Below are 112,718 nucleotides of genomic sequence, written 5' to 3'. Positions count from 1 at the left end.
GGTGTGCTGCGCATCTTTACCGGCGATGATTTCAAATCTGCAGGCTCGATTCCCTGCGGCTGGCAGGTGACCGACCGCTTCGGCAACCCCATGCAGGAGCCGCGCCACCCGGTGCTGGCCGAAACCCATGTCCGCCATGTGGGCGATCCCATCGCCGCCATCGTGGCCGAGACGCGCGATCAGGCACGGGATGCTGCCGAGGCCATCATTCCCGATATCGAGGAACTGCCCGCCGTCATTGACATGGCGAAGGCATTGGAGGATGGCAGCACGAAAGTGCATGAAGAGCTGACCAGTAACCTTTGTTTTGACTGGGGTTTTGTAGAAGAGAACAAGCAGGCGGTCGATGACGCGATCAAGAATGCCGCACATGTTACGACCGTTGAGTTGATCAACAACCGCCTCGTTCCCAACGCCATGGAGCCGCGCGTTGCCATCGGCGACTTCAACCGCGGCACGGGCGAGTCGACGCTCTACACAACGTCTCAGAACCCGCATGTCATCCGCCTGCTGATGGGCGCGTTTGTCCTGAACATCCCGGAGCATAAACTGCGCGTTGTGGCCCCGGATGTGGGCGGCGGTTTCGGCTCGAAAATCTATCACTATGCCGAGGAGGCGTTCTGCACTTTTGCCGCCAAGGCTTTGAACAGGCCAGTAAAATGGACCTGCACCCGGTCCGAGGCGTTCCTGAGCGATGCGCAGGCGCGCGACCATGTGACCAAGATCGAACTGGCGCTTGACAAGGATAACAACTTTACTGCTGTGCGTACCGATACGCTGGCCAATATGGGCGCGTATCTGAGCACCTTCGCGCCCTCGATCCCGACATGGTTGCACGGCACGCTGATGGCAGGCAATTACAAGACGCCGCTGGTCTATGTGAATGTGCGCGCGGTCTTTACCAATACCGTTCCGGTAGACGCCTATCGCGGCGCGGGCCGCCCCGAGGCAACCTATCAGCTGGAGCGTGTCATAGACAAAGCGGCGCGGGAGCTGGGCGTCGATCCCATCGCGCTGCGCCGCCAGAATTTCATCACGGAATTTCCGTATCAAACGCCCGTTGCGGTCGAGTATGATTCGGGCGATTTCAATCGCTTGGCCGACAAACTTGAAGCGCAGGCGGACCTTCCGGGCTTTGACGCGCGCCGCAAGGAGAGCGAGAAGAACGGCAAGCTGCGCGGCCTTGGCATCAACTGCTTCATCGAGGCCTGCGGCATCGCGCCCTCGAACTTGGTCGGGCAACTCGGTGCGCGCGCGGGCCTTTATGAAAGTGCGACAGTGCGCGTGAATGCCACCGGCGGCATTACCGTGATGACTGGCAGCCACAGCCATGGGCAAGGGCATGAGACGGTCTTCCCGCAGGTCGTGGCCGACATGATCGGCATTCCGGCCGACATGATCGAGATCGAGCATGGCGACACCGCCAATACGCCAATGGGCATGGGCACTTATGGCTCACGCTCGATCGCCGTGGGCGGCAGTGCGATGGTGCGCGCCACCGAGAAGATCATTGCCAAGGCCAAGAAAATCGCGGCGCACATCATGGAAGCCTCGGACGAGGATATCGAGCTGAAAGACGGCAAGTTCACCGTCGCGGGCACCGATAAGTCGCTGGCCTGGGGCGACGTGACGCTGGCGGCTTACGTTCCGCATAACTACCCGCTCGACGAGGTGGAGCCGGGGCTTGAGGAGACGGCCTTTTACGACCCCAACAACTTTACCTACCCGGCGGGCGCCTATGCCTGCGAGGTCGAGGTTGATCCGGAGACCGGCAAGGCCACGATCGAGCGATTCACCACCGCCGATGATTTCGGCAATATCGTGAACCCGATGATCGTAGACGGGCAGGTGCATGGGGGGCTGACCCAAGGCATTGGCCAGGCGTTACTGGAGAATTGCACCTATGACGCGGACGGGCAGCTCCTCTCAGCCAGCTACATGGATTACTGCATGCCGCGCGCAGATGACGTGCCGTTCTTCAAGATCGACCACTCGAACGGGACAGCCTGTACGCATAATCCGCTGGGCGTGAAGGGCTGCGGCGAGGCGGGGGCCATCGGCTCGACGCCCACGGTGATCAACGCGGTCGTCGATGCGCTGCAATCGGGCGGCTACAAAGTGGACCATGTGGACATGCCCGTGACGCCGGGCCGCGTCTGGCAGGCGATGCAGCAGGGCTGAGAGGTGGGCGTTTCGGGGCTCCGCCCCGGACCCCGGGATATTTCCGGCAAGAAGAATGGCTTGCCGCAGTTTGGGAGATGACGGGATGTATGCATTCGAAATCGAGCGGCCCACGACCATCGCAGATGCGGTCAAGGCGTTGGCCACAGACGAGGCGCAACCGCTTGGCGGGGGGCAGACACTGATTCCGACGCTCAAGCAGCGACTGGCGATGCCGTCGGTCCTGGTCAGCCTGTCGGGGATTGCCGAGATGAAGGGCATCTGCACCGATGATGCGGGGCGGATGTGCATCGGCGGAGGCACGACCCATGGCGAGATCGCCGCAGGAGCGGGCGATTTTGCCGGGCTCGCGGCGATGGCGGCGCGGATCGGCGATCCGGCGGTGCGCAATCGCGGCACGATCGGCGGAAGCCTGGCCAATAACGATCCATCGGCCTGTTATCCGGCGGCGGCGCTGGCGGCGGGCGCGACAATCCGCACCAATAATCGCGAGATCGCGGCCGATGACTATTTCCAGGGCATGTTCGATACGGCGCTGGAAGAGGGCGAGATCATCGTCGAGGTGAAGTTCCCGGTGCCCAAGGCATCAGGCTATGCCAAGTTCGAACAGCCGGCCTCTCGCTTTGCGCTAGTGGGCGTGTTCGTGGCCAAGTTTGCGGAGGGCGTGCGCGTGGCGGTCACGGGTGCGTCCGAGGGCGGTGTCTTTCGCTGGGAGGAGGCGGAGGATGCACTGTCGAAATCGTTCGACGCGGAGGCCTTGAAGGGGCTGAGCGTGCCGGCAGATGGCATGATGGGCGATCTGCATGGGACGCCGGAATACCGCGCGCATCTGGTGGGTGTCATGACCCGCCGGGCGCTGGCGGCGGCCCGCTAGAACGGAAAGGCAGCGCAAAGTAAAACGGCCCGGAGTGATCCGGGCCGTTTTCGTATTCTAATGAGAGGGTCGTGGTTCAGCGCGGGAGGGGGCCGATGATCATGATCATCTGGCGGCCTTCCATCTTGGGCATGTTCTCGACCTTGCCGGTACCTTCGACATCGGCTGCCACGCGTTGCAGCAGCTCGCGGCCCAGATCCTGGTGCGCCATCTCGCGACCGCGGAATCGCAGCGTGATCTTGACCTTGTCGCCGTTTTCCAGAAACTTGAAGACGTTACGCATCTTGACCTCGTAGTCATGCGTATCGGTGTTGGGGCGGAACTTGACCTCCTTCACCTCGATGATCTTCTGCTTCTTTCGGGCCTCGGCCTCACGCTTTTGCGTCTCGTACTTGTACTTGCCAAAATCCATGATCTTGCAAACCGGAGGCTTGGCGTTCGGCGAAATCTCGACCAGATCCAGCCCTGCCTCTTCGGCCATCTCAAGGGCGCGCGGGCCCGAGACGACGCCGACATTCTCACCATCGGCCCCGATCAGTCTGATTTCGGCGTCACGGATACGTTCGTTGACGCGGGGGCCTGTGTCGCGCGTCGGCGGCGCGTTGTGCGGTCTGCGGGCTATGGCTTTGATCCTTCGATGGTTGATGAAATCTATGAGGTGGCAAGGTAGTCATCGCTCGGTCGGGATTCAAGCGGCAAAATAGGCCGATACGCGCCGAAACCGGGGGAATGGCCCTTGCGCCTTGCCGGGGCGGCAGGCAGATATCACAGTGTGAAATATTGCCTCGTCGCCGGCCACGGGGCGCGGCAAGGATATTATGGGGATGACGATATGAAAAACCTTCTTTGGATCGCGCTGGCCGCGATCGTGCTGATCGGCGGCTATGTGCTGGTCACCGGCAAGTCGCCGACCGAAATTATCGAGACCGAGACCGAGGGCGAGACGATCGAGGCGCCCGCGGAGATCGAGCAGACCGCAGACGAAGCCGCAGATGAGGCGGACGCCGCTGCGGACGAGGCTGCGGCCGAGGTCGATGCCGCCGCAGAGGAAACCGGCGACGCGGTCGAGGCGGCCAGCGATGAGGTTCAGGAGAATGCCGATGACGCGATGAACGCGGTCGAGAGCGCTGGCGAGGACGCCGCCGACGTGGCAGAAGGCGCGGCGGATGCCGCAGCCGAAGGCGCGCAAGAGGCTGTGGATGCGATGTCCGAAGAGGGCAGCGATGCGATGCAGGCGGTTGACGACGCTGTCAGTCAAGGCGCGGACGCAGCGGCTGATGCTGCAGACGCAGCGGCCGATACGGCGACCGAGGCCGGCGATGCTGCGGCAGACACGGCAACGGAAGCTGCAGATGAGGCCACTGGCGCCGCAACCGAAGCGGGCGAGTCCGCTGAAGAGGCCGCGTCCGAGGCAGCAACCGACGTCGCGACCGAGGGCACGGATGCCGCGACTGATGCCGCTTCTGATGCTGAAACTCCGCTGACAGTCGAGAATTTCGACATGGATGCCGCAGCTCAGATGATCGAGGACTCGGACATCAACGAGACGCAAAAGACGCTGCTCAAGACAACGCTGCAGCAGGCACGGGATAACCCTGAATTGCTGCGCGCCGCGCTGGAGCAGGCACGCGCCGCGCTGGGGATGTAATCCCACGCCACGCCGCTGAAAATAGAAGCCCGCAGCAATCACTTGGCGCGGGCTTTTTCATGTCCGGCAGGGCGGGCACGGGTTAGTCAAGAAACGCCTTTTCCACCACGTATTCACGCGGAGCAGAATTTGCCCCCTCGTGCAGCCCGTATTCCTCAAGCAGGTCCTTCAGTTCGAGGTTGAAGGCCAGGTTGCCGCAGATCATCGCGCGATCCGTCTCGGGGGCGAGGGGCGGCACGCCCAGATCCTCGAATACCTCGCCAGAGCGCATGAGGTCGGTGATGCGGCCCATCTTGGGGCCCTCCTCGCGGGTGGTTGTGGGATAATAGCGCAGCTTGGCCGCAAACTTGTCGCCGATCAGCTCTTCGAGCATTTCGTTGCCGCGCACATCCTCGATCAGCTGCGCGCCATAGGTGAGCTCGCCCGCCGTGCGACAGGTGTGTGTGATGATGACCTCGTCATAATCCTCATACGTCTGCGGATCGCGCAGAAGCGAGGCGAAGGGGGCAAAACCCGTGCCGGTCGCGAAGAGCCAAAGGCGCTTGCCGGGCAGGAGGGCGTCATGCACCAGCGTGCCCACCGGCTTGGGGCGCAGGATCACTTCATCGCCGGGCTGGATATGCTGCAGCTTTGACGTCAGCGGCCCGTCCTGCACCTTGATCGAGTAGAACTCAAGCTCGTCATCCCAGGAGGGCGAGGCGATGGAATAGGCCCGCAAGAGCGGCTTTTGCTTGCCTGTCACCGGGTCCGGATCGCCCATCAGGCCGATCATCACGAACTCGCCCGAGCGGAAGCGCAGCGAGGCCGGGCGCGTCACCCGGAAGGAAAAGAGCCGGTCCGTCCAATGCGTGACTTGGGTGACGGTCTGTGCGTCGGGCAGGGCGGGCGCGGCGCGCGGCGGCGTCTTCTGGGCGGCGGTATCGGGCACGTGGGTCATCTCGTTCATATGGTCATGTCACCGGCGTTTTAAACCGGTGCCTTCCGTATAGTCCTTGGGCTGGATCAAATAAAGGCGGCGTTCAGCCGCGCAGGCGGGCCTGATAGTCATGCGCGCGCCAGTCGGCCCGAAAGAGCCACTGATCCTCGGGCTGACGCTCGGCCAGGCCTGCGTCTATTTCCACCTCGTCAAAGCCGCAGCGCCGCGCCATGCTGTATTGATCGGCCAGGACATGCCCGCGCGCCCGCAGGCGCCCCTTGTAGCCCATCAGGCGCAGCTGACGCGCGATGGAAAAGCCGCGCCCATCTGCCGAGCTGGGAAAATCCACGCGGATCAGCGCGATCTCGGGCAGGCGGCCGGCCAGTTCGGTGGGATCCACCGAAGAGGCAAGATCGATGCCGTGGCCCGCGCGTGCATCCTCGAGCGCCGTGATCGGCGCGGTCCAGTCATCGGGGCCAAAGCCCGCATCCGTCACGATAACGCTCATGCGCTTTCTCCTTGTTTGATGAATTTGCCGTCTACGAGGTGGATTCCGCATTCCGTCTTGGCGCGGCCCTTCCAGCGGCCCGCGCGCTCATCCTCGCCCGCCGCGACCGGCGAGGTGCAGGGCATGCAGCCGATCGAAGGATAGCCTTGGGCCACCAGGGGATGGCGCGGCAAGCGGTTTTCCTCGATATACGTGCGCGCGTCGCCGCGCTGCCAATGGGCCAGCGGATTGACCTTGAGCCGGCCTTCGTGCTCGTTATCCGCCGCTTCGACCTCGAAGAATTCGAGGGTCGCGCGCGCCGCGCCCTGATAGCGTTTGCGCCCAGTGATCCATCCGTCGAAGCCTTTGAGGGCCCGCGCCAGCGGCACCGTCTTGCGCAGGGCGCAGCAGGCGTCGGTATCTGTCTGGTTCAGCATCGCGGCTGGGTCGCGCGCCTTCAGCTCGGCCGGATCGGGGCGGATGACGCGCATGTCCCGCAGGCCCAGCCGCTCGGCCAGTTCCTGCTGATAGACCAGCGTCTCGGCAAAGAGCATGCCCGTCTCAAGGAAGATGACCGGCGTCTCGCGCCGCGCCAGCGCAACCATATGCAAGAGCACGACCGATTCCGCACCGAAGGACGAGACCAGCGCCAGCGGCCCCACGTCTGGGTCATGCAGCGCACGCGCCAGGACGGCAATCGCCGAGTGGTGGCGATAGGCTGCGTTGAGCGCATCGGCGCGCGCCTGCAGGGCGCTTATGGGCGCCTCATGCCGGGACATGGGCCTCCGCCTTTCTGCGAGGACGGGCAGCCTCCCCGCCGTAGAGCGCGGATGTGAATGGCTCCATCCCAAGACGGCGATAGGTCTGCAGGAAAGTCTCGGACGCATCCGCGCGATGCGCGAGATAGGCCAGCATGATCGCCTCAATGGCAGGTACGATATCCTCGGCCGAAAAACCCGGCCCTGTCCGGTCGCCCAGCCGGGCATCCGCGCCGCCATCGCCGCCGATGGTGATCTGGTAATTCTCGACCCCCGCCCGGTCGAGGCCAAGGATGCCGATATGGCCCACATGGTGATGCCCACAGGCATTGATGCAGCCCGAGATCTTGATCTTCATTTCGCCGATCTCATGCTCGAGCTTGAGCGCGTCAAAGCGAGTCGCGATCTCCTGCGCGATGGGGATCGAGCGGGCGGTCGCCAGCGCGCAGTAATCCATGCCGGGGCAGGCGATAATATCGCTGATGAGCCCGATATTGGCGGTGGCAAGGCCCACTTCGCGCAGCGCGGTATGAAGGCTGGGCAGGTCCGATTTGTGGACATGCGGCAGGATCACGTTCTGCTCATGGCTGATGCGCAGCTCATTATGGCCATAGCGCTCGGCCAGATCGGCCATGACGCGCATTTGTTCGGCCGTGGCGTCACCGGGCGTCTCGCCATGCGCCTTGAGGCTGATCGAGACGATGGCATAGCCCGGCGCGCGGTGTGCGGCGAGGTTGGTGTCGGCCCAGGCGCGAAACACCGGATCAGCGGCGCGCGCGGCATAATAGCCGTCCGTGCCCGCCTCACGGAACACGGGCGGCGCGAATTGCGCGCGGATGGCGCCCAGAAGCTGTTGATCGACGCCGGTGAAGGCGGGGCGGATCAGCGCATAGCGTTCCTCGACGCGGGCGCGGATATCGTCGATGCCATGCTCATGCACGGTGATCTTGATGCGTGCCTTGAACTTGTTGTCACGCCGCCCGATGCTGTTCCAGACGCTGACGACAGCCTCCAGGTAGGGCAGCAGATCCTCCTCGGGCAGGAAGTCGTGCAGGATTTTGCCGATCATTGGCGTGCGGCCCAGCCCCCCGCCCACGATCACGCGGTAGCCGATCACGCCGTTGCGGCTGACGATGCGCAGGCCAATGTCATGCGCCAGCGTCACGGCGCGGTCCATCGGGCTGCCGGTCACGGCGACCTTGAACTTTCTGGGAAGGAACTGGAACTCGGGATGATCCGTGGACCATTGGCGGATCAGCTCGGCAATGGGGCGCGGATCGGCCACCTCATCTGCGGCGGCCCCGGCAAAATGATCCGCCGTCACGTTGCGGATCGTGTTGCCGCTGGTCTGGATTGCGTGCATCTGCACCTCGGCCAGCGCATCGAGGATATCGGGCACATCGGCCAGCTTGGGCCAGTTGAACTGGACGTTCTGGCGCGTGGTGAAATGGCCATAGCCCTTGTCCCAGCGCTCGGCGATCATGGCCAGCTGGCGCATCTGGCGCGCGTTCAGCGTGCCGTAGGGGATAGCAACGCGCAGCATATAGGCGTGGAGCTGAAGGTAGAGGCCATTCATCAGGCGCAGCGGCTTGAACTCGTCTTCGGTCAGGCTGCCATCCACGCGCCGGGCGACCTGCGCGCGGAACTGGCGGTTGCGCTCGGCCACGAAGGCCGCGTCGAATTCGGAATAAGTATACATCTACTGCGCCTCCGCCTGCTTGCCGTGGAGATAATTGGACGGGCCGGTGCGGCGGAACTCCTCGCGAAAATGCGTGGGCTGGGGGCCTGTTGCCGTGGCAGACATCTCGGCCAGATAGGCGCCAACGACCTCGCGGGCGCGGGCCTGGGCCGTCAGCAGGCGCAGATCGGCATCGGCCTCGTCGGTCAGAATTTCGGCTTCTGACAGTTGGCGCGTCCATGTATCCGCCTCGGTCAGGTAGACGACATCGCCCTCCAGCAGGGCATTGGCGGTAATGACTTTCGGGGTGAATTCGCGGTGTGTTGATCGGGACATCATGCGGTCTCCTCAAGCGGGAAAAGGGCGGGTACGGGCGCGATGCCCGGTATGATCTGCGGCGGCACGCCTGCGCTGTGACAGTCCGAGATGAGGCGCGCATCGGGCGCGGTCGGGACTAGACAGATGACGTGAGTGCCGCGCGCGGCCGTATCGATCAGAGGCTGCGCGACCCTGGGGAGGGGGCCGAAGGCTGCCTCGCGGCGGGCCAAGTCCAGCACGGCAGGCGAGATGTCTGCGCCGTGCAGCACCTGATCGGCCTCATGCAGCACGCGGCGCGTTTTCTGCGGCAAAAGCTCGGGATCGGCGCTGGCGACGATGGCAAAGGTGACACGGCCCGGCTGGCTTGCCTCGCCGAGAGTGGCGGCAAGCTGTGCCTTGAGCAAACCCTGCAAGTCCTCCTCGCCGCGCTCCAGCGCCGCGGGACCGCTGGAAAAGAAGAACCCGCTCCAAAAGGCGCGGCGCGTGCGGCCCATGGGCAATGCCTCGGCCATGCCGCGAAATGCGCGCGCGGCGCGGGCCAGCGGGCCCAGCGTGGCCGGCAGCATCGCCTCGATATCTGCCTTGATGCTGCGCGCCAGCACGGGCGCGGTGCCCTCGGTGCCGATTGCGATGGTCACCGGATCGCGGTCGACGATGGCGGGCGTGATGAACTGGCTGCCCTCTAGGTTATCGACGATATTCGTCAGCGCGCCATCCGCACGGGCCAGCGCCACGGTGCGCGCGTCCTCGGCGGCATCCTCATCGGCCGCATAGAACAGCGCAGCGCAGAGCGCATCGCCCGGCGCCATCGCGCGGCGGATCAGCGCGAGGCGCCCCTGAGCGGCCCAAGCTTCGATCTCGGGCGCGGGGGCGGGGGTAAGGACCGTCAGCCGCGCTTCGGTCTTCATCAGCAGGCGCAGCTTGGCCAGCGCGGCGTCGCCGCCACCCGACAGGACGACGCGGCGCCCCTGCAATGCAATGAAGATTGGAAAATGTCTCAAGGCCTGTCCATTCCATTTGACTTGCCCTCATATATAGAAAATATTCCCACCAAAGCGCTATGGGGGGCGGATCAATAAGGACATACGTTCCATATTGCACCCGCAACCATCGCGAAATTCCATGAACGAGGGAAAACCGGAATGGCTGTTCGTCTGGACGATCTGGATCGGAAGATCCTTGGTGAGTTGCAGGCCGATGGAGGCCAATCGCTGGACGATATCGCCAAGTCGGTGGGTAGCTCCAAGACCCCCGTCTGGAACCGCATTCGCAAGATGCGCGAGGCGGGCGTGATCCGCCACCAGACCTATCTGCTGGATGCCGAGGCGCTGGGGTTTGAGGCGTGTTTCTTTGTCCTCATCCGCACGTCCGAACATGACGCAGCGTGGCAGCAGGCTTTTCTCAAGGCGCTCAAGGGCCGCCCCGAGGTGCAGGAGGCGCACCGGCTCGCCGGGGATATCGACTATATCCTCAAGGTCCGGGTCAAGAATGCCCGCGCCTATGATACCTTCTACCAGGCGCTGATTTCAGAGGTGAAGGTGCATAACGTGACGGCTTTACTCTCGATGGAAGAGATCAAATCGACCACCATGCTGCCGCTATGACGCTTTAGCTGCGTCCTCCAAGGCACGGATGATAGGAGAAAAATCATCTACCTTGAGGCTAGCGCCACCCACCAGCGCGCCGTCCACGTTGGAGACGGCAAAAATCTCGGCGGCGTTGGCGCCCTTGACCGATCCGCCATAGAGCAGGCGGACCGAGCGGCCCACACCGGCGCCAGAGCGCCGCTCCAGCCGGGCGCGGATGAAATCATGCACCTCGCCGATCTGGTCCGTCGTCGGGGTCAATCCAGTTCCGATGGCCCAGCACGGCTCGTAGGCGACGACGGTATTCTCGCCGGTCGCCGTATCGGGGATCGACGATGACAGCTGCCCGCCGATGATGTCGAGCGTGTTCTGCGCCTCGCGTTGTGCGAGGCTCTCGCCGACACAGATGATGGCCAACAGCCCGGCGGCATGGGCAGCCTTGGCCTTGACGCGCACGTCGTCCGACGTCTCGCCATGGTCGCTGCGCCGCTCGGAATGGCCCAGAATGACCGCTCTGGCGCCGACATCCGCCAGCATCGCGGCCGAAACATCGCCCGTATGGGCGCCGGACGCCTCCGCATGGCAATCCTGCCCGCCGATGGCCAGCGCGTGGCCCATGGCGCGGTCTGCGGCACCGGGGATGAGGGGGAAGGGCGGGCAGATCAGCAGATCGACTGCGGCCCCGTCATGCGCGGCGCAGAGTGCATCCAGCATGTCCAGATCGGCACGCAGTCCGTTCATCTTCCAATTGCCTGCTGCCAGTTTGCGCCGCATACCGCCCTCCATGATGTCAGGTGGCATCATCGCCGATGGCGCGGGATCATGCAAGCGGGCTCACGCCGGGCATGTTCCGGGATAATCACGGAATATCAGCGCTTTGGAGCGCGAAGCTACGTGTTGGCGAACTTGATCGACTCGCCGCAGCCGCAGGCCTCGGTCACGTTGGGATTGTTGAAGCGGAAACCGGATTCAAGCAGGCTGACCTCGTAATCGATCTCGGTGCCGAAAAGAAACATCTGGGCCATCGGAGCAATCATCACGCGCGCTCCGGATTCTTCGACCACCTCATCATGCGGATCGACCTCGGTGACGTATTCCATCGTGTATTCCATGCCCGCGCAGCCGCCCTTCTTGACGCCGATGCGCAGGCCCTGATGGCCATCCTTGGCCATGAGCCTGGCGATCTGCGTCGCCGCGCGGTCGGTGATGGTGACGGCTTGTTTGCCGGGAATTCCGAACATGAGTGCGATCCTTTGCCTTTGCGGTCAATCTAGGGGCTGAGGCCAGCAATCTCAAGCGGGGGCAGCAGATCGAGGGCGCGGCGCGTCGCCTCGGCGGTCAGGATGGCCCAGCCGAAGGAGGCGAGCGTTCCGATGATAACATATTCCGCCGTGCGCTGGTCGCGCGTTGCGGTGCCGAAGCGCAGGATGGATTTGGCCGCAATCAGAAACCCGACGCCCAGGGGCTGGCCCATCAGGATCAGTGCAAAGATCAGCCCCCGCTCCAGCAGGCCAATCTGGCGGCCGCCATCCTGCAAGCCATTGTTGCGGATACGGTTTCCATGTGGGCGCATCAGCAGAGCCACTGCATATTGCCCCGCGATCAGCGTGACGATCAGGCCGGTCAGAAGGGCCATCAGGGGCAAAAGCACTGGGAGAGCGTGCCATGCGCCGGTCGCCCATAGCTGAGGCACGAAGGCAGCCAGCAGGGCCAGCGTGGCGATATGCGCCGCCTGGTCTGTCAGAAAGCCGCGCAGGTGGTGAAACCCGCCCCGGATCTTGACCGCGTCGATGACGACATGCGCCGCCGCCAGCGCCAGAAGCCACGGGCTGGTCCATTGGCCCAGCGCCACCTGAGCGCATAGAAGCACCAGTGCCCCATGCAGCATCATGACGGATGGGCGGTGTTTGCGGGCATTGATCCACGCGGTCTGCAGGACGAAATCCGCGACCACATGAGCAAAGAGAAGGGCGGTGAAGGTGGCGATCATCGGACAAACACCTCAGGCAGGCAAGTGATTGAGCTTGCTTTAGTGAAAAGCAACGGGTTTGGCTTGCAACCGGTCACTCCATTGCCTCGATCGCTTCAATCGCCGCCATGATTGCAGGGTATCCAGCGCTGTTCAGCGCCTGATCCACCGCTTGGCGCGATATGCCGATCTGTTCGGCCGCGACACGCCGTGGACCGGCGCCGGGTGGTAGCATTAAGCAGAGCGAGCGGGCCTGCGCCTGCGTCCAACTGTGCGAGATATAATCGGCAAGCCTGAAGGCCGCGTCCATCGCACCGCCGTCCGCATGCGCCATGAGGGTATCCCCGGCCAGCTCTTCCAGAAGGCGCCCGGAGGCCATGAAGGCCGGACCATGCGCGCTGTTGAGATCCGCAAAGGCGAGGCCGTCAGCGGTTTTCGAGCTATCACTTATCATATCTGGCAACTCGCCTTCGCCGGAGGCGACCGCGATGCGGGTCGAATACTCGGAATTCATCAGCCGCAACCGCGCCTTGATATAGAGGCAGAAGCGGAGGGCGAAGGCAGGCCGATTGATTGCTATCTGCCATCCATCACCGCCGCGCCGCGCAAATCCGGTTATGGTGTTTTCATCATCTGAATGCCCCCAACCGGAGCATTCCAAGGACACTTCCCGGACGTCTCGCATGATGGCATCCAGCACATCCGCCGGCATGGCGGACGATTCGACGATATCGCCTGTAAGGACGGACCAGTTCATAAGCAAGCAATAGGGCTTGCATTTTTAAAAAGCAAGTTAAATAACTTGCCCTACATGAAGCCCAGTTCCAAGCGTGCCTCATCGGACATCATGTCCATGCCCCAAGGCGGCTCCCACACTAGCGAGACATCGACCTGCTTGATCCCGTCCAGCGGCTCGATCGCGTCAGCGACCCAGCCGGGCATCTCGCCCGCGACAGGACAGCCGGGGGCGGTGAGGGTCATGATCACCTTGACCGCGTTCTCATCGTCGATGTCGATCGTATAGATCAGGCCCAGATCATAGATGTTCACCGGAATTTCCGGATCGAACACGGATCGGCACGCCTCGACGATCTCCTCGTATTTCGGATGCCCGGTAGAGGAGGGCGCGATCAGCGGGATGCCCTCGAAGGGCTGGGGATTTTCGGTCATGTCATATCCTGCGGCTTTGCCTGAGCGAATATATAGGGATTAAGCGGCGGGACGTAAAGTGTGCGCCAACCTCTAGCTCGCCTTGCGCTTGCGGATCGGGGCAGGGCGCACGCGGGCCTCGATCGTCTCGTAGAGCTTGCCGACGATGTCTTTGCCGGTCGATCCCTCGATGCCCTCGAACCCGGGCGAGGAGTTGACCTCGAGCACCTTCGGACCTTTCTCGGCGCGCAAGAGATCGACACCCGCCATGTTCAGATCGAACGCCCGCGCGGCGCGCAGGGCCGTGTCACGCTCTTCCTTGGTGATGCGCACGGATTTGGCGCTGCCGCCCCGGTGCAGGTTCGAGCGGAAATCACCCTCAGCCCCGGTGCGCTTCATCGAAGCGACGACCTTGCCACCGATCACGAGGCAGCGGATATCCTCGCCCGCCGCCTCCTTGACGAAATCCTGCACGAGGAAATTGGCTTTCAGGCCCCGGAATGCGTCGATCACAGATTCCGCCGCCTTTTTCGTCTCGGCCAGCACGACGCCCTTGCCTTGGGTCGATTCCAGCAGCTTGACGATCAGCGGCGCGGTCCCGACGAGGCCGATGATATTGCCGGTATCGCGGGGGGACGCGGCGAAGGCGGTGTTGGGCATCCCGATCTTGGCGCGGGCCATGATCTGATGCGCGTGCAGCTTGTCGCGGCTGGCGACGATGCCAGCTGACCCGTTGACGCAATAGGTGCCGATCGTCTCGAACTGGCGCAGGATTGCGGCGCCGTAGGGCGTGATCGACGCGCCGATGCGCGGGATCACCGCATCGAAACGGGGCAGGCGCTTGCCATCGTAATGCACTTCGGGCGCCATGGCGTTGATCGCCATGTAGCAGCGCGTGGTGTTGACAACCTCCACGGTATGTCCGCGCTTTTCGCCTTCTTCCACCAGACGCCGGGTGCTGTAATTGTCCTCGCGGCTGAGCACGGCGATACGCAGGGCGCGGTCGGGCGCTTCACTGCGCATCTTGGAAGTCGAATAGACGTCGTAGCTGAGTTCAGGCTGCAAGAAGCGGTCGGTCGCCACGATCGAGATGTGATCCTTGAGCGCCTGGCGTCCCAGCAGCATTCGACTGGCCATGCCCCCGCGATTGGTCAGCGTGATCTCGATGGGCCAGCTATCGCCATTCACCGCCAGAGGCGACTCGATCACGAAACGCGATTCGCTCTCGCCATTGGAGGATGTGACCTCGCGCCGGTCGATGATCAGGGCCGAGCAGGGAATGACCAGATCGTCACGGCCCGGAATCGGGTGCAGGGTAAAGCGCACCTTGGGCCGCGCGGCGGGTCCGAACGTCTCGATATCGAAGGCATGGAGCGCGGAGGTGCGCGCTCCGGTATCCACCTTGGCGCGAATGGCGGGCACGCCCAGCTTGGGCAAACCCACCCATTCTTCCCATCCGAATTGCAGCGGTTCGGGCGGCTCGGAAGGGGACATGGGCAGGGATCCTTTCATGGGGCGCGCATATGCGAACTGCCTGTCTATCGCGATTCGAGCGAAGATACAGCCTTTGCGGCGCCATGGGCGGGTGGTGGCCTTACGTCAGTCCCTGTTGATATCCCCGCGCACCCGGCGCACCTGGCCGTTTTCCAACCGGAAAAACCGGCGCAGGACCAACCATGTCACCAGCGCCAGGATGGCGCAGAGCGCCAGCAGCACGGGCAGGCCCAGCGCGGTGGGTGCAAAGATCAGGAAAAATCCGACCGCCGCCGCACCCACGGCAAAGCCCAGCGCCAGAAAACCGGGCAGCACCACCTCGGCGATCGCCAGAAGCAGGGCCGCCGCCATCCAGACCCACCAAAGCGACCAGATCGGGAGGACTTGGGTTGCCTCGATCATGCCTTGCCCTTCAGCATCGAAAACGCGTTGCCGAACGCTTCGAGCGCGTTGGCCGGCACGAGAATGGTCGATGAGGACGGGCTGGCGCCCAGCGCATTGAGCGCCTCGACCTGTTTCAGCGCGACCTGATACTGAGCCGCCTCCAACCCGTTATCGGCAATCGCCTGCGCCACCACCGAGGTCGCATAGGCCTCGGCATCGGCGGCGATGCGGCGGGCCTTGGCGATCTGCTCGGCGGCATAAAGCTCGGCATCGGCGTTCAACTCGACCGCGCGCTTCTGGCCTTCCGCTTCGGTCACATGGGCGCGGCGGGCGCGCTCGGCATTCAGCTGCTGCAGCATCGCATCGCGGGTGGCCTGATCCAGGTTGACGTCCAGAATCTCGGCCCGCGTCACCTCAATCCCCCAGTTGTCCACAGCATCCTCGACCGAGTTCTTGATGGTCTGGATCAGCTGCGCGCGGTTCGATTGCACCTCGTCGAGGTCCATCTTGCCCATCTCGGCCCGCACGATTCCGGCGACGGTGGTGGCGATCGCGCCGTCGATGTCGCGGATGCGGTAGACCGTTTTTTCAGGCTGCACGATCCGGTAGAAGACCGAGCTGTCGACCTGCACCAGCACGTTATCCTTGGTGATCGCATCCTGGCTTGCCGTGGGCAATTGCCGCTCGAGAATCGAGATCTTGTGCGCGATCTTGTCGAGAAACGGCACGATCATGTTGATGCCCGGCCCCAGCACCGAATGCAGGCGGCCAAACCGCTCGACCACATGTTGCTCGGATTGCGGCACGATCTTGATGGCCTTGAAGATGACCAGCACGACAAGTAGCGCCAGCAGCAGCCACAGCAGATTGGACGACAGAAGGTCCAGCAGTTCGTCTTCGTTCATAAATTTCTTCCTGAAATAGCGCGGGACGGGCCGCCTTGGCTTTTGCAAACCTGTCTAATGCGCTTTATGCAGCGGCAAAAGTGAATAAGGGCTTGGCGTGATGACAAAGCGGATCGAATTTCAGTTGAACGCCACCGATGGCGCCGCGCGTACGGGCGTGATCACGACACCGCGAGGCGATATCCGCACGCCCGCCTTCATGCCGGTGGGCACCGCCGCCACGGTCAAGGCGATGATGCCCGAAAGCGTCGCGGCTACCGGCGCCGACATCCTTCTGGGCAATACGTATCACCTGATGCTGCGCCCCACGGCCGAGCGGATCGCGCGTCTTGGCGGCCTGCACGATTTCATGAATTGGCAGGGCCCGATCTTGACGGACTCGGGGGGCTTTCAGGTGATGAGCCTTGCAGACCTGCGCAAGCTGACCGAGGAAGGCGTCGCCTTTCGCAGCCATATCGATGGCTCGAAACACATGCTGACGCCCGAGCGGTCAATGGAGATACAGGCGCTGCTGGGCAGTGACATCGTGATGTGCTTTGACGAATGCCCCGCGCTGCCCGCGACGGACAAGGCAGTGGCGGAAAGCATGGAGCTGTCGATGCGGTGGGCAAAGCGGTCCAAGGACGCGTTCGGCGACCGGCCCGGTCACGCGCTTTTCGGCATCCAGCAGGGGGGCGTCACGCAAGAGCTTCGCGGCATAAGTGCTTCGAGACTAATCGAAATCGGCTTTGACGGCTACGCAATCGGGGGCCTCGCGGTGGGCGAGGGGCAGGAGGCGATGTTCGGCGTGCTGGACTACGCGCCGGATATGTTGCCGCAAGAAAAGCCGCGCTACCTGATGGGCGTGGGCAAGCCCGACGATATCGTGGGCGCCGTTGCGCGCGGCGTCGACATGATGGATTGCGTGCTACCCAGCCGCTCAGGAAGAACCGGGCAGGCCTGGACGCGGCGTGGTCAGGTCAACATCAAGAACGCGCGTCATGCCGATGATCCCCGCCCACTGGACGCGGATTGCACATGCCCCGCCTGCCGCAACTATAGTCGCGCCTATCTGCACCACGTCTTTCGCGCGCAGGAGATGATTTCGGGCATGCTGCTGACCTGGCACAACCTGCACTACTACCAGCAGATCATGTCAGGGATGCGAGCCGCCATCGCGGCGGGCACATTCGACGCATGGCAGTCGGATTTCCACGCCCAGCGCGCGATGGGCGATATCGAGCCGGTATAGCGACGTGTAAGCCCTGCTTTCGGATCATCACGAAAACTGAGGCGGTTGCGCCTTGCTGCACCGCAGCGGCCGCCTACCTGATGCTGTGCACTGTTTTATATCAGAAAGGCATCTAGGATGACCGAGAAACTCTTTACCCCTATCGACGCAGGCGCGAACCATGCTCAGAACCGCGTCGTGATGGCCCCGCTGACCCGCAACCGCGCTGATAAAGACACCGGCGAGGTGGGCGATATGCATGTGGATTACTATCGCCAGCGCGCAGGCGCCGGGATCATCATCACCGAAGCTACGCAGATCAGCCCCGAGGGCAAGGGATATTTCCAGACGCCTGGCATCCATACTGAAGGGCAGGTTGCCGCGTGGAAGCGTGTCACCAATGCGGTGCACGAGGCGGGCGGCAAGATCGTGATCCAGCTCTGGCATGTGGGGCGCATCAGCCATACCTCACTTCAGCTGGGTGGCGCGCAGCCTGTCGCACCTTCGGCCATCGCGGCGGATGTACAGACCTTCACGGCAAGTGGCTTTGAGGACACCTCTACCCCCCGCGCGCTGGATCTGGACGAGATGCCGCGCCTTGTGGCCGACTATGTCCATGCCGCCAAGATGGCCCGCAAGGCCGGGTTCGACGGGATCGAGGTGCATGGCGCCAATGGCTACCTTCTGGACCAGTTCCTGAAGACCGGCAGCAACACCCGAACCGATGCCTATGGCGGCAGCCCCGAGAACCGCGCCCGCCTGCTGCTGGAGGTGCTCGAGGCCGTAACTAAGGTCTGGGGCGGCGATCGCACCGGCCTGCGCCTGTCCCCGTTCTCGCCGGCAAACGGGATCGAGGATGCGAACCCGCAGGAGACGTTCGAATACCTGGTGCCGCAGCTCAACCGCTTCGGCCTTGCCTATCTGCACATGATTGAAGGCGCGACCGGCGGCCCGCGCGAGTTGAACGAAGGGCAGAGCCTCGACGCACTGCGGCGGCTCTGGGACGGGGTCTATATGGCCAATAACGGCTATGACCGCGAGATGGCCATCAAGGCCGTCGAGAGCGGGGCGGCTGACATGGTCGCTTTCGGGGTGCCCTTCATCGCCAATCCAGACCTGCCCGAACGACTAAGGCAAAACGCCCCCCTGAACGCGCCTGACAAGGACACGTTCTACGGCGGCGGGCGCGAAGGATATACCGATTACCCCGCGCTACCTGAAACGGTGGCCTGACACCTGCCACAGGAAGGGCGGCGAGCGTGCCGCCCTTTTTAAGAAATGCATTCACGCAAATTTAGCCATTTTCGCGCGGGGAAGTCCTTGCCCCCCGCGCGCCGCAGCGTCATTCTGCCCCCCGAGGTTGAAAGCGGCAGGGGACTGCCCCAAATTAATCGACAGATGGAGAGGGCATGGTCGCCGCCGAGCGGGGCCTGACCCTCTTGCCAATAAAGGGCCGGACAGAATTCCGGACCGATGCATAAGGATAGAGCATGAAAGAGCCCCTCAATTCCTCGTACCCGGTGCTGCCGCTGCGCGATATCGTGGTGTTCCCGCACATGATCGTCCCGCTGTTCGTGGGCCGTGAAAAATCCGTGCGCGCGCTGGAAGAGGTGATGGCCGATGACAAGCAGATCCTGCTGTCCAGCCAGATCGACCCCAGCGTCGACGACCCGGATGCCAAGGGTATCTACAAGGCTGGCGTGCTGGCAAATGTGTTGCAACTGCTGAAACTGCCCGATGGCACCGTCAAGGTGCTGGTCGAAGGCGTCGCACGTGTGCGCATCACCGAATACATCGACAACGACGACTTCTTCGAGGCGCGCGCCGAATATCTGACCGAGATGCCGGGCGACGCGACCACCATCGAGGCCCTGCTGCGCAGTGTGACCGCCGAATTCGAGCGCTATGCCAAGGTCAAGAAGAACGTGCCCGAAGAAGCGCTGACCGCCGTGTCTGACGCCGATGATCCAGCGCGCCTGGCCGATCTGGTGGCCGGGCATCTCGGCATTGAGGTTGAGCAGAAGCAGGAGCTTCTGGAGACGCTGAGCGTGAGCGAGCGGCTGGAGAAGGTCTACGGCCTGATGCAGGGCGAGATGAGCGTTCTGCAGGTCGAGAAGAAGATCAAGACCCGCGTCAAATCGCAGATGGAGCGCACTCAGCGCGAATATTACCTGAATGAGCAGATGAAGGCCATTCAGAAGGAGCTGGGCGATGGCGAGGACGGCGAAGGCGAGATCGCCGAGCTGGAAAAGCGCGTCAGCGAGACCAAGCTGAGCAAGGAAGCGCGCGAGAAGGCCGACGCCGAGCTGAAGAAGCTGAAAAACATGAGCCCGATGAGTGCCGAGGCGACCGTCGTGCGCAACTACCTCGACTGGATGCTGTCGATCCCGTGGGGCGTGAAGTCCCGCGTGAAAAAGGATCTCAGCCGCGCCGAAAAGGTGCTGGACGATGACCATTATGGCCTCGAAAAGGTCAAGGAGCGGATCGTCGAGTATCTCGCTGTCCAACAGCGCTCGAAAAAGCTGAAAGGCCCGATCATGTGCCTTGTCGGCCCTCCGGGCGTGGGCAAGACCAGCTTGGGCAAATCGGTCGCCAAGGCGACGGGGCGCGAGTTCATCCGCATCAGCCTCGGCGGGGTACGCGACGAGTCCGAGATCCGTGGCCACCGCCGGACCTATATCGGCTCGATGCCGGGCAAGATCATCCAGGCGCTGAAAAAGGCCAAGACGACCAATCCGCTGATCCTGCTCGACGAGATCGACAAGATGGGGCAGGACTTCCGCGGCGATCCGGCCTCGGCCATGCTCGAGGTGCTTGACCCCGAGCAGAACGGGACGTTTGTCGATCACTATCTGGAGGTGGAATATGACCTCTCGAACGTGATGTTCCTGACCACGTCGAACAGCTACAACATGCCGGGGCCGCTCATGGACCGCATGGAGATCATCCCGTTGGCTGGCTATACCGAGGACGAAAAGCGCGAGATCGCCAAGCAGCACCTGCTGTCGAAACAGGTCAAGAACCACGGCCTGAAGAAGGGCGAGTTCGAGCTGACGGACGAGGCGCTGACCGACATCATCCGCTACTACACCCGCGAGGCGGGCGTGCGAAACCTTGAGCGCGAGATCGCCAAGGTGGCGCGCAAGGCCGTGACCAAGATCATCAAGAAAGAGGTCACCTCGGTCAAGGTGACGCCGGAAAACCTCAGCGACTTCCTGGGCGTGCGCAAGCACAAGTTCGGGCTGGCCGAGGATGCCGATCAGGTCGGCGTTGTCACGGGCCTCGCCTATACCTCGGTTGGCGGCGAGCTTTTGAATATCGAAGCGCTGCGCCTGCCGGGCAAGGGCCGGATGAAGACCACGGGCAAGCTGGGCGACGTGATGAAAGAGTCGATCGACGCGGCCAACTCCTATGTCCGCTCGGTCGCGCCCGCCATCGGGATCAAGCCGCCACGGCTGGAGAAGTGGGACATCCACGTCCACGTCCCTGAGGGCGCAACGCCCAAGGACGGGCCGAGCGCGGGCCTTGCGATGGTGACCTCCATCGTGTCGGTTCTGACGGGCATTCCGGTGCGCAAGGATATCGCTATGACCGGCGAGGTGACGCTGCGCGGCAATGCGCTGCCCATCGGCGGGCTCAAGGAGAAACTGCTGGCGGCGTTGCGCGGCGGGATCAAGACCGTTCTCATCCCACAGGAGAACGAGAAGGACCTGACCGAGATCCCCGACAACGTGAAGCAGGGGCTGGAGATCATCCCGGTGACCCATGTGCGCGACGTGCTGCGCCTCGCTCTGACCCGCGCGCCCGAGCCCATCGAATGGGACGAGGCCGCGGAAGAGGCGGCCGCCGCCGAGGCGGCGCTGAAGGCAGGCCCCGAGGGGACGAGCGCGACCGCGCACTGACCTGCCCGGTGCCTGAGGCCAGATGACACAGCAAATGGGGCGCCCCGATCAGGGCGCCCCATTTTACTTTGGTAGGCCCATCATCGCGGGCGTATCAGTTGGCGCTGACCAATGCGGTGATGAAAATCAGCGCTGTCAGGGAAATCGCGACCATCTCGGCCTGATTGGCCGAAGAACTGGCTGTCTCGGCTTCGATCACCGCAGGCTCCATCACCGGCTCGGACAGGTTACCAGCCGCGACGGGTGCTGCTGCAATCGTGAAAGCGGCAATTGCCGCGATGTGGATCTTTTTCATATTGGGTCCCCAAGGTTAACCGCGCTGAATAGTGTTTTCGTTACATTCCGCGCGTTCCCCGTGACCGAGATGCGGCGCAGCATGCGTCATCGACAGTTGCAGCATCCTAACGTTGGGTCAAGCGGGGCACGGCAGGATCAAAGCGGTGTGTGCATTGAAGCCACACGCTCCAGATCGCGCGCAAGGGCGCGATAGGTCTTTTCGGCGCGCTGGATGCGCCCTGGGGGCAGGCTTTTGTTTTCGACCCGGATCAGCGCCTCGAAGCCCAGAAAGAAGGGCAGGGTCGCGCCGCGCTCGGTAGCACCCATCTCGAAGGCGTCCGCGAACGCCTCAAGGCAAGTTCGGTCCACGCCGAGCCAGCTCTGCCCGGACAGACGCAGCCCGCGGCGGCCCATATGCATCGCAAAGCGCGCGATGTCCTTGGCCACGGGCAGGCAACGCGATCCGCCCAGATCGATGGCGGTCAGGCGCGTGCCTTCGACGATCAGATTGTTGGGGTGGTAATCGCCATGACAGATCGCTGTGCGCCACGGCTCGGCCGCGACGAGAGGGGCAATCCGCTCCATCTGGCGCAGGATCTGCAGTTCGAGCGCGCGCAACGTCTCGAACGGTTGCTGCGCCGAGGCCCGGGCGGCGCGGGCGATCCACTTGTCCGGTTGCGGGGCGTGCCACTCCTCGCTGATCCGCGTGCTGGCGCGCAGCCACCCGGCCGCCGGCCCCAGCCATGCGGCGCGTTCCGGCGGATCGAGGCTGTAAAGCAGCTCCAGCAGAGGGGTGCCTGCGGCCTCCTCCTGAACGATCAGCCCCGCTTCGGGGGCAATCAAGATGGGCTCGGGGATGCGCAGATCTCCGGTGGACATATGCGGCCAGAGGCGCTGCATCTCGTCCCATTCGCGCAGCGCATCGTCCTGATCTGGCGTAAAGTGTAGGCGCAGGATGACGCGCCGGCCGTCGAGCGTGCCGCGCAGAATGGCGCGTTTGCCCGTCACATGGCGGATCAGGTCCGTCACCTCCAGCGCCTCCAGACACGGCGCTTCGCGGCGGGCAGCGTCAAGACGCGCCGTGATCCAACTCGTCGCGTCAGGATCCGGGGTCGGGGGCAGGGGCGCGCTCATCCGCGCAGTCAAGCGCAGGGGCGCGGCGCGGTCAACTCAAATGGCGCGCCTGCCGATTGAACCCCTGCGGCGGCCCGTCTATGGTGCCGACATCATCCGCCGAATGACCCGGAGTCCAGACCGAAAGGCCCCCATATGAGCGAGACACCCGTTGCAGAAATGACTTTCGAGCAGGCCATGGCCGAGCTGGAACAGGTGGTCGGGCGGCTTGAGCGCGGCGACGTGGCGTTGGACGAATCCATCACCCTCTACGAGCGCGGTGCGGCCTTGAAGAAACGCTGCGACTCCAAGCTGAAAGAGGCAGAAGAAAAGGTGGCGGCAATTACGCTCGACAGCGACGGAGAGCCTGCGGGCCTCAAGCCCGTGGACGGGCTCTGAGCGCCGTGCAGCACGAGATCAACGAGGATCTCGGCGCAGCGCGCGCGGCGATCGAGGCGCATCTGGCGCAGGTTCTGGCCCCTTTTGGCGAGGGCGATGTAGCGCAGGCGATGCGCCATGCGACGACGGGCGGCAAACGCCTGCGCGGCTGCCTTGTGCTGGCCTCCGCGCGGCTGCACGGCGTGCCTGAAACCCAGGCGATCTGGCCCGCGACCGCCATCGAGGCGATGCATGCCTACAGCCTTGTCCACGACGATCTGCCCTGCATGGACGACGACGACGCGCGCCGCGGCCAGCCGACCGTGCATGTGAAATGGGACGAGATGACTGCCGTTCTGACTGGCGACGCGCTGCAGGCTCTGGCGTTCGAGCTTGCAGCGCATCCGCAGGCCGGCAGCGCGGAGGTGCGCGCCGAGCTGGCGCTGAGCCTTGCGCGGGCTGCAGGCGCCCAGGGCATGGTGCTTGGCCAAGCCCTTGATATGGCGGCTGAACGTCCGGGTGCGGAATTGACACTTGACCAGATCAGCGCTCTGCAACAGGGCAAGACCGGCGCGCTTTTCGAATGGAGCGCCGCCGCGGGCGCGCGCATGGCAGGGGGTGATCCCGCGCCGCTGATCCGCTATGCGGCGGCGATGGGGCAGGCCTTCCAGATCCATGATGACGTGATCGACGTCACCGGCGATGCCGCCGCCGCTGGCAAGGCCGTGGGCAAGGATGCGGCGGCCGGCAAGGCAACCTTCGTGTCGCTGCTGGGCCTTGATGGGGCCCGCGCCCGCGCATCCGCGCTGGTTGACGAGGCGATCGGCGCGCTATCTGCTTATGGAGAGGGCGCGGGTCCCTTGCGGCGCATCGCGCGCTTCGCTATCTCGCGTGACAGTTGACCTGACGCCCCGCCACCTGACGCCCCGAGGAGGGGCAATGCCATGACGACCGATCCCAGCACGGCGCCCAAGACGCCGCTCCTTGACCGTATTTCGGGCCCCTCGGACATGAAACGGCTGAGCGATGGCGAACTGTCGCGCCTCGCAGATGAGTTGCGCGCCGAGACCATCCATACGGTGTCGCAGACCGGTGGGCATCTGGGCGCGGGCCTTGGGGTGGTCGAGTTGACCGTCGCGCTTCACGCCATCTTTGACGCGCCGCGCGACAAGATCATCTGGGATGTGAGCCACCAAAGTTATCCGCACAAGATCCTGACCGGCCGCCGCGACCGGATGAAGACCCTGCGCCAGAAGGACGGCCTCAGCGGCTTTACCAAGCGCAGCGAGAGCGCTTATGACCCGTTCGGCGCCGCCCATTCCAGCACCTCGATCAGCGCCGCGCTCGGCTTCGCCGTGGCGCGCGATCTGGGCGGGGCCTGCGAGACCGGGCATGGCGATGCGGTGGCAATCATAGGCGACGGGGCGATGAGCGCGGGCATGGCCTTTGAGGCGATGAACAACGCAGGCGCCCTTGGCAAGCGGATGTTCGTGATCCTTAACGATAACGAGATGTCCATTGCGCCGCCCGTGGGCGCACTCTCGTCTTATCTTTCGCGCCTCTACGCGGAGCAGCCCTTTCAGGAACTGAAGGCGGCGGCCAAGGGCGCCATTTCTCTGTTGCCCGGCCCGTTTCAGCAAGGGGCGCGGCGCGCCAAGGAAATGCTGAAGGGGCTGGCCGTTGGTGGCACGCTCTTCGAGGAGCTTGGTTTTTCCTATCTCGGGCCCATCGACGGCCATGACATGGAGCAGTTGCTGCCGATTCTGCGCACCGTGCATCAGCGCGCGACGGGACCTATGCTGATCCATGTGCTGACGAAAAAGGGCAAGGGATACGCCCCCGCCGAGGGTGCCGACGATGGCGGCCACGCGACCGCAAAGTTCGACATCGCCACCGGCAAGCAAAGCAAACCACCCAGCAATGCGCCCAGCTATACCTCGGTCTTTGGGCGCGAACTGGTGGCCCATGCCAGCCGCGATGATCGCATCGTGGCGGTGACGGCCGCGATGCCCGATGGCACCGGCCTTGGCCTCATGGCCGAGCGCTATCCGTCGCGCTGTTTCGATGTCGGCATTGCCGAGCAGCATGCGGTGACCTTTTCCGCCGGGATGGCGGCGGGCGGGCTGCGCCCGTTCTGCGCGCTCTACTCGACCTTCCTTCAGCGCGGCTACGATCAGGTGGTGCATGACGTGGCCATTCAGCGCCTGCCGGTGCGTTTCGCGATTGATCGCGCCGGGCTGGTCGGCGCCGATGGCGCGACCCATGCGGGCAGTTATGACGTGGCTTTCCTAGCCAATCTGCCCGGTTTCGTGGTGATGGCCGCCGCGGACGAGGCCGAGCTGGTGCATATGGTGGCCACCGCCGCCGCGCATGACGAGGGGCCTATCGCCTTCCGTTACCCGCGCGGCGAGGGCGAAGGCGTGACCATGCCCGAGCGCGGCGAGGTTCTGGAGATCGGCAAGGGCCGCATGATCGAGGAGGGCAGCCGCGCCGCGATCCTCAGCTTCGGCACGCGTCTGGGCGAAGTGCGCAAGGCGGCCGAGGCGCTGCGCGCGCGCGGCATCACGCCCACCATCGCCGATGCCCGCTTTGCCAAGCCGCTGGACCGCGAGATGATCCTGAAACTCGCCGCGGATCACGAAGTGCTGATCACGGTCGAGGAGGGCGCAGTTGGCGGTTTCGGCAGCCATGTGGCGCAGCTTTTGTCCGATGAGGGCGTCTTCGATCACGGGCTGAAGTTCCGCTCGATGGTTCTGCCCGACATCTTCATCGATCAGGCCAGCCCCGCCCACATGTATGCCGTCGCGGGGATGAGCGCGGCCCAGATCGAGACGAAGGTGCTGGAGTTGCTGAATATCTCGCAGATCGCGGACAAGCGCGCCTGATAATTTCAGGCCGCTTTACCTTTTCTTGACCGGACTCCGTCATATCTTGGGAAGTATGACCCTGATCCGCATTCTTCTTGCCTGCCTCATGCTGACCCCCGCCGCCCATGCCCAAACGCTGGAGGGACCTGATGGCCCGCTATCCGTGACGTCGATGGCCGAGGGGCTGGAAGGGCCGTGGTCCTTCGGTTTCCTGCCGGATGGCAGCGTTCTGATCACGGAAAAACAGGGACGGCTCTGGCAAGTCAAAGATGGGCAGAAGGTTGAGATCGGCGGGGTCGGACCGGTTGCGCAGGTCGGGCAGGGCGGTTTGTTGGACGTCTTGATCCCGCGCGATTTTGCACAGACGCGGCAGCTATATTTCAGTCATGCGCTTGATCAGGGGTCAGGCGCCGGCACGGCCTTAGCCGTTGCCATATTGCCGGATGGCGCCAATGCTCTGCAGGACTGGCGCGTGATCTACCAGATCGCCGAGGGCAGCGATGGCGGCATCCATTTTGGCTCGCGTCTGGTCGAGGCGCCCGATGGTCTGATCTACATGACAGTCGGCGAGCGGGGCGATCGCCCCGCGGCGCAGGATCTGAGCCGCGAGAACGGCAGCGTGCTGCGCCTGACGCGTGACGGCGATCCCGCACCGGGCAATCCTTTCGTCGGGCAGGAGGGCGCGCACCCGGCGATCTGGTCCTACGGGCACCGCAACCCACAAGGCGCGTCGCTGGACTTGAACGGCAATCTTTGGGTCAGCGAGCATGGCGCCAAGGGCGGAGACGAGATCAACCGCGTGCGCGAGGGGGCAAATTACGGCTGGCCCGTCATCTCATACGGCACGCATTATTCAGGCGCATCCTTTCCGGGTGGCACCGAGCAGCAAGGAATGGAGCAGCCCGAATTCTACTGGGATCCCAGCATCGCACCGTCCGGTCTGATGATCTATTCCGGCGCGTTCTGGCCGGAATGGGAGGGCGATTTCTTTACCGGCTCGCTCAAATTCGGCTTCATCTCGCGGCTCTCGGGCGATCCCCTGCGTGAGGAGCAGCGCCTTGAAAGCGATGAGACCGCGCGGTTGCGCGACATCCGCGAAGGTCCGGACGGGGCGATCTGGTTTCTCAGCGAAGGGCAGGGCGCGCTTTACCGCATGACGCCCTGACCGATCTCAGACTGGCAGCCGGGACGAGTGTGAGCCACGCTCCCGGTAAGGCGTCGTGTTGTAATGCGCGCGGTAGCATTTCGAGAAATGCGAGGGCGACGAAAACCCGCAGGCGAGCGCGACATTGATCACCGTCATGTCCGTCTGCATCAGCAGGTTGCGCGCCTTTTGCAGCCGCAGCTCCATGTAATACCGCTTGGGAGAGCGGCTGAGGTAGCGCCGGAAAAGCCGCTCGAGCTGGCGCGTCGACATGCCGGCATCCTGCGCAAGGGTCGAGGGACTGATCGGCTCCTCGATATTCGCCTCCATCATCTGGATAACCTGGCTCAGCTTGGGGTGGCGCACGCCGATCCGCGTCGGCACCGACAGGCGCTGCGTGTCCTGATCAGTGCGGATCGACGAATAGATCAGCTGATCGGCCACGGCATTGGCCAGCTTTTCGTCATGGTCCTTGGCGATGATGCTGAGCATCAGGTCGATGGAGGACGTGCCGCCCGCCGTCGTCATGCGCGTACCGTCCACCGTAAAGACGGATTTGGTCAACATCACCTCGGGGAATTCCTCGGCAAAGCTGTCGTGGTTTTCCCAATGGATCGTCGCGCGTTTGCCATCCAGCAACCCCGCGCGGGCCAGAAGGTAGGACGCGGTGCAAAGCCCGCCCATGGTCAACCCGCGCCGCGCCTCGCGGCGCAGCCAGTTCAGCACCTTCTTGCTGGCGGCCTGCTGAATTTCGATGCCGCCGCAGACCAGCACAGTATCGTCGCGGCTGAGCTCGCCCAGAGGGCCATCAAGCTGAAAGCGTGCGCCAGCCGAGCATGCGACGACGTCCTCGCTGTCTCCGATGACCGACCATTCATACAGGGTTTTTTCGGCCATCCGGTTGGCGATACGCAGGCATTCGACCGCGGCCGCAAAGCTGAGCAAGGTAAAATTGTCGATCAGGACAAAGACGAAACGGCGCGGCGGCGTCCGCGACATGCCCGTGCCGGATGGAATAGTGCGCTGATTGCTGGTCATGCTGGCGCCCTCCGGCTGCGCATTGGATATACGGGTGTTCCACGAAAATAACGTATTTGACAAGAGATGCGGGGCATAATTGACACCGCGCCCGCATTATTCGTGTGGCGCCGGGGCGATGGCTTTGCTATGCAGCCGTCTCAGAATTGCCTAAGGCGGAGAGGATGTCATGGCTGAGTGGACAAAATCCGACTGGCGCGCGAAACCGCGCGTACAGATGCCCGAATACACCGATTCAGACGCGCTGGAAGGCGTCGAGGCCCGGCTGGCACAGTATCCTCCTCTGGTCTTTGCGGGCGAGGCGCGCCGCCTCAAGGCGCAGTTGGGCGCGGCATCGCGCGGCGAGGCGTTCCTGCTGCAAGGCGGCGATTGCGCCGAGGCGTTCGACCAGTTCAGCGCTGACGCGATCCGCGATACGTTCAAGGTGATGCTCCAGATGGCGATGGTGCTGACCTTCGCGGCCAAGGTGCCCGTCGTCAAGGTGGGCCGCATGGCGGGCCAGTTCGCCAAGCCGCGCAGTGCCCCGACCGAGACGGTGGACGGTGTCGAGCTGCCCAGCTATCGCGGTGACATCATCAATGAGCTACCCTTCTCCGAGGCCGCGCGCATTCCCGATCCGGCCAAGATGCTGCAGGCCTACACGCAGTCGGCGGCCACGCTGAACCTGCTGCGCGCTTTCTCGAAGGGCGGTTATGCCGACATGAACAAGGTCCATAGCTGGACCCTGGGCTTTACCGAGGGCGAAAAAGCCGCGCGTTACCGCGAGATGGCGGGCCGGATCACGGATGCGCTGGACTTCATGCGGGCCGCCGGCATCAACAATGGCAGCACCGAGGCGCTGCAGACGGTCGATTTCTATACAAGCCACGAAGCGTTGCTGCTGGAATACGAAGAGGCGCTGACGCGGCTTGATTCGACGTCCGGCAATTGGCTGGCCGGGTCGGGCCACATGATCTGGATCGGTGACCGCACGCGGCATCCGGACGGCGCGCATGTCAATTTCGCCAGCGGCGTGCTGAACCCGGTCGGTCTGAAATGTGGCCCCTCGATGACCGAGGATGATCTCAAGGCGCTTCTGGCCAAGCTGAACCCCGAGAATGAAGCGGGGCGTCTGACGCTGATCGCGCGGTTCGGGGCGGGCAAGGTCTCCGAGCATCTGCCGCGCCTCATCCGCACGGTGCAGGCCGAGGGAGCCAATGTGGTCTGGGTTTGCGATCCGATGCATGGGAACACGATCAAATCCGCCTCCGGCTACAAGACGCGGCCCTTCGATGCGGTGCTGCGCGAGGTGCGTGAGTTCTTTGCCGTGCACAAGGCCGAGGGCACGACCCCCGGCGGCGTACATTTCGAAATGACCGGCCAGGACGTCACCGAATGCATCGGCGGCGTGCAGGCGGTGACCGATGAGAACCTCAGTGACCGGTATCACACCGCGTGCGATCCGCGCCTTAATGCGTCGCAGTCGCTTGAGCTGGCCTTCCTGGTCGCCGAGGAGCTGTCGGCCCTTCATGACGAGCGGCGCGCCGAGGCGGTCTGACCGCTCGCAACTGAGGACATTGCCAAGGGCGCGCGGGCTAACCCCCGCGTGCCCTTTTTCTGAGAGCAATCGACTCGGGGCGGCCGCCACATCTCCCCGCATATAATTGATAATGTGCCTAATTCTTGTGCAGGCAACGCAAAGGCGTCCCGAATATGCGGCAATGCAGCGAAAAATATGCAGTTGCAGCAAATCAACATTGCCGCATCGCAGCAGACCATGCTTATCTTGAGAGGCAAAGGGTTCAATACGATACCTCCTCCCATCGTGAACCTGACGCAAGATACGCGCGAGGCGGCTCCTCCCTCCTTGTGCGTAGAAAATGACAGGCTGAACCCGATATCCTCCTCCCATCGGTTGCAGTCGATAAGAAACGGTCCAACAGGGCACGGCCGGGCGGTTAGACCGCTCGGCCGCTTTGTGTTTCGGGCTGCGTTTTGTCGGGAGCGGTTGAAAGCCCGCGTTCAGGTCGTCAGCGCTCAGCTTTTGACGAGGCGCAGATAGGGGCGCTCGGACGCGCGGCGGGCCGGTGCGGTCTTGGGCAGGCGCGCGTTTTCCGCACGCTCAGGCTCGGCCGGAAGGAGGCGGGGACTGGCATCGGGGTTGGCGCTGCTCTCCAAGGGCGTGACGGTCGCCTGCGCAATCTCGAATCGGCGCGGCCCGCGCCCGATCGCGCCGGTGCTGATCAGGCATCCCAGCGCGCGCGAGATATCGCCCAGATCGCTGCGCAGCGGCATCATCAGCAACGCGCCTTTCAATTCAGGCGCGCCGGGGCGTGCGGCGCTGATCAGCGACAGGCGCAGCGTCGCGGGGTGATCGAACAGCCAGACAAGGTGACCCGCCAATTCATCGCGCGCGCCCGGCTCCAGAAAGGCGCTGATCGGCATGCCGCGCACCTCCATGCCCATGAGGTCCGTCAGATGGCCGCCCGCGATACGCAGACGCGCCAAACCTGGCGCGATCCGCTCGGCAATAAAGGCATTGCTTAATAAATCCTCGATCCCGCGCGGGTCAATATCCGAGCGGCGCGGCACAATGGCACCGCGGCGCATCTTGCGCCAATAGGCCTCGAAGGCCGCGAGGGAGGAGGCGTCGGAGTCAGGCTGGACGGTCGGGCCGGGCGGGCGTCCCTGGAAATCTTTGCTCATGTCCTGCACCTCTTACTACCTTACACGCCTTGCGTTCTGGCCACGGCCCGTACCTGTCGGGCTTGTGACGACGATGCCGATTAACCAATCGGCTCGCTCTCCGGTTCCCCCATCGCTGCCCCATTCCGCTCGACAACATGCCGACTCGGAGCCGCTCAAAGGGATCTCGCACATTTCGCATTATGACATGGACGCATCGGCATTTGTCTAAAATCCGATCTAACTGGTTAATCTTTGCCGATGTGGGCGACCGCAGTCTGAACCTCTGCGCCGCTTGCCTCGCGGGCGGCGGGGGCTTAGGACGGAGGCCCAAAGGCGGGGCAACCCGTTGCCGCAGTATGAGGGCGCCATGTCAGCCGAACCCAGGATCAACTCCATGACCGCCTTCGCCACGGGCCGCGGCACCGCGCCCGGCCATGCCTGGACGTGGGAGCTCCGCAGCGTCAACGGCAAGGGCCTTGATTTGCGACTGCGCGTGCCTGACTGGATCGCGGGGCTGGAGGCCGGGCTGCGCGCGCGCCTGTCGGAGGCGATGACGCGCGGCAATGTCACCCTTTCGCTGCGCGTCCAGGCGGCGGAGACGGGCGGGCGCATGTCCGTCAATGCAGCTCAGCTGGAGGCCGCTTTGGACGCCATGGCCGAGGTCGAGGCCCGCGCGATGGCACGGGGCCTGTCTCTCGCACCCGCGCGCCCCGGCGATGTTCTGGCCGTCCGCGGCGTTCTGGAAACCGCCGCAGTGGAGGAGACGGACACCGTCGCCCTCTGTGCCGCCATCATGGCTGATTTCGACGCGGTTCTGGCCGATTTCCTGCAGATGCGTGCGCAGGAAGGCGCCGTGCTCGCTACGCTGCTAAGCGCCCATCTGAATGAGATCGCGCGCCTGACCTCCGACGCTGCCAGCGCCGCCGAAGCACGGCGCCCCGAAGCCGCCGCCGCCCTGAGGGCGGCCCTCGCACGCGTCATGGAAGACGCGAACGGCGCCGATACCGATCGCGTGGCCCAGGAATTGGCCATGATTGCCGTCAAATCGGACATCACCGAGGAAATCGGCCGCCTCGAGGCCCATATCGCCGCGGCCCGCACGCTCTTGGCCGCGGGCGTCCCGGTGGGGCGCAAGCTGGATTTTCTCACGCAGGAGTTCAACCGCGAGGCCAACACGCTCTGCGCCAAGGCAGGGTCGACCCCGCTGACCGCGATTGGTCTGGCGCTGAAAGCGGCGGTGGACCAGCTGCGCGAACAAGTTCAGAATGTCGAATGAAGGAAGACCCATGGCAAACAGACGCGGCCTTTTGATCATCCTGTCTTCGCCCTCGGGCGCGGGCAAATCCACCCTTTCGCGGCGCTTGCGCGAATGGGATGAGAACGTCCTTTTTTCGGTGTCCGCAACCACCCGTTCGCCGCGCGCCGGTGAGGTCGATGGGCAGGACTATCACTTCCTGACCGATGAGGCGTTCCGCCATGATGTCAACCACGGCGACATGCTGGAACATGCCTATGTCTTTGGCCACTTCTACGGCTCGCCCAAGGGACCAGTCGAGGAGGCGATAAATCAGGGCCGCGACGTGCTGTTCGACATTGACTGGCAGGGCGCGCAGCAGATCCAGAATTCAGATCTTGGCAAACATACGCTCTCGATCTTCATCCTTCCGCCCTCCATTGCCGAGCTTCGCCGCAGGCTGGAATCTCGCGGACAGGACAGCCCGGAGGTGATTGCCAAGCGCATGCAGAAAAGCTGGGACGAGATCAGCCACTGGGCCGAGTACGATTACGTTCTGACCAATGACGATCTGGAGGCCACCGACGCCAAGCTCAAGCAGATCATCGCCGCCGCGCGCCTGCGCCGCATTCAGCAACCCGCGCTGACCGAACATGTGCGCGGCCTTCAAATGGAGTTCGAGGAACGCTCATGACACTCTATATTTTGGACGGGCACAGCCCCGAAACGCCTGCGGATAACGATTACTGGGTCGCGCCGGGCGCGCATGTGATCGGACGCGTCACGCTGCACCCGGGCAGCTCGATCTGGTTCGGCGCCACGCTGCGCGGCGACAATGAGATGATCACGCTCGGCACGGGATCGAACATCCAGGAAAACTGCGTGCTGCATACTGATATGGGCTATCCACTGAAAATCGGGCAGGGGTGCACGATCGGGCACAAGGCGATGCTGCATGGCTGTACCATTGGCGACAACTCCTTGATTGGCATGGGCGCTACAGTGCTGAACGGGGCGCGCATCGGGAAAAATTGCCTGATCGGGGCAGGGGCGCTGATCACCGAAGGCAAGGAGATCCCGGATGGCAGCCTTGTCGTGGGCGCGCCGGGCAAGGTGGTGCGCCAGCTGGACGAGGCAGCGATTGAGGGGCTGCACCAAAGCGCGCTGCATTACCAGCAGAACATGCGCCGCTTTCGCGCCGGGCTGACCGCGCTGGACGCACCGGAAAATTGAATTTTCCGGGGACGGAATTCGGACGAATTTCGTCTATCGCGGTAGCAGTTCATCCTCGCCGATTTGCGTCGCCAGCCAGTCACGGAACTTGGTCAATGCGCCATCCTCGGCCTTGCTCTCGGGCCAGATGAGGTAATAGGCGCCGGGGCTGGGCGTGGGCCCGCCCCAAGCCGGAACAAGCCGGCCGGCCTCCAGATCCCCCAGCGCCAGGTATTCCGGCAAAAGCGCCACGCCCAGCCCATGCAGCGCCGCCTGCGTAATGGTTGCGAACTGGTCATATACCGTGCCAGGCACCCGCGCCACAGGCACACCCTGTGCTGCAAACCAGGCACGCCACGCATCGGGGCGCGTTTCAATATGAAGCAGGGGAAGGTCCAGAAGATCACGCGCGGATTGGGGCGCGCGGGCTTTGATGACTTCGGGCGCGCAGACCGCGATGACAGCCTCGCCTCGCAGCCGCATGGACGCGGTGCCCGGCCAGTCGGCGGTTCCGAAATGTATCGCCGCATCAAAGGGTTCGACTGCGAAGTTGAACGGTTTGATCCGAGTCGAGAGGTTCAGCGTGACCTCTGGATGTGCGCGGGCGAAATCGGGCAGGCGCGGCACCAGCCAACGCATGCCGAAGGTCGGTAGGATCGCCAGGCTCAGCGCGCCACCTGTCGGGTTCACGGTAAGCTTCATGGAGGCCTGTGCGATCTGACCCAGCGCCGCGCGCACCTCGGCCGCGTATTGCACGGCATCGGGCGTCAGACCCATGCGCCGCCCAGACTTGACCACCAGCGTCACGCCCAACTGATCCTCGAGCGCTTGGATCTGGCGGCTGACGGCACTTTGGGTCAGGGCCAACGCCTCGGCGGCGGCCGTGGCGCTGCCCAGCCGGTCCAGCGCCTCGAGCGCGCGCAGGCTGGCAATGGAGGGCAAGAAGCGGCGGGGCAGGGCCATCTATTCCGTTTCCTCATGTTTGCGAACGAAAGACTTGGTGTTCTTCTGCGGCCCCAAGGTCTATATTGCAAGCAGAACCCATGAAAACTCATGAAAGGTAGCGCAATGAGCCTCGACGCCCCCGCAAACAAGCCCAGCCTCAAGGCCAAGGATGCTCCGGATCTCTCCAGCTTTGATTGGCAGGATCCGTTCCGCCTTGACGATCAGCTGGAAGAAGACGAGCGGATGATCGCGCAAAGCGCGCGCACCTTCGCGCAGGAAAACCTGCAGACGCGCGTCATCAGGGATTACGCCGACGAGGCTGTCGCGCCCGAGCTTTTCACGCAGATGGGCGAGATGGGCCTGCTGGGCACGACCATCCCCGAAGAGTATGGCGGCCTTGGCGCGGGTTATGTCAGCTACGGCCTCGTTGCGCGCGAGATCGAGCGTGTCGACAGCGGCTATCGCTCGATGATGAGCGTGCAGTCGTCGCTGGTGATGTATCCGATCTACGCCTATGGCAGCGAAGAGCAGCGCAAGAAATACCTGCCCAAACTGTCCACCGGCGAATTGATCGGCTGCTTTGGCCTGACGGAGCCAGACGCAGGCAGCGATCCTGCCGGGATGAAGACCCGCGCTGAAAAAACCGAGAATGGCTATCGCCTCACCGGCTCCAAGATGTGGATTTCGAACAGCCCAATCGCAGATGTGTTCGTCGTCTGGGCCAAATCCGACGCCCATGACGGCAAAATCCGCGGCTTTGTCTTGGAAAAAGGCATGGACGGACTGTCGGCGCCCAAGATCGAGGGCAAGCAGAGCTTGCGCGCCTCGGTCACCGGCGAGATCGTGATGAAGGGTGTCGAGGTTGGCGAGGATGCGCTTCTGCCGCATGTCGAAGGCCTGAAAGGCCCCTTTGGCTGCCTGAACCGCGCCCGGTATGGCATTGCTTGGGGCGTGATGGGCGCCGCCGAGTTCTGCTGGCATGGCGCGCGCCAATACGGCCTTGATCGCCACCAGTTTCGCAAACCGCTGGCCCAGACGCAGATTTTCCAGCTGAAATTGGCGAATATGCAGACCGAGATCACGCTGGGCTTGCAGGCCGCATTGCGTGTTGGCCGCCTTATGGATCAGGCGAATGCCGCGCCAGAGATGATCAGCATGATCAAGCGCAATAATTGCGGCAAAGCCCTTGATATCGCTCGCATGTCCCGGGACATGCATGGTGGCAACGGCATCTCGGAAGAGTATCAAGTGATCCGTCACATGATGAACCTTGAGACAGTCAACACCTATGAAGGCACGCATGACGTGCACGCGCTGATCCTGGGGCGCGCCCAGACGGGCCTGCAGGCGTTTTTCTGATAGGGTAGATTGGGGGCAAGCCTTGGGGTTTGCCTCCACTATGAACTTCGACGCATAAAGACCTGAGATAATGACTGAAAACTCGCCAGACGTGATCGTCATCGGCGGCGGCATCGCCGGTGTTTCCGCTGCGGCCGAATTGGCGCGGGACGCGCGCGTAACTGTTTTGGAGGCCGAACCGCAAACCGGCTACCACGCCACCGGGCGCTCTGCCGCGATATATATCCGCAACTATGGCAACGCTGTCTTGCGCGCGATCAATATCGTCTCCGAACCCACGCTGACCACGCCAGGCGATATTTGTGGTCACAGCCTTCTGTCGCCGCGCGGCGAGTTGCTGACAGCCTCGGACGATGAAATGCCTGCACTTGAGGCCTATGCCAATGGATCTGTTGGTCTCGAACGCCTCACTGGGGCAGAAGCCGCACAGCTCGTGCCGATCCTGCGGCCCGAGCGGATTACTGCCGCTATTTATGAGGGCGCCGCGCAATCCATTGACGTAGACCTGATGCTGCAAGGCTATCTGCGCCTGTTGAAAGCGCGCGGCGGATCTGTGATCACAAAAGCGCAAGTGACGGAGATACGCCGTGCGGATGGGCTATGGCACGTCACCGCTGGGGATCATCAGCTGAGCGCCCCGATTGTCATCAACGCCGCCGGTGCTTGGGCGGATCACGTGGCATCGCTTGCTGGCACGCACCTTATGGGACTGCAGCCAAGGCGCCGCTCGGCGGCGATCGTACCGCTCGGACCCGAGCATGATGTCTCTAACTGGCCGCTCTTCGGAAGCGTGTCTGAGACGTGGTACGCCAAGCCCGAGGGAGGCAAGCTGATGGTGTCGCCGGCAGATGAAGACCCGGTCGACCCGCATGACGCTTGGCCCGACGACATGGTCCTGGCCGAGGGTCTGGACCGCTATGAGCGCGCGGTGACCGTTCCCGTGACCCGGATCGAGCGGAGCTGGGCCGGCTTGCGCACCTTCGCGCCGGATCGCACGCCCGTGGTTGGCTACGCCGACGATTGCGACGGATTCTTCTGGCTGGCCGGGCAGGGCGGCTATGGTGTTCAGACCGCGCCCGCGCTATCGCAACTGACGGCGGCGCTGATCACCGGGCGCGCTCCGGCGCTGGCTCCGGAGATCATAGCCGCCATGGCACCGCAGCGTTTTTCATCGACGAACAAAGGAGTTGACCAAAGATGACCGATATCACCCGCAGCCATACCGGCCCGCGCATGAGCCAGATCGTCACGCATAACGGCACGATCTACCTGGCAGGCCAGGTTGGCAATGCTGGCGACAGCGTGACCGACCAGACCAAAACCTGCCTCGAGAATATCGACAAGCTGCTGGCCGAGGCCGGCTCGGACAAGACGCACATCTTGCAGACCATCATCTGGATGGCAGATATGAAAGACTTCGCCGAGATGAATGCCGTCTGGGACGCATGGGTGCCCGAGGGCCACACCCCCGCACGTGCGGCAGGCGAGGCAAAGCTGGCGACACCGGACTATCTGGTCGAGTTCATCGTGACCGCTGCGAAAGCGTGACGCGCAAATGCCCTCGGAAAGTGTAGCTTGTCGGGGGCATTTTAGCTTTGCGGTCACACCCAATGTTGCAACCAAGTAGAAATGTCCGGCTTTGTGCAAAGTAGAAATGTCCCATTCGGGCGCAGGCGGTAGCGCAGCCGGGCAGGGCGGAGACCTCAGTTATCGCAGCCCGGCCCGGCTGCGTGGCTGTCCCGCTCTGCGCGTTTGCGGGCGTAATAACCTTCCATTTTTGACGGCCGTCCGGGGGATTTGAGACCTGTCGGTTCATACCGGGTGCGTTGCTTGCCGGCGCGCCGCTTCTTGGGAGGGGCCTTGTCCTGGGCGGCCTTGATATGCTCCAGGACGGCGCTCAGGCGCTTGTTCTCGGTGATCGCGGCATGGGTCACGCGCTGGTCCTTGTCGAAGGCGGAGTAGGGCAGCTGCACGCCTTTCCAGCGGAACTCCAGCCCTCCGTCTGCAAACTCGTAGCTGTCCACGTATTTGCCCGGCAGGCTGGCGGAGACCTCGTTCTCTTCAAGGATGATCCGCCGCCGATCATAGGAGAAGGCAAGCTGTTGCCCGACATAGCGTTCATCACGCAGGCACAGGATATTCCGTAGCCTCTCAGGCTCGACATTCATGGTGCGGTGCAGGTTGTCCTGTCGTCGAGGGGTCTTTGCGAACCTGGAATTGTAGCGTTCCTTAAACCCCGGCAGGAAGGCATTCGCGGTCTCGATATCCGAGATTCCCACCAACCTGAGCTCCTTCACCAGCCGATCTTGCAAGGTTCGGTTCGCCCGTTCGACACGGCCCTTGGCCTGGGAAGAATTGGCGCAAAGGATCTCGACATTCAACTCGTTCAGGGCGCGGCCGAACTGGGTCATCCCATGTCCGGACTTCGCCCCTTGCTGCGCCACGCGGAACACGGTGTGCTTGTCGGAATAGAAGGCAACCGGCCGCCCATGGGCTTTGAGATACAGATCCAGCGCCTCGAAATAGCTGAAGGTGCTCTCCGACGTCACGAACCTCAGCTGCATCAAGGTACTGGTCGCGTCATCGATGAACACGAGCAGCGTGCAGGCGGGACCACGATCTTCGAACCAGCGATGGTCCGAGCCGTCGATCTGGATCAACTCGCCAAAGCATTCCCGGCGCAGGCGCGGCTGATGAAACGTCCGACGCTGCTTGCGCGACAGCCAGATCCCGGCGTCTTGCATCCACTTGCGCAGCGTCTCGCGCGACACCTTCAGGCCGTGATCTTCCGCCAGCTTCTCGGCGGCAAAGGTCGGACCGAAGTCGATATAGCTCTCTTTGACCAGCGCCACCGCGAAATCCCTGACCGCCGGATCGATCCGGTTGTTCGACCTGCGCCCGCGGGCCTTGTGCCGGATCGCCGCCGCGCCATGAGCCTGAAATGTCTTCAGCAGCCTGTGGACCTGCCTGCGGCTCAATCCCAGCACATTTGCCGCCATCGTCGCCGACATCCGGCCTTGCGCCACCTGGCTGAGAACCTCGATCCGGTTCAGCTCGCGCTCGCTCATCACAACCCATCCCACCGCCACACTCCAATCCTGCCGAAACAGGGAAGTGTGACACTTCTACTTTGCAGATGTGGGACATTCTAACTTTGCGGCTACACCCAAATTACGCATAATCAGTATTATGTAAATAAATTGCGCTGAGTGGATCGAAGATCCGGGCATTCACTCCGTCCCGTATCTCCCCGACATCACGATGGATTAAACCTTTAGCCCGCATGTTTCGAACGCTTCGCGCGTCGCGGCCTTCTCGGCATCTGTTAGTTGCAGCAGCGGTGCACGCACCGGGCCGCCGACCTGTCCCAGAAGCTCCTGCCAGTACTTGCCGTGCGCCTGCGGCTTGCCGCCCGGCTTGGTCCGCTTGAAGGCATCGCGCACCGGATCAAGGCTGTCACGCACACGCCGCGCCTCTTCAAAGCGGCCCTCAAACGCCAGCTGAGTATATTCATTCATGCGGCGGTCGATCTTGGACTGCAGCTGATATGGCGGCGACGAGCACAGGTAGAGCTTCCAGTTCAGCTCCTCGATATTGTCCAGCCACTCGACCTCCGACGCGGTCGAGACATGAATCCTGTCGCCGACCATATGCGTGAGGCGCACATACATCTCGCGCGGGACCGAATACTTGATCGCCACGATATTCGGCAGCTCAGCGATGCGCGCGCAGAGTTCCGGCGACATCAGATATCCGCTGTCAGGATGACTCCACATCGCGATGCCAATGTTAACAGTGTCGCATATCGTCTTGTAATAATTGAAAACAGTTTCATCCGGATCGGTCACAAAATGGAGCATCGGCGCGTGGACGACGATGTAGTCGGCGCCACACGCTTCGGCGTGCTGGGCAAGATCGAGCACAGTGTCGAAATTCTGGTCCGACGCCGACATGATCGTACCCGCGCGCCCGCCGCATTCATCGACGGCAATCTCGAAGTTGCGCTTGCGCTCTTCGATCGACATTGAAAAGAATTCGCCTTGCTTTCCGGCGATGAAAAGCCCTTGGATTTCAAGATCATCTATCCAATGCCTGATGTTCTGCCTGAGCCCCGCCTCGTTCAATGCGCCATCTGGAAGAAACGGGTTCAGCGCGGCCGCCCAGATGCCACGCATGTTCTCGCGGGCATAGTCCTTGGCATCGAGTTTGGAGTATTTCATGATCCGGTCTTTCCCCGTCTCGCCGAGCCCATCGCGCGCCATAGTGTCTGTGATGTCAGCGGCATTTGCAAATCTTCGATCCCAAGTGGTGAGAGCGCGTCAATCGCAGCGTTCAGGATGGCCGCGGGTGCCCCGATGGTGCCCGCCTCGCCGACCCCCTTGGCGCCAAGCGGGTTCATCGGGCTGGGCGTCGCCATCTCGGCCATCGTGATCGGCGGCATCATGTCAGCGCGCGGGACGGCGTAATCCATCAAGGACGCGGTCAGCAATTGGCCCGAGGTGTCGTATTGGACCGCCTCCATCAACGCGGCCCCAAGGCCTTGCGCAAAGCCCCCGATGATCTGTCCCGCCACAGCCTGAGCGTCCACGACATGGCCCGCATCGTCCACGCAATGCGCCGCTTCGACCAGCGGCGCGCCCGTCTCAGGGTCAACCGAGAGTTGGACCAGATAGGCGCCATAGCCCCAGGCCTGACCGCGCGTTTCAAAGCGAATCTCGTGGGTTATAGGAAGGTCTTCACCTGCCTCATGTGCCCGGCTTACGGCGCGGCATGCCTCCAGCACCGCGCTGCCGGCAATGGCGGTGCTGCGCGACGCGACCGCACCGATCCCCTCCGGGCATGTGCCGGTGTCACCGTAAAGCACATCCACCTCGTCCGGGCCCACGCCCAATGCCTCGGTCGCGATGGCGGCGTAACTGCGCGCCCGCGGCTGGCCTTGGGCCGAGCTGCCACTGGCAATCTGCACGCGCCCATCGGTGCCCCATGTCACACGCGCGCTCTCCCAGCCTTCGCCGGAGGGCTCGAGGAAGAACGCGAGGCCGAGGCCCACCAGGTCTCCGCCCGCGCGGCGACGCATCACCTCGGCGCGCCGCGCGTCATAACCCGAAAGGCCGCGCAGGCGCGTCAGCGCGGCAGCGTAGTCACCACTGTCCAGCGTCTGGCCCGTCCCGGTCTGGAATGGCAGATCGTCACGCGAGAGAAGATTTCGCAGGCGGATCTCGAACGGATCGAGCCCCAGGCGCCGCGCGGCCTTGTCGACGAGGCGCTCGATCAGGGCGGCGGCCTCGGGGCGCCCTGCCCCGCGGTAAATGCCCGTCGCCGCTCGGTTTTCGCAGGTCGCGGCAGAGGTGATATCGACCGCCCCGACACGGTAACCGCCGGGCAGGATTCGCGCGGCATTCCATCCGGGGATCAGCGCGCTGTTGGGCAGCCAATGACCCAGCGGCGCCGCCATCTCGGCGCTCAGCGCGGCGAAACAGCCATCACCATCAAACGCCAGCGCGCCCCGCGCCGTGATGCCGCGCCCGTGGGTGGCCGACAGAAAATCCTCGCTGCGCGATGCGCTCCAACGCACGGGGCGGCGCAGCGTATGCGCGGCCCAGACGCAATAGACTTCCTCGGGATAAAGCGAGGCCTTCATGCCGAAGGCGCCGCCCACATCCGGCGCGATGACGCGCAGCAAGTCTGCGTCGATGCCCAGCATTTCCGCCAAATGCAGCCGCGTGCGATGCGGCGTCTGGGTGGAATGCCAGATCGTCAGGCCGCCATCCGCCTCAGGGCGCACGGCGATGCCGCGCGTCTCCAGCGATAGCGGCGCCGTGCGGGCGTGAACCACTTCAGTCTCGACGCGGTGCGCAGCCCTGTCCATCGCCTCGGCCACATCGCCGGTCTGCCAGCGTTTCTCGGCGATGGGCGCCGTGCCACATTCCGGGACCGCGTCCAGGTCCAGCCAGATCGCCTCGGCGGCATCGAGGCCCGCTGCCCGCGTCTCGGCCAAGATGGCGGCGACGGGCTGACCCACCGCCTCGACCTTGCCCTGGGCCAGCACCGGAAAGCGCGGCGCATGCGCCAATGGCATCACCTCGTTCACCGGAAGCGCGCCCAGATGCGCCACATCCGCGCCGGTATGCACCGCCTGCACGCCGGGCATCATCGCGGCCTCGTCGGTGTCGAGGCTGGTGATCACGCCAGAAGGCTCATCACTGCGCAAAAAGACGGCCCGCAGCGCGCCGGGAAGTGGAATGTCGTCGCAATAGCGCCCGTTACCGCGCAAGAGCGCATCGGGCGTATGGGCGCGAAACTCGCCGGTCATCGAATGCCCTCAAGGCTGCGGCAAAACATGGCTGATGATGCCCCGCCACCGGCGCCCCTGCAAATACCGAGGTTGCGCACCGCTATCAAGAAAACGGATAGCCAAGCCCCCTGCCCTCACCTAATCTGCCGCCAACCTGCAAGAGGAGAGCGGCATGACGACGATCGGGATCATTGGCTACGGGGCCATCGCCCGCTATGTGGCGCAGGCGCTGGCCGCAGACGGGATGGCGCCCGCGCTGGTGCTGGCCCGCGCGGGCCGCGAGGCGGCGGCAGAAGATGCACTGGGCGCCGAGGCCGTGACGGAGGCCGGGGATCTGGCCGCGCGGGCCGAGCTGATCGTGGATTGCGCAGGCCATGCAGGCCTCTCAGCGCATGGGTCAAGCATCCTTGGCGCCGGGCGGAGGCTGATCACGCTGTCGCTGGGCGCGCTTGCGGATGATGCGCTCTTCGCTGCGCTGGAGGCAGCGGCGAGGCGGGGTGGCGGCACGCTGCACCTGGCCTCGGGCGCCATCGGCGCGCTGGATGCGCTGGCCGCGGGGCGCGTGGGCGGCCTCGACATGGTGCGCTATTCGGGCACAAAGCCACCCAAGGGCTGGGCCGGATCACCGGCCGAGGTGGCGCTTGACCTCGCATATCTCACCAGCCCCGCCCTTCATTTCACCGGCAGCGCCCGTGCCGCAGCTTTAGCCTATCCCAAGAACGCCAATGTCGCGGCTGCCGTGGCCTTGGCGGGCCTCGGCTTTGACGCCACAGAAGTGCAGCTCATCGCCGATCCGACTGCCACGCAGAACACCCACCGGATTGAGGCACACGGCGCGTTCGGCAGCTTTGACTTCACGATCAGCGGCAATGCCTTACCGGACAATCCCAAATCCTCGGCCCTTGCGGCGATGAGCGCGGTGCAGGCAGTGCGGCGGGAAACCGGCTGGATGCGGCTCTAGCGATGCAGAGCCATGCGCAGATCACCAACCGCGTCATCAACCGGCTGAAGCTGCGGCAGCTGCGCCTCTTGATCGCGGTCGACCGGCATCGCAGCATCCTGCACGCCGCGCGAGAGATGAACCTGTCGCAGCCCGCCGCGACCAAGATGATCAAGGATCTCGAGATCGACTTCGACGTGCTGCTCTTCGAGCGCACCAATCGCGGGGTGATCCCGACCGAAGCCGGGGCCGCGCTGATCCGCGGCGGGCAGTTGATCTTTTCGCAGATCGGCACCACCGCGCAGGAGCTTGAGGATATCGCGGGCGGCAACGCCGGACGCATCGTTGTCGGCACATTGCTCGCCGCCTCTGCGCGCCTCTTGCCCGAGGCGATTGCGCGGGTGCTGGATCAACGCCCGGGCCTCGTGATCAAGGTGGTCGAGGGCACCAACGAGGTGCTGATGCCCCGCCTGCGCGCGGGCGAGCTGGATCTGGTTGTCGGACGTCTGCCCATGCGGCGCCACCGCTCGGATCTCAGCCAAATGAGGTTGATGCAGGGGCGCATCGCGCTGGTGGTGCGGGCGGGGCATCCGGCGCTGGCGCTGCGCAATCTTGGGTTTCAGGATTTGCGCGGCTACGGGTGGATCCTGCCCCCGTCCGACACGACGCTGCGCCGCCAGCTGGATCAGTTCTTTGTTGACGAGGGTCAATTCGTGCCGCCGCGCGTGGTAGAATCGGTCAGCTATGTCACCAACCGCGCGCTTCTTGCGCACAGCGACATGATCTGTGCGATGCCCGCCGAACTGGTGGAGGGCGAGCCAGCAGGCACCTTGGCCGAATTGCCCCTGCCCCTGCCCTTCGGCGATGGCCCGGTTGGGGCCTCTTTCCGCACCGGCACATCCCTGCCCCCCGCTGCCGCCGCGCTGCTGGATGCACTGCGCGAGATGGCGGGCACGACCTAGCCGATCAGCGCCAGTGACAGGCTGGGGAAATAGCAGACCGCCAGCAGCACCAGCAGTACCGCCAGCAGGAAAGGCCAGAGCGATGCGAAGATCGCCGTCGCCTTCACATCGCTCATCGAGGCGGCGATATAGAGGCCGACGCCCACGGGCGGCGTCAGCAGGCCAAGCGCCAGGTTGATGCTGATGACCACGCCGAATTGAAACGGGCTGATGCCGTAATCGCCGGTGGCGATGGGCAGCAGAATGGGCGTGACGAGGATCAGCGCCGCGATGCCGTCGATCAGCATGCCCACCAGCAGAAGCGCGCCCATGACGATCAGCAGAAAAACGAACGGATCCGAGGTGAGCGAGGTGATCAGCGCGGCCAGCGTTTGTGGGATCGCCTCGTAGATGACAACCCAGCCAAAGACATTGGCGGCGGCGACCATGAAAATGACCATCGACGCATTCTGCGCCGTACGCAGAAACAGGGCCGACAGGTGCGACGGGCGCAGCTCGCCATAGACCAGCCAGCCCAGCAGGAACGCGATCAGCGAGGCGACAGCAGCGCTCTCGGTCGGGGTGGCGATGCCCATGACGATGCCGCCGATGATGGCGACGGGGATCAGCGCGGCGGGAAGCGCGGCGAGGACGGCGCGCAGCGCGTCTGCCGCGCTCATCCATTCACCCTTCGGAAATTGCGCAGCAAGGCCGATCAGCGTGACGACGAGAAAGAAACTGCCCGCCATCAAAAGACCCGGCAGGATGCCCGCAAGGAACATGTCGCCGATCGGGATTTGCGCCAGCACGCCGTAAATGACAAACAGCATCGAGGGCGGGATCACCGGAGCGAGCAGACCGCCCGCTGCGGTGGTGGCAGCGGCAAAGCCGCGATCATAGCCCTCGCGCTCCATCGCGGGGACCATTGCGCGGCTCATCACCGCGATCTGGCTGACGGCCGAGCCGATGATGGCGGCCATGAACATGTTCGCCAGCAAGTTGATCCAGACAAGACCGCCGCGAAACCCGCCCACCAGAACGCGCGCGGCATTGACCAGCCGCTTGGTCATGCCGCCTTCGTTCATCAGCTCGCCCGTCAGCATGAACAGCGGGATGGCAAGCAGGCCGTAATTCTCGGTGCCCGCAAACATCTGCTGCGCGAAGCTGTCGAAAAGCACGGTGTTGCCGCTCTGCCAGATATAGCTCATCGCGGTCATCGCCAGCACGATCGAGATCGGCACGGCACCAAAGAGAAGGAGCAAGAAGAGCGCCGCGGTCATGCCTTTGCCTCCACCGCGAGAGGCCGCAGCAGGTTGGCCACACCGTGCAGCGTCATGCCAAGCGCGAAGATCGGCATGATCAGCCACAGCCAGAACTTGCGGATTCCCAAGGTCAGCGTCGGCTCGGCATAGATGAAATTGAAAGTCTCGCCCTGAAACGCCATCGTGTCAAAGCCCGCGCGCGCAAGGTCGAGCGGCAGGAACCAGCGCCAGAAGAGCCAGAGCATCGCGACGGCAAATACCACCACGATCAGGTCCACCGCCCGCTGCGCCAGACGCGCGGTGGCGGGCGGCAGCATGTCCGTGAAAAGTGTCACGCTGATCGTATGGCCAAAATGCACTGCGGCGGAGGCGGCAAGGAAGGTCATCCACGTCATCGCGTAGATCGCCGCCTCATCGACCCAGAAGATCGAGGCGCTCATCGCGCGCGTCACGACATTGAGCAGGACCAGCCCCGTGATCGCCACGGCCAGAACGGCGGCGGCGCCCATCTCGGCGCGGGCCCATTCATGTGAAATCCTGTGCAGCACTCTGCCCCTCATCCTGCCCGTCAGACGTGAGTTTGGCCGCCCGTTTGCCGGGCGGCCATCAGGCTAACCCTGTCAGCCGATCATTCTGCCGAGGCAGCCGCCGCGTCGCGCATCTCGCCCAGAACGGAGGATTGCTCGGACCAGATTTTGTCCCACTCGGCGGGCACGTCGCCAAAGAACTCGGGGCCCACGTCGATGAAGGCGGTCTCGGTGCCGCGCACCTGGTCCAGCCATTCCTGATCCTTGACGATATAGGTCGCAACGACCTCGTCCAGACGCTTCTTCATCAGCTCCGTGACGGACGCACGGTCCTCCTCGGACATCTCTTTCCACACCTTGGCCGAGACGAGGCCGACCATCGGGAACATCATATGGTTCGAGACGACGACAGTGTCGGCCTGCTCGTAATATTTCAGCTTCCAGATCAGCTCGGCATCCATGTCGATGGCGTTGACCTGCCCGTTGGCCAGCGCATCGTAGACGGCGGGCAGCGGCATGGGAGTGGGCGCGGCGCCGAGAAGGTTGTAGAAATCGAGGATCGGCTTGAAGGGCGTGATGCGTAGCTTCTTGCCGTTGAGGTCGGCGGCGGATGTGACCTCTCCCTTCGACACGATCTGGCGCAGGCCAGCCATGCCATAGCCTATGCCGACGACACCGGCCTTGGCGGGCAGATCCTCAAGCATGCGCAGCGCGAGGTCCGATTGCAGGATTCGGCCCGCATGGGCGATGTCCTTTGCCATATAGGGCGCGTAGAAGGCACCAAAATCGGGCACCCGGTTGCTGACTTCGGCGACCGTCAGGAACGCCATGTCGAGCGCGCCGGTTTGCAGCTGCTGCATCATCTCGGCCTCGCTGCCCAGCTGCTGCGCGGGAAAAACGGTGATGCTGTGCGCGCCATCGGTGGCCTCGGCTAGATCGGTGCCGAAATCCTCGGCTGCCTGCGTCCAGATGTGATTGGGCGGCGTGATGAGGCCGAGGCGCATGTCCTTGGCCGTGGCCGCGCCCGCCAGCATCATCGTGGCGGCGGCGACCGAGGCCGCAAGCGCGGCGGGCAGTTTCATCATAATGGTCATAATGGGGTGTCTCCTCCCGGATGGGGTGTTGATGTAAACGCGCCTCTCTGACGGGGCGCTTGTGGTTTTATGCAGGGTTCAGCTGAACCCAGCCTGCGGGCGGTTCCTTGCCCGGGTGGACCGATCCACATTCGGGGCAAGTGCGCGCGTCGGTCGAGGCATAGAAACTTTCATAGACAGGCGGCAGATCGTCCACAATGGATTTCAGCTGCATCTCGGCGCGGTGGACCAGCGCGTTGCAGTCAAAGCAATACCACTCGATCGCATCGAGCTCACCTGTCTGGCGCTTGGGTTCGATCACGAGGCCGATGCTGCCCTCTTGCGGGCGCTGCGGCGAGTGTCGCACATGCGGCGGCAGAAGGAACACGTCGCCCTCGCGGATCGGCACATCATAGAAGTCGTCGCCGTCCTTCAGCTTGAGCAGCATGTCGCCCTTGAGCTGGTAGAAGAATTCCTCGACCGGGTCGTCATGGTAATCGGTGCGCTTGTTCGGGCCACCGACGACGGTGACCATCAGGTCGGCATCCTCGAACACCTTCTTGTTGCCGACGGGCGGCTTCAACAGGTGCTTATGCTCGTCGATCCACTTTTGAAAGTTGAACGCTGCCAGTCTGGACATGACCTCTCCTCCGGTTGGCGGTGGCTGCCAGTTTCCGCGCGGGCTATGCCGATGCGCAATCGGGCAAGGCGAAATCCGCTATAACGGTTTGTGATAGCCAGCACATTGGAGCGCAGTTTTCACCAAAGCACGCCGCAGCGCAAGCGCGCCCTAGCCGCCGGTAAAGAGATCGCCATACCGCTCGCGCAGGATGTTCTTTTGCACCTTGCCCATCGTGTTGCGGGGCAGCTCGTCCAGCACGATCAGCTTGCGGGGATGCTTGAACCGGGCCAGCGCCTCGCCCGCCGCAGCCATGATGGCGTCCTCGTCCGGCGTCTTGCCCGGCTCGGGCACCAGCACGCCCACGACCGTCTCGCCGAAATCGGGATGGGGCACGCCGATCACGGCGCTTTCCAGCACGCCGGGCTGCTCGTCCAGCACCAGCTCGATCTCCTTGGGGTAGATGTTGTAGCCGCCCGAGATGATCAGATCCTTGCCGCGCCCGACGATCTGCACATAGCCACGATCGTCGATCAGGCCCAGATCGCCGGTGATGAAGAACCCGTCCTCGCGCAGCTCTTCGGCGGTCTTGTCAGGCATCTGCCAATAGCCCTGGAACACGTTGTCGCCGCGCACCTCCAACTGGCCCACCTCGCCTTGCGGCAGTTCCTTGCCGGTGTCCGGATCGCAAACCTTCAACTCGACCCCCGGCAGCGGAAAGCCAACGGTGCCGGCGCGCCGGTCGCCGTCATAGGGGTTCGAGGTGTTCATGTTCGTTTCGGTCATGCCGTAGCGTTCGAGGATCGCGTGGCCGGTGCGGGCGCGGAACCTGTCATGGGTCTCCGACAGCAGCGGCGCCGAGCCGGAGGTGAACAGCCGCATATGCTGCGTCGCCGCCTTGTCGAACCGGGCATCGTCCAGAAGGCGCGTGTAGAAGGTAGGCACGCCCATCATCGACGTGGCGCGCGGCAGCTGATGCAGCACGGCATCCACATCAAATTTCGGCAGGAAGATCATCGCGCCGCCCGCCGCCAGCGTCACGTTGGTCGCAACGAAAAGACCGTGGGTGTGAAAGATCGGCAGGCAGTGCAGCAGCACGTCATCGCTGGTAAAGCGCCACTCGTCCTTCAGAACCTCGGCATTGCTCAGCAGGTTGCGCTGGCTCAGCATGGCGCCCTTGGAGCGGCCCGTGGTGCCGGATGTATATAGAAGCGCGGCCAGATCATCCTCGGACCGGTCGGCGGTCTGGAAGGTATCGGACTGGCCTTCGGCGCCCTCCATCAACGTGCCGCTGCCATCGGCACCCAGCGTGACCACCTGCGCGCCCAGCCCCTCGGCGATGGGGGTCAGCGCGCCCACTGCGCCGCTGTCGCAGACCACCATGGAGGCGCCGGAATTCTCCAGAAAATAGGTGATCTCATTGGCCGTATAGGCCGTGTTGAGCGGCAGGAACACGACACCCGCCTGCGCGCAGGCGGCATAGAGCGCCAGCGCCTCGGGCGATTTGGCGATCTGTGCGGCCAGCCTGTCGCCCGGTTTCAGCCCTGAGGCCGACAGATAGCCGGCGATGCGCGCGACCATGCCAAGGAAATCGGCATAGCTGGTGACGCTGCCATCCGGCAGGTAGAGAAAGGGCGCGTCGCTGCCTGCATGGCGTCCGAACAGGGTGTCGTATAGCGGGTTGGCCATGGCTCAGGCTCCTTTGGTCATCTTGGTCTCGGCCCCGGATGCCAGCGATTTTACCGCGCTGGTCGCGGCCACCGCGCCAGTACCGGCAAAGGCTTCGTGGCGCTCGGCTGTGCGGCGCAGATCGTAGAGGTAGTTCACCATCACGCCGCCCGATTGCGCGCGGCCCTTTTGCGACAGATCCGCATCGGCGTGCAAGGCATGAACAATTGCGCCGTTGCTCAGATGGAACCGCGCCACCGGATCGCGCGGCAGGCCGCCCCGCCCCTTTGCGTTCAAAAGGTAATAGGCGGCAAAGCCGGGCAGATCGGTATCGGGCGGCTCCAGACCTTCGGCCTCGAGCCAGGCCATGAGGCCGGGAATGGGAGACAGCGTGACAAAGCGCGTAAGGCCCGGCAATTCATCGGCCAGATCGCCTGCCACCTGCTTGATCAGCGAATTGCCAAAGGAAATGCCCGCAAGGCCCGACTGGCAGTTGGAGATCGAGTAGAACACGGCGGTATCCGCCGCATCCGCCGCCAGCGGCTTGCGCTCTTCGGCCAGAAGGGGCTGCACCGCGCCGGGAATCCCGCGCGTCAGGGCGACCTCTACGAAAATCAGCGGCTCATCCGGCATGGCGGGGTGGAAAAAGGCGAAACAGCGCCGGTCCTCGGGCTGCACGCGGCGGCGCAGATCGTCCCAGCTGTCGATGGCGTGGACTGCCTCGTAGGCGATGATCTTTTCCAGGATATCCGCCGAAGTCTGCCATGTGATGCGCCGCAGGACCAGAAAACCGCGATTGAACCAGGATGCAAAGAGGTGCCGGAAATCAAGGTCCAGCGCCTCAAGCTCGGGCACGCCCCGACCCAGCCGCAGGAGATCGGCGCGCATCGCGACCAGCGCGCCGGTCGCCCCCGGCACCTGGTTGAGGCGGCGGATCATCTCCTGCCTCGGCGGCTCGGAGGCGGTGATGAAGCCACGATAGCTGCTGCGCGACGGGGCCTCCTCATAGGCATCGAGCGCCGCGCGGGCAGCGGCGGGATCGACGTTCATCGCTCCCGCGAGATGGTGAAAAAATGCCAGCTTGGCCGCGTCGTCCATCGCCGCAAAGCGCGACAGGATCTGCTCGGCCAGGATCGTGCCCGACATCTCGCCATGGGTCGTGACCAGCGCGTCGGCCAGCTCTTCGACGGGCCTGCGGCTCCAATCCCCGCGCCGCGCGCCGCCTGCACCCCGCTCGAAGAGCGAGGTCAGAAGATCGCTGAGAACGGTCATACGGCGGTCCCCATGACATAATCGGGCAGCCATGTAGCGAGGCCCGGAAAGAGGCAGAGGATCACGATCGCCAGCACCATGCACGCCACGAAGGGAAGCGAGCCGGTCAGGATCGTCTTGAGCGAAATGTCAGGCGCGATGCCGTTGATGACATAGAGGTTGAGGCCCACCGGCGGGCTGATCAGGCCGATTTCCATGTTGATCGTCAGAACGACGGCGAACCAGATGGGATCGAAGCCCGCGATGGTGATGATCGGCAAAAGGATCGGCGCCGCCATCAGGATCACCGCAACGGGCGGCAAAAAGAAGCCCGCGATCAGCAGAAAGACGTTGATCGCGCCCATCAGCACCCAGCGATTTACATCGAGCGTGCCGATCCATTCCGCGATGGATTGCGTGATGAAAAGGCTGCTGAGCATGTAGCTGAACACGCCCGCCGCCGCGATGATGAAAAGGATCATCACGCTCTCGCGCGTCGAATCGCGCAGGATCAGCCACAGGCCCGCCGGGCTCCACAGCTTGTAGATGACCACGGCAATCACGATGCACAGAAGCGCGCCGACGGCCGCCGTCTCGGACGGGGTCGCGATGCCGCCATACATCGCGTAAAGCACGCCGAGAATGATGATCAGGAACGGGATGACGCGCGGCAGGATCTCAAATTTCTGGCGCCACGTATAGACACCTTTGGTTAGCACCTGCGCATTGCCCGATCTGATGGTTGCATAGATCGACCATGCCATGAAGAGCGCGACGAGCAGGATGCCCGGAATGACCCCCGCAAGGAAGAGGCGCCCGATCGACGTCTCGGTCGCAATGCCATAGACGATCATCGTCACCGACGGCGGGATCAGGATGCCCAGCGTGCCACCCGCCGCGATGCTGCCCGCGGCGACGCCATCGGGATAGCCGCGCTTGCGCATCTCGGGGATGCCCATCTTGCCGATGGCGGCGCAGGTCGCGGGGCTGGAGCCGGACATGGCCGAGAAAAGCGCGCAGGCCCCGAGGTTCGAGATGACAAGGCCGCCAGGGATGCGCGTCAGCCACCGCTCCAGCGCCTCGTAAAGGTCGGCGCCCGCGCGGGTCGAGGCAATGGAGGCACCCATGATGATAAACATCGGAATGCTTAGAAGCGCGAAACTGTCGAGCTTGCCGAAGAAGATCTCGGGCATCAGCTCGAGCGAGCGCATGCCGTCGAAGACCACCAGAAAGCCGCCCGAGACGATCAGCAGTCCCAGAGCCACGGACACGCCCGAAAAGAGCACCGCGATTGTGCAGACCGCGACCAGCGCGCCAAGAAGAAGCGGATCCATCAGGTATCCTCCAGACCGAAAGGCGCCTCGATACGCAGCACGAGCGCGACCAGATCGGCGATGAGTTGCAACAGCAGCAGGCCAAAGCCCACTGGGATAGACATGTAGGGAATCCAGAGCCTTACGCCCCAGATCGTGTCCGAACGCCAGCCGCGCTCCCACGCGAAATGCCAGTAGTCATAACCGTACCACAGCATCACGGCCACGATGGCCGCGCTGAGGCTGAGGGTAAAACAGGCCATGACGAAGCGCGCGCGCGGCGGCAGCGCGATGGGGATGAGATCAACATTCACGTGCCCGCGCAGGCGCTGCACATAAGGCAGGCCAATGAGGGTGGCGGCGATCATCAGGTAAACGACCATCTCGGTCTGCCAAATGGTGGACTGGTTGAGGACCGCGCGCACGAAGATCATCTGGCAGGTGATGCCCACCGCCACGACGATCATCGCGGCCGAGATCCAGCCCGCCAAGGTCGATAAGGCGGCTACCACCTTGAGAAACGTATTGTCGCCCGTTCTGGCGACGCGGTGCGTCAGCTGTCCGGCCATGCCGCGCTCCTTTTTTGGGTGCACTCTGCCGTGCTGCCTACCATGCTGGCGGGCGGCAGGTTTGTCGGTGTCTGTCAGGGGGCGAGGGACGCGTGCGCCTCCCGCCACAACAGGGTGGGCAAGGGCGACATCGGCCGCCCCTGCCCGCATTCCTCACTCGACGGCGAGCGCCATGTCGAGCAGTTCCTGCCCGTTCGGCACGTTCTCGACGAAGTTCTTATAGGAGGTCTCCTTGGCGATCTCGCGCCAAGCGTCGAAATCCTCCTGGCTCATGCTGGCAATCTCGACGCCCGCATCCTTGAAGACCTGGACCGAATCCGCGTCTTCCTTCTTGGCCTCTTCGAGGTAATAGGCCTCGGCCTTGGCCGCACCGTCCAGAAGCGCCTGCTGCTGCTCTTCGCTCAGGCTCTCGAACTTGGATTTGTTCATCAGGAGCGGTTGATACATGAACCACAGCGCGACATCGCCTGCGGGAGTGTAGCACGAGACCTGCTCGTAGATGCGGTAGCTGACGAAGGACGAGGACGAGGTATTGGCCGCATCCAGAACGCCCGTCTGCATCGCGTTGTAGATATCCGCGCTGGACATCGACGCAATCGAGGCACCGGCACCGGCCAGCATCTGCTCGAACGCCTTGCCGGCGGCGCGGGTCTGTAGGCCGTTCACATCCTCGGGCTTGGTGATGCACTTGTCCTTGCCGGCGAAACCGCCCGCCAGATAGCCATGGACGAGCACCATCACGTCATCCTCGGCCATCTTGGCCTCGATCGCCTCCATGAAGGGGCTCTCGTTCAGGCGCGCGGCGTGGTCGTGGTTCTTCACGAGGCCGGGCATCAGCGTCAGGTTGAAGGCAGGCTGCTGGCCGCCCGCGTAGCTCAGCGGAAAGACGGTCATGTCCAGCTGGCCCCGGCTGAGCGGCTTGTACTGCTCGCGCGGCTTGAAGAGCGACTTGGAGCCGAAGATCTTGATGTCGAGATCCACATCGGCGGCGGCCACCTCGTCAGCGACGATCTGGGCCACCTTGTGGCGCACGTCATTGTTGGACCACTGGTGCGACAGGCGCAGTTCGGTCGCGGATGCAGCGCCCCCGAGGGCCATCAGGGCTGTTGCCGCAACTGCGGCCTTGAGCATGGATTTCATGGTATGTCCTCCCAGACTGTTTTTCGTGGCCCGGCCTCCCCGCCGGATCGTGACCCACAGGTTAGGCGCGCGGTGTTTTGTGAGTCAATCATTTTGTATACAAGAAATTCATCTTTGCATGCGCCATGACCCGCGCTATCGTAAGTCATGGAAAAGCGCCGCGCAGATATGATCGCCGAGGAAATCGAAGAGCTGATCTTCGATGGCACCTATCCCGACAGTGCCCGCCTTGATGAGAGCGCGCTGGCCGAGCGGTTCGGCGTCTCGCGCACCCCGATCCGCGAGGCGCTGCAAAGGCTGGCGCAATCCGGGCTGGTTACGCAGATCCCCCGGCGCGGGGTCTTTGTCCGCCAGCCCGGCCCGGTCGAATTGATCGAGATGTTCGAGGTCATGGCCGAGCTTGAGGCCGCCGCCGCCCGCCTTGCCGCACTGCGCATCACCGATGACGCACTGGCCGATCTGCGCGCTGCCAACGCCCTTTGCGCCAAGGCCGTCGAGCAGAATGCGCCCGGCGCCTATTATCTTGAAAACGAACGGTTTCATCACATCATCTACGCGCAATCCGGCAACGGATTCCTGCGGGCCGAGGCCGACAAGCTGCACCGCCGCCTGCGCCCCTTCCGCCGCCAGCAGTTGCGCCTGCGCGGACGTCTGGCGCAATCCATGGCCGAGCATGAGGCCATCGTCGCGGCGCTGACAGGCGGCGACGCGCCGGGCGCGGCCGACGCGATGCGCGCCCATATCGCGGTGCAGGGCGAGAAGTTTCACTACCTCATGTCCAGCCTGCGTGCCGCCGCCGAGTAACGCGATCTCGACAGGACGCGCCCCTGCGGTCTAAAGAGGGATCAAAGGAGCCACCGACATGACCTCGATCCTCATTCTGAACGGGCCCAATCTGAACCTTTTGGGCACGCGCCAGCCCGAGGTCTATGGCCACTCGACCCTTGCCGATATCGAAGCGCTCTGCCGCGCCCATGCGGCCTCGCGCGGGGCCGAGATGGCCTTTGCGCAAAGCAACAGCGAAGGCGCGCTGATTGACCATGTCCACGCCGCCAAGGGCGTGCACGGGGGCATCGTCCTGAATGCCGGGGCCTATACCCACACCTCCATCGCGCTGATGGATGCCATCGCCTCGGTCGAGCTGCCCTGCGTCGAGCTTCACCTGTCGAACGTGCATGCCCGCGAGGAGTTTCGCCATGTCAGCTACATCGCCAAGGTTGCCCTGGGCGTGATCTGCGGCTTTGGCGCGACGGGCTACCCGATGGCCATGGACGCATTGTTGGCCCATCTGGCGCAAAAGGGATAAACGCACCGCGCTTGCCGCCTGCGACCTACCGGATCACATGCACCGAACAGGTCGCGTGGCGCACGATGTGCCCCGCCGTGCTTCCAAGGAAATAATCGCCGAAGCCCGGTCTGTGCGATTCGACCACGATCAGGTCCATCCCGTTCTTCTCAGCATAATCCGTAATTGAGCGCCCGGAATGGCCCGTGATGATCTGGCCCGTCGCGTTCGGAAGATCCCCGGTGAGTTTGTCCATCTCCCCCTGCAACTCCGCGCGAAGCTGCTTTGACGTTCCCTCGGGCACGTAGGAAATGACATAGGTGGGCAATTGCTCGATCACGTGCAGCAACGTGACTTTTGCATCCGGTCCGGCCAGGGCCGCGATCTGCATCGCCCGCGTGTGATCATGCTCGCTGTCGAAGACGACCGGGATAAGAATATTCTTGTACATGGAAAGACCTCTCTAGGATTTTGCGAATGCTACCAGCTCTGCTGCCCGGCGGCTTTGACTCAGATCATTTCGGGTGCACGCGGTGGCCCGGGCACCGCATATCAAAGCCGACCGCCGGATGTTTTTGGGCCGTCACAAATCAATGACAGCAAACCATGTTGGTTTCGACAAATTTCAGGCACATAATAGACGTTCGATCCGCCACGACCGATGCCCGGTCGGCATCATTGACGCAGGTTTCGGAGAGCGTATGAGCCAGGCAGACCAGATTCTCGGCACGTGGCGAATGAAATCATGGACGCGCGAAGCGCTGGAGACGGGCGAGATCTCCGACGCCATGGGCCCCGATCCCATCGGCTACATCGCCTATCACGCCGACGGCCGCATGATGGCGACGGTGTTTCGCCGTAATCGGATTCGGGCGAATGGCGAGGGTGGCTGGTCCGAGGGCGAAAAGGCCGCGCTTTTCGACAGCATGCTGGCCTATGTCGCAAGTTACAGCCTCGAGGGCCGCCGCGTCGTTCATCATGTCGAGCGTGCGTGGAATCCAAGTTGGGAGATGGACCTGTCGCGCCCCTTCACGCTGGAAAACGGCAGCTTGACGATCAGCGGCGCGCCCGGTGTCGATCCGGTGACAGGTGAAAGCGTTGTCTACCGAATGTAATTCGAGAGGGCATAATCGCAGTTGTCGCTACTGATAAGGGGCGAGCCTTTCGGCCCGCCCCCCCAGTTTTTCAACCAGACCGCTACGGCTCAGCTCTTGCCCATCTTGGCAACTTCGGCTGCGAAGTCTTCTTTTTCGACGGCGATGCCCTCGCCCACTTCCAGGCGGACATAGCCGGTCAGCGTGACGCCAGCTTCCTTGGCGGCGGCCTCGACGGTCAGGTCGGGGTTCATCACGAAGGCCTGGCCCATCAGCGTGGACTCGGCCATGAACTTCTTCATGCGGCCTTCGATCATCTTCTCGATGACCTGCTCGGGCTTGCCGCTCTCGCGGGCGATGTCCATCTGGATCTGCTTTTCCTTCTCGACGACCGCCGGGTCCAGCGATGCCTCGTCGAAGGCGACGGGGTTGGTTGCAGCGATATGCATGGCAACCTGGCGGCCGAATGTCTCGTCGCCCTTGAGCGCGACCAGAACGCCGATCTTGCCCATGCCGTCAGCGGCGGCGTTGTGCACATAGGACACGACGCTGTCGCCCTCGATGGCCGACATCCGGCGCAGGGTCATGTTCTCGCCGATGGTGGCGATCTTGTCGGTGATCGTGTCCTCGACGGTCTTGCCGCCCAGATCGGCGGCCTTCAGCGCCTCGACATCGTCCACCTTGACGGCGGCGTCTGCCACGGACGACACCATCTTCTGGAAGTCACTGTTCTTGGCAACAAAATCGGTCTCGGAGTTGATCTCGACGGCGACGCCGCGGCCACCCTCGACCTTGACGGCCACAAGGCCCTCAGCCGCGGTGCGGCCCGACTTCTTGGCGGCCTTGGCCAGACCCTTGGTGCGCAGCCAATCGACGGCGGCGTCCATGTCGCCATCCGCCTCGGTCAACGCCTTTTTCGCGTCCATCATGCCTGCGCCCGTCGTGTCGCGCAGCTCTTTCACCATTGCAGCAGTGATCGCCATTTGGCTCTCCTAATTTTTGTCGAAACGGCCCGGCAGCCATGCCGCCGAGCCTGAAAGTGGGGTAACTCAGACGCCGATCAGCTGTCGGCTTTCTCGGTCTTGCCCTTCTCGCCGGCTTTGGCCGCCATGTCCGAGATTTCCTCGCTCGACTTGATGTCCAGCGGCGCGTCCTTGGTCTGCTTGTCGTCATGCACGGCTTCGTGGCTGATGTCGCCAGTTTCGACGCCCGGCTTCACCTCTGCGGATGCGGCCTCCTCGGTGGGGGCCTCTTCCATCTCGCCGATGTCGATGCCTGCGGCACCCATCTGGGCGGTCATGCCGTCAAGAGCCGCACGGCTGACCAGATCGCAATAGAGCGCGATGGCGCGGGCCGCGTCGTCATTGCCGGGGATGATGTAGTCGATGCCATCCGGCGAGCAGTTGGTGTCGACGACGGCGACGACGGGAATGCCCAGCTTGTTGGCTTCGGCCACGGCCAGCTGCTCTTTCTTGACGTCGATGACGAAGAGTAGGTCGGGCACGCCGCCCATTTCGCGGATGCCGCCCAGCGACGCCTGCAGTTTGGTCTGGTCACGCTCCATGCCCAGACGCTCTTTCTTGGTCAGGCCTTCGGCGCCCGCCTCGAGCGATTCGTCGATCTCCTTCAGGCGGTGGATCGACTTGGACACGGTCTGCCAGTTGGTCAGCGTGCCGCCCAGCCAGCGGTGGTTCATGTAATACTGTGCGCATTTCTCGGCGGCTTCGGCGACGGGGCCGGCGGCCTGACGCTTGGTGCCGACGAAGAGAACGCGGCCGTTTTTCGCGACGGTTTCACGCACGACATTCAGCGCCGCGTCCAGCATCGGGACCGTCTGCGTCAGGTCCATGATGTGAATGCCGTTGCGCGCGCCATAGATGAACTCGCCCATGCGGGGGTTCCAACGCTGCGTCTGGTGACCAAAGTGAACGCCAGCTTCAAGCAACTGACGCATGGAGAACTCGGGAAGAGCCATGCCGTATTCCTTTTCCGGTTTTCGCCTCGGCACGGGGTGAGAGGGGTTTCCCTCAACCGGTGGACTGCCGGGGATGTCTCCCCCGGTCGGCCCGCCCGTGCCTGCGGATTTCAAGTAGGCGCGCTATAGACCGCGCGGCGCCGGGACGCAAGGCCCCTTGGCCGGGCCGGCTGCGTCCCGCTTGTGCAATGCGGCGCACCTGCCCCATTGCCCAGCCCCCGATTTGGCCCTAAACCGTTACAATCGCGATCAAAGGCCGAACATGAGATGACCGCACCCTTCGACGAAGACACAGGCCCGCCGCGCCGGACTGGCATTTTCGCGCGCTTGCGCGCAAGTTTTCTGACCGGACTTGTCGTTGTCCTGCCGGTGGCGCTGACCATATGGCTGATCTGGACGATGATCGGTTGGGTTGATGGGCTGGTTCTGCCGCTGATCCCCTATGATCTAACCCCGGCGAACTACATCGGCATCAACCTGCGCGGCGTCGGCGTGGTTGTCTTTCTGGTCTTCACGATCATCATTGGATGGGTCGCCAAGGGGCTGATCGGACGCACGCTGATCCGGTTTGGCGAAAGCCTCGTCAACCGCATGCCGGTCGTCCGCTCGATCTATTCGGGGGTCAAGCAGATCGCCGAGACGATCTTTGCCCAGACCGAGCGCAGCTTCGAGACCGCCTGCCTCATCCAGTATCCGCGCAAAGGGATCTGGGCCATCGGCTTCATCTCGACCACAGCCAAGGGCGAGATTTCGACGAGGGCAGAGACAGGCGGCGCGCTGCTGAGTGTGTTCCTTCCCACCACGCCCAACCCGACCTCGGGTTTCCTGCTGTTCCTGCCGCGCGAGGATGTGATCGAGCTGGACATGACGGTCGAGGATGCGGCCAAGCTGGTGATCTCGGCAGGCCTCGTCTATCCGAACCAGATCAAGCCCGAAGATCTGCCGGTCAAACCCGCGGCCAAGTAACCTTCAGCCGAACATCTCGCGCAGGTCGGTGCTGCCGCGATGGCCCAGATCATCCCAATGCGCCTCCAGAAACGCATCGGCGGCGACGCGCCCCGCCTCCTTGAGGCGGCTCAGGAGGTACGGATTGGGCGACATCTTGGTCCCGACCGACAGCTCGGCCATCAGCGTATCATCGGCAATCATGTGCACCCGCAGACGCTTCATGGTGCCCTCGTTCAACGCGCCGCTATCCAAAAGGCGCTGGACGAAGTCGACCGCGCGCAATTCGCGCAGGAGGGACGAGTTGAAACTGATCTCGTTGATGCGGTTCTGGATGTCTTGCGGGCTTTGCGGCAGGTCGACCCTATAGAGCGGATTGATGTTGATGATCACGATATCGGAGGGCAATTCCGGCACGAAGAGCGGGAAAAGCGCCGGATTGCCGCTATATCCGCCATCCCAATAGGCCTCGCCGTCAATCTCCACCGCCTGGAACAGGGTCGGCAGGCAAGCCGAGGCTAGCAGAGCGTCCGCGCCGATTTCATCCCCGTCGAAGATGCGGATCTTGCCATCGCGCACATTCGTGGCACAGATGCTCAGCAAGGGCTCTTGATGGGCGCAGACCTTGTCATACTCGAATTTCTCAACGACCCGACGCAGCGGGTTGCTGTAGAACGGCCCGTAGGAATAGGGCGACACAACGCGCGACACCGCATCCGACACAGAGGCATGCAGCGAATAGTCCATCGCCAAATTGACCGCATCCGCGCCGGGTAGCCATCCGTTCATCCAGGTCGGCATGCGCATGTCGTGGACCGCGCCCATCTGGCGCCAGAGCCAGTCCAGCGTCTCCCGTGCTCCCTCGCGGCCGCCTTCGACCCAGCCGGATTTGAATGCGGCCCCGTTCAGCGCGCCCGCCGAGGTGCCGGAAATCCCGCTGACTTCCAATACCTCCTCGTCCAGCAGCCGGTCCAGAACGCCCCAGGTGAAGGCGCCATGCGCGCCCCCGCCCTGCAGCGCCAGATTGATCCGCTTCTTCTCCATCCCTGCCCCTTCGGCTTTTTCTTGGGAAAATACCCATGTCGCGCCGCATCAGCACGGGCGCCGGCGCCTCACAGCGCGGTCCAACCTCCATCGACGCTGATCGTGGTCCCGGTCACCTGCGCCGCTGCATCCGAGCAAAGGTAAAGCGCGGTACCGCCCAGTTGCTCGGTCGTGGCGAATTCCTTGGAGGGTTGACGCTGCAGCATGACGTTCTTGATCACGTCCTCGCGGCTCATGTCATATTCTTTCATCGTGTCGGGGATCTGCGCCTCGACCAGCGGGGTCAGGACATAGCCGGGGCAGATGGCGTTAGCGGTGATCGGCTCCTGCGCGGTTTCCAGCGCGGTGACCTTGGTCAGGCCGACGATGCCGTGCTTGGCGGCGACATAGGCGGATTTGTAGGGGCTGGCGGTCAGGCCATGCGCGGAGGCGATGTTGATCACCCGGCCCCAGCCCGCCTTGCGCATCATCGGGAGCGCGGCGGCGGTGGTGTGAAAGGCCGAGCTGAGATTGATGGCGATAATCGCGTCCCATTTCTCGGCCGGAAACTCGGGGATCGGCGCGACATGCTGGATGCCTGCATTGTTGATCAGAATATCGCAGGCACCCGCCTTTTCGATCAGCGCGCGGCACTCGTCCCCCTTGGACATGTCGGCCTTGATGTAGCGCACCTCGGTGCCGAATTCGGCGGCCAGATCCTTGGCCAGCTGGTGATCCTCATTATTGTCGGTGAACGAGTTCAGCACCACATGCGCCTTGGCCTTCGCCATCTCGCGCGCGATCCCCAGGCCGATGCCCGAATTGCTGCCCGTGATGACCACTGTCTTGCCGCTGATTTCCATGATTTTCCTCCTGCGCTCTGTTGCATCGCAGAATATAATGCTGCATCTGCAAATGTCACCCGCGATCACGTGTCGGACGACTGCCCTTCGGACTGCTATTGCCTGCAAACCCGATCAGCCAAAAAAAAACGCCAGCGCGAAGCTGGCGTTAAGTTATTGAGGCAGGTTTCATACAGGCAAGAAACCTATCGAGCAGTGACTCCCTTATAAGCAATCCTGCGCCGCCATCCAAGCTAAAAGTTTGAAAATCCATAGAACCCCCTCTACCCTCGTGCCACGCTCTTCCCCAATCCAGCAACGCCATACAGGAATTGTCTCCGCGATGAGATCACTTTGTTTCCCGCCGCTTAGGGGCCTTTCTTCAGTCATTACCGTTGTTTTTCTGGGTCTGGGCAGCGCCGCGGCCGAGCCTGTTCACGGTATCGCGATGTATGGGGCCCCCGCCCTTGAGCCGAATTTCGCCGCCCTGCCCTATGCCAATCCCGAGGCGCCCAAGGGCGGCCGCGTGACCACCGCGAATGTCGGCGGCTTCGATTCGCTTAACCCTTTTGCGCCCAAGGGCACGCCGCCCTGGCAGCTGCGCCACCTCGCCTACGAATCGCTTCTGGGCCGCTCCTGGGACGAGCCATTCACGCTCTACGGTCTGCTGGCCGAAACGGTCGAGACGGATGACGCGCGCACCTGGGTCGAATTCACCCTCAATCCCGCGGCGCGATTCTCGGATGGCAGCCCGGTCACGACCGAGGATGTCATCTGGTCCTTCGAGACGCTGGGCACGCGCGGGCATCTGCGCTACCGCGATTTCTGGACCCGGATCGACAGCATCCGTGAGACTGCTCCCGGCAAGGTGCGCATCGATTTCGATACGTCGGACGGCCCGCCTGACCGCGACCTCGTGCTGCTGGCGGGTCTGCGCCCCGTCCTCAAGAAATCCCAGTGGGAGGATGCGGTTTTCGAGGATGGCGCAATCGACGACATCCCCATCGGCACCGCTCCTTACGTCGTGGATGGCTACGACGTGGGCCGGCAGGTGATCCTGCGGCGCAATCCCGACTACTGGGGCAAGGACCTGCCCTTTCGACGGGGCACCAACAATTTCGACGAGATCCGCATCGATTTCTACGGCGACGACGCCGTGATGAAAGAGGCGTTCAAGGCCGGCGAGATCAGCTATATCCGCGAATTCAATGCCGAACGCTGGGAGGAGCTGGCCACCCTGCCGGCCGTCCAAAGCGGCGAGATCGTGCGCAGCACCATTCCCAATGGCCAGCCATCGGGCATCTCGGGCTTTGTCATGAACACGCGCAATCCGCCTTTGGATGACTGGCGGGTGCGCCAGGCGCTGATCGATGCGTTCAATTTCGAGTATATCAACGACACGCTGACTGGCGGGCGCCAGCCGCGCATCACATCCTACTTCTCGAATTCCGAGCTTGGCATGCGCCCCGGCCCCGCGCCCGAGGCCGAGGCCGCCTTACTGGCGCCCTTCGCAGGCAGCTTGCTGCCCGGCGCGATCGAGGGCTATGCCCTGCCCGAAGGAGACGGCACCAAGCGCAACCGCGCCAATATCCGCGCCGCCGCCGACCGTCTGGCCGAGGCGGGGTGGACGGTCGAGGGTGGCGTGCTGCGCAAGGACGGCCAGCCGATGGAACTGACCGTTCTTCTGCAGCAGGACGCGCTGGTCCAGCAGGCGACCGCGATGATGGATATCTATGCCCGCGCGCTCGAACGGCTGGGCATCACGCTGAACGTGCAGAGCGTGGACAGCGCACAATACAACCTGCGCGAGGCGAATTACGATTTCGACATCACCTATATGCGGCGCTCCCTCTCGCTCAGCCCCGGCGCCGAACAATATTTCTACTGGGGCGCCAAGGGCGCAGACCAGCCCGGCAGCCGCAATCTGATGGGCATGGACAGCCCCGCTGCCGAGGCGATGATCCGCACCATGCTGGCCGCGACCGAGCGGGAGGACTTCGTCACTGCCGTACGCGCGCTGGACCGCGTGTTGATTTCGGGCCGCTATGTGATCCCGATTCACCAGTATTCGGAGGGGCGCATTGCCCATGATGCAAGGCTGAAGTATCCTGAGGACAGGCTTCCCCTCTATGGCGACGGCGTGGGCTTCCTGCCCGAAGTCTGGTGGATGGCCGAGGACGAGTGAGAGTATCCGCTGATCGCAAGACCGGGCAAACCGGCGCGACTGGCGCGAGCAGAAACAGGCAAACGGCAGGTAGTCACATGAAAAAGATGATCGCTCTCATGGCGCTGGTGCTGATGACCGGCTGCGCGACCGTCGATGGCGTGGGCCAGGATATCTCGGGCGCCGCACGCGGCGTTCAGAGCTGGTTCTGACGCGGGATCAGGCCGCGCCGCGCTGGATACCTTGACCGGGGCCGCGGCTCGCCGGATAATTTGCGTTGCCTTGCAATGGCCCGCCCCAACGCCTACCAAGGCGGCGCTCTGCCATCCTTGAAAGGTGCCTTACATGGTCAAGCTCGACATCGTCTCCGACCCGATCTGCCCGTGGTGCTATATCGGCAAGACGTTGCTGGACCGCGCGCTGGCGCAGCGCCCCGAGCATCCTTTCGTCATCGAATGGCACCCGTTTCAGTTGAACCCCGACATGCCGCGCGAGGGCATGGACCGGCGCGAATATCTCGAGACCAAGTTCGGCGGCAAGGAGGGCGCAATTGCCGCCTACGCGCCCGTGGTCCAGCGCGCCGAGGCCGCGGGCCTCAATATCGATTTCGAGGCGATGAAGCGCACACCCAACACGCTGGATGCGCACCGCCTGATCCATTGGGCCGGAATCGAGGGCAAGCAGGAAGCCGCCGCGATGGCCCTCTTTGCCGCCTATTTCACCGAAGGACGCGACATAGGCAATGCCGAGGTGCTGGCCGATATCGCTGACGGCATCGGCATGGATGCCGCCGTGGTGGGAAAACTCCTCGCCTCGGACGCCGATACGGACGATATCCGCGCCCGCGACGCGCAGTTCCGCGAGATGGGCATTTCCTCGGTCCCGACCTTCATCGTCGCCGCGCAGCATGCCGTGCCGGGCGCACAGGATACCGCGCTTTGGCTGAATGTCATGGACGAGATCATGGCGCAGCGCGCCGCAGATGACAGCGCGTAAATCCTTGCGCAGCTTTCTGCATACCGCCGTATACAGAACGCTTTCCTTCGCCGCGCCGATACGCTAGAAGCGGCGCATCATTCGACCCTCTCACATGAAAGGCCGCCCCATGTCCAAGATCAAGGTAGACAACCCGGTCGTCGAGCTCGACGGCGACGAGATGACCCGCATCATCTGGGATTTCATCAAGAAAAAGCTGATCCTGCCCTATCTCGATATCGACCTGAAATACTACGATCTCAGCATTCAGTCCCGCGACGAGACCGATGACCAGATCACCGTCGACGCGGCCCATGCGATCCAGAAATACGGCGTCGGCGTCAAATGTGCGACCATCACGCCCGATGAGGGCCGGGTCGAGGAATTCGGCCTGAAAAAGATGTGGCGCAGCCCCAACGGCACGATCCGCAACATCCTGGGCGGGGTGGTGTTCCGCGAGCCGATCATCTGCTCGAACGTTCCGCGCCTTGTCCCCGGCTGGACACAGCCCATCGTGATCGGCCGTCATGCATATGGCGACCAGTATCGTGCGACCGATATGAAATTCCCCGGGCCGGGCAAGCTGTCGATGAAATTCGTCGGCGAGGACGGCACCGTGATGGAGGAAGAGGTCTTCGATGCACCCTCCTCCGGCGTCTACATGGCCATGTATAACCTCGACGAGAGCATCCGCGACTTCGCCCGTGCGTCCTTCAACTACGGGCTCAAGCGCGGCTATCCGGTGTACCTCTCGACCAAGAACACAATCCTCAAGAATTACGATGGCCAGTTCATGATCATCTTCCAGAAGGTGTTCGACGAGGAGTTCAAGGATAAGTTCGAGAAAGCCGGCATCACCTATGAGCACCGCCTGATCGACGACATGGTCGCCTCGGCGATGAAATGGTCGGGCGGCTATGTCTGGGCGTGCAAGAACTACGATGGCGACGTGCAGTCCGACACCGTGGCGCAGGGCTTTGGCTCGCTGGGCCTGATGACAAGCCAACTGATGACGCCCGATGGCCAGATCGTCGAGGCCGAGGCGGCGCATGGCACCGTCACGCGCCACTACCGCCAGCACCAGAAGGGCGAGGAAACCTCGACCAACTCCATCGCGTCGATCTACGCTTGGACCGGCGGGCTCAAGCACCGTGGCAAGCTGGACGGCAATGAGGCGCTGACCAACTTCGCGACTACGCTGGAAAAGGTCGTCGTCGACACCGTCGAGGCTGGGCACATGACCAAGGACCTCGCCCTGCTGGTCGGCCCCGATCAGAAATGGCTGACCACGATGGGCTTCCTCGAGAAGGTGGACGAGAACCTGAACAAGGCGCTGAACGGCTGAGTGCCACCAGTCCTAAAATGCCAAGGGCGGGCCATCGGACGGCCCGCCCTATTCGATTGAATAAGATTGCGTCCCGAAATGGTGCCGGGCACGTCATGCGGCGGCCATGATTTAGGCTTAGCGTCACAGGATGGAAAACGCGCTTAATCAGTTTAACAGTCGTCCCCCGCGTCTTTGGCGCAGCTGGGGCGTCTGGGCGGTAGCGACGGCGGCACTGGCGCTTGGGCTTGTGTTTCTTCAAATGGCATTGCCCGCATTCGATACAGGTCCGTCCACCGCGTCGCAGATCGGTGAAATCGCAGGCGAGATCAAGCGCGCCGCTTGGCGCAGCTTCTTCGGAATGTCGCAGGCCGAGGTTGCGCCAGAGACGCCGAAGCTCATTTTCTATCTCGCCATCATCGCACCGGTAAGCGCAATATTGTCGCTGGTCCTGTCGCTGGTCTCACGCCTCACGCACGAAGACTGGCGCCTTGGCGCCTACGGCGCCAGCCTTGCGGTTGCGGCGCTCGTTCTGCAATTCATCTGGTGGTTGGCGCTGTTGATCATGGGATTTCTTCTACTGGTGTCGATCCTGCAAAATATCGGCGACATCTTCAGCTGGTAGAGCGTCAGTTCAGTCCAGCCGGACCCCATGCCGCCCGGCCAGATCGGTGATGAACTGCCACGCCACCCGGCCCGAGCGGCCGCCGCGGGTCGCCTGCCATTCGATCGCCTCGGCGCGCAGATTCTCGCCCGAAATCTCGATCCCGTAGGCATCGCAATAGCCCCGGATCATGGCCAGGAATCCGTCCTGATCGCAGGCGTGAAAGCCCAGCCAGAGGCCGAAGCGGTCGCTCAGTGATACCTTTTCCTCGACCGCCTCGGCCGGGTTGATGGCCGATCCGCGCTCATTCTCGATCATGTCGCGGGGCATCAGGTGGCGGCGGTTCGACGTGGCGTAGAAAATCACGTTCTCGGGCCGCCCCTCGATCCCGCCATCCAGAACCGCCTTGAGCGATTTGTAATGCTGATCATCATGGCTGAAGCTGAGATCGTCGCAATAGAGGATGAATCGCGCATCCGATTGCCGCAGCAGCCCCAAGAGGCGCGTCACGCTGGTCAGGTCTTCGCGCTGCAACTCGACGATCTTGAGATCCAAGCCCCGGCTGACAATTTCGCCGTGCACAGCCTTGACCAAGCTAGATTTTCCCATGCCCCGCGCGCCCCAGAGAAGCGCGTTATTGGCAGGCAATCCTTGCGCGAAATGAAGCGTGTTTTCCAGCAGCGTGTCGCGGGCGCGGTCGATGCCAACCAGCAGGTTCATGTCCACGCGCGCCACGTCCGGAACGGGCTGCAGATGATCGGGCGAGACGTGCCAGACATAGGCGTCGCAGGCGGACAGATCGGGCGCGGGCGCGGGCGGCGGGCTGATCCGCTCAAGCGCCTCGGCGATCCGCAACATGGGGTCCGCTGCCTGATCCTTCACATCCTTCACGGGCGCTTGTCCTTGTCTACCTCATCTTCTGACTCGTCGTCGAACTCATCCTCGGGATGGCCAGCCATGTCCTCTTCCATCTCGTCCTCGTCATCGAACCACAGGCCTTCGGCGCGCAGTTTCGCCTCGCGCTGACGCTCGACACGGGCGACAAGCTGGATCGAGACCTCGTAGAGGCCATAGACGACGACAAAGAGGATGCCCTGGGTGATGACATCGGGGGGTGTCACAAGTGCGGCGAGGATCAGAATGCCGACGACCGCGTATTTGCGCACGGCGCGCAGGCCCACGGCGCTGACGAGGCCCGCTTTGCCCATGAGGGTCAGAAGGACAGGCAACTGAAAGCAGAGGCCAAAGGCGACGATGAACTTGATCGTAAGGTTCAGGTATTCCTGCGCCGAGCCTTGAAAGACGACGCTAAGCGGTGCGGCGCCCTCGACGCCATCGACGACTTCGCCCGAGGTGCCGAATTGCTGGAAGCCGAGGAAGAAGTCATAGGCCAGCGGTGTGACCACGTAAAAGGCGAAGCTGGCGCCCAGGATGAACATGAAGGGCGATGCGATCAGGAAAGGCAGGAACGCGCCCTTTTCATTGCGGTAGAGTCCAGGCGCCACAAAGCGCCACATCTGGTTCGCGATGAAGGGAAAGGAAAGGATGAGGCCGCCCAGCAGCGACACCTTGATGGCGACGAAGAAGCCCTCTTGCGGGCTGATGAAGATCAGGTCGCAATCCTGCCCCCGATCCGCCAGCACCGTGCAGAGCGGCGCGGTCAGGTAGTTGAAGATCGGCGTCGCGACGGTAAAGCAGATCACCATCCCGGCCAGGAAATAGAGGACGGAATGGATGAGGCGCGTGCGCAGCTCGGCCAGATGCTCGATCAGCGGGGCGCTGCTATCCTCGATATCGCCTTCGGTGCTCATGATTTGGTCTTACCTGTGGCGGGTGTCGTGGCGGTCTTCTTGCGCGGCTTGGCGGCTGGCTTGGCCGTCGTCTTTTCTGCGGCGCCTGCGCTGGTTTTGGCTGCTGTTTTCGCCTTCGGCTTGGCTGCGGCCTTGGAGGTCGCCGTTTTGGCAGATGCAGATTTTGCGACCGGCTTCTTGGCCGCTGCTTTCTTGGCGGCGGGCTTCTTGGCGGGCGCCTTGACCTCGGGGCCATCCTGAACCGGGACCGCGGTCTTGGCCGCCTCGGCCTCGGCCGCCTCGCGATCCAGCCGCTCCTGCGTCTTCTTGGCGGAATGGGCCGTGATCTTGTCCTTGGCCTCCTGCCGCTCGGGACTCAGTTTCTCGGCCTCGCGCTTTTCCTTGGGCTTACCCGCGTCACGGGTCGCCTGTGTAAAGCTGGTCGCGCTTTTCTTGACCTCGTCCATGGCCGAGCCGATCGGATTGCTGGCTTTGCGCAGGCTGTCGGACATGCCCGAGACGCCCGCATCGTCAGCCGCATCGTTCATCGCCTTGGAAAATTCACGCGCCATGCCCTTGGCCTTGCCCACGAACTGCCCGACGGTGCGGAACATGCCGGGCAAATCCTTTGGGCCGACCACGATGAGCGCCACGATGCCGATGACCAGCAGCTCGGTCCAGCCTAGGTCGAACATTTTGGATTCAGACCTTGTCTTTTTTCTTGGAGGTCACGTCGTCCTTGGGGGTCACGTCGCGCGTGCCGGCCTCGTGATCGATATCGGCATCCTTGGCCGAGGTCTCGATTTCCTTGTTGCCTTCGTCGATGCCCTTCTTGAAGGAGGTGATCCCCTTGCCTACCTCGCCCATGAGCGACGAGATCTTGCCGCGTCCGAACAGCACCAGCACGACGACGGCGATCAGAAGAAGGCCGGGAAGGCCGATATTGTTGAGCATGAAGTCTCTCCCTGGCTTCGGGGCGCGCCAGCTAGCGGGCCCTGATTGTATGACTGCACCCGTATCTAAACCCTGCCGCAGCCGGTTGAAAGGGCTAAGGCGGGCCCTGCCGCGCGGAATCGCGAAAAAAGCAGGGATGCGCCTTTGGCCCCTGCCCGGCCATGAGTATTTTTCACGACGGTGAAAGGGTTAGTCGCGCGCGGGAAAGACGAAGCAGCGATCGCGGCGGAGCATCAGCCACAGCGCCTTGCCGGGACTGGGCAGAAAGACATTGGGCACGGTCGCCTTCAGGATCGATCCGTCGTGATCCATGCGGAATTCCACGATGCTTTCCGAGCCCATGAAGCGCGCCCGCTCGACCACGCCGCGCGCGGGCGTGCCGTCCTGCGCGGTGGGATCGGGTCCGCGCCCGGCGCGGTCGAAGTCGATCTTGATGTGCTGGGGGCGGATCACGATATCCACCTCGGCGCCGTCGGGCACACCGGGGGCGAGGAAGTGACCGAAGGGCGTTTCCGTCAGCGCACCGCGCACGGTGCCGCGGATCACGTTGATATCGCTGAAAAAGGCTACGGCGTCCTTGTCGACCGGAGCGTTGTAGACATTATAGGGCGCGCCCTGCTGCACGATGCGCCCGCCCCGCATGAGGGCGATATCGTCGGCCATGCGCATCGCCTCGTCCGGCTCATGCGTGACCAGAAGGACGGCGGCATCCTCCTCCCGCAGGATATCCAGCGTCTCGTCGCGGATACCGTCGCGCAGGCGGTTGTCGAGGCCGGAGAACGGCTCGTCCATAAGCATGATGCGCGGGCGCGGCGCAAGGGCGCGCGCGAGGGCGACGCGCTGCTGCTCGCCGCCCGACAGCTCGTGCGGGAAAGATTTGGTGAAATGGCGCAGGCCGACCCGGTCCAGAAGCTCGGCGACGCGGGCCTGCATCTCAGCCTTGCTGCCCGACAGGCCGAAGGCGACGTTGCCTTCGACCGTCAGATGCGGAAAGAGCGCGAAGTCCTGGAACATCAGGCCGATCTGGCGCTCTTCCGGGGGGACGCGCGCCGTGCCGTCGCAGATGATTTCGCCGTCGACGCGGATAACACCGCTATCTTGCGTCTCGACCCCAGCGATCATGCGCAGCGTGGTGGATTTGCCGCAGCCGGAGGGGCCGAGCAGACAGGTCACCTGCCCCGGCATCACCGAGAGCGAGATATCATCGACCACCAGGCGCCCGTCATAGCGGCGGCTGAGATGCTCGATCTGCAAACGGGGAATCAGGGCGGGCATTCAGGGCCTTTGCGGGTCGGTGCGGGCAGTTACCCGAGCGATGCGGTCGGGAATGGGTTGCAACGGCAGATAGCAACGCCCCCCCGCGCTTGCAAGCGCTATGGCTCAGACGGCCCGACGCGCCCTGGCATGCGTTTGCGCGAAGCCGATACCCAGGACGAGGCCGCAGATCCGCAAAAACTGCTCGTATTTATGGACGCCCGGCAGTTTTGCCGCGGCCCAGTCCGCGCGGCGCGCGAAGTAGAGGGCGGCGCCCGCCATGGCTGCTGAAAAGGGGACATTGTAGGACCAGCGCGCCATGGGCCGGTGAATCACCTTACATGGTCGAGGAAATCGCCCCGCCATCCAGCAGCAGGTTTTGCCCCACGATAAAGCCCGCCTGAGCCGAGCAGAGGAACGCGCAGGCGGCGCCGAACTCATCCGCAGTGCCATAGCGGCGCACCGGGATGGTGGCGTAACGATTCTCGCGGGCCTCCTGCATCGAGATGCCTTGCGCCTCGGCGACGCCGCCATCGAGTTGCACGGCTCGGTCGGTCGCGTGGATGCCGGGCAAGAGGTTGTTGATCGTCACGCCATGCGGCGCCACCTGCCGGGCGGTGCCCGCGACATAGCCGGTAAGGCCCGTGCGCGCCGCGTTCGACAGGCCAAGAGCCGGGATCGGCGCCTTGACCGATTGCGAGGTGATGTTGACCACCCTGCCCCATCCGCGCTCCATCATGCCGGGCAGCACGGCCTTCATCAGCGCGATGGGCGTCAGCATGTTTGCATCCAGCGCCTTGATGAAATCGTCGCGGTCCCAATCGCTCCAGACGCCGGGCGGCGGACCGCCCGCATTGGTGACGAGGATGTCCAGATCGCCCGCCGCCTCCAGCACGGCGGCCTGGCCCTCTTGGGTGGTGATGTCGCAAGCCACCGTGGTCACCTCCACGCCGAATTCGCCGCGAATCGCATCGGCGGCGGCCTCCAGCGTCTCTTGGCCGCGCGCGTTCATCACCAGGTTCACGCCCTCTGCGGCCAATGCGCGCGCACAGCCCCGTCCTAGCCCCTTGGAGGAGGCGCATACCAGCGCACGTTTTCCGTTCAGACCCATATCCATCTAGACTTCTCCCAAAGCTTTCCTGCCGCGAATAGCGGTTTGCCCTATATTGTACCGCAGCGCGACGCGACGCTGCCACAATCGGTCGATACCCCTGACCCTATGTCAGCCGAAATGGGACCAAAAGGATTTTTCGGCGCGTGCTAAATACTTGACCCGGACGCCGGAATGGAGGACCGACATTACATGACCGACGGCCTTGTCCAAATCCTGCCCGTGTTCTGCGCCCGCGACATCAGCGTCGTGAATGGCGCAAACCTTGGCGATCCCATATCCTTTGCGGACGAGCTGGATCTCGACGACGTATACGAGCTGGGCTTGCGCGCCCAATCCGTGCGTCTGTCCGTTCAGCCGGCACGCGCGGGCGTCATGGAGATTGCCGAAGGATCGGCGCTGGGCACGGCCGGTCACCGGGTGCACCTGGATGCGGCGCTGACGATGATGACGGCCAATGGCATCACAACCGAGCTTCTGATCCTGGTCGAGGTCGATCCCCGCGGCGATGTCGAGGCGGTTTATGTCCTGCCCCTCGCCCCCCTGACGTCCCGCACCGAATTTACTTTGGTGGGAATTGACCGCGCCTCAGCGCAAACCCGGTTTGCCGAGGTCGCCTGTGTATCCTTTTCGCGCGGCACGCATGTCACGCTGGCCTCGGGTGCCCAGACCCCAATCGAGGATCTGCGGCCCGGCGATGTGATCCTGACGCGCGATGACGGTCCCCGCCCGCTGCGCTGGATCGGCTCCGCGACCGCGCGCGCTGTGGGTGATTTCGCCCCCATTCGCATCCGCGCAGGCGCCTTGAACAATTCGGGTGACCTGGTGGTCAGCCCGGAAAGCCGCCTTTTCATCTATCAGCGCTCGGACGCGCTGGGCGCCGGACGTCACGAGGTGCTTGTGCGCGCGCGGCATCTGGTCAACGGCGGCAGCATCGTGCAGGAGCGCGGCGGCTTCGTCGATTACTTCCAGCTGCTCTTTGACGAGCATCAGATCATCTATGCCGAGGGGATCGCCGCCGAGACGATGCTGGTCGATCCGCGCACCCGCAGCGTTCTGCCCGCCGATCTTAGCGAGACACTGTCGCGTACTGAGCCCGGCCATGACCACCGCGCGCATATGGAGTTCGAGGTGCAATCGCAGCTGGTCGACATGCCCGATGCCGCCGAGATCCTGCGCCGCGCCTCGACCCGCTAGCGCGCCGGACTCACTTCTTCTCCGCGTCCAGCTCTTCCTTGGCGACCTTGTCATCGTTACCGTCTAGCCGTGGCTCGCGCAGCGCCTCGTCCATCGCGGCATGTGTCCACTTGCCGTCCTGCTTTTTCTTCGGCGCGCCAAATGGATCGGCTGCGGATTTGGCATTGTCGGGTTTGGCGGGGCCTTCGCCCGGTTTCTTCGCGCTCATGACATCTCTCCTTTGCTGCAATCTTGCGTGATGCAAAAGAAACGCCGCGCGCCCCTTCCTCGTTCCGGCAGGTCGCGCGCCCCATTGCGCGCCCGCGCGCGCCGCCTTATACGCGGCGGCATGCTGGACACCGCCTCAAACCGCCCCGATCTGCCCCCCGAAATCGCGCGTCGCCGCACGTTCGCGATCATCTCGCATCCCGATGCGGGCAAGACGACGCTGACCGAAAAATTCCTGCTTTTCGGCGGGGCGATCCAGATGGCGGGCCAGGTTCGCGCCAAGGGCGAGGCGCGGCGCACGCGCTCGGACTTCATGCAGATGGAGAAGGATCGCGGCATTTCGGTCAGCGCCTCGGCCATGTCCTTCGATTTCAAAAACTTCCGTTTCAACCTCGTCGACACGCCCGGCCACTCGGATTTCTCCGAGGATACGTATCGCACGCTTACGGCGGTGGATGCCGCCGTGATGGTGATCGACGGCGCAAAGGGCGTAGAGAGCCAGACCCAAAAGCTTTTCGAGGTCTGCCGCCTGCGCGATCTGCCCATCCTGACCTTCTGTAACAAGATGGACCGCGAAAGCCGCGATGTCTTCGATATCATCGACGAGATTCAGGAAAACCTGGCCATCGACGTGACGCCCGCCAGCTGGCCCATCGGGATGGGCCGCGATTTCGCGGGCTGCTATGACATGCTGAACGACCGGCTTGAGCTGATGGACCGCGCCGACCGCAACAAGGTGGCCGAGAGCATCGAGATTAACGGCCTCAGCGATCCCAAGCTGGACGAAAATCTGCCCGTCGAGTTGGTCACGAAACTGCGCGAGGAGGTCGAGATGGCGCGCGAACTGCTTCCGGCACTCGATCCGCAGGCGGTGCTGGAAGGACATATGACCCCGATCTGGTTCGGGTCAGCTATCAACTCCTTCGGCGTCAAGGAGTTGATGAGCGGCATTGCTGAATATGGGCCCCAGCCCCAGCCGCAAAGCGCGGAGCCGCGTCAGATCGCGCCCGAAGAATCCAAGGTCACCGGCTTCGTCTTCAAGGTGCAGGCCAACATGGACCCCAAGCACCGCGACCGCGTGGCGTTCCTGCGCATGGCGTCGGGGCATTTCAAGCGCGGCATGAAGCTGACTCATGTGCGCTCGAAAAAGCCGATGACGGTATCGAACCCGGTTCTCTTCCTCGCCTCGGATCGCGAACTGGCCGAGGAGGCCTGGGCCGGCGACATCATTGGCATTCCGAACCACGGCCAGCTGCGGATCGGCGACACGCTGACCGAGGGTGAAGCCCTCCGCGTCACGGGCATTCCCAGCTTTGCGCCGGAACTCTTGCAGACCGCCCGCGCGGGCGATCCGATGAAGGCCAAGCATCTGGAAAAGGCCCTGATGCAGTTCGCCGAGGAAGGCGCGGCCAAGGTCTTCAAACCCGCCTTCGGCTCAGGCTTCATCGTCGGCGTTGTCGGGGCGCTCCAATTCGAGGTGCTGGCCAGCAGGATCGAGCTGGAATACGGCCTGCCCGTCCGGTTCGAGCCGTCGCAATTCACATCCGCAAGATGGGTTCAGGGCAGCCAGACGGCCATCGACGCCTTCATCAAGGCGAACCAGGCGCATATTGCGCATGACAACGACGGCGATGTCGTCTACCTGACGCGATTGCAATGGGATATCGATCGTGTGCAGCGCGATTACCCGGACATTCGCCTGACGGCGACCAAGGAAATGATGGTCTGATCCAAGCGCGAGAATCAGGTGACTGCGGGTGTGAGCACCTCCTGAAACCGCTACTTTTTTCGCTCCGGATTTCCGGGAAAGGCATCTTTCCTGGTTAATCGATTGCCACAAGAAAGTTGCATTTTCGCCTCAATCCTTTATAAGGAAGATGTCGTCAATTTGGCGAACGGTCGCTTTTCGAAACAATGGGCACCGTTCGAACCGGCCGTGTCATTTTGTCAATAAATTGACACGCTTGAGTTGCATCTGGCACCGCGTTTCGCCACTGGTTCAGGTGGAACCAGAAACAATATGTTTCGTTAGATTTGTCTGAAGATTGTGGTGAGCGGTGTTAGGTTCAACCGTGTCGATATGGACGCCATTTGGTGTCCCATACCGGCACATTCCGATCTTCGGAGGCGGTCCCTTGGCCGCCCCCGGATAGTGACGGGGCGTAGATCCCGCGACGTCAGATATCGGGGCAGCTTTTTTGTTTTCGCGCGGATGTGGGGCCGCGCAGTTTTGAGTGAGTAAGTCTGCCATGTCAGAAATGCATACCGATGTTTCGTCGCCCGCGGCACGCGTATCAATGCCAACCCACTGCGCGACCCGGGGTCTGCGTCCCGTCTACCCTAAAACCTATTCGACGATCCGGGCGGTGCCTTCCGCCGTGCCCGCCCCTACACCGCCCGCGGCGCAGCCCGCCCCCCAGCCGCATACCGGCTTCTATCGCTCCCGCGGCAAACGTGCGCTGGATATCGCCCTTGTCATGGTGAGCGCACCGATCGCACTCTTGTTGATCGGCCTTTCGGCGCTCCTTCTTTGGATCGAGGGCGGCGCGCCGTTCTATCGCCAGGCCCGTCTGGGCAAGGGTGGGAAGTCTTTCTCGATCGTCAAGCTGCGCACCATGGTGCGTGACGCCGACGACCTCCTGGAGGCGCATCTGGAAACCGATCCGGCCCTGCGCGCCGAATGGGACAAGGCGCAGAAATTGCGCCGCGATCCGCGTATCACCCGCATCGGAAATTTCCTGCGCAAGACCTCGCTGGACGAGCTTCCCCAGCTGTGGAACGTGCTGCGCGGTGACATGAGCCTGGTCGGCCCACGCCCCATGCTGCCCGAGCAGTTGGCGCTCTATGGCGATGCGGAACATTATTTTGCGCTACGGCCCGGCATCACCGGCTATTGGCAGGTCTCACAGCGCAGCACGAGCGCGTTTCGCGCCCGCGTTGCATTGGACACAGCCTATGATTACGACCTGTCCCTCACTCAGGATGCGCGGATACTCTGGCGCACCATTGGCGCGGTGATCAAGCGGACGGGAGTCTAGGCCATGTTTCAGCGCTACCGCGACGGGGGCGCGAGGCAAGCCGCCTGCCCCCATCGCCAGTTGCAGGATCTGCCTTTCGATCTGGCACTGACCCGGCGCGTGAATGGCAAGATGTTGGTCCCCCGATGGGGCACCCGCGATCCGGCCACCCCCCCCGCGGTGGAGCCGTTTGGAAGCCGCATGGACAGCGTGGATCTGCCCGCGCGCGGCACCGACTTTGCACCTGACCTCTGGAGCCAGCTGCCATTGCTCCCATTCTGCCACGGCGGGGCGCCGATCGACGCACAGATGCAGATGATCGGCCATGATCCTGCGATGCTCCGGGCCTTTGACGATCTGCGCACGCAGCTCTTGCGCACGATGCATAGCGCAGGCTGGTCGCGCGTCGCCATAGCGGCGCCGACGCTGGGCTGCGGCGCCAGCTTTACCGCGCTGAACCTCGCTCTATCGATTGCGCGCATCCCCGACGCGCGCGCTCTGCTGATGGACATGGATCAACGCGCGCCCTCCATCGCCGCGATACTGGGCATCAAGGCGCGCGGCAGCATGCAGCGCCTCTTGTCCGGCGATGTGTCGGTGCACGATCATCTGGTCAGACCAGCCGAAACGCTGGCGCTGGGGCTTGGCGAGGGCCGTGCACCGAACCCTTCGGAGCTGCTCCACGCGCGCCGCACGAGCCTGGTTCTGAACAAGGCGCTGGATGCGCTGCGGCCGGATATCACTCTTTATGACCTGCCTCCCATGCTGGAGCATGACGATCTCGAGGCGTTCCTTCCGCAGGTCGAAGGGGTCTTGCTGGTTGCCGATGCCACGCGCACGCTGGGCAGCCAGATTACCGAATGCAAGCTGCGCCTCGAAGGCAAATCGCGCCTGCTGGGCGTGATCCTGAACCGCACCCGGCCCGGGCGCCGCCGCGCGGCCTGAGCGCCGCCGCGCGCAAACCAAACGTTCTTCCGCGTAACAACGCGACCTGCATCCCCCTGTCATATTGTTGCCCCTTTACCATGTGATGGATCGCGGCATGACATCATCGCGCCCTCCAGCCTGTCCGCCGGGGGACGATATCAGGGCGGGGACAGCCAGCGGATGGGATCGATTTTTTCGGTTGAGGACTTCTTTGACATGCTGCGCCGCCGCCGTGGCCTGGTTCTCTTGGTCTTTTTTATCGGGTTCATCCTCTCCATGATCGTCGCTGCAGCGCAGCGGCACATGTATACCTCCTCCGAGGTTCTCCAGATGCAGGGCCCGATTGTCCCGGGCGAAATGGCCCCGTCCACAGTACAGGGCTCCTCCGCGCGGCGCCTGCAGCTGATCGAACAGCAGATCATGTCGCGCGGCACTATTCTGGAGCTGATTGCAGAGCTGGGCCTCTTCGCCGATCAGCCCGCGCTGACCGAGGCGCAGAAGGTGGTCGCGATTCGCACCTCGGTTCAGATCTCGGGCGTGGACGCCGCGCGCGACGGCTATATCGACGATGGCGAGGTGTCCTTGCTGCGCATCACTGCCAACTGGCCTACCGCCGAGGGGGCGCGGGCCCTCGCCCATGAGATCTCGCAGCGTACCGTTTCGCTCAGCGTCAGCACCCGTCTGGATCAGTCGCGCGATACGCTGGAGTTCTTTGCGCTGCAGGAGGATGCGGCCCTGAGCGCGCTTGAGGCGCTGGAGCGCGAGGTCAGCCAGTTCCGCGCACACAACAATAGCGCCACGTCCGTCAAAACCGAGAGCGCCCAGCGTGAGATCGCGAGGCTAAACGAAGTGCTGCTGAACATCGACAGGCAGATGATCGCCCTGCAGCGCCAGATCACCTTGCCCGCCCAGTCACAAATCGAGCGGCGCACCCGTAACGAGCAGCAGGCGCAGCTAATGGGTCTGAGCGAAGAGCGCGCCCTTTTGGTGCGCAATATCGAGGCGCTGACCGCCTCGATCGAAGGCACGCCCGAGGTGCAGCGGCAGCTGGACGACTATGCGCGCAGGATGGACGCCCTGCAGACCGAGCTGGAGGCGGCCGCGGCCAAGCGCAAGGAGGCGGACGTCGCCTACCGTCTGGAGACGCAGCGGCAGGCCGCGCGGCTCACCGTGCTCGATCCGGCCACCCTGCCCGAATATCCCTACACCCGATCCCGGATACTGACGGTCGCCCTGGGCGCCGTGATCAGTGCCCTCGCCGCAGTTCTCGCCGCCTTCGCGATGGACGTGCGCCACCCGATCATCCGCTCGGCCGCGCAGATGGAGCATGCGCTGGGTCTGCGTCCGGTCGTCTCGATCCCGCAGATGCCCCCGGCCAAGCGCCGCCGCCGCTTCTTTTCCCGGCAGCTGGACGGTTAGAGCGCGGCCAGCGCCGCAATGATGGGCCACGGGTCATCGCGCGATCACCAGATCGGCGCGCAGCCCTCCCAGACGCTCCGAGTGGCCCAGACGCAAGCTGCCCCCATGGGCGCGCACGATGTCGATGGCAATCGACAGGCCCAGACCGACGCCCGTCCCCTTGTCCTGATTCCGCGAGGGCTCGAGCCGGGCGAAGGGACGCAAGGCCTCTTCGCGCTGCGCCTCGGGGATGCCGGGGCCATCATCCTCGACGGTGATGCGCAGCGCCCGTTCGGTCAGCACCATCGAAAGCTCGGCCCGCGTGCCATAGCGCACGGCATTTCCGATCAGGTTTTCCACCGCCCGGCGGATCGCGACAGGGCGCAGCGGGACGGTGCCCTCACCCGTGATCTCGTGCAGGGTCGCAGGGATACTGGCGCGCGCGCAATCCTCGGCGATGCGGCGGATCAGTTTGGCCGGATCAACAGGCTCAGGCTCGCCCTCGGACGCGCCGCGGGCGAAGTCCAGAAACGCGTCCATCAGGCGCTCCATGTCGCGCACATCGCGCAGCATCGGGGCGCGTTCTTCCTCGTCCTCCAGCATCTCGAGGCTCAGCTTGAGGCGCGTCAAGGGGGTGCGCAGGTCATGGCTGACCCCGGACAGCATCAGGGTGCGCTGCTCGATCTGGCGCTCGATCCGGGCGCGCATGTCCAGAAACGCATTGCCCGCCGCCCGCACCTCGTTCGCGCCAGAGGGGCGGTAGGGCACGTTGCGGCCCCGCCCGAATGCCTCGGCGGCACGCGCCAGTCGCGTGATGGGGCGTAGTTGATTGCGCAGGTAAAGATAGGCGATCAGGGTCATCAGCACGCCGAAAAATATCATGTTCACAAAGAGCTGGTGCGGGTTCGAGGCCGAGAAGCGCCGCCTGTCGATCATCATGCGTACGGGGCCGTCAGTGTCCTCCAAGTAGAGGTTCACCACCTGGTCGCCGCTGAGATCCACCGCCATGAGGCGCGGAAGCAGCTGCTCGATCTCGTCCAGCAGGATCAGCCCGGTGATGTCGTACCACGGCCGCAGGTTCTGCGTGGGGATATCATCGGGCCGGGCGGGCACATAGATGATCGCAAGCGCCTGGGCGATGGGAACCGGATCATCGCTTTCGAGCAGCAAGCGCACCTCGCGGCTGACAGAGGTCGTCATCTGCCGCGTGACCCCCTCGAAAAGGCGCTGCGCAGAGACGACGGAAACCACCAGAAGCAGCGAGATGACCGGCAAAAGCAGGATCAGGAAAGCGCGGCCATAAAGACCGCGCGGCATGGTGCGCTTGAGCCATCGAAACATCATGGCAGACGCTACGCCAGCGTCCCTGCCCGCGCAAGACGCGGCAGGCTGGACGCAAGGCCGCGCGCCGGGTAGCCTTGAGCCAATGCCCTGCCCCTGCCCTGACGGAGCCGTGCCGCCCTTGTCCGACATTCCTTCATTCGATCCCCCGCCCGGCAGGCCCGAGCGGCTGGCACCCGCCATTCCGGGCCAGGATCTGCGCCGGATTCTTGCGCCCAACCCGTCGCCCATGACCTTTCGGGGCACCAACACGTATCTTCTGGGCACCAAGGGCATCGCCGTGATTGACCCCGGCCCCGATGACGACCTGCATCTGTCGGCCATCCTGTCGGCGCTGGGACCCGAGCAGCATGTGAGCCATATTCTGGTCACCCATGCGCACCGCGATCACTCGCCCCTCGCGCGCCGCATTGCCGCCGAGACCGGCGCGCCCGTGCTCGCCTATGGTGATGCCGGCGCAGGCCGCAGCCCTGTCATGGCGCAACTGGCGGCGGATGGCATGATCGGCGGGGGCGAAGGCGTGGATCTGGAGTTTGCGCCCGATATCCTCCTGAAGGACCGCGAAGTGCTGCGTGGGGATGGATGGCAAATCTGTGCGCTCTGGACGCCGGGGCATTTCGGCAATCACATGTGCTTTGCCGCCGGGGACGCGATCTTCACGGGCGATCTGGTGATGGGCTGGGCCAGTTCACTGGTCTCGCCGCCCGACGGGGATGCGGCGCATTTCGTCGCCTCCTGCGCACGGCTCAAGGCGCTGGGGGCGGCTGTCCTGCATCCGGGCCATGGCGCGCCGGTTCAAGATCCGTCTGGGCGCCTCAATTGGCTTATACACCACCGTGCGGCACGCGAGGCGGCGATCATTGCCGCGCTGGCGCATGGTCCGGCCACAGCCGAGGCGTTGGCCGAACGCATCTATACGGATACCCCCGCCGCGCTGATGCGTGCCGCTACGCGCAACGTGCTGGCGCATCTGATCGACCTCACCGCCCGCGGCGAGGCAGTTGCGCAGGGGCCGCTGCATGCCGATGCTGTCTTTGCCCTGCCACAAGGATACGGGCGCGGCTGACTCGCGCGCATGGCTCAGCCCTTGGCTTCGCCAAGACGGTCGGCCTTTTCGGCGCCGCGCTCTCCCATGGGCTCATCCTCGCCGATAGTCGTGTCATAGCGCGTCTGCGCTTCCATCTCGGCATTCAGCTCGGCCCCCATCAATACGATATAGGCCGAGATCCAGAGCCACATCAAAAGGACGATCGCCCCGCCAAGCGAGCCGAAACTTTCATTATAGGAGCCAAAATTCGCGGCGTAGATCGCAAAGCCGATGGAGGCGATCAGCCAGACAACGCAGGCCACCGTCGAGCCGGGCGAAGTCCAGCGCCATTCTGGCCGGTCCCGGTCGGGACCAAAGCGATAGAGGAAGGTTAGCGCCACCGACAGCATGATCAGCAGCAAGAGCCAACTGCCCGCTGTCACCGCCATCTCGACCACCGGGCCCAGTTGGACGAAGGCCAGCGCCGCGGGCACCGCCATCATCAGCACCATTGCCACGATCACGCCAAGGATCAGCGCAATGGTCAGGCCGAAGGTGATGACCTTGAGCCAGATGAATCCGCGCTCTTCCTCCTCGTCATAGGCGACATTGAGCCCCTCGATCAGGCTCCCGACGCCCTTTGAGGCGGAGTAAAGCGCCAGAAGGATACCCAAAACCGCCGCAAGGCCCAGACCGCCCTCGCGCGAGCCGGCAACCTCTTCCGCCTGATCCAGAATGATGCTGGCGACCTGCTCGGGCATGACCTCTGAGAAGGTCTGAAGCTGGTTCACGATCTGCGACGGCTCGAGCATCAACCCGCCGATGGCCAGAAGTGCGGTAAGCGCCGGAAAAATTGCCAATAGCGCATAGAAGGCGACGCCCGCGGCGATCAGACCGACATGGTCGCGCGCCATCTCGTCCTTGACCCGCAGGGCGATATCCTTCCATCCCTTGGCCGGTATTCCGGATGGTTTCTGAGCGTCGCGGCCATGGGTCATATATATATATCTTCCTGAAATTGATCTGAAAAAGACTCGGGGCAGCCCGGTATCAGGCTGCCCCGTTTGGCCTAGCTCTTGCTCTTGATGTCGTCCTTGACGTCACCGAGGTTTTCCTGCTCGGCCTTGTCCTTGGCGGCGCCGGCAACCTGGCTGGCGGCCGATTTTGCCTTGTCCGCCGCCGTATTGGCCGCGTCCTTCACATCGCCTTCAAGGTCCGACGCGACGTTCTTGGCCTCGTCTACACCCGCCTTGACGACTTTCTGCGCCTTCTCGACCTCCTCGGCATAGATGCGCTCGGCCTCGTCATAAAGGTCGTCGCTGTAGCTGCCGACATAGTCATCCTCGACGCGGGTGCGCGGCAAGGCGCCAGCGATGGCGGCACCAACGGCGAAGGCAATCGCACCGGCGACAAGCGGATGCTCGTCATAGAAGTCGGCCGCCTTATCGGCCCCGTGGCTGACGCGGCGCCGGGCCTCCTCACTTGCATCCAAGGCCCGGGCCCGGGCCGCTGCGATGCGGTCACGCGCTTCTGCGGACAGGTTCTCGGTTCCTTCGGTCAGGCGGCGCTGCACCGCACTGGCCCGCTGGGACGCACTGCTCCAGAGGTTGCCGGCGCGATCCCGCACGCCTTGCGCCGCGTCGCTGGCGGTATCGGACACGCTGTGCGCCGCATCGCTGGCGCTGTCCCGGACCGAGGATGCCGCCGAAGAGACCGCGCCTGCCGCTGCGGACGAGCCGGCAGAGACCTTGTCCTGAGCGTCGCTGGCTGCACCGCGCACGGCGTCCGTTGCTCCGCCCGAATGCGATCCGCCGCTGTGGCGCATATCGCCCAACTCGTGCCGGTCCCAATCGCGGGCCCAGGCGGGTTGCGCGCGCATGCTGCGTGCGGCCCCGGTTTTCGGGCCACTATAGCTGGCGCCGCGCCGCGCTGCATAATCCGGCACGTCACCGTGATCGACATCGCGGTCGTGGGACAGGCTGCGGCCGCGATAGCGCGCCTCATCGCGGCGACGATCGTAGTCGTAGTCGTCATCGCGGCGCTCTGACTTGCGGTTGTTTCCGAACATCAACCACGCAAGGCCCGCGCCCGTCAGGGCAAGCGCCACGGGGTTTTCCCGCGCCGAACGCGCGACCGAGCGACCGAATTCACCGCCATGCTCGCGGAACTGATCGCCCAGTTGCTGAAACGCGCCATCAAGCGAGAAGCGGTCCTGCAGGTCATTGATGGAATCCTTGAGACCCGCGCGCTCGCGCTCGATCTCGCGCTCGATTTCGTCGGAAGATTTGGCATTACTTGTCATCGTAGGCATCCTTTATTGCAGTGGCGTCGCGCTTGACGTTGGTCGCGGTACGCGAGGGCGCCAGGCTGGACAGCTTGAGATCATTCATTCCTTTGCCCGCCATCACGAAGGCGATGATGGCAAAGACCACGCCGACGATCAGCGCGCTCCATCCGGCGTCCAAGCCCGCTTCGGTAAGAGCGGCAACAAGGGCCGCCGAAAGGACGTTCAACGCGGTAAGAGCGACGACGACAGCGCCCACGATCAGGCCGAGGGCAACCGCCGCACGGTTGAGGTTTTCCGACACTTCAGCTCGCGCCAGGTCCACTTCCTTGCGGACCAGAGAGCTGACATGCGTCAGCGCGTCGGACAGCATGTCCGAGGTCGATTTCTTGTTTGGATCGCTCATGATGCACCTCCGCTTGTGGGCCGGACACCCGCTGTCCGGTTGATGCTGGGGCTGGCCGGGCGGTGGCTGGCATGGACAGAGCTGGCCGACTGATAGGGATCGGGCTGCACATCATTGCTATCGCGCCGCGCCGATGCGGTGGCAAAGCGCGTTGCCGCGAAGCCCGCGAGCGCGACACCGCCAAGGAAGAGGAGCGGATTGCGCTTGGCAAAGCCGCTGAGCTCTTCGGCCATCTGGCCCAGATCCTTGTCGCGGATCGTGTCCGACACATCGGCAAGACCGCCGGCAATCTGGCCGATTGTTCGTTCCTGCGGCGAGCCATTGCGCATGTCATCGGCTGCCTTGCGCAGAGCCGTGGCCACGTCCGACACTTCGTCGGCGACGCCGCTCTTGGCGCTCTCGGCGCGGCGCGTCGCCTCTTCGCGGACAGCGCCTGCCGCGTCCTGTGTCGCATCGCGGGCGCTGGCGCCCAAGTCGGCCGAGGCGGCTTTTGCCTGCTGCTTGAGGTCTTCTGACTTATTCGAGGTGGATTCGGTCATGATTTTCTCCCTTGGAGTTCAAAATGCAAGATTGAGGATGGCGAGGATCACCACGATCAATCCGATTAAATAGAAGATTCCGTACATGGTTTTCTCCGTTCAGCCTGTGTCTTCACATCTGAGTGACATGTAGAAACAAGACTGCCAGCGGCTTATTGGTTCCGCGTTCTGGAGGACATTTTCCGCAGCGGCGGGGCGACCGAGGCAAGATCGCGCCGAGGCGGCGGACGACGCGCAGGGCTGCGCTAGCGTGGACGTCGCGGCCGGTCAGAACGTGAAAATCGCCGACATAGCGCCCGCCACGATGGCGCGACGCATCTTATGCGTTTTTTTTGGGGGCTGTAACGGGGCGTGCGCTACGATTGCTTCAACGCCTCGAGCGCGCAGGTCAGCTGCCAGCGCACCCCGCCCGGCGCGTAGTCCAGCGACACGGTCGCATCCAGCGCAGAGCTGGTCATCTGGTCGATCACCGTCGAGCCAAAGCCTTTTGCCTTGGGCGGGGCAACGGGCGGGCCGTCATGCTCGGCCCAGCGGATTTCGAACGTCTCTCTCTCAGGCTGGACGTCCCAGCTGACGTTGACTCGGCCAGTCTCATTCGAAAGCGCGCCGTATTTTCCGGCATTGGTTGCCAGTTCATGCAGGGCCATGCCCACCGCCTGCGCGGCCTGGGCCGAAAGTTCGACCGGCGGGCCGGACAGATGGATGCGGGTATCGAGCAGATCGCGAAAATGATCGAGCTGCGATCCGGCCAGTTTCTGCAGGTTTATCCGGTCGCTCCCGCCATCCAGCAGCAGATCCTGCGCACGCGACAGGGCGCGCAGACGCGTCTCGAACCGGTCGAGGAAGCCTTCCGTGCCGCCACGCGCGGTTTGCCGGGCCACAGCCTGCACCAGCGTCAGGATATTCTTGGTGCGGTGGTTGATCTCGCCCATGAGCAGCGTGGCATGCGCGCGCGCCTCCTCGCGCGCCAATACATCAAAGCCCGAGGCCACCAGGCGCACAAGGCGGCCATCCTCGTCGAAGATGGGCATGATCAGGACATCGACGGTGATCAGCCGATCATCCTTGCCACGCACGACCACGTCGAACCGCTCGGCCTGGCCGGTCTGTGCCTTGGCCACGGCCTGCCGGCACTGTTCGGCGATCTCGGCCTTGTAGGCCCACCAAGGCGTTTCCCAGAACGCCTTGCCGATCACGTCCTCGCGGGTGAGGCCACCAAAGTCGAGCGCGGGCTGGTTCACCTCGGCGACCCGTCCATCCGGATCCAGCACCCCGACGAAGGCCAGCGTACTGTCGATGACGGTCCGCAGCTGGCTTTCGCTTTGGCGCAGGGAAATTTCGGTCTCTTTCGCTTTGGTTATGTCCTGAATGACCCCGATGACCCGAACGGGCCGCCCCTCGTCCCTGCGCACCACCTCGCCTTTCGCGGCCAGATAGCGGACCTCATCGGCATCGATCACGATGCGAAAATCGACTTCCAGCACCCCTTCCCGTCGCGCCGCCTTCTCGAAGGCCGCCTCGACGCGCCTGCGGTCCTCGGGGTGGATCGAGTTGCGCCACAGCTGACCCAGATCCCCCGAATATCCGGGCTGGCCGAACAGATTGGCCAGTTGCGCCGTACCGCTCACCTCTTGCGTGACAAGATTCACCTCCCATGCGCCCATCTGCGCCGCGTCATAGGCAAGGCCCAGCTTCTTCTGCTGTTCTTCCAGCGCGCGCTCACCCCGCACCCGCTCGCTCAGATCATAGAAATAGCAAAGGACGCCAGGCTGCCCATCGTCGAGGATCGTGCGCTCGATGCTCCAGTCATAGGCCTCCAGCACCTTGCGGTCGGCGCGGTCCTGTATCACCGGCTCGGCATAATAGGACATGCCGGTATCCAGCGTGTTTTGAAATTGCGTCACCGCATGGGAGGCGAAAGGATCGTCCCAAAGGATGTTCAGGACCTCCCCGATATCGCGTCCGATAAGATCGTCGATTTCGAAAAACGCCGCGAGGCCGGTCTTGTTGATGCGCACCATCCGCAGATCGGCGTCCACCGCATAGACGCCCACCGGTGCGGTATCGATCAGGCGCCAGAACGCATCGCTGGCCAGCTTGAGATGGGACGTCGGCCCGGTCGCCTGCCGCGTGATATCCGTCAGGGTGCCCGTGACGCGATCGACCTTGCCGATGGCCGGAATGCGGGCCGCATGCGCCCGGCCCGTGTCCCGAACCCACAGCGTGCGGCCGTCTGGCAGGACAAGGCGAAAAGAGAACTCGTAAGGTCCGGACCGGCGCATGATCGCCGCCATGCTGCCGGTTACCCACTCGCGATCTTCGGGATGAATATACCTATGGATCGTCTTGATATCGATCGGACTGTCGGACGGGTTCAGGAGCATCCCCCTCAGCGACGGGCTCCAGACGGACATGCCTGTCCGCACGTCAAAATCGTAGGATCCCAGAAGCTCGCATTCCGGCACCGCGCTTATCGGGTCATTTTCTCTCGCCTCGGTGACGTCGATGAAGATCCCCCTCACCACATCATGCCCCGAGCCGGGCGCGCGAACGAACGATGCGTGCAAAATCAGATGCAGGACCTTGCCGTCTGGCCGCACGAACCGGAATTCCTGCGTGCGTTCCCCGCCGGCTTCGAGAAAGGTGATGGTTTCGGCCTCCATCCCGATCCTGTCATCCGGATGGACGCGGCCAAAGAATTCATCCGTCGAGATCGGACTGGGAACGCCGAGGAGCGATTGCGCCCGATCGGACAGAACCGTGCAATCTGTCCGGGAACTCCATACGAAAGTGGACACTCCGGGGAGCGTATCGAGAGAGCCGGAAATGCTCATCTGGGCACTCTCACCCATTCCCGCGCCTCCGTTGGTGACGATGCGAAAAACTCAGTATGCTATGGAAATTAACTCCATGTCAATTTCAAGCGCACGCAAGGGCTGATCCGGGTTCGCAACCCAGGATCAGGGGGGCAACCTGTTGGCCTCCCGCGCTTTTCCAAAACGCTTTTGGTGCTTGCGTTCGGCCGGTTCACTGGTCGCCGCGTGGCCCCCGGCCCCCTCTTGGGACCGCTTGAGAGTTGCAAGGTGCAGGTCAGGGTCGCGCTTGGGTGTCGCCAGTTTCTCCCAAGTGTATCGGCTCAACCAGTGAGAGAACCGACCTCATCCCCGACAGGGTTTGGCGACTGCAAAGGGCCTCTCGGAATGGATACGGCCCTGCCCCGCGGCGCATCGACATTCGCGCCCAGTCCGTCAGGCGACCTCACTCGGCGCTTTCTCTTCCTCACGGAAGACGGCAAGCGCCTCATCGACTGACGCGGCATGGTGGACGAGCGGGCTTTTCAGCCCGTGGGTCGCGAGCATGCGCCGAATGTCCTGACCGGTCCCCGTCAGCCACAAGCTGACGCCGTTTTTCTGCGCCTTGTGGGCGAGCCCCTCGATCATGTTGGCGCCGGTAGAATCGAGGAACGGCACATTCGAGAAATCCACGATCAGCGCCTTGTGCTTGTCCTGGATGTGGTCGAGCACCGAGCCGATGGAGGCCGCAGCCCCGAAAAACAGCACACCGGTGATACGATAGATCACAACATCGGGATTGGCAGCGGTCTGCTCGTCATAGGTCCTCTCGCTGTCCGCCCGATCGCCGGTGATAAAGGCCCTGTGCGTCGCAACCTCTGTCGTGCGGCTCATCCGGTGGATAAAGAGCACGGAGCCGAGGGCGAAGCCCACCACGATGGCCTCGGTCAGGTCGCGGAAAATCGTCAGGAAGAAGGTCACCGCCAGCACTGTCGCCTCGCCCCGGCCCGACCGCAAAAGAATGGCGATGGCAGATTTCTCAATCATGTTCCACGCGACAACGGCCAGCACCCCTGCGAGGGACGCAAGCGGAATAAAACCGGCGAGCGGCGCCGCGATCACCATGAAAAGCAGGAGGAAGACCGCGTGCAGCATCCCGGCGACGGGGCCGTGGGCGCCCGCGCGCACATTGGTCGCGGTGCGCGCGATGGTGCCGGTGACGCAGAAACCTGTGAAAAGCGCCGACCCGACATTTGCCACCCCCTGTGCCACCAGCTCGCAGTTGGAGCGATGCCGCCGCCCAGTCATTCCATCGGCGACGACCGCCGAAAGCAGGGATTCAATGGACCCCAAGAGCGTGAAAGAGAGCGCGGCCGGCATCACTTCCACGATCCGGCTCATCGACAGCTCCGGCAGACGCGGCATCGGCAGGGATGAGGGTATGCCTCCGAATTCCGTACCGATTGTCGCCACGGGCAGTCCGATGACCCCCGTGGCCGCCGCCGCACATCCGACCGCGATCAGCATGCCAGGCCAATGCGGGCGGGTCCGGCGGAGCCAGAGAATGGCGGCGATCGTACCCAGAGAAAGGGCCACGGCGGCGAAGCTGATGGTGTCGCGCACCTTCCAGAGGGCCGGGAGCTTCTGCAGTAATTCTCCTGGCTCTTCGGTCAGGGTCAAGCCAAACAATTCGCGTATCTGGCTGGCAAAGATGATCACCGCGATGCCCGAGGTAAAGCCCACGGTCACCGGGTACGGAATGAATTTGATGTAGGTTCCGAGGCGGAGCAATCCCGCCACCGCCATGATCACCCCCGACAGGAAGGTGGCGAGGATCAGGCCGTCCATTCCGTGCTGCGCCACGGTTGCGGCCACCAGGACGATGAACGCCCCTGCCGGGCCGCCGATCTGAAAACGCGAGCCACCCAGCATCGACACGAGAAACCCGCCGACAATAGCGGTGTAAGGCCCCTGCGCAGGCGTCGCGCCCGCCGCGATGGCGATGGCCATGCTCAGCGGCAAGGCCACAATGGCGACCGTCAGCCCGGCGATGGCGTCGGATTTGAGCGCGCGCGGACCGTAGCCCTCGCGCAATACGGTGATGAGTTTGGGGATGAAGGTATCCGTGAAGCTGACATAGCTGCCAGATTGCGGGATCATGTTTTTCATATCTGGGCCGCACCTAATTGGGGGCGGCGGGATCGTCGGCTATGTGTCGGCGGTCGCCGTCGCGGTAGTCGCGTCTTGTTCTGATCTGTAGGTGTCCGCGGACTTCAGCCGCACGCCGCGACCGCGTCCATCGCTTTTCGCGCCCTCGCCGATCAGCTCGACTCCGGCGAGATCGAGCGCCTCGACCACCTTGGTGAGACTGTCGACGACGCCGCGCACATTCCCCGGCCCCGTTTCCATCCGCTGGATCGTCGGCACCGAGAGACCGGACAGTTCGGCCAGCGTCTTCTGGTCGATCCCAAGCAGGGCACGCGCCGCGCGCATTTGCGCCGAGGTGATCATAAGCAAAGCTCCAGCGTTCTTAGAGTAGGCAGGTAAGATGGCTATACTCATATCTCACGTATCACAAGTGATATTTTTTGGCGAGAGAGGCCCTGCTGTGCGCGCTCGACGCGCCCCAAACTCATCCATTGATGATTATCAACACGCCCTGCTCTTCCGCGTGATTACATTCTCATGGATCAATCCAAGTAAGTGAGACCGCGAAAGTTCGATCGGCAATCGCGGACGGATATCACAGCGGCTTTGAAAGCTTGGCTAAAGGTATCTGGGGCAGTTTGCGGCTTTAAAGAGGGATTGATCGCCGCGGGTGGTCTCAAGATAAGCCCCATGTGTACCTGAACGTGTACCGGACGGGACGCAATGTCACTTAAAACATTGATATAATGCCAACTTCTGGGGGAAACTGGCTCCGGCGGTAGGGATCGAACCTACGACCAATTGATTAACAGTCAACTGCTCTACCGCTGAGCTACGCCGGAACACGAGGTGCCGTATAGCAATGCGGTCTGACGGCGTCCAGTGGGTTATTCGAAAAAAATGCGGCTCTTTCGGATCAGGTAAATTCGCGTCTTTCCATGGTGGCCGGAAGTCCGCGTCGGCGGCGACTGAAGCATGATCGGAGGGCTGCGTGCAATCGGTGTAGGGGTGAGGCAGTGGCCTGAAGGGACGTCTCATCATCACCATTCTGCAATTTTTTGTTTGAGCGCTCATTTAAATTCCATATACTCGGCCCGACGAACCAAGGAGCCAGGCCGCCATGGAGACCCAAGACACCCGAATTCCGAACGAGTGGGACCGCAAGGGACTGCCCGCGTGGAGCTTTTTCAGCCCGGAAATGCTGGAAGCGGAGAAAGAACAGCTATTCAGGCGCCATTGGCAGGTGGTCTGTCATGTCAACGATGTTCCCAATCCCGGTGATTTCATCGCATCCGACCTGGTGGGTGAGCGCGCTTTGGTCGTGCGCGGGCGCGACATGGAGGTGCGCGCCTTTCACAACCTCTGCCGCCATCGCGGCAGCCGGGTCGTGGCCGAGCAATCGGGCAATTGCAAATCGGCCATCATCTGCCCCTTCCACGGCTGGGCCTATAATCTTGACGGCACGCTGCGCGGTGCGGCGCAGCCGCAATCCCTGCCCGATCTCGACCCGGTCGAAATGGGGCTGAAGCCGATCGAGATGGAGATCTGGCAGGGCTTTGTGTTTGTCCGGTTCAAGCCTGGACCGCAGCCCAGCGTGGCCAAGATCATGGCACGGTTCGATGACGAACTGGCGCAGTATGATCTGGAAAACCTCGTGCCCGCCGAGGATGGCTTTTGGGCCAGCGAGATCGAGGCCAACTGGAAATGCGTGCGCGATGTCGACAATGAGGGCTATCACGTGCCCATGGCCCATCCGGGTTTGCATGATCTTTATGGCAATAATTACCATGATGAGCCGTTCGAGAACGGCACGTCGCGCTCCCTTGGCCAGTTCCGGCAAGGCAAGCATCGCCTCTGGAGCGTTGAGAACTATCGCAAGATCCTGCAACCGCCCGAGCGCCTTGATGATGTGCACAAGGCTGCGTGGCTCTATGTGGGCATGTTCCCCAACCTCGTCTTTGGCCTCTACCCGGATTCGGTGATCTTCTATCACGAGTTCCCCATCGAGAACGGCAGGACCGTCCAGCGCGGCAGCACCTATCGCCACAAGGGCGAAGACCGCAGGATGCGCGCCGCGCGCTACCTGTCCATGCGCATTGACCGGATTACCGGCAAGGAGGATGAGCAGCTGATCGAATGGACGTGGGAGGCCGCGTTCTCCAGCGGGTTCGACGGAATCGTGCTGTCGGATCTGGAGTATGGCGTGCGCAGCTATCACGATGCCCTGCGCGAGCTCTTTCCCGTCCTGGACGGTGACGAGCCGCCCGAGGGCACGCTGAGCCGGACCAACGCCGAACTCTTGGGCACCGCCGCTCCATGAGCGCGCTTGCCTTTGCATGCAGGCCATGTATCGCTGAAGGCTGTCCAAGGGAGATGCCGACATCGTGCCCGGTCTGAGCCAGCAAAGCCGCCAGGGCCTGACCCTGATCAGCCCCACGCTGATCTATGCGCTGGTCATGCTGGCGGCACCGCTGGCGATGGTGGTGATGTTCAGCTTCTGGACGCAGGACTACCTCGATCTCGACAAGACGCTGACGTTTGCCAATTACCGCGAGGCGTGGACGCAACCCATTTTCCAGGTGTTGATGTGGCGCAGCCTGCGCATTTCGTTGATCGTGACGGCGGCAACGGTCATCCTGGCGTTTCCGATCGCCTACTACCTGTCGTTCCACGTCAAATCGCGCAAGGCGCTATGGCTTTTCCTGATCACGGTGCCCTTCTGGACCAGCTACCTGCTGCGCGTGTTCCTGTGGAAGGTGATCCTGGGCTATAACGGCGTCTTCAATTCGGCGCTGATGAACCTTGGCATCATCGACGAGCCGCTGACCTTCATCCTCTACAATGCCAACGCGGTGGTGCTGACCCTAGCCCATGCCTGGGCGCCCTTCGCCATCCTGCCCATCTTTGTCGCGCTGGAGAAGATCGACCGCTCGCTCTTGGAGGCGGCCGAGGATCTGGGCGACGGGCCGCTACGGCGGTTCTTTCGGATCACCCTGCCACTTGCGATGCCGGGCGTCGTTGCTTCGACCCTGATCGTGCTGATCCCCACCGTCGGCGACTATATCACCCCCAAGCTGGTTGGTGGAACGGATGGGCTGATGGTGGCCAACATGATCCAGATCCAGTTCGGCAAGGCCAATAACGCGCCCCTCGGCGCGGCGCTGGCGGTGTCGTCGATGGTCGTCGTGGGCGCGATCAGCGTCGGCATCTATTTTGCGGGCCGCAAGTTCGGCGGCAAGGTCAGATGATGGGCGGGTTTGGCAGATATCTCTCGGGCCGGTGGCTGGCGGTCTATGCCGTGGTCTACATGGTTTTCCTCTATGCGCCGGTCCTGCTGCTGCCGCTCTTTGCGTTCAACGATGCCACCGTCGTCGCCTTTCCGCTCAGCGGCTTCACGACCAAGTGGTTCGACCTGCTCTGGGGCACCGACGCCCTGCATGGCGCTGTACGCAACTCCGCCATCGTCGCGATCAGCACCGCCGTGATCAGCACGCTATTGGGGGCCTGCGCCGCGCGCTCGGCGGCGAATTTCACCTTTCCGGGGCAGAAAAGCATCATGGGTTTCATCATGCTGCCGCTGGTCCTGCCCGAGATCATCGTAGCGGTCGCGCTTTTGGTGATGCTGATGCAGCTAGGCATGCCCTTGTCTCTCTGGACGGTGGTCGCGGGGCATGTGCTGATCTGCACGCCCTTTTCCATCGCCATCCTCAGCTCGGCCTTTGCCGGGATGGAAACCAGCCTCGAGGAGGCGTCCTTCGATCTGGGCGAGACGCGCTGGGGCACGTTCCGGCGTGTGACGCTGCCGCTGATCATGCCGGGCGTCATCTCCAGCCTGCTCATCACCTTCACCATCTCGCTGGACGAGTTCATCATCGCCTTCTTCCTCACCGGCACCGATGTCACCCTGCCCGTCTATATCTGGAGCCAACTGCGCTTTCCCGCGCGCCTGCCCTCGGTCATGGCACTGGGGACGATCCTGCTGGCGGTCTCTGTCGCGCTGCTGATCGTGGCCGAAATTTTCCGCCGCCGCGCGGCCCGCCGGCAGGGAATGGATGCCGGATCAACACAAGGAATGGTCTGAAAATGACGCCAGCCGATGTCGCCCCCATGATCGAAATCCGCGACGTGTCGAAAAATTTCGGCGCGGTCACCGCCCTCAAAAGCGTGAATGCAACGATCCGCGAGGGCGAATTCTTTTCGCTGCTGGGGCCATCGGGCTGTGGCAAGACGACCCTTTTGCGCCTGATCGCTGGATTCGAGCAGGTGACGGGTGGGACCATCATGATCGGCGGCAAGTCGATGAAGGGCATTCCGGCCAACCAGCGCCCGACGAACATGGTCTTTCAAAGCTACGCGATCTTTCCGCATCTGAATGTGGCGGAGAACGTGGGCTACGGGCTGACCCGCAAGAAGCTGGGCCGGGGCGAGATGGAGCGCGAGGTGGAGGCGGCGCTGGAAATGGTCGATCTGGCCGGCTACGGCCAGCGCAAGGCGCATGAGCTGTCGGGCGGCCAGCGGCAGCGCGTGGCGCTGGCCCGCGCGCTGGTCATGCGGCCCAAAGTGATCCTGCTGGACGAGCCGCTGTCGGCGCTGGACAAGAAGCTCCGCGACCAGATGCAGCACGAGCTGCGGCGCCTGCAAAAATCGCTCGGAATCACCTTCATCCTTGTCACCCATGACCAGGAAGAGGCGCTGATCATGTCCGATCGGATCGCGGTCATCTTCGACGGCATTATCGCGCAACTCGCTACGCCCGAGGAGCTGTATCGCCGGCCCGCAACGCGCAAGGTGGCGTCCTTCATCGGCGTGATGAACTTTCTCGACGCGACGGCGACGGGCGGTAACGGCGCCCCCTTCCACCTTGATATTCCCGCACTCGGCAAGGTCGAGATTGACGCCAGCCATGCCCCCGAAGGTCTGACCTCGGCGCAGATCACCGCCGTCGGCGTGCGCCCCGAGATGTTCACCATCACCGGCGAGGATACCGGCCAGTTCGAGCGTGAGGTGGAGGGCACCGTGACCGGCACCGACTATTATGGCGACATGACTTACTACAGCGTCGCCCTGCCCGGCGCCGAGACGCCCGTGACCATCTCGATGCGCAACACGGCGGGCCGCGCCGTTGCCCGCGAGGGCAGCACCGTAACGGTAGGCTGGGGCGCCGATTCCATCATCCTTCTGGAGTAAACCGCCATGTCCGAGCCGCTTTACGACAAGGGTCATATCTCGTTTCTGGAAATGCTCTGGGGCGAGGGATACCTGTCGCCGGGTGGTCCCGAGGAAGTGGCGCGTGTGCTGGAGGGGCTGGATCTGAGCGGAAAGCGCGTCCTTGATATCGGCTGCGGATCGGGGGCAATTACCCTGTCGCTGGCGCGCGATCATGGCGCGACGCACGTGACCGGGATCGACGTCGAGGACGATGTCGCTGCCGCCGCCCGCGCGCGGATTGCGGCGGCAGGCGCAGGTGGCGCCGTGACGATCGACAAGGTTGTGCCGGGGCCGTTCCCCTATGAGGACGGCGCGTTCGACGTGGTTTTCTCCAAGGATTCGATCATCCACATCCCCGACAAGGATGCCCTTGCACGCGAGGCTTTCCGCGTCCTTGCGCCCGGCGGCTGGTTCGCCGCCTCGGACTGGATGATCTCCGGGGACACGCCGACGCAGCAGATGGCTGATTATCTGGTTCTAGAGGATCTGGATTTCGCAATGGCCTCGCCCGCGCGCTACCGCGCGGCGCTGGAAGGGGCTGGATTTGAAGATGTGAGGCTGATCAATCGCAACGCTTGGTATCTGGACGTCGCCCGCGATGAGCTGTCCCTACTTGAGGCGCGCCGCGATGCGCTGGCCGACGCGCATGGGGCCGCATTTATCGACCACTCCATCGTCACGTGGCGCGCCATGATCGGCGTGCTGGAGACGGGCGAACATTGCCCGCATCACATCCGCGCCCGCAAACCCGCGTGAGATGCAAAAGGCGGGCCGCGAAGGGCCCGCCCGGTTCGCAATGCGATCTTGCGGTTGGCTCAGAAGCCCGCCTTGATCAGCTCGAATTCAGCGATCATCTTCTCGCGCAGCGCCGCGGGCACAGGGGCCTGCCAAAGCGTGTTATCGCGCATTTCTTCGCTGCTTTCCAGCCCGACCGATTTCAGCGTTTCCGCCGGAATCTCGCTCATCGCCTTGGCGTTGGCATGACCATAGCCCCATGCGGTCACGATATAGTCTGCCGACTGCGGCTCCAGCCACGCGTTAATGAAATCATAGAACTTGTCATCCGAGCCGGGCCCATCTGCCAGTTTGGTATATCCGCAGACCCAGGAGGACGCGCCCTCATCGGTGTCGCGCTTCAGTGCGATGGGATGGCCCTCGGCGCTCATCGTGGCATAGGTCTCGTTCCAGGCCCAGGCAAGATAGACCTCGCCGCTCTGCATCAGCTGCGCCAGCGACGAGCCGTCGGACCAGTAGGCGCGCACATTCGGGTGCACCTTGCGCAGGAAATCCGACGCGGCCTGAAACTCCTCTTCGGTTGCCTGGGTCCAGTCGGTCACGCCCGTTGCCAGAAAGGCCAGCGCATAGGCATCATCGACATTGTCGCCAATCGAAATCCGGCCTGCATGGGCGGGGTCGGCAAAGGCCTGAAGGGACGAGACGTCCTCTTCGCTCAGAAGTTCGGTATTGTAGACGACAGCAGTATTGCCCCAGTCGATGGGGATAAAGTAATTCTCGCCGTCCTTCTTGTAGGCCTCGATATCGCGAAAGCTGGCCTCAAGCTCGTCCCAGCGCTCAATGCGCGAGGTGTCGATCGGCTCGAGCAGGCCCGCCTCCATCCATTTCGGCACCGATTGCGAGCAGGGATGCGCCGTATCCGCCTGAAAGCCCGAGCGCAGCTTTTGAAACGCCTCTTCTTCGTCGCCGAAATAGGCGAATGTGGGGCTGTCCCCATGGGCGTCGATATAGGCCTGGAAAAAGTTGGGGTCCTCGTAGCCGGCCCAGTCAAAGACCGTCAATTCGCCATCTGCGGCTAATGCTGCGCCCCCGGCTGCCACCAGAGCGGCGGATGAGACGGCAAGTGCAAAATTTCGATAGGCAGACATGTAGGTTCTCCTTGTTGAATGGCTCTTTTGGGGGGCGTGTTTCGCCCTTGGCCTTGCCATCAAGGCTAACAGGAACGCGGCGTCACACAAGTTTTCATCTGAACGCTCAATCAGAAACGAATTGGCCCCATTTTTTTATTTCAGTGTATTGCGCCGGCGATCTTCACGCTCTTACGCAGCAAGGCGTCTCTCGACCTCCTCCAGCGCGCGCTCCAGGATATCGAACATCTCGTCGATTTCGGCACGGGTGATGATCAGCGGCGGCGAGAAGACGGCCATGTTGATCAGGGGCCGCACAAGTAGTCCCATTTCCTCGCAGACCTCGTCCAGCATCGCGCCCAGCCGACGCTCGCCCGCGAGCGTGCGCGCGCCGCCCTCGATGCAGCCCAAAAGGCCCATACCGCGCACGTCGCCCACGATGTCGAACCGGCGCAGCGCCTGCAAACGCTGCTGAAAATGCGGGGCGATCTGGCGCACATGGTCCAGGATGCCCTCATTCTCGAGGATCTCGATATTTTTCAGCGCAGCGGCGCAGCAAACGGGATGCGCCGAATAGGTATAGCCATTGGCGAAAAGGACCGCGTCATCAGGGTCGGTCATCCGCTCCATCACCGCATCCGAAATGATGCAGGCGCCTAGAGGCAGATAGCCCGAAGTCAGCCCCTTGGCGCAGGTGATGATGTCGGGCGTGATGCCGAATACGTCCTGCGATGCGAACCAATGGCCAAGCCGGCCAAAAGCGGTGACCACCTCGTCCGAGATATAGAGGATGTCGTGCGCCTTGCAGATGTCATGTGTGCGCTTGTGATAGCCTTCGGGCGGGATGATGACGCCGCCCGAGCAAAGGATCGGCTCGGCGATGAAGGCGCCGACATTCTCGGCGCCGACCTCGGCGATCATATTCTCCAGGTCGGCCACCTTCTCGTCGCACCAGTCGGCAACGCTCATCCCCTCGGGACGGCGATAGGGATTGACGTCAGGCAGGAAACGCACAAGGCGCTCTTCGACGTCAAAGCGGGATTTGTCCCGCTCCTTGCCCGTGACGGAGGAGGCAAGATAAGTCGAGCCGTGATAGCCCTTTTCGCGGGCGATCACGATCTTCTTGTCCGGGCGCCCGAGGCGATTGTTCATGAAGTGCACCGTGCGGATGGCGGTATCCACGGCGGTCGAGCCACCGGTCGTGAAGAAGACGTTGTTGAGATCGCCCGGCGCGAGATCGGCCAGCTTCTTGGCCAAGAGCGCCGAAGGCTCGGTCACCGTGGTCCAGGGTGAAGTATAGGGCAGCTTCATCACCTGGGCCGAGATGGCATCCGCCATCTCCTGCCGGCCATAGCCGATCTGGACGCACCACATGCCCCCCGGCCCGTCGATGAAGCGCTTGCCCGTGGAATCCCACAGGTAGATGCCCTTGGCGGCGTCGACCATCATATGATCGTAGCCGCGCCAGTCATCCATCGCGGCCCACGGGTGCAACTGATGGGTACGGTCCCAGTCATGCAGCTCCTCGGTGGCGGGCTCATTCGAAGTGGTCAGATCGGGTGCGATTGTCGCGCTGGTCATGCCGGGTCTCCTGCTGATGTTACCCTGAGCATAGCACATCGCTGGGCTGGTAAAAGTTTTTTTGAGCGCTCAAACAAATAATTTGCTATGGTGTATGCCAAGCCAGCCCGCTACTAAAACAGGCCACAACCCAGCGACGTGCCCCGATGAGCAAACCTCAGACCGCCAAGCCGCGCAAAGAGCGCAAGGAAAACGCCGACAAGCGGCGCCAGCAACTTCTGGATGCGACATGGCGCTCGATCGCGCAGAACGGGCTGGCCCGCACAACGCTCGCAACAGTGGCGGCGCAGGCCGAGCTGTCGCAGGGCGTCGCGGTGTTCTACTTCAAATCCAAGGCCGGCCTGCTGACCGAGGCGCTGCGCGATCAATATCAGCGCTATCAGGCGACGTGGGAGCAGGCGCTGGAAGATGCGGGGAATGACCCCAAGGATCGCCTGATCGCGCTGATCCGCGCTGATTTCGATCCCTCCATCTGCAACCCCGAGGCGCTGTCGATCTGGTTCGCCTTCTGGGGCGAGCAGAAGTTCACGCCTGATTACGCCGCCATCTCGGCCCAGTTCGATGCCGCGCGCAATGACGCCGTGCGCAAGGCTTGCGCGGCCCTGATGCAAGGTGCGCCGAAGGAGGATATCAGCCGGATCGCGGAATGGATCGACACGCTTTCGGACGGCTATTGGCAGCGCATGCATGTCCTGCCCGAGAGCTATGACCCCAAGGCAGGCCTGCGCGAAACGCTTTTACTTGTCGAGCGCCTCGTGCCCGAAATGGCGGATGCCGCACGCCGCGCCGTCGCGGATTAAACCGCCGCGAGCTTTGCCAGTTTGGCCAGCCGCGCCTTGCGCAGACGGGCAAAATCATCGCCTGCATGATAGGACGAGCGCGTCAGCGGCGTGGCCGAGACCATCAGGAATCCCTTGCCGAAAGCCGCCTTTTCGTAGGCCTTGAACTCATCCGGCGTGACGAACCGGTCCAGTACATGGTGCTTGGGCGTCGGTTGCAGATACTGCCCGATGGTCAGGAAATCGATATCGGCGGCGCGCATGTCATCCATCACCTGATGGACGGCCGCGCGGTCTTCGCCCAGCCCCACCATGATGCCGGACTTCGTGAAAATCTCGGGGTCCATTTCCTTGACCCGCTGCAAGAGGCGCAAGCTGTGGAAGTAGCGCGCGCCGGGACGCACCGAAGGATAGAGACCGGGCACCGTCTCAAGATTGTGATTGAACACATCCGGCTTGGCATCGACGACCGTTTGCAGGACCGCAGGGTCGCAATGGAGGAAGTCGGGCGTCAGGATCTCGATCGTGGTGCCGGGGCTGCGGTGGCGGATGGCGCGGATGGTCTGGGCAAAATGCTCGGCCCCGCCATCCTCGACATCGTCGCGGTCGACCGAGGTGATGACGACGTGATTCAGGCCCAGCTTCTGCACCGCATCGGCGACGCGGCCCGGCTCGAACACGTCCAGGTCCTCGGGCGGCTTGCCGGTGGCGATATTGCAGAACGTGCAGGCGCGGGTGCAGACCTCGCCCATAATCATCATGGTAGCGTGCCCTTGGGACCAGCATTCGCCCACATTGGGACAGCCTGCCTCTTCGCAGACAGTGGTCAGGTTATGGTCGCGCATGATGCGGGCGGTATCGGCATAACCCTTCCCGCCCGGCGCCTTGACGCGGATCCAGTCAGGCTTCTTCGGCTGGGCATTGTCGGGACGGCGCTGCTTTTCGGGATGGCGCTGCGCCGGAATTTTCAGATCACGCACGAATTGGTCCCCGCGAATGGTGTGGTCAGTTGGCGTGAGTATAGGCATGCACGGCGGCAGTTGCCAGCACAGCCGAAGCTGCCGGGTGCGGCGTCTCGCCTCTCATCGCGCGCCGCCCATTTCGCGCGGTCCCGTGTAAGCGTCGGCGGCGCCTTGTGTGATCGCCTGCCCCACTTGCGTCAGCACCTCGGCCAGCTGTCCGAACCACCCGTCGCCCGAGGTCGACGCGCGGCGCACAAGGCAGATGGTGCGCCGCGGCTCGGGCGCGTCGAACCGCACAAGGCGGAGGCCGGGCGCGCCGCGCAGTTCTTCCTCGGCGGCGAGTTCCGGCATCAGCGTCAGGCCAAAGCCCGCAGCCACGAGCCGGGTGAGCGTGGCGAGCGACGAGGCACCCATGTCGATCTGGCCGTGTCCCCTGCCCCGCTTGCACGCCTCCAACGCCTGATCGGTCAGGCAGTGACCATCCTCCAGCAGCAGCAATTGCTGCGCGCCCAGATCGTCAGGCCGCAGCGTGCGCACCGCGCTTTGCAGCGCATCCAGCCGCGCGGCGCTGCCGGCCAGCAAGAAGCGATCCTCGAAAAGCGGGCGCGCGATCAGCCCGTCGGCCTCGACCGGCAGCGCCATGACAGCGGCGTCCAGCCGTCCGGCGGTCAGATCGCCAATCAGCCGGTCGGTCTTGGCCTCCTGCACCGAGACATCCATTGAGATATCGCCGCTGCGCAGCCGCTCCAGCACACCGGGCAGCAGATAGGGCGCCAGCGTCGGAATGAGGCCAAGGCGGAGCCGCCCCGAAAGCCCGCCATGCCAGCGCGCCGCATCGCCCATCGCCCGCACGCCCTCGCCCACCGCCTCGGCATGGGTCAGCATCAATCGGCCAAAGGGGGTCAGCACTACGTCGCGCGCGCGCCGTTCAACCAGAGGCTGGCCCAGCGTCGCCTCCAGCTCTCGGATCTGCACCGACAGCGCAGGCTGCGATACGGCTACGGCGGCGGCGGCGCGCCCGAAATGCCGATGCTCGGCCAAGGCGCGAAAATAGGCGAGCTGGCGGAGGGTAACGCTCATAAGGCAATCCTATCGCAACAAGAAGAAACTGCAATTTGCATTTATGGCGCGTAGCGGTCATGATCAATCTGGAATGATTCCAAACGGCCCCCGCCGTGCGGAGAAAACAAACGACACAGACGCGCCGGGACAGACCCGCGCAGCCCAAGGAGGTCCCCATGGACGGCAATCTGAAATGCCCCGTTACATCCAAGAAAAAGCGCACCAATCGTGACTGGTGGCCCGACGCGCTGCCGGTCAACGTGCTGCATCAGCACGGCCGCAGCCCAAACCCGATGGGCGAGGATTTCAACTATGCCGAGGCGTTCAGGAAACTTGACCTCGACGCGGTCAAGGCGGACCTGCACGCACTGATGACCGATAGCCAGGACTGGTGGCCGGCGGATTACGGCCATTACGGCCCCCTCTTCATCCGTATGGCGTGGCACAGCGCCGGCACCTACCGCACCGCAGACGGGCGCGGCGGCTCGAACACCGGCAACCAGCGCTTTGCGCCGCTGAATAGCTGGCCCGATAACGGCAACCTCGACAAGGCGCGCCGCCTGCTCTGGCCGATCAAGAAGAAATACGGCGACAACCTCAGCTGGGCCGATCTGCTGATCATGGCGGGCAACGTCGCCATCGAGTCAATGGGCGGGCCGGTCTTTGGCTTCGGCGGTGGCCGCGCCGACATCTACGCGCCCGAAGAAGACGTCTACTGGGGTGCCGAGACAGAATGGTTGGCAACTTCTGACAAGGACAACAGCCGCTATTACGGTGAACGCGAGCTCGACAACCCGCTTGCGGCGGTTCAGATGGGCCTGATTTACGTCAATCCCGAAGGCCCGGACGGCAATCCCGACCCCGTGGCATCCGGCCATGACGTGCGCGAGACGTTCACCCGCATGGGCGTCAATGACGAGGAAACCGTGGCTCTCATCGCGGGCGGTCATACCTTCGGCAAGGCGCATGGTGCCAATGACCCGATCTATATGGGCCCCGAGCCGGAGGCCGGCGGCATCGAGCAGATGGGTCTTGGCTGGAAGAACAGCCATGAAACCGGCATTGGCGGCCACACTTTGACATCCGGCATCGAGGGCGCGTGGAAGCCCAAGCCGACCACTTGGGACATGGGCTATTTCGACGTCCTTTTCGACAATGAGTGGGTGCTGACCAAGAGCCCCGCAGGCGCACAGCAATGGACTCCCAAAGACCCAAAGCCCGAGCACATGGTCGTCGATGCGCATGATACATCGAAGAAGCATCCGCCGATGATGACGACGGCCGATCTGTCGATGCGTTTTGACACCGAATACGAGAAGATCGCGCGCCGCTTCCACAAGGATCCCAAAGCCTTCGCCGAGGCGTTTTCACGCGCGTGGTTCAAGCTGACTCACCGCGACATGGGGCCGAAATCGCGCTATCTGGGCAAGGACGTGCCGTCCGAGGATCTGATCTGGCAGGATCCGATTCCCACCGCCAACTACGACATGATCGACGCGGGCGACATCAAGACGCTCAAGGCGCAGATCCTGGACAGCGGCCTGCCCGTCAGCGATCTGGTCTTCGTCGCATGGGCGTCGGCCTCGACCTTCCGCGGCTCAGACAATCGCGGCGGCGCCAATGGCGCGCGTATCCGGCTTGCCCCGCAAAAGGACTGGGAGGGCAACGATCCCAAGCGCCTCGCCTCGGTTCTGGACAAGCTGGAGGCGGTCAAGGCCGATTTCGACGGTAAATCCGGCTCCAAGAAGGTGTCGATGGCCGATCTGATCGTTCTGGGCGGTGTCGCAGCCGTTGAGAAGGCAGCGGCAGATGCGGGATACGAGGTGGAGGTGCCCTTCCACCCCGGCCGTACTGACGCCACCGCCGAGCAGACCGATGTCGAGAGCTTCGATGTGCTCGAGCCTATCGTCGATGGCTTCCGGAACTACCAGAAGCAGACATTCAGCGTGAAGGCCGAGCATCTGCTGATCGACCGCGCACAGCTTCTGGGCCTCAACGCGCCCGAGATGGCAGTGCTGGTCGGCGGCTTGCGCGCACTGGACGCCAATCACGGCGGCAGCAAGGACGGCGTTCTGACGGACCGTCCCGGCCAGCTGACGAACGACTTTTTCGTCAACCTGCTGGGCATGGATATCGAATGGCTCTCGACCGATGAAGGTCAGGACCATTTCGAGGCCAAGGACCGCAAGACCGGCGAGCGCCGCTGGACCGGCACGCGCGCCGATCTGGTCTTTGGCTCCAACTCGCAACTGCGCGCCGTGGCCGAAGTCTATGGCCAGGACGATGCAGGCCCCCGCTTTGTCCGCGATTTCGTCGCCGCCTGGACCAAGGTGATGGAGGCCGACCGCTTCGATCTGAAGTGATCCGGTTCTAAACCGAGACTACGAAAGAGCGGGCTTCACGGCCCGCTCTTTTTCTGTCAGCCCCCCGCTGGACGATAGGCGCGCACGCCCATAGGATCGCGGCAGCGAGCGAGGGACAGGCATGGATTGGCAGGCACATCGACGCGAGGCGCATGCTCTCGGGCGGATGCAGGAATTTCTCAAGCAGATCGTCTATGGCGGCAATGACGGCATCGTCACCACCTTTGCCATCGTGGCCGGATTCGCCGGCGCGCAGGCCGATGGCGTAGCGCAGATCGGCGGCGTCGCTGTGCTGGTCTTCGGCCTTGCCAACCTCTTTGCCGATGCGGTCAGCATGGGGCTGGGCGATTTCCTCTCCACCCGGTCGCAGCACGACCTCTACCGCAATCGCCGCGCCAGCGAGATGTGCGAGATCATCGAGGACCCCGAGCATGAGCGCATGGAGCTGTTCGAGATCCTGCGCCAGCGCGGCGTGCCCTCGGGCGAGGCGGATACGCTGACGACCATCGTCGCGCGCCATCCCGATCTGATGGCCGATCTGATGATGACCTACGAATTCGGCATGCTGGACCCGGACGAGGATAGCCCTGCCCTCTCGGGACTGATGACCTTCGCCTCATTCGTCGTGTTCGGCGCGGTGCCACTGGTTCCTTACTTCGTGCTGGAGCCAACCTCGCAGACCTTCTGGCTGTCGGTGTGCAGCACGGGCGCGGCGCTGGTGGCGCTGGGCGTCGTGCGCTGGAACGCCACAGGCGAGCGATTGGTGCGCACGGTGGGCGAGACGGTGATGGTCGGCACCGTCTGTGCCCTCGTCGCCTTCGTCGTCGGCGCGGTGGTGGGCGGCTAGCCGATCATCCCGCCGGCCTCACCAAGGCTTTCATAATGGCGCTTGAGCCGCTGCAGCGCGATGCGCAGCACGATCTTGCCCGAGCGCGCGGACCAGCCCATCCGCTGTTCCGCCTTCTCCAGCCCCTCAAGGTGGCAACAGCAACGCAGAGCGATATCGCCCAGGCCCGGCCCCAGATCATGCAGCGCGCCCTCGACGCGGCGGCGCGCCGCCTCGAAGCCGCGCGCATGACCGCCTGCATTGTCCCCCCCGCCCGGCGTCGTCAAAAAACGGCTCCAGTCCTGCGTCACGCGCGGGCCCATCTGGCTCAGCTCGAAATCTTCGCGCAGACGCTCGCCCGCGCGCACCAGATCCTCGGGGATGAAACGCGTGCCATCTCGGTCGCGCCGCCGCGCCAGTGCCAGAAGCGGGCTCTCATTGGCCGAATAGCGCATACGGCGCGGGGCGGCGACCTCCTCTCGCGCGCTGAAGGGCGCCTGAGCGTCGGCAAAGCCGGAGGCCCGGTTTTCGGCCTCGGCCAAAAGCCCCCCCAGCGCCGCGCGCCCCGCCTTGGTGATGTGATAGCGCGCAAGGCGGCCCGGCGCATCGCAGGCGATCCAGCCCTTCAGGGCCATCGCCTCGGCCACGGCGCGGTCGACCACCGCAGTCCGGGTCGGATCCGCCGCCCCATCGCCGCGCACAACTACCGCCTTTTCCATCTGCGCCGCGACGGCCAGCACCGCCCCCGTCTCGGCGAGGCGGCGCAGGATCCGTCCAGCCTCGCGCATCAGCTGCGCTTCGGTCACTTCGGCCACGTCATTGGCGCTTTCTTGGGGTTTGGCTTTCATGGCAGTCTCCTGATGCAGGGGACCGATCTTTTCTCCTGGAGCGACATGGCAGCCGAGACGGCGCAGCGCCTCGTCCACCATCGGATCGTCGCGGCGGGTCTCGAATTGGCGGATGCGGCGCAGAACCGTCGAGGCATGACAACCGTTCTGCCGCGCCAGGGCACGGATCGACGATCCCTGCTCGGTATGGGCGAGATATAGCTTCGCCCCATGCGGCACCCATGACGGCACGCTGCGCGCACCGACGCTGTCTGTTCCCCGATTCAACATCTCTACCCTTCTTTTGCCTGACCGCGATGTTCCCGGCGGAATTTGGCCCCGCGCCATCGCTGATTATCCACAGACTTATCCACGTCCTTGGATACAACCTATGCGAGAAAAAGTTACCGGTCCGTTAATTGTCAACGTGTTGGCAACATTGGTTGCTAAACGGTAAACAAACTTGAAGTGCAGCGACCGCAGAATCTCCGCTTTGCGCAACACCCGCCATAGTTGTGCCATGAAAAGGCCGCAATTCAGTTCGGAGACCCGTGATGCATGATATCCTGAAAGCCCTCGACACCCTGCGCCGCCCGCGCCTTTTGATCCGCGCGGCGCGGATCGGCGCTGCCGAATACCGGCGCGACGCGCATCTGCGCCGCCATTTCGGCTATGGCGCATTGCCGCGCAGCGCCGCAGCCCTGGAGAGGCTGGTCGAGATGGAAGAAGCGCTGAACCAGCAGCGCCAGATTGGCACGGGCGGCTACTCGGCCACGCGCCATGTGGAAATCCTGATCGCAATGATGGGCGAGGCACGCATCCTGCGCGGCACAGGGGCACACGCGGCCTGAAAAGCGGCCGCGTGCTATCTTGAGAAGCTTACATGAAGGCGTCGGGCATCGACGCCTTTTTCTTGGCCACGTATTCATCCAGCGCATCGGTAATACCCTGATCGAGCGACGGCCGCTGATACGTGTCCAGCATCCGGTGCATGCGCAGATTGGCAAGCGTCATCGTGTCGCGCGCGCCTTCCTCGTCCCAGGTCTCGAAGGGCTTGTAGTCCAGCAATTCGGTGCGCCAGAACGCATCCTTGAAGTTGGCCTGCGTATGCGCACAGCCGAGGAAATGGCCGCCCGGCCCGACCTCGCGCAGCGCATCCATCGCCTGACCGTTCTCGTCCCACTGCACCCCGCGCGCCAGATTGTGCAGAACGCCCAGCTGGTCAGCATCCATCACGAATTTCTCGAAGCCCGCAACCAGCCCGCCCTCCAGCCAGCCGCAGCTGTGCAGCATGAAGTTCACGCCGCCCATCAGCGCCGCGTTCAGCGTATGCGCCGATTCGTAAGCCGCCTGCGCATCGGGCAGCTTGGAGCCGCAGAGCCCACCGCCCGAGCGGAATGGCAGGTTCATCCGGCGCGCCAGCTGACCCGCGCCATATAGGATATGACTCGCCTCGGGTGTGCCGAAGGTGGGCGCGCCCGAATTCATGTCGATGGAGGTGACGAAAGCGCCGAAGATCACCGGCGCGCCGGGGCGCACCAGCTGGCTATAGGCGACGCCCGCCATCACCTCGGCCAGAACCTGCGTCAGCGTGCCGATGACCGACACCGGCGCCATCGCACCGCCCACAATGAAAGGCGAGATGATGCAGGCCTGGTTGTTCTCGGCATACACCTCGAGCGCGCCCATCATCACATCGTCGAAGGTCAGCGGCGAGTTCACGTTGATGAGCGATGTCATCACCGTGTTGTCCTGCACGAACTGCTCGCCAAAGAGGATGCTGCACATATCCACGCTGTCCTGCGCACGACTCGGCTCGGTGACCGAGCCCATGAACGGCTTGTCCGACAGGGTCATGTGGGCATAGAGCATGTCCAGATGACGCTTGTTCACCGGAATGTCCGTCGGCTCGCAGACTGTACCGCCCGACATGTGCAGCCATTTGGACATGTATCCCAGCTTCACGAATTTGCGGAAATCGTCCATCGTCGCATAGCGCCGGCCGCCTTCCATGTCGCGCACGAAGGGCGGGCCATAGACCGGCGCGGTCACGAGGGTGCCGCCGCCGACCTCTATGTTGCGCTCGGGATTGCGGGCATGTTGCGTATAGCGGCTGGGCGCGGTTTCGCACAGCTTGCGGGCAAGGCCGCGGGGGATGCGCACGCGCTCGCCGTCAACATCGGCGCCCGCTTCGCGCCAGCGGTCGAGGGCCGCGGGATTGTCCACCACGTTGACGCCGATCTCTGCCAGCACCGTCTCGGCGTTCTGCTCGATGATCTCCAGCGCCTCCTCGTTGAGCAGCTCATAAACGGGGATATTTCTCTCGATATACTTGGCGGTCTCGACGCTGACGGCGGTCCGCTCGGCGCGGCGGGCGGCGCCTCCGCCCCCACGTGTCCGTCTGCCGGCTGCTGCTTCTGCCATGATATGCCCCTTCGCAATGCTGAGCGCCCCGCGCGCGGGGCCAATTGATGGCCCCTCATATCGCAGCGTCCGCGCACGCCGGCGCCGGTTTGCGCCATTTGCGGGGGGAAAGCGACATGGCCGGCCCTCTTGCGCCGCTGGCCTGCGGCGATGGCGCAAATGACCCTCGGCCTCTTGCGCAAAACCGCGGCGCGGCCTACTAGGCTGGCATGACCGAGATACATCACGAACGCCTTCTTATCATCGACTTCGGCTCACAGGTGACGCAGCTGATTGCGCGCCGCCTGCGCGAGCTGGATGTCTATTGCGAAATCCATCCGTTCCAGAACGTCACCGACGCCTTCCTGGACGAGATGCAGCCGCGCGCCATCATCCTGTCGGGTGGCCCGGCCAGCGTCATGGACGAAGGCTCGCCGCGCCCGCCGATGAAGGTTTTCGAGATGGGCGTGCCCGTTCTGGGCATCTGCTATGGCCAGCAGGTAATGATGCACATGCTGGGCGGCAAGGTGGAGCGCGGTGACGGCACCGCCGAATTCGGACGCGCCTATGTCACCCCGGCCGAGACGCGCATCGACCTGCTGAATGGCTGGTTCCTAGAGGCGCGCGAGCAGGTCTGGATGAGCCACGGCGATCACGTGGCCGCCCTCGCTCCCGGTTTTGAGATCTACGGCACCTCGCCCGGTGCGCCCTTTGCCGTGACCGCCGACCTCGAGCGCCGCTTTTATGCCGTGCAATTCCACCCCGAGGTGCATCACACCCCGAACGGCAAGACGCTCTACCAGAATTTCATCCAGGACGCAGGTTTTACCGGCGACTGGACCATGGCCGCCTACCGCGAAGAGGCCGTGCGCCTCATCCGAGAGCAGGTTGGCGACAAACAGGTGATCTGCGGCCTCTCGGGCGGTGTCGATTCCTCCGTTGCCGCCGTGCTGATTCACGAGGCGATCGGCGATCAGCTCATTTGCGTTTTCGTCGATCATGGCCTTCTGCGGCAGGGCGAAGCGGATGAAGTGGTCACGATGTTCCGCGACCATTACAACATCCCGCTGATCCACGCCGACGAGGCGGAGCTCTTTTTGGGTGAGCTTGACGGCGAAAGCGATCCGGAAACCAAGAGGAAGATCATCGGCCGCCTCTTCATCGATGTGTTCCAGAAATACGCGAACGAAATCGAGGGCGCGGAATTCCTCGCGCAAGGCACGCTCTATCCCGACGTCATCGAATCGGTCAGCTTCTCGGGAGGCCCCTCGGTCACAATCAAGTCGCATCATAATGTCGGCGGCTTGCCCGAAAAGATGGGCCTCAAGCTGATCGAGCCGCTGCGCGAGCTGTTCAAGGACGAGGTGCGCGCCCTCGGCATGGAGCTTGGCCTTCCGGCCAGCTTCATTGGGCGCCACCCCTTCCCCGGCCCCGGCCTCGCCATCCGCTGCCCCGGCGAGATCACGCGGGAGAAACTGGAAATTCTGCGCAAGGCCGATGCGGTCTATATCGACCAGATTCGCAAGCACGGACTTTATGACGAGATCTGGCAGGCTTTCGTCGCCATCCTGCCCGTGCGCACCGTGGGCGTCATGGGCGACGGACGCACCTATGATTTTGCCTGTGCGCTGCGTGCGGTGACCTCCGTCGACGGCATGACCGCGGATTACTACCCCTTCAGCCACGATTTCCTCGGCGAGACGGCGACGCGCATCATCAATGAAGTGCGCGGCATCAACCGCGTGACCTATGACATCACCAGCAAACCGCCGGGCACCATCGAGTGGGAATGAGCCTCGCGCGCGCGATGTATCATTTTTGTGACGCAGGCCGATCACTACGCCTTTGAGAAGTAAGCGCCGCCTCGTATTCCCACCGCCTCATGATAAGCTCCTTACCACTTTGGGAGGAGTGCGAAGATGAAATACAAGACTCTGGCGGCGGCATCGACCCTTGCCCTGACGACTGGCCTGGGCCATGCAGGAAATCTCGATCAGAACCAGACGCCAATAGACATCATATTCCAGCCTGGCAACTATGCCGAGCTGTCCTATACCTTTGTCGACCCCACCGTTACGGGGCGCGATCTGCTGGGTAATTCGATCTCGAATCTAGCCAACAGCTATTCTCTGGTCGGCAGCGGACTCAAATTTCAGCTGACCGATCAGATTTCCTTGGCGCTTTTCCAGGATCAGCCTTACGGCGTCGATGTCCAATATAATGGCGATCCCGCGACCACCCTGTTGGGCCGCACTCTCGCCGACGCGGATACCACTGCGCTGAACATGCTGGTGCGCTATCAGTTCGGCAACGGGATGTCCGTCTATGGTGGCCCCCGCGTCGTCAGGGCCGAGGGCCAGGTGACCCTGTCCGGCCTCGCATATGGAGGACCTCCGGGCACTGCGCTGAATGGCTATAATGTCAATTTCAGGTCCGATCAGGCAGTCGGCTACATTCTCGGCGCGGCCTATGAGATCCCCGACATCGCGTTTCGCGCCGCTCTGACCTACCACTCCGAGGTCGAGCTGGACATGCCGGCGATCGAGACTTTCCCCGGCGGCGGTCCAGTGCTTTCCTTGGGCGAGACCACCACGAAGTTGCCGCAGAGTGTCAAACTGCAGGCCCAATCCGGCATCGCGCCGGATACACTGGCCTTCGGCAGCATCCGCTGGTCCGAATACAGCGTCTTCACGCTGGACCCGCCCAGCGGCCCGGCGCCCAACCTGACTGAGCTGGACGATTCCTGGACCTACGAGCTGGGTATCGGACGCCGCTTTACCGAAAAGTTTTCGGCGCGCATCAGTTACATCTACGAAGATGAGACCGGCAACGACCTCGTCTCGCCCCTGTCGCCGACCAAGGGCAAGCAAGCGGTATCGCTGGGCGGCGAGTATCGCGTGACCGACGCCGTGACCCTTTCGGGCGGCGTGCGCTATATCTGGATCGGCGATGCCATCGCAGAGACCGGCACGCCCGATGCACCGCGCGCGGTCCTCACCGGCAATGACGCCGTGGCTGTTGCCATGAAGATCGGCGTCTCCTTCTGAACAGGTGCGGCAGGGGCTTAGGCCCCTGCCCGCCGCTATTGATTTGACGCGCCCCGCCGTGCTGGCTACGGATTGCACGGCAACAACCGAGGCGCCTCATGCTGTACCCTGACGCTGACACCTGGCGCGCCGCGCCCACGAAACACGTGCTGTTCTATGGCATGTCGGGCCTCGGCAAGACGCATCTCGCGAACATGCTGCGCAGCGCCGGCGGGTGGTTCCACTACTCGATCGACTACCGTATCGGCACGCGCTACATGGGCGAGCTTATTGCAGACAACGCCAAGGCGCACGCGATGCAGGTCCCTTTCCTGCGCGATCTGCTGCTGTCCGACTCGATCTATATCGGGTCGAACATCACCTTCAACAACCTCGCTCCGGTCTCGACCTATCTGGGCAAACCCGGCGATCCCGCCCGCGGCGGCATGCCCATCGCCGAGTATCGCGCAAGGCAGGAGCATTTCCGCCGGGCCGAGATTGCCGCCCTCAATGACACCGGCTATTTCATTGACCGGGCCGTGCGGCTTTATGGCTATCCCAACTTCATTTGCGATACAGGCGGGTCGATCTGCGAATGGGTGGAAGGCAGTGATCCCGCCGATCCGCTGTTGACCGAGCTGTCGCAGCATTGCCTGCTGGTCTATCTGGAGGGCAGCGAGGCGCATACGGCCGAGCTGATCCGCCGCTTTGACTGCGCGCCCAAGCCGATGGCCTACCAGCCCGAGTTCCTGACCCGCGTCTGGGACGAATATCTGCGCGAAAACAAATACGTCGAAGCCGATGTTGATCCGGATGCCTTCATCCGCTGGACCTATGCGCGCGCGCTGGCGCACCGCAAACCGCGCTACGAGGCGATGGCGCCGTGGGGCATCACGCTGACCCCCTCGGACGTCGAAAGCATCACCGATGCGGACAGTTTCAACGCGCGGATCGCGGACGCCCTTGAGCGCCGCGCCGGAGCGCCTACCTAAGCCTTTCCCCGAGAAGGACGACCTGACCCATGCCCATCAAGATCCCCGCCGACCTGCCCGCCTATGACGTGCTCACGCGCGAAGGCGTCATGGTCATGGATGAGGATCAGGCAGCCCGTCAGGATATCCGCCCCCTGCGCATCGGACTGCTGAACCTGATGCCCAAGAAGATCCAGACAGAGAACCAGTTTGCCCGGCTGATCGGCGCCACTCCCCTACAGATCGAGCTAAGCCTCATCCGAATGAGCGAGCATCAGACCAGGAATACCGCCGCCGATCACATGGAGAGCTTCTACCGCTCCTTCGCCGAGGTCGAGGCGACCGACGAGAAGTTTGACGGCCTCATCATCACCGGCGCGCCGATCGAGCATCTGGACTTCCACGACGTGACCTATTGGGACGAACTTAGCCGCGTCTTTGATTGGACACAGACCCATGTCCATTCCACTTTTGGCGTCTGCTGGGGTGGCATGGCGATGATCAACCATTTCCACGGTGTGGGGAAACACATGCTGCCCGCCAAGGCCTTCGGCTGCTTCCGGCATGAGAACATGGAACCCGCCTCGCCTTATCTGCGCGGATTTTCCGACGATATGGTGATCCCTGTTAGCCGCTGGACAGAAATGCGCAAGGCCGAGATCGACGCCGCGCCGGGCCTGACCACCCTGCTTCATTCCAATGAAGTAGGCCCCTGCCTTGTGGAGGATTCGCTGCACCGCGCGCTCTATGTCTTCAACCATTTCGAGTATGACAGCGACACGCTGAAGCAGGAATATGACCGCGATGCCGCCGCCGGCACGCCCATCAACGTGCCCTGCAACTATTATCCCGATGACGATCCCACCAAGGCCCCGCGCAATCGCTGGCGCAGCCATGCGCATCTGCTCTATGGCAACTGGATTTCGATGATCTACCAAACGGTGCCCTACGACATCGATGCCATCGGGATATGATCCCTTGCTCAAAGCCATGATCTATATCGCGATTTTACTGGCCGTTCTAGTCGCCGCCGTTCACATCATCGCCACCCTGCGCGAGAGGCGGGCCGTCGCGGAATACCCGCCCGAGGGGCAGATCCTCGACGTGGACGGCGTTCGGGTGCATGCGGTCGTCATGGGCCCTGAGGCCGGAACTGCCCCGGACCTGGTGCTGATCCACGGGGCCAGCGGGAATACTCGCGACATGACCTTCAGCCTCGCGCCGCGCTTGGCCGAGCGCTATCGCGTCATCGTCTTTGACCGCCCCGGCCTTGGCTATACCGAGCAGATGAACAGGTCAGGCGCGACGCTGCAACAGCAGGCCACCCTTCTACGCGCCGCCGCGGCGCAGCTTGGCGCCGATCGTCCTATCGTCATGGGCCAAAGCTATGGCGGCGCGGTCGCGCTGGCCTGGGCCGCAGAATACCCCGAGGATGTAGCGGCCCTGATCCCCGTGGCCGCGGCGTCCAACCCTTGGGACACCGGCCTTGGCACCTTTTATCAGATTACCTCATCCGGATTGGGCCAGGCGCTGGTCGTGCCGCTGATCACGGCCTTTATCCCGGAATCGGTCGTCACCTCCTCGGTCGAGGCGGTGTTCGAGCCGCAGAGCGCGCCCGACGGCTATGCCGGGTCCATCGCGGCGCCCCTCACCCTGCGCCGCGTGTCGCTGCGCGCCAATGCCGATCAACGCGCCAACCTTCTGGGCGAGATCAAACAACTGGTCCCGCAATACGCGCAGATCACCGCCCCGACCGAGATCCTTCACGGCACCGCCGATACCACCGTGGGCCTACAGATCCACTCCGCCAAGCTGGTCGATCAGATCGCGGGTGCGACCCTCACCCGCCTCGAGGGTATGGGTCATATGCTGCAGCACGTGGCCGAGGATGCCGTTGTCGACGCCATTGACCGCGCGGCAGCACGCGCCGGGCTGTAGCGCAGTGATTGCACCCTAGCCCCCGCCGCCCCATACTGGGCCGACACGGGAGAGACCGCCCTCATGAGCCTTCCTTTTGACGGTGCCATCAGCGCCTTTTTCCACAGCGACGACGCCGCGCATCTGCGCGAAGCGATCCATAGCGCCGAAAAGAACGACATCATTGGCCCGGATTACCCCTATGACCGCCGCATGAAGCGCAAAGCCTATGAAAAGCAGTTCGACCTCCTGCAGATCGAACTGGTCAAGATGCAGTCCTGGATCAAATCCAGCGGCGCGCGCATCGCCACCGTCTTCGAGGGGCGGGATGCCGCCGGCAAGGGCGGCGCGATCAAGCGCACCCATCTCAACCTCAATCCGCGCGGCGCGCGCGTCGTCGCCCTGCCCAAACCATCAGATACCGAGGCGACAGAGTGGTATTTCCAGCGCTACGTGGATCATCTGCCCGCCGCGGGCCAGATCGTCTCTTTTGACCGCAGCTGGTATAATCGCGGCGTGGTCGAGCATGTCTTCGGCTTTTGCACCGAGGCCGAGCGCGCCCTGTTTTTCGATCAGGCCCCCGCGTTCGAGAAGATGCTGGTGCAGGACGGCATCATCCTGCTCAAGTTCTGGCTGAACGTGGGCCGGGCCGAGCAGTTGCGCCGCTTCCTCGCGCGCGAGAGCGACCGGCTCAAGCATTGGAAACTCAGCTGGATCGACGTCGAAGGCCTCAAGAAATGGGACGCCTATTCCGAGGCCATCACCGAAACCCTGGCCCGCACCCAAACCAGCCACGCCCCCTGGACCGTGATTCGCGCCGATGACAAGCGTCGCGCGCGTCTTGCGGTCATGCGGCACTTGCTGAACGCGGTGCCGTACGAGGGCAAGGATCCCGAGGCCATCGGCCCGGTCGATGGCAAAATCACCGGCGGCCCCGCCCTCTGGTCCGACGGCAAGATCGATTAAGTGGCAAAGCGCGGCTATCATCATGGCAATCTGCGCCAAGCCCTCGTCGAGG

The 112,718-nt window shown here is 63.4% G+C and carries 110 protein-coding genes and 1 tRNA gene (2 of these 111 running past the window's edge); 51 read left to right on the top strand and 60 right to left on the bottom strand.

Translation table 11 applies throughout. From position 1 onward, the window contains the following. Positions 1-2,181 carry the 3' portion of a xanthine dehydrogenase family protein molybdopterin-binding subunit gene (locus tag ACEWPL_RS03155; RefSeq protein WP_393934585.1) on the top strand. The gene continues 201 nt to the left of window position 1, outside the view, so only the last 2,181 of its 2,382 coding nucleotides appear in the window; its start codon lies beyond the left edge, outside the window; its stop codon occupies positions 2,179-2,181. A gap of 85 nt (positions 2,182-2,266) precedes the next feature. After that, positions 2,267-3,055 carry an FAD binding domain-containing protein gene (locus ACEWPL_RS03150; protein ID WP_393934586.1) on the top strand — a complete coding sequence of 263 codons (789 nt, stop codon included), beginning with the start codon at positions 2,267-2,269 and terminating at the stop codon, positions 3,053-3,055. A 76-nt stretch (positions 3,056-3,131) separates the two neighbouring features. Here the strand turns inward: ACEWPL_RS03150 and infC are convergent, their stop codons facing one another. Continuing rightward, complete coding sequence (gene infC, locus ACEWPL_RS03145; protein ID WP_393935361.1) at positions 3,132-3,677, bottom strand: translation initiation factor IF-3; 546 nt, start codon at positions 3,675-3,677, stop codon at positions 3,132-3,134. Between the two features lie 210 nt (positions 3,678-3,887). On the opposite strand from infC, the gene ACEWPL_RS03140 reads away from it, so the two are divergent. Next, the gene (locus ACEWPL_RS03140) at positions 3,888-4,703 is read left to right on the top strand and encodes a translation initiation factor 3 (protein WP_393934587.1); all 816 of its coding nucleotides are present in this window, start codon (positions 3,888-3,890) and stop codon (positions 4,701-4,703) included. An 82-nt stretch (positions 4,704-4,785) separates the two neighbouring features. Here the strand turns inward: ACEWPL_RS03140 and ACEWPL_RS03135 are convergent, their stop codons facing one another. The 6 genes from ACEWPL_RS03135 to ACEWPL_RS03110 form a co-directional block, all read right to left on the bottom strand. Continuing rightward, the gene (locus ACEWPL_RS03135) at positions 4,786-5,649 is read right to left on the bottom strand and encodes a ferredoxin--NADP reductase (protein ID WP_393934588.1); all 864 of its coding nucleotides are present in this window, start codon (positions 5,647-5,649) and stop codon (positions 4,786-4,788) included. A gap of 73 nt (positions 5,650-5,722) precedes the next feature. Continuing rightward, on the bottom strand, positions 5,723-6,127 hold the full coding sequence (locus ACEWPL_RS03130) for a DUF934 domain-containing protein (RefSeq protein WP_393934589.1): 405 nt from the start codon (positions 6,125-6,127) through the stop codon (positions 5,723-5,725). Next, a complete protein-coding gene (locus tag ACEWPL_RS03125) occupies positions 6,124-6,885 on the bottom strand; it encodes a phosphoadenylyl-sulfate reductase (protein ID WP_393934590.1) in 762 nt (253 codons plus the stop codon). Before ACEWPL_RS03125 ends, ACEWPL_RS03130 begins: the two co-directional genes overlap by 4 nt. Next, a complete protein-coding gene (locus tag ACEWPL_RS03120) occupies positions 6,872-8,563 on the bottom strand; it encodes a nitrite/sulfite reductase (protein ID WP_393934591.1) in 1,692 nt (563 codons plus the stop codon). Before ACEWPL_RS03120 ends, ACEWPL_RS03125 begins: the two co-directional genes overlap by 14 nt. Further along, positions 8,564-8,881: a DUF2849 domain-containing protein gene (locus ACEWPL_RS03115; RefSeq protein ID WP_393934592.1), complete on the bottom strand. Its 318-nt coding sequence runs from the start codon at positions 8,879-8,881 to the stop codon at positions 8,564-8,566. It abuts the gene before it with no gap. Next, complete coding sequence (locus ACEWPL_RS03110; RefSeq protein ID WP_393934594.1) at positions 8,878-9,861, bottom strand: NAD(P)-dependent oxidoreductase; 984 nt, start codon at positions 9,859-9,861, stop codon at positions 8,878-8,880. The genes ACEWPL_RS03115 and ACEWPL_RS03110 overlap by 4 nt, the downstream gene beginning before the upstream one ends. A 141-nt stretch (positions 9,862-10,002) precedes the next feature. Here ACEWPL_RS03110 and ACEWPL_RS03105 point away from each other — a divergent pair, with 141 nt between their 5' ends. Further along, positions 10,003-10,464, top strand: coding sequence for an Lrp/AsnC family transcriptional regulator (locus tag ACEWPL_RS03105; RefSeq protein WP_393934596.1), 462 nt, complete (start codon positions 10,003-10,005; stop codon positions 10,462-10,464). Here ACEWPL_RS03105 and tpiA read toward each other — a convergent pair. The 8 genes from tpiA to ACEWPL_RS03065 all read right to left on the bottom strand — a co-directional run bounded on the left by tpiA (position 10,459) and on the right by ACEWPL_RS03065 (position 16,347). Then, positions 10,459-11,220, bottom strand: a complete 762-nt coding sequence (tpiA, locus tag ACEWPL_RS03100) for a triose-phosphate isomerase (RefSeq protein WP_393934597.1) — start codon at positions 11,218-11,220, stop codon at positions 10,459-10,461. The genes ACEWPL_RS03105 and tpiA overlap by 6 nt on opposite strands. A gap of 116 nt (positions 11,221-11,336) precedes the next feature. Continuing rightward, positions 11,337-11,687, bottom strand: coding sequence for a HesB/IscA family protein (locus ACEWPL_RS03095; protein ID WP_393934599.1), 351 nt, complete (start codon positions 11,685-11,687; stop codon positions 11,337-11,339). Between the two features lie 29 nt (positions 11,688-11,716). Continuing rightward, a complete protein-coding gene (locus ACEWPL_RS03090; RefSeq protein ID WP_393934600.1) occupies positions 11,717-12,436 on the bottom strand; it encodes a DUF3307 domain-containing protein in 720 nt (239 codons plus the stop codon). 73 nt (positions 12,437-12,509) lie between these two features. Further along, positions 12,510-13,172: a MarR family transcriptional regulator gene (locus tag ACEWPL_RS03085; RefSeq protein ID WP_393934602.1), complete on the bottom strand. Its 663-nt coding sequence runs from the start codon at positions 13,170-13,172 to the stop codon at positions 12,510-12,512. 50 nt (positions 13,173-13,222) lie between these two features. Next, positions 13,223-13,585: an SUF system Fe-S cluster assembly protein gene (locus ACEWPL_RS03080; protein WP_076533093.1), complete on the bottom strand. Its 363-nt coding sequence runs from the start codon at positions 13,583-13,585 to the stop codon at positions 13,223-13,225. A gap of 72 nt (positions 13,586-13,657) precedes the next feature. Further along, complete coding sequence (gene rimK / locus ACEWPL_RS03075; protein ID WP_393934604.1) at positions 13,658-15,058, bottom strand: 30S ribosomal protein S6--L-glutamate ligase; 1,401 nt, start codon at positions 15,056-15,058, stop codon at positions 13,658-13,660. A gap of 105 nt (positions 15,059-15,163) precedes the next feature. Further along, positions 15,164-15,460, bottom strand: a complete 297-nt coding sequence (locus ACEWPL_RS03070) for a hypothetical protein (RefSeq protein ID WP_393934606.1) — start codon at positions 15,458-15,460, stop codon at positions 15,164-15,166. Continuing rightward, positions 15,457-16,347, bottom strand: coding sequence for an SPFH domain-containing protein (locus tag ACEWPL_RS03065; protein WP_393934608.1), 891 nt, complete (start codon positions 16,345-16,347; stop codon positions 15,457-15,459). The genes ACEWPL_RS03070 and ACEWPL_RS03065 overlap by 4 nt, the downstream gene beginning before the upstream one ends. Before the next feature lie 100 nt (positions 16,348-16,447). Here ACEWPL_RS03065 and tgt point away from each other — a divergent pair, with 100 nt between their 5' ends. From tgt to lon, 3 genes are all read left to right on the top strand, one after another. Further along, a complete protein-coding gene (gene tgt / locus ACEWPL_RS03060; protein WP_393934609.1) occupies positions 16,448-17,578 on the top strand; it encodes a tRNA guanosine(34) transglycosylase Tgt in 1,131 nt (376 codons plus the stop codon). A gap of 117 nt (positions 17,579-17,695) precedes the next feature. Continuing rightward, complete coding sequence (locus ACEWPL_RS03055) at positions 17,696-18,790, top strand: alkene reductase (RefSeq protein ID WP_393934611.1); 1,095 nt, start codon at positions 17,696-17,698, stop codon at positions 18,788-18,790. Positions 18,791-19,047: 257 nt separating this feature from the next. Continuing rightward, entirely contained in the window at positions 19,048-21,459 is a 2,412-nt protein-coding gene (gene lon / locus ACEWPL_RS03050) for an endopeptidase La (protein WP_393934612.1), read from the top strand. 94 nt (positions 21,460-21,553) lie between these two features. Here the strand turns inward: lon and ACEWPL_RS03045 are convergent, their stop codons facing one another. Both ACEWPL_RS03045 and ACEWPL_RS03040 read right to left on the bottom strand, forming a co-directional pair. Next, on the bottom strand, positions 21,554-21,754 hold the full coding sequence (locus ACEWPL_RS03045) for a hypothetical protein (protein WP_393934613.1): 201 nt from the start codon (positions 21,752-21,754) through the stop codon (positions 21,554-21,556). A gap of 137 nt (positions 21,755-21,891) precedes the next feature. Then, entirely contained in the window at positions 21,892-22,869 is a 978-nt protein-coding gene (locus ACEWPL_RS03040; RefSeq protein ID WP_393934615.1) for an aminoglycoside phosphotransferase family protein, read from the bottom strand. Positions 22,870-23,004: 135 nt separating this feature from the next. Between ACEWPL_RS03040 and ACEWPL_RS03035 the strand changes: the two genes are divergently transcribed. Genes ACEWPL_RS03035 through ACEWPL_RS03020 form a run of 4 tightly spaced genes read left to right on the top strand, consistent with a single transcriptional unit; the run spans position 23,005 to position 27,258 of the window. Further along, complete coding sequence (locus ACEWPL_RS03035) at positions 23,005-23,247, top strand: exodeoxyribonuclease VII small subunit (protein ID WP_393934617.1); 243 nt, start codon at positions 23,005-23,007, stop codon at positions 23,245-23,247. Between the two features lie 5 nt (positions 23,248-23,252). Then, on the top strand, positions 23,253-24,128 hold the full coding sequence (locus ACEWPL_RS03030) for a polyprenyl synthetase family protein (protein WP_393934619.1): 876 nt from the start codon (positions 23,253-23,255) through the stop codon (positions 24,126-24,128). A gap of 42 nt (positions 24,129-24,170) precedes the next feature. Further along, positions 24,171-26,111, top strand: coding sequence for a 1-deoxy-D-xylulose-5-phosphate synthase (gene dxs / locus ACEWPL_RS03025; RefSeq protein WP_393934620.1), 1,941 nt, complete (start codon positions 24,171-24,173; stop codon positions 26,109-26,111). Between the two features lie 55 nt (positions 26,112-26,166). Continuing rightward, positions 26,167-27,258, top strand: coding sequence for a PQQ-dependent sugar dehydrogenase (locus ACEWPL_RS03020; RefSeq protein ID WP_393935363.1), 1,092 nt, complete (start codon positions 26,167-26,169; stop codon positions 27,256-27,258). 6 nt (positions 27,259-27,264) lie between these two features. Here ACEWPL_RS03020 and ACEWPL_RS03015 read toward each other — a convergent pair whose 3' ends face one another. Then, positions 27,265-28,275: a GlxA family transcriptional regulator gene (locus ACEWPL_RS03015; protein WP_393934621.1), complete on the bottom strand. Its 1,011-nt coding sequence runs from the start codon at positions 28,273-28,275 to the stop codon at positions 27,265-27,267. 169 nt (positions 28,276-28,444) lie between these two features. On the opposite strand from ACEWPL_RS03015, the gene ACEWPL_RS03010 reads away from it, so the two are divergent. Next, on the top strand, positions 28,445-29,812 hold the full coding sequence (locus tag ACEWPL_RS03010; RefSeq protein WP_393934622.1) for a class II 3-deoxy-7-phosphoheptulonate synthase: 1,368 nt from the start codon (positions 28,445-28,447) through the stop codon (positions 29,810-29,812). Positions 29,813-30,291: 479 nt separating this feature from the next. Here ACEWPL_RS03010 and ACEWPL_RS03005 read toward each other — a convergent pair whose 3' ends face one another. Next, entirely contained in the window at positions 30,292-30,960 is a 669-nt protein-coding gene (locus ACEWPL_RS03005) for a PAS domain-containing protein (protein WP_393934624.1), read from the bottom strand. A gap of 376 nt (positions 30,961-31,336) precedes the next feature. Here ACEWPL_RS03005 and ACEWPL_RS03000 point away from each other — a divergent pair, with 376 nt between their 5' ends. Genes ACEWPL_RS03000 through ACEWPL_RS02990 form a run of 3 tightly spaced genes read left to right on the top strand, consistent with a single transcriptional unit; the run spans position 31,337 to position 33,409 of the window. Continuing rightward, entirely contained in the window at positions 31,337-32,218 is an 882-nt protein-coding gene (locus ACEWPL_RS03000; protein WP_393934626.1) for a YicC/YloC family endoribonuclease, read from the top strand. A 10-nt stretch (positions 32,219-32,228) separates the two neighbouring features. Next, positions 32,229-32,870, top strand: a complete 642-nt coding sequence (gene gmk / locus ACEWPL_RS02995; RefSeq protein WP_393934627.1) for a guanylate kinase — start codon at positions 32,229-32,231, stop codon at positions 32,868-32,870. Then, positions 32,867-33,409: a gamma carbonic anhydrase family protein gene (locus ACEWPL_RS02990; RefSeq protein ID WP_393934629.1), complete on the top strand. Its 543-nt coding sequence runs from the start codon at positions 32,867-32,869 to the stop codon at positions 33,407-33,409. Before gmk ends, ACEWPL_RS02990 begins: the two co-directional genes overlap by 4 nt. Before the next feature lie 33 nt (positions 33,410-33,442). Here the strand turns inward: ACEWPL_RS02990 and ACEWPL_RS02985 are convergent, their stop codons facing one another. Next, the gene (locus ACEWPL_RS02985; RefSeq protein ID WP_393934631.1) at positions 33,443-34,351 is read right to left on the bottom strand and encodes a LysR family transcriptional regulator; all 909 of its coding nucleotides are present in this window, start codon (positions 34,349-34,351) and stop codon (positions 33,443-33,445) included. Between the two features lie 105 nt (positions 34,352-34,456). Between ACEWPL_RS02985 and ACEWPL_RS02980 the strand changes: the two genes are divergently transcribed. From ACEWPL_RS02980 to ACEWPL_RS02970, 3 genes are all read left to right on the top strand, one after another. Continuing rightward, a complete protein-coding gene (locus ACEWPL_RS02980; protein ID WP_393934632.1) occupies positions 34,457-35,692 on the top strand; it encodes an acyl-CoA dehydrogenase in 1,236 nt (411 codons plus the stop codon). 70 nt (positions 35,693-35,762) lie between these two features. Beyond that, on the top strand, positions 35,763-36,893 hold the full coding sequence (locus ACEWPL_RS02975) for an NAD(P)/FAD-dependent oxidoreductase (protein ID WP_393934633.1): 1,131 nt from the start codon (positions 35,763-35,765) through the stop codon (positions 36,891-36,893). Then, positions 36,890-37,240: a RidA family protein gene (locus ACEWPL_RS02970; protein ID WP_393934634.1), complete on the top strand. Its 351-nt coding sequence runs from the start codon at positions 36,890-36,892 to the stop codon at positions 37,238-37,240. The genes ACEWPL_RS02975 and ACEWPL_RS02970 overlap by 4 nt, the downstream gene beginning before the upstream one ends. A 155-nt stretch (positions 37,241-37,395) precedes the next feature. On the opposite strand, the gene ACEWPL_RS02965 is transcribed toward ACEWPL_RS02970, so the two are convergent. The 3 genes from ACEWPL_RS02965 to ACEWPL_RS02955 form a co-directional block, all read right to left on the bottom strand. Beyond that, a complete protein-coding gene (locus ACEWPL_RS02965) occupies positions 37,396-38,775 on the bottom strand; it encodes an ISNCY family transposase (protein WP_393935365.1) in 1,380 nt (459 codons plus the stop codon). 183 nt (positions 38,776-38,958) lie between these two features. Then, complete coding sequence (locus ACEWPL_RS02960; RefSeq protein ID WP_393935366.1) at positions 38,959-39,912, bottom strand: dihydrodipicolinate synthase family protein; 954 nt, start codon at positions 39,910-39,912, stop codon at positions 38,959-38,961. After that, positions 39,909-42,005, bottom strand: a complete 2,097-nt coding sequence (locus tag ACEWPL_RS02955; protein ID WP_393934636.1) for a xanthine dehydrogenase family protein molybdopterin-binding subunit — start codon at positions 42,003-42,005, stop codon at positions 39,909-39,911. Before ACEWPL_RS02955 ends, ACEWPL_RS02960 begins: the two co-directional genes overlap by 4 nt. 154 nt (positions 42,006-42,159) lie before the next feature. Between ACEWPL_RS02955 and ACEWPL_RS02950 the strand changes: the two genes are divergently transcribed. Both ACEWPL_RS02950 and ACEWPL_RS02945 read left to right on the top strand, forming a co-directional pair. Further along, positions 42,160-42,948, top strand: a complete 789-nt coding sequence (locus ACEWPL_RS02950; protein ID WP_393934637.1) for an aspartate dehydrogenase — start codon at positions 42,160-42,162, stop codon at positions 42,946-42,948. Positions 42,949-42,950: 2 nt separating this feature from the next. Then, positions 42,951-43,889 carry a LysR family transcriptional regulator gene (locus tag ACEWPL_RS02945; protein ID WP_393934639.1) on the top strand — a complete coding sequence of 313 codons (939 nt, stop codon included), beginning with the start codon at positions 42,951-42,953 and terminating at the stop codon, positions 43,887-43,889. On the opposite strand, the gene ACEWPL_RS02940 is transcribed toward ACEWPL_RS02945, so the two are convergent. The 9 genes from ACEWPL_RS02940 to dctP all read right to left on the bottom strand — a co-directional run bounded on the left by ACEWPL_RS02940 (position 43,886) and on the right by dctP (position 53,290). Then, positions 43,886-45,148 (bottom strand): TRAP transporter large permease, encoded by a 1,263-nt coding sequence (locus ACEWPL_RS02940; RefSeq protein ID WP_393934641.1) that lies wholly within the window; start codon positions 45,146-45,148, stop codon positions 43,886-43,888. The two genes, ACEWPL_RS02945 and ACEWPL_RS02940, sit on opposite strands and share 4 nt — an antisense overlap. Continuing rightward, a complete protein-coding gene (locus ACEWPL_RS02935; RefSeq protein WP_393934643.1) occupies positions 45,145-45,678 on the bottom strand; it encodes a TRAP transporter small permease in 534 nt (177 codons plus the stop codon). Before ACEWPL_RS02935 ends, ACEWPL_RS02940 begins: the two co-directional genes overlap by 4 nt. An 80-nt stretch (positions 45,679-45,758) precedes the next feature. Further along, the gene (locus ACEWPL_RS02930; RefSeq protein ID WP_393934644.1) at positions 45,759-46,751 is read right to left on the bottom strand and encodes a TRAP transporter substrate-binding protein; all 993 of its coding nucleotides are present in this window, start codon (positions 46,749-46,751) and stop codon (positions 45,759-45,761) included. Positions 46,752-46,818: 67 nt separating this feature from the next. Then, entirely contained in the window at positions 46,819-47,370 is a 552-nt protein-coding gene (locus ACEWPL_RS02925; protein WP_393934646.1) for a 3-hydroxyanthranilate 3,4-dioxygenase, read from the bottom strand. 150 nt (positions 47,371-47,520) lie between these two features. Next, on the bottom strand, positions 47,521-49,038 hold the full coding sequence (locus tag ACEWPL_RS02920; protein WP_393934648.1) for a malonate--CoA ligase: 1,518 nt from the start codon (positions 49,036-49,038) through the stop codon (positions 47,521-47,523). A 3-nt stretch (positions 49,039-49,041) separates the two neighbouring features. Next, positions 49,042-50,289: a malonyl-CoA decarboxylase gene (locus tag ACEWPL_RS02915; protein ID WP_393934649.1), complete on the bottom strand. Its 1,248-nt coding sequence runs from the start codon at positions 50,287-50,289 to the stop codon at positions 49,042-49,044. Continuing rightward, a complete protein-coding gene (locus tag ACEWPL_RS02910; RefSeq protein ID WP_393934650.1) occupies positions 50,286-51,602 on the bottom strand; it encodes a TRAP transporter large permease in 1,317 nt (438 codons plus the stop codon). Before ACEWPL_RS02910 ends, ACEWPL_RS02915 begins: the two co-directional genes overlap by 4 nt. Continuing rightward, the gene (locus ACEWPL_RS02905) at positions 51,602-52,150 is read right to left on the bottom strand and encodes a TRAP transporter small permease (protein ID WP_393934652.1); all 549 of its coding nucleotides are present in this window, start codon (positions 52,148-52,150) and stop codon (positions 51,602-51,604) included. The genes ACEWPL_RS02910 and ACEWPL_RS02905 overlap by 1 nt, the downstream gene beginning before the upstream one ends. Positions 52,151-52,303: 153 nt before the next feature. Beyond that, on the bottom strand, positions 52,304-53,290 hold the full coding sequence (gene dctP / locus ACEWPL_RS02900; RefSeq protein WP_393934654.1) for a TRAP transporter substrate-binding protein DctP: 987 nt from the start codon (positions 53,288-53,290) through the stop codon (positions 52,304-52,306). Between the two features lie 147 nt (positions 53,291-53,437). Here dctP and ACEWPL_RS02895 point away from each other — a divergent pair, with 147 nt between their 5' ends. Continuing rightward, positions 53,438-54,094 carry a GntR family transcriptional regulator gene (locus tag ACEWPL_RS02895; RefSeq protein ID WP_393934655.1) on the top strand — a complete coding sequence of 219 codons (657 nt, stop codon included), beginning with the start codon at positions 53,438-53,440 and terminating at the stop codon, positions 54,092-54,094. Between the two features lie 58 nt (positions 54,095-54,152). Beyond that, the gene (aroQ, locus tag ACEWPL_RS02890; RefSeq protein ID WP_393934656.1) at positions 54,153-54,596 is read left to right on the top strand and encodes a type II 3-dehydroquinate dehydratase; all 444 of its coding nucleotides are present in this window, start codon (positions 54,153-54,155) and stop codon (positions 54,594-54,596) included. A gap of 25 nt (positions 54,597-54,621) precedes the next feature. Here the strand turns inward: aroQ and ACEWPL_RS02885 are convergent, their stop codons facing one another. After that, positions 54,622-55,026 (bottom strand): universal stress protein, encoded by a 405-nt coding sequence (locus tag ACEWPL_RS02885; RefSeq protein ID WP_393934658.1) that lies wholly within the window; start codon positions 55,024-55,026, stop codon positions 54,622-54,624. A 250-nt stretch (positions 55,027-55,276) separates the two neighbouring features. On the opposite strand from ACEWPL_RS02885, the gene ACEWPL_RS02880 reads away from it, so the two are divergent. Continuing rightward, entirely contained in the window at positions 55,277-55,690 is a 414-nt protein-coding gene (locus tag ACEWPL_RS02880) for a lipocalin-like domain-containing protein (RefSeq protein WP_420744323.1), read from the top strand. Positions 55,691-55,779: 89 nt separating this feature from the next. On the opposite strand, the gene tsf is transcribed toward ACEWPL_RS02880, so the two are convergent. Then, positions 55,780-56,652 carry a translation elongation factor Ts gene (gene tsf / locus ACEWPL_RS02875; RefSeq protein ID WP_393934660.1) on the bottom strand — a complete coding sequence of 291 codons (873 nt, stop codon included), beginning with the start codon at positions 56,650-56,652 and terminating at the stop codon, positions 55,780-55,782. Between the two features lie 77 nt (positions 56,653-56,729). Continuing rightward, positions 56,730-57,644, bottom strand: coding sequence for a 30S ribosomal protein S2 (gene rpsB / locus ACEWPL_RS02870; protein WP_393934662.1), 915 nt, complete (start codon positions 57,642-57,644; stop codon positions 56,730-56,732). 267 nt (positions 57,645-57,911) lie between these two features. Here rpsB and ACEWPL_RS02865 point away from each other — a divergent pair, with 267 nt between their 5' ends. Beyond that, positions 57,912-58,610, top strand: coding sequence for a DUF502 domain-containing protein (locus ACEWPL_RS02865; protein ID WP_393934664.1), 699 nt, complete (start codon positions 57,912-57,914; stop codon positions 58,608-58,610). A 3-nt stretch (positions 58,611-58,613) separates the two neighbouring features. Here the strand turns inward: ACEWPL_RS02865 and ACEWPL_RS02860 are convergent, their stop codons facing one another. Beyond that, positions 58,614-59,633 carry a patatin-like phospholipase family protein gene (locus ACEWPL_RS02860; RefSeq protein WP_393934666.1) on the bottom strand — a complete coding sequence of 340 codons (1,020 nt, stop codon included), beginning with the start codon at positions 59,631-59,633 and terminating at the stop codon, positions 58,614-58,616. 68 nt (positions 59,634-59,701) lie between these two features. Continuing rightward, entirely contained in the window at positions 59,702-60,475 is a 774-nt protein-coding gene (locus ACEWPL_RS02855; RefSeq protein ID WP_393934667.1) for a 3-hydroxybutyrate dehydrogenase, read from the bottom strand. 322 nt (positions 60,476-60,797) lie between these two features. Here ACEWPL_RS02855 and ACEWPL_RS02850 point away from each other — a divergent pair, with 322 nt between their 5' ends. The 5 genes from ACEWPL_RS02850 (at position 60,798) to ACEWPL_RS02830 (ending at position 65,542) form a co-directional block, all read left to right on the top strand. After that, positions 60,798-62,639, top strand: a complete 1,842-nt coding sequence (locus ACEWPL_RS02850) for an extracellular solute-binding protein (protein WP_393934669.1) — start codon at positions 60,798-60,800, stop codon at positions 62,637-62,639. Between the two features lie 77 nt (positions 62,640-62,716). Beyond that, a complete protein-coding gene (locus ACEWPL_RS02845) occupies positions 62,717-62,830 on the top strand; it encodes an entericidin EcnA/B family protein (RefSeq protein WP_393934671.1) in 114 nt (37 codons plus the stop codon). 133 nt (positions 62,831-62,963) lie between these two features. Then, entirely contained in the window at positions 62,964-63,614 is a 651-nt protein-coding gene (locus tag ACEWPL_RS02840; RefSeq protein WP_393934673.1) for a DsbA family oxidoreductase, read from the top strand. A 109-nt stretch (positions 63,615-63,723) separates the two neighbouring features. Beyond that, the gene (locus ACEWPL_RS02835; RefSeq protein WP_393934674.1) at positions 63,724-64,938 is read left to right on the top strand and encodes an NADP-dependent isocitrate dehydrogenase; all 1,215 of its coding nucleotides are present in this window, start codon (positions 63,724-63,726) and stop codon (positions 64,936-64,938) included. 130 nt (positions 64,939-65,068) lie between these two features. Further along, the gene (locus ACEWPL_RS02830; RefSeq protein WP_393934675.1) at positions 65,069-65,542 is read left to right on the top strand and encodes a hypothetical protein; all 474 of its coding nucleotides are present in this window, start codon (positions 65,069-65,071) and stop codon (positions 65,540-65,542) included. Positions 65,543-65,551: 9 nt separating this feature from the next. On the opposite strand, the gene ACEWPL_RS02825 is transcribed toward ACEWPL_RS02830, so the two are convergent. The 7 genes from ACEWPL_RS02825 to ACEWPL_RS02795 form a co-directional block, all read right to left on the bottom strand. After that, complete coding sequence (locus ACEWPL_RS02825; protein WP_393935367.1) at positions 65,552-66,379, bottom strand: ATP-binding protein; 828 nt, start codon at positions 66,377-66,379, stop codon at positions 65,552-65,554. A 29-nt stretch (positions 66,380-66,408) separates the two neighbouring features. Beyond that, positions 66,409-67,332, bottom strand: coding sequence for a twin-arginine translocase subunit TatC (gene tatC, locus ACEWPL_RS02820; protein WP_393934676.1), 924 nt, complete (start codon positions 67,330-67,332; stop codon positions 66,409-66,411). Beyond that, complete coding sequence (gene tatB, locus ACEWPL_RS02815; RefSeq protein ID WP_393934677.1) at positions 67,329-68,006, bottom strand: Sec-independent protein translocase protein TatB; 678 nt, start codon at positions 68,004-68,006, stop codon at positions 67,329-67,331. The genes tatC and tatB overlap by 4 nt, the downstream gene beginning before the upstream one ends. Positions 68,007-68,013: 7 nt before the next feature. Then, positions 68,014-68,265: a twin-arginine translocase TatA/TatE family subunit gene (locus tag ACEWPL_RS02810; protein WP_393934678.1), complete on the bottom strand. Its 252-nt coding sequence runs from the start codon at positions 68,263-68,265 to the stop codon at positions 68,014-68,016. Positions 68,266-68,454: 189 nt separating this feature from the next. Continuing rightward, positions 68,455-69,540 carry an ABC transporter ATP-binding protein gene (locus ACEWPL_RS02805; RefSeq protein WP_393934680.1) on the bottom strand — a complete coding sequence of 362 codons (1,086 nt, stop codon included), beginning with the start codon at positions 69,538-69,540 and terminating at the stop codon, positions 68,455-68,457. A gap of 105 nt (positions 69,541-69,645) precedes the next feature. After that, on the bottom strand, positions 69,646-69,840 hold the full coding sequence (locus ACEWPL_RS02800) for a hypothetical protein (protein WP_393934682.1): 195 nt from the start codon (positions 69,838-69,840) through the stop codon (positions 69,646-69,648). 16 nt (positions 69,841-69,856) lie between these two features. Further along, on the bottom strand, positions 69,857-70,636 hold the full coding sequence (locus ACEWPL_RS02795) for an SDR family oxidoreductase (RefSeq protein ID WP_393934683.1): 780 nt from the start codon (positions 70,634-70,636) through the stop codon (positions 69,857-69,859). A gap of 186 nt (positions 70,637-70,822) precedes the next feature. Here ACEWPL_RS02795 and ACEWPL_RS02790 point away from each other — a divergent pair, with 186 nt between their 5' ends. Then, positions 70,823-71,827 carry a Hint domain-containing protein gene (locus tag ACEWPL_RS02790; protein ID WP_393934684.1) on the top strand — a complete coding sequence of 335 codons (1,005 nt, stop codon included), beginning with the start codon at positions 70,823-70,825 and terminating at the stop codon, positions 71,825-71,827. 10 nt (positions 71,828-71,837) lie between these two features. Here the strand turns inward: ACEWPL_RS02790 and ACEWPL_RS02785 are convergent, their stop codons facing one another. Beyond that, on the bottom strand, positions 71,838-72,035 hold the full coding sequence (locus tag ACEWPL_RS02785) for a hypothetical protein (protein WP_393934686.1): 198 nt from the start codon (positions 72,033-72,035) through the stop codon (positions 71,838-71,840). A gap of 120 nt (positions 72,036-72,155) precedes the next feature. On the opposite strand from ACEWPL_RS02785, the gene ACEWPL_RS02780 reads away from it, so the two are divergent. From ACEWPL_RS02780 to ACEWPL_RS02765, 4 genes are all read left to right on the top strand, one after another. Then, positions 72,156-73,763 carry a peptide chain release factor 3 gene (locus tag ACEWPL_RS02780; protein ID WP_393934687.1) on the top strand — a complete coding sequence of 536 codons (1,608 nt, stop codon included), beginning with the start codon at positions 72,156-72,158 and terminating at the stop codon, positions 73,761-73,763. A gap of 649 nt (positions 73,764-74,412) precedes the next feature. Beyond that, positions 74,413-75,072 carry a sugar transferase gene (locus tag ACEWPL_RS02775; RefSeq protein ID WP_393934688.1) on the top strand — a complete coding sequence of 220 codons (660 nt, stop codon included), beginning with the start codon at positions 74,413-74,415 and terminating at the stop codon, positions 75,070-75,072. A 3-nt stretch (positions 75,073-75,075) separates the two neighbouring features. Then, complete coding sequence (locus ACEWPL_RS02770; protein ID WP_393934690.1) at positions 75,076-75,996, top strand: CpsD/CapB family tyrosine-protein kinase; 921 nt, start codon at positions 75,076-75,078, stop codon at positions 75,994-75,996. Between the two features lie 162 nt (positions 75,997-76,158). Then, entirely contained in the window at positions 76,159-77,397 is a 1,239-nt protein-coding gene (locus ACEWPL_RS02765; RefSeq protein ID WP_393934691.1) for a GumC domain-containing protein, read from the top strand. Between the two features lie 33 nt (positions 77,398-77,430). On the opposite strand, the gene ACEWPL_RS02760 is transcribed toward ACEWPL_RS02765, so the two are convergent. Continuing rightward, a complete protein-coding gene (locus ACEWPL_RS02760; protein WP_393934692.1) occupies positions 77,431-78,720 on the bottom strand; it encodes an ATP-binding protein in 1,290 nt (429 codons plus the stop codon). A gap of 82 nt (positions 78,721-78,802) precedes the next feature. Between ACEWPL_RS02760 and ACEWPL_RS02755 the strand changes: the two genes are divergently transcribed. Next, positions 78,803-79,783: an MBL fold metallo-hydrolase gene (locus tag ACEWPL_RS02755; RefSeq protein WP_393935369.1), complete on the top strand. Its 981-nt coding sequence runs from the start codon at positions 78,803-78,805 to the stop codon at positions 79,781-79,783. A gap of 14 nt (positions 79,784-79,797) precedes the next feature. Here ACEWPL_RS02755 and ACEWPL_RS02750 read toward each other — a convergent pair whose 3' ends face one another. The 8 genes from ACEWPL_RS02750 to ACEWPL_RS02715 form a co-directional block, all read right to left on the bottom strand. Next, positions 79,798-80,742, bottom strand: coding sequence for a YihY/virulence factor BrkB family protein (locus ACEWPL_RS02750; RefSeq protein ID WP_393934694.1), 945 nt, complete (start codon positions 80,740-80,742; stop codon positions 79,798-79,800). 71 nt (positions 80,743-80,813) lie between these two features. Further along, positions 80,814-82,046 (bottom strand): hypothetical protein, encoded by a 1,233-nt coding sequence (locus ACEWPL_RS02745; RefSeq protein WP_393934695.1) that lies wholly within the window; start codon positions 82,044-82,046, stop codon positions 80,814-80,816. Further along, on the bottom strand, positions 82,036-82,437 hold the full coding sequence (locus tag ACEWPL_RS02740; protein WP_393935370.1) for a phage holin family protein: 402 nt from the start codon (positions 82,435-82,437) through the stop codon (positions 82,036-82,038). The genes ACEWPL_RS02745 and ACEWPL_RS02740 overlap by 11 nt, the downstream gene beginning before the upstream one ends. After that, entirely contained in the window at positions 82,431-82,973 is a 543-nt protein-coding gene (locus ACEWPL_RS02735) for a hypothetical protein (RefSeq protein ID WP_393934696.1), read from the bottom strand. Before ACEWPL_RS02735 ends, ACEWPL_RS02740 begins: the two co-directional genes overlap by 7 nt. A 356-nt stretch (positions 82,974-83,329) precedes the next feature. Then, positions 83,330-85,825, bottom strand: a complete 2,496-nt coding sequence (locus tag ACEWPL_RS02730) for a PAS domain-containing protein (protein ID WP_393934698.1) — start codon at positions 85,823-85,825, stop codon at positions 83,330-83,332. 396 nt (positions 85,826-86,221) lie between these two features. Further along, positions 86,222-87,934: a SulP family inorganic anion transporter gene (locus tag ACEWPL_RS02725; protein WP_393934700.1), complete on the bottom strand. Its 1,713-nt coding sequence runs from the start codon at positions 87,932-87,934 to the stop codon at positions 86,222-86,224. Positions 87,935-87,973: 39 nt separating this feature from the next. After that, a complete protein-coding gene (locus ACEWPL_RS02720) occupies positions 87,974-88,276 on the bottom strand; it encodes a helix-turn-helix domain-containing protein (RefSeq protein WP_393934702.1) in 303 nt (100 codons plus the stop codon). Between the two features lie 404 nt (positions 88,277-88,680). Further along, positions 88,681-88,755 (bottom strand) — tRNA-Asn (locus ACEWPL_RS02715). Between the two features lie 278 nt (positions 88,756-89,033). Here ACEWPL_RS02715 and ACEWPL_RS02710 point away from each other — a divergent pair. From ACEWPL_RS02710 to ACEWPL_RS02690, 5 genes are all read left to right on the top strand, one after another. Then, a complete protein-coding gene (locus ACEWPL_RS02710; protein WP_393934704.1) occupies positions 89,034-90,233 on the top strand; it encodes an aromatic ring-hydroxylating oxygenase subunit alpha in 1,200 nt (399 codons plus the stop codon). 64 nt (positions 90,234-90,297) lie between these two features. Then, the gene (locus tag ACEWPL_RS02705; protein WP_393934706.1) at positions 90,298-91,161 is read left to right on the top strand and encodes an ABC transporter permease; all 864 of its coding nucleotides are present in this window, start codon (positions 90,298-90,300) and stop codon (positions 91,159-91,161) included. Next, a complete protein-coding gene (locus ACEWPL_RS02700) occupies positions 91,158-91,994 on the top strand; it encodes an ABC transporter permease (protein ID WP_393934707.1) in 837 nt (278 codons plus the stop codon). Before ACEWPL_RS02705 ends, ACEWPL_RS02700 begins: the two co-directional genes overlap by 4 nt. Before the next feature lie 2 nt (positions 91,995-91,996). Beyond that, the gene (locus ACEWPL_RS02695; protein ID WP_393934708.1) at positions 91,997-93,100 is read left to right on the top strand and encodes an ABC transporter ATP-binding protein; all 1,104 of its coding nucleotides are present in this window, start codon (positions 91,997-91,999) and stop codon (positions 93,098-93,100) included. A gap of 6 nt (positions 93,101-93,106) precedes the next feature. Next, the gene (locus ACEWPL_RS02690; protein ID WP_393934710.1) at positions 93,107-93,877 is read left to right on the top strand and encodes a methyltransferase domain-containing protein; all 771 of its coding nucleotides are present in this window, start codon (positions 93,107-93,109) and stop codon (positions 93,875-93,877) included. A 59-nt stretch (positions 93,878-93,936) separates the two neighbouring features. Here the strand turns inward: ACEWPL_RS02690 and ACEWPL_RS02685 are convergent, their stop codons facing one another. Both ACEWPL_RS02685 and ACEWPL_RS02680 read right to left on the bottom strand, forming a co-directional pair. Beyond that, positions 93,937-95,004, bottom strand: a complete 1,068-nt coding sequence (locus tag ACEWPL_RS02685) for an extracellular solute-binding protein (protein ID WP_393934712.1) — start codon at positions 95,002-95,004, stop codon at positions 93,937-93,939. Positions 95,005-95,175: 171 nt separating this feature from the next. Then, complete coding sequence (locus ACEWPL_RS02680; RefSeq protein WP_393934713.1) at positions 95,176-96,564, bottom strand: aminotransferase; 1,389 nt, start codon at positions 96,562-96,564, stop codon at positions 95,176-95,178. Positions 96,565-96,710: 146 nt separating this feature from the next. Here ACEWPL_RS02680 and ACEWPL_RS02675 point away from each other — a divergent pair, with 146 nt between their 5' ends. Beyond that, positions 96,711-97,364 (top strand): TetR family transcriptional regulator C-terminal domain-containing protein, encoded by a 654-nt coding sequence (locus ACEWPL_RS02675; protein WP_393934715.1) that lies wholly within the window; start codon positions 96,711-96,713, stop codon positions 97,362-97,364. Here the strand turns inward: ACEWPL_RS02675 and lipA are convergent. Together lipA and ACEWPL_RS02665 are read right to left on the bottom strand one after the other, a co-directional pair. Beyond that, complete coding sequence (lipA, locus tag ACEWPL_RS02670; RefSeq protein ID WP_393934717.1) at positions 97,361-98,323, bottom strand: lipoyl synthase; 963 nt, start codon at positions 98,321-98,323, stop codon at positions 97,361-97,363. The genes ACEWPL_RS02675 and lipA overlap by 4 nt on opposite strands. A 102-nt stretch (positions 98,324-98,425) precedes the next feature. Next, the gene (locus tag ACEWPL_RS02665) at positions 98,426-99,385 is read right to left on the bottom strand and encodes a hydrogen peroxide-inducible genes activator (RefSeq protein ID WP_393934718.1); all 960 of its coding nucleotides are present in this window, start codon (positions 99,383-99,385) and stop codon (positions 98,426-98,428) included. Positions 99,386-99,543: 158 nt separating this feature from the next. On the opposite strand from ACEWPL_RS02665, the gene katG reads away from it, so the two are divergent. Together katG and ACEWPL_RS02655 are read left to right on the top strand one after the other, a co-directional pair. Next, positions 99,544-101,730, top strand: coding sequence for a catalase/peroxidase HPI (gene katG / locus ACEWPL_RS02660; RefSeq protein ID WP_393934720.1), 2,187 nt, complete (start codon positions 99,544-99,546; stop codon positions 101,728-101,730). A gap of 121 nt (positions 101,731-101,851) precedes the next feature. Next, positions 101,852-102,577 carry a VIT1/CCC1 transporter family protein gene (locus tag ACEWPL_RS02655; protein WP_393934722.1) on the top strand — a complete coding sequence of 242 codons (726 nt, stop codon included), beginning with the start codon at positions 101,852-101,854 and terminating at the stop codon, positions 102,575-102,577. Here ACEWPL_RS02655 and ACEWPL_RS02650 read toward each other — a convergent pair. Then, entirely contained in the window at positions 102,574-103,674 is a 1,101-nt protein-coding gene (locus ACEWPL_RS02650) for a DUF6456 domain-containing protein (RefSeq protein WP_393934724.1), read from the bottom strand. The two genes, ACEWPL_RS02655 and ACEWPL_RS02650, sit on opposite strands and share 4 nt — an antisense overlap. 263 nt (positions 103,675-103,937) lie before the next feature. Between ACEWPL_RS02650 and ACEWPL_RS02645 the strand changes: the two genes are divergently transcribed. After that, a complete protein-coding gene (locus ACEWPL_RS02645; RefSeq protein ID WP_393934726.1) occupies positions 103,938-104,234 on the top strand; it encodes a DUF6477 family protein in 297 nt (98 codons plus the stop codon). Between the two features lie 28 nt (positions 104,235-104,262). Here ACEWPL_RS02645 and ACEWPL_RS02640 read toward each other — a convergent pair whose 3' ends face one another. Next, positions 104,263-105,807, bottom strand: coding sequence for a trimethylamine methyltransferase family protein (locus ACEWPL_RS02640; protein WP_393934728.1), 1,545 nt, complete (start codon positions 105,805-105,807; stop codon positions 104,263-104,265). A 209-nt stretch (positions 105,808-106,016) separates the two neighbouring features. On the opposite strand from ACEWPL_RS02640, the gene guaA reads away from it, so the two are divergent. From guaA to ACEWPL_RS02605, 7 genes are all read left to right on the top strand, one after another. Then, positions 106,017-107,579 (top strand): glutamine-hydrolyzing GMP synthase, encoded by a 1,563-nt coding sequence (gene guaA, locus ACEWPL_RS02635; protein WP_393934729.1) that lies wholly within the window; start codon positions 106,017-106,019, stop codon positions 107,577-107,579. A gap of 126 nt (positions 107,580-107,705) precedes the next feature. Further along, positions 107,706-108,833: an OmpP1/FadL family transporter gene (locus ACEWPL_RS02630; RefSeq protein ID WP_393934730.1), complete on the top strand. Its 1,128-nt coding sequence runs from the start codon at positions 107,706-107,708 to the stop codon at positions 108,831-108,833. A 98-nt stretch (positions 108,834-108,931) separates the two neighbouring features. Then, complete coding sequence (locus ACEWPL_RS02625) at positions 108,932-109,804, top strand: ATPase (protein WP_393934731.1); 873 nt, start codon at positions 108,932-108,934, stop codon at positions 109,802-109,804. Between the two features lie 29 nt (positions 109,805-109,833). Then, positions 109,834-110,757, top strand: a complete 924-nt coding sequence (metA, locus tag ACEWPL_RS02620; protein ID WP_393934732.1) for a homoserine O-acetyltransferase MetA — start codon at positions 109,834-109,836, stop codon at positions 110,755-110,757. A gap of 4 nt (positions 110,758-110,761) precedes the next feature. Next, positions 110,762-111,721, top strand: coding sequence for an alpha/beta fold hydrolase (locus tag ACEWPL_RS02615; RefSeq protein ID WP_393934733.1), 960 nt, complete (start codon positions 110,762-110,764; stop codon positions 111,719-111,721). A gap of 63 nt (positions 111,722-111,784) precedes the next feature. Beyond that, a complete protein-coding gene (ppk2, locus tag ACEWPL_RS02610; protein WP_393934734.1) occupies positions 111,785-112,666 on the top strand; it encodes a polyphosphate kinase 2 in 882 nt (293 codons plus the stop codon). Then, a protein-coding gene (locus tag ACEWPL_RS02605) for a TetR/AcrR family transcriptional regulator (protein WP_393934735.1) crosses the window boundary here: on the top strand, positions 112,667-112,718 show its start. Its footprint extends 566 nt past the window's final position; only the first 52 of its 618 coding nucleotides appear in the window; it begins with the start codon at positions 112,667-112,669; the stop codon falls past the right edge of the window. It begins immediately after the preceding gene.

The sequence above is a fragment of the Roseovarius roseus genome (assembly GCF_043355935.2).
Classification (GTDB): Bacteria; Pseudomonadota; Alphaproteobacteria; order Rhodobacterales; family Rhodobacteraceae; genus Roseovarius; species Roseovarius roseus.
This window is presented reverse-complemented; position numbering and strand designations above follow the sequence as displayed.

Bases quoted from the DNA above. Each gene is read 5' to 3' on its own strand.
- ACEWPL_RS02630 (WP_393934730.1), top strand. From the start codon at position 107,706: ATGAAATACAAGACTCTGGCGGCGGCATCGACCCTTGCCCTGACGACT.
- ACEWPL_RS02675 (WP_393934715.1), top strand. From the start codon at position 96,711: ATGAGCAAACCTCAGACCGCCAAGCCGCGCAAAGAGCGCAAGGAAAAC.
- ACEWPL_RS02625 (WP_393934731.1), top strand. From the start codon at position 108,932: ATGCTGTACCCTGACGCTGACACCTGGCGCGCCGCGCCCACGAAACAC.
- dxs (WP_393934620.1), top strand. From the start codon at position 24,171: ATGACGACCGATCCCAGCACGGCGCCCAAGACGCCGCTCCTTGACCGT.
- ACEWPL_RS02805 (WP_393934680.1), bottom strand. From the start codon at position 69,540: ATGCCCGCCCTGATTCCCCGTTTGCAGATCGAGCATCTCAGCCGCCGC.
- ACEWPL_RS02840 (WP_393934673.1), top strand. From the start codon at position 62,964: ATGGTCAAGCTCGACATCGTCTCCGACCCGATCTGCCCGTGGTGCTAT.
- dctP (WP_393934654.1), bottom strand. From the start codon at position 53,290: ATGAAATCCATGCTCAAGGCCGCAGTTGCGGCAACAGCCCTGATGGCC.
- ACEWPL_RS03095 (WP_393934599.1), bottom strand. From the start codon at position 11,687: ATGTTCGGAATTCCCGGCAAACAAGCCGTCACCATCACCGACCGCGCG.
- ACEWPL_RS02795 (WP_393934683.1), bottom strand. From the start codon at position 70,636: ATGGATATGGGTCTGAACGGAAAACGTGCGCTGGTATGCGCCTCCTCC.
- ACEWPL_RS02850 (WP_393934669.1), top strand. From the start codon at position 60,798: ATGAGATCACTTTGTTTCCCGCCGCTTAGGGGCCTTTCTTCAGTCATT.
- ACEWPL_RS02975 (WP_393934633.1), top strand. From the start codon at position 35,763: ATGACTGAAAACTCGCCAGACGTGATCGTCATCGGCGGCGGCATCGCC.
- ACEWPL_RS02755 (WP_393935369.1), top strand. From the start codon at position 78,803: ATGCCCTGCCCCTGCCCTGACGGAGCCGTGCCGCCCTTGTCCGACATT.
- ACEWPL_RS02895 (WP_393934655.1), top strand. From the start codon at position 53,438: ATGGAAAAGCGCCGCGCAGATATGATCGCCGAGGAAATCGAAGAGCTG.
- ACEWPL_RS03070 (WP_393934606.1), bottom strand. From the start codon at position 15,460: ATGATCGAGGCAACCCAAGTCCTCCCGATCTGGTCGCTTTGGTGGGTC.
- aroQ (WP_393934656.1), top strand. From the start codon at position 54,153: ATGACCTCGATCCTCATTCTGAACGGGCCCAATCTGAACCTTTTGGGC.
- ACEWPL_RS02985 (WP_393934631.1), bottom strand. From the start codon at position 34,351: ATGGCCCTGCCCCGCCGCTTCTTGCCCTCCATTGCCAGCCTGCGCGCG.
- ACEWPL_RS03090 (WP_393934600.1), bottom strand. From the start codon at position 12,436: ATGATCGCCACCTTCACCGCCCTTCTCTTTGCTCATGTGGTCGCGGAT.
- ACEWPL_RS03120 (WP_393934591.1), bottom strand. From the start codon at position 8,563: ATGTATACTTATTCCGAATTCGACGCGGCCTTCGTGGCCGAGCGCAAC.
- ACEWPL_RS02735 (WP_393934696.1), bottom strand. From the start codon at position 82,973: ATGACCGAATCCACCTCGAATAAGTCAGAAGACCTCAAGCAGCAGGCA.
- ACEWPL_RS03035 (WP_393934617.1), top strand. From the start codon at position 23,005: ATGAGCGAGACACCCGTTGCAGAAATGACTTTCGAGCAGGCCATGGCC.
- ACEWPL_RS02725 (WP_393934700.1), bottom strand. From the start codon at position 87,934: ATGAAAAACATGATCCCGCAATCTGGCAGCTATGTCAGCTTCACGGAT.
- ACEWPL_RS03105 (WP_393934596.1), top strand. From the start codon at position 10,003: ATGGCTGTTCGTCTGGACGATCTGGATCGGAAGATCCTTGGTGAGTTG.
- ACEWPL_RS03130 (WP_393934589.1), bottom strand. From the start codon at position 6,127: ATGAGCGTTATCGTGACGGATGCGGGCTTTGGCCCCGATGACTGGACC.
- ACEWPL_RS03085 (WP_393934602.1), bottom strand. From the start codon at position 13,172: ATGAACTGGTCCGTCCTTACAGGCGATATCGTCGAATCGTCCGCCATG.
- ACEWPL_RS02700 (WP_393934707.1), top strand. From the start codon at position 91,158: ATGATGGGCGGGTTTGGCAGATATCTCTCGGGCCGGTGGCTGGCGGTC.
- ACEWPL_RS02845 (WP_393934671.1), top strand. From the start codon at position 62,717: ATGAAAAAGATGATCGCTCTCATGGCGCTGGTGCTGATGACCGGCTGC.
- ACEWPL_RS02780 (WP_393934687.1), top strand. From the start codon at position 72,156: ATGCTGGACACCGCCTCAAACCGCCCCGATCTGCCCCCCGAAATCGCG.
- rimK (WP_393934604.1), bottom strand. From the start codon at position 15,058: ATGTCCCCTTCCGAGCCGCCCGAACCGCTGCAATTCGGATGGGAAGAA.
- ACEWPL_RS03040 (WP_393934615.1), bottom strand. From the start codon at position 22,869: ATGAGCGCGCCCCTGCCCCCGACCCCGGATCCTGACGCGACGAGTTGG.
- gmk (WP_393934627.1), top strand. From the start codon at position 32,229: ATGGCAAACAGACGCGGCCTTTTGATCATCCTGTCTTCGCCCTCGGGC.
- ACEWPL_RS02800 (WP_393934682.1), bottom strand. From the start codon at position 69,840: ATGGCGCGCTGGTCCTACAATGTCCCCTTTTCAGCAGCCATGGCGGGC.
- ACEWPL_RS02640 (WP_393934728.1), bottom strand. From the start codon at position 105,807: ATGGCAGAAGCAGCAGCCGGCAGACGGACACGTGGGGGCGGAGGCGCC.
- lon (WP_393934612.1), top strand. From the start codon at position 19,048: ATGAAAGAGCCCCTCAATTCCTCGTACCCGGTGCTGCCGCTGCGCGAT.
- ACEWPL_RS02710 (WP_393934704.1), top strand. From the start codon at position 89,034: ATGGAGACCCAAGACACCCGAATTCCGAACGAGTGGGACCGCAAGGGA.
- tgt (WP_393934609.1), top strand. From the start codon at position 16,448: ATGACAAAGCGGATCGAATTTCAGTTGAACGCCACCGATGGCGCCGCG.
- ACEWPL_RS02695 (WP_393934708.1), top strand. From the start codon at position 91,997: ATGACGCCAGCCGATGTCGCCCCCATGATCGAAATCCGCGACGTGTCG.
- ACEWPL_RS02770 (WP_393934690.1), top strand. From the start codon at position 75,076: ATGTTTCAGCGCTACCGCGACGGGGGCGCGAGGCAAGCCGCCTGCCCC.
- tsf (WP_393934660.1), bottom strand. From the start codon at position 56,652: ATGGCGATCACTGCTGCAATGGTGAAAGAGCTGCGCGACACGACGGGC.
- ACEWPL_RS02655 (WP_393934722.1), top strand. From the start codon at position 101,852: ATGGATTGGCAGGCACATCGACGCGAGGCGCATGCTCTCGGGCGGATG.
- ACEWPL_RS03125 (WP_393934590.1), bottom strand. From the start codon at position 6,885: ATGTCCCGGCATGAGGCGCCCATAAGCGCCCTGCAGGCGCGCGCCGAT.
- ACEWPL_RS02955 (WP_393934636.1), bottom strand. From the start codon at position 42,005: ATGACCGGCGAGTTTCGCGCCCATACGCCCGATGCGCTCTTGCGCGGT.
- ACEWPL_RS02745 (WP_393934695.1), bottom strand. From the start codon at position 82,046: ATGACAAGTAATGCCAAATCTTCCGACGAAATCGAGCGCGAGATCGAG.
- ACEWPL_RS02945 (WP_393934639.1), top strand. From the start codon at position 42,951: ATGCAGAGCCATGCGCAGATCACCAACCGCGTCATCAACCGGCTGAAG.
- ACEWPL_RS02905 (WP_393934652.1), bottom strand. From the start codon at position 52,150: ATGGCCGGACAGCTGACGCACCGCGTCGCCAGAACGGGCGACAATACG.
- metA (WP_393934732.1), top strand. From the start codon at position 109,834: ATGCCCATCAAGATCCCCGCCGACCTGCCCGCCTATGACGTGCTCACG.
- ACEWPL_RS03065 (WP_393934608.1), bottom strand. From the start codon at position 16,347: ATGAACGAAGACGAACTGCTGGACCTTCTGTCGTCCAATCTGCTGTGG.
- ACEWPL_RS02920 (WP_393934648.1), bottom strand. From the start codon at position 49,038: ATGGCCAACCCGCTATACGACACCCTGTTCGGACGCCATGCAGGCAGC.
- ACEWPL_RS02960 (WP_393935366.1), bottom strand. From the start codon at position 39,912: ATGAAATACTCCAAACTCGATGCCAAGGACTATGCCCGCGAGAACATG.
- ACEWPL_RS02950 (WP_393934637.1), top strand. From the start codon at position 42,160: ATGACGACGATCGGGATCATTGGCTACGGGGCCATCGCCCGCTATGTG.
- ACEWPL_RS02930 (WP_393934644.1), bottom strand. From the start codon at position 46,751: ATGACCATTATGATGAAACTGCCCGCCGCGCTTGCGGCCTCGGTCGCC.
- ACEWPL_RS02915 (WP_393934649.1), bottom strand. From the start codon at position 50,289: ATGACCGTTCTCAGCGATCTTCTGACCTCGCTCTTCGAGCGGGGTGCA.
- ACEWPL_RS02910 (WP_393934650.1), bottom strand. From the start codon at position 51,602: ATGGATCCGCTTCTTCTTGGCGCGCTGGTCGCGGTCTGCACAATCGCG.
- rpsB (WP_393934662.1), bottom strand. From the start codon at position 57,644: ATGGCTCTTCCCGAGTTCTCCATGCGTCAGTTGCTTGAAGCTGGCGTT.
- ACEWPL_RS03045 (WP_393934613.1), bottom strand. From the start codon at position 21,754: ATGAAAAAGATCCACATCGCGGCAATTGCCGCTTTCACGATTGCAGCA.
- ACEWPL_RS02765 (WP_393934691.1), top strand. From the start codon at position 76,159: ATGGGATCGATTTTTTCGGTTGAGGACTTCTTTGACATGCTGCGCCGC.
- tpiA (WP_393934597.1), bottom strand. From the start codon at position 11,220: ATGCGGCGCAAACTGGCAGCAGGCAATTGGAAGATGAACGGACTGCGT.
- katG (WP_393934720.1), top strand. From the start codon at position 99,544: ATGGACGGCAATCTGAAATGCCCCGTTACATCCAAGAAAAAGCGCACC.
- ACEWPL_RS02730 (WP_393934698.1), bottom strand. From the start codon at position 85,825: ATGGGTGAGAGTGCCCAGATGAGCATTTCCGGCTCTCTCGATACGCTC.
- ACEWPL_RS02645 (WP_393934726.1), top strand. From the start codon at position 103,938: ATGCATGATATCCTGAAAGCCCTCGACACCCTGCGCCGCCCGCGCCTT.
- ACEWPL_RS03115 (WP_393934592.1), bottom strand. From the start codon at position 8,881: ATGATGTCCCGATCAACACACCGCGAATTCACCCCGAAAGTCATTACC.
- ACEWPL_RS02750 (WP_393934694.1), bottom strand. From the start codon at position 80,742: ATGACCCATGGCCGCGACGCTCAGAAACCATCCGGAATACCGGCCAAG.
- guaA (WP_393934729.1), top strand. From the start codon at position 106,017: ATGACCGAGATACATCACGAACGCCTTCTTATCATCGACTTCGGCTCA.
- ACEWPL_RS02685 (WP_393934712.1), bottom strand. From the start codon at position 95,004: ATGTCTGCCTATCGAAATTTTGCACTTGCCGTCTCATCCGCCGCTCTG.
- ACEWPL_RS03055 (WP_393934611.1), top strand. From the start codon at position 17,696: ATGACCGAGAAACTCTTTACCCCTATCGACGCAGGCGCGAACCATGCT.
- ACEWPL_RS03080 (WP_076533093.1), bottom strand. From the start codon at position 13,585: ATGACCGAAAATCCCCAGCCCTTCGAGGGCATCCCGCTGATCGCGCCC.
- ACEWPL_RS02855 (WP_393934667.1), bottom strand. From the start codon at position 60,475: ATGGAAATCAGCGGCAAGACAGTGGTCATCACGGGCAGCAATTCGGGC.
- ACEWPL_RS02835 (WP_393934674.1), top strand. From the start codon at position 63,724: ATGTCCAAGATCAAGGTAGACAACCCGGTCGTCGAGCTCGACGGCGAC.
- ACEWPL_RS03020 (WP_393935363.1), top strand. From the start codon at position 26,167: ATGACCCTGATCCGCATTCTTCTTGCCTGCCTCATGCTGACCCCCGCC.
- ACEWPL_RS02690 (WP_393934710.1), top strand. From the start codon at position 93,107: ATGTCCGAGCCGCTTTACGACAAGGGTCATATCTCGTTTCTGGAAATG.
- ACEWPL_RS02925 (WP_393934646.1), bottom strand. From the start codon at position 47,370: ATGTCCAGACTGGCAGCGTTCAACTTTCAAAAGTGGATCGACGAGCAT.
- ACEWPL_RS02790 (WP_393934684.1), top strand. From the start codon at position 70,823: ATGACCGACGGCCTTGTCCAAATCCTGCCCGTGTTCTGCGCCCGCGAC.
- tatC (WP_393934676.1), bottom strand. From the start codon at position 67,332: ATGAGCACCGAAGGCGATATCGAGGATAGCAGCGCCCCGCTGATCGAG.
- ACEWPL_RS02810 (WP_393934678.1), bottom strand. From the start codon at position 68,265: ATGCTCAACAATATCGGCCTTCCCGGCCTTCTTCTGATCGCCGTCGTC.
- ACEWPL_RS02825 (WP_393935367.1), bottom strand. From the start codon at position 66,379: ATGTTGCGGATCGCCGAGGCGCTTGAGCGGATCAGCCCGCCGCCCGCG.
- ACEWPL_RS02865 (WP_393934664.1), top strand. From the start codon at position 57,912: ATGACCGCACCCTTCGACGAAGACACAGGCCCGCCGCGCCGGACTGGC.
- ACEWPL_RS02885 (WP_393934658.1), bottom strand. From the start codon at position 55,026: ATGTACAAGAATATTCTTATCCCGGTCGTCTTCGACAGCGAGCATGAT.
- ACEWPL_RS02970 (WP_393934634.1), top strand. From the start codon at position 36,890: ATGACCGATATCACCCGCAGCCATACCGGCCCGCGCATGAGCCAGATC.
- ACEWPL_RS03015 (WP_393934621.1), bottom strand. From the start codon at position 28,275: ATGACCAGCAATCAGCGCACTATTCCATCCGGCACGGGCATGTCGCGG.
- ACEWPL_RS02880 (WP_420744323.1), top strand. From the start codon at position 55,277: ATGAGCCAGGCAGACCAGATTCTCGGCACGTGGCGAATGAAATCATGG.
- ACEWPL_RS03005 (WP_393934624.1), bottom strand. From the start codon at position 30,960: ATGAGCAAAGATTTCCAGGGACGCCCGCCCGGCCCGACCGTCCAGCCT.
- ACEWPL_RS03140 (WP_393934587.1), top strand. From the start codon at position 3,888: ATGAAAAACCTTCTTTGGATCGCGCTGGCCGCGATCGTGCTGATCGGC.
- ACEWPL_RS02720 (WP_393934702.1), bottom strand. From the start codon at position 88,276: ATGATCACCTCGGCGCAAATGCGCGCGGCGCGTGCCCTGCTTGGGATC.
- ACEWPL_RS02665 (WP_393934718.1), bottom strand. From the start codon at position 99,385: ATGAGCGTTACCCTCCGCCAGCTCGCCTATTTTCGCGCCTTGGCCGAG.
- ACEWPL_RS02940 (WP_393934641.1), bottom strand. From the start codon at position 45,148: ATGACCGCGGCGCTCTTCTTGCTCCTTCTCTTTGGTGCCGTGCCGATC.
- ACEWPL_RS03000 (WP_393934626.1), top strand. From the start codon at position 31,337: ATGACCGCCTTCGCCACGGGCCGCGGCACCGCGCCCGGCCATGCCTGG.
- ACEWPL_RS03135 (WP_393934588.1), bottom strand. From the start codon at position 5,649: ATGAACGAGATGACCCACGTGCCCGATACCGCCGCCCAGAAGACGCCG.
- ACEWPL_RS02860 (WP_393934666.1), bottom strand. From the start codon at position 59,633: ATGGAGAAGAAGCGGATCAATCTGGCGCTGCAGGGCGGGGGCGCGCAT.
- ACEWPL_RS02830 (WP_393934675.1), top strand. From the start codon at position 65,069: ATGGAAAACGCGCTTAATCAGTTTAACAGTCGTCCCCCGCGTCTTTGG.
- ACEWPL_RS02760 (WP_393934692.1), bottom strand. From the start codon at position 78,720: ATGATGTTTCGATGGCTCAAGCGCACCATGCCGCGCGGTCTTTATGGC.
- tatB (WP_393934677.1), bottom strand. From the start codon at position 68,006: ATGTTCGACCTAGGCTGGACCGAGCTGCTGGTCATCGGCATCGTGGCG.
- ppk2 (WP_393934734.1), top strand. From the start codon at position 111,785: ATGAGCCTTCCTTTTGACGGTGCCATCAGCGCCTTTTTCCACAGCGAC.
- ACEWPL_RS02990 (WP_393934629.1), top strand. From the start codon at position 32,867: ATGACACTCTATATTTTGGACGGGCACAGCCCCGAAACGCCTGCGGAT.
- ACEWPL_RS02650 (WP_393934724.1), bottom strand. From the start codon at position 103,674: ATGTTGAATCGGGGAACAGACAGCGTCGGTGCGCGCAGCGTGCCGTCA.
- ACEWPL_RS02980 (WP_393934632.1), top strand. From the start codon at position 34,457: ATGAGCCTCGACGCCCCCGCAAACAAGCCCAGCCTCAAGGCCAAGGAT.
- ACEWPL_RS02785 (WP_393934686.1), bottom strand. From the start codon at position 72,035: ATGAGCGCGAAGAAACCGGGCGAAGGCCCCGCCAAACCCGACAATGCC.
- ACEWPL_RS03010 (WP_393934622.1), top strand. From the start codon at position 28,445: ATGGCTGAGTGGACAAAATCCGACTGGCGCGCGAAACCGCGCGTACAG.
- ACEWPL_RS03150 (WP_393934586.1), top strand. From the start codon at position 2,267: ATGTATGCATTCGAAATCGAGCGGCCCACGACCATCGCAGATGCGGTC.
- ACEWPL_RS02680 (WP_393934713.1), bottom strand. From the start codon at position 96,564: ATGACCAGCGCGACAATCGCACCCGATCTGACCACTTCGAATGAGCCC.